At 67.6% G+C, this 112,318-nt stretch carries 113 protein-coding genes, 2 tRNA genes and 4 pseudogenes (1 of these 119 cut by a window edge); 79 read left to right on the forward strand and 40 right to left on the reverse strand.

Going from position 1 to position 112,318, the window contains the following annotated elements; translation table 11 throughout:
- Positions 1–919 (forward strand): NAD-binding protein (locus V6M37_RS01550; RefSeq protein WP_332670424.1); only part of this gene is annotated, 919 nt, incomplete at its 5' end.
- A 161-nt stretch (positions 920–1,080) separates the two neighbouring features.
- Here the strand turns inward: V6M37_RS01550 and cysB are convergent.
- The gene (gene cysB, locus V6M37_RS01555; RefSeq protein ID WP_332670426.1) at positions 1,081–2,022 is read right to left on the reverse strand and encodes an HTH-type transcriptional regulator CysB; all 942 of its coding nucleotides are present in this window, start codon (positions 2,020–2,022) and stop codon (positions 1,081–1,083) included.
- Positions 2,023–2,127: 105 nt separating this feature from the next.
- Here cysB and V6M37_RS01560 point away from each other — a divergent pair, with 105 nt between their 5' ends.
- The 11 genes from V6M37_RS01560 to V6M37_RS01610 all read left to right on the forward strand — a co-directional run bounded on the left by V6M37_RS01560 (position 2,128) and on the right by V6M37_RS01610 (position 13,201).
- Entirely contained in the window at positions 2,128–2,907 is a 780-nt protein-coding gene (locus V6M37_RS01560) for a sulfite exporter TauE/SafE family protein (RefSeq protein ID WP_332670429.1), read from the forward strand.
- Positions 2,908–2,945: 38 nt separating this feature from the next.
- Positions 2,946–4,631: a nitrite/sulfite reductase gene (locus tag V6M37_RS01565; protein WP_332670431.1), complete on the forward strand. Its 1,686-nt coding sequence runs from the start codon at positions 2,946–2,948 to the stop codon at positions 4,629–4,631.
- On the forward strand, positions 4,624–5,175 hold the full coding sequence (locus V6M37_RS01570; RefSeq protein ID WP_332670434.1) for a DUF934 domain-containing protein: 552 nt from the start codon (positions 4,624–4,626) through the stop codon (positions 5,173–5,175). The genes V6M37_RS01565 and V6M37_RS01570 overlap by 8 nt, the downstream gene beginning before the upstream one ends.
- Positions 5,172–5,942 carry a phosphoadenylyl-sulfate reductase gene (locus tag V6M37_RS01575; protein WP_332670437.1) on the forward strand — a complete coding sequence of 257 codons (771 nt, stop codon included), beginning with the start codon at positions 5,172–5,174 and terminating at the stop codon, positions 5,940–5,942. The genes V6M37_RS01570 and V6M37_RS01575 overlap by 4 nt, the downstream gene beginning before the upstream one ends.
- Positions 5,943–5,945: 3 nt before the next feature.
- Positions 5,946–6,089, forward strand: coding sequence for a hypothetical protein (locus V6M37_RS01580; protein WP_332670439.1), 144 nt, complete (start codon positions 5,946–5,948; stop codon positions 6,087–6,089).
- Positions 6,090–6,110: 21 nt separating this feature from the next.
- Positions 6,111–7,025, forward strand: coding sequence for a sulfate adenylyltransferase subunit CysD (cysD, locus tag V6M37_RS01585; RefSeq protein ID WP_332670442.1), 915 nt, complete (start codon positions 6,111–6,113; stop codon positions 7,023–7,025).
- 193 nt (positions 7,026–7,218) lie between these two features.
- Positions 7,219–8,499, forward strand: coding sequence for a sulfate adenylyltransferase subunit CysN (cysN, locus tag V6M37_RS01590; protein ID WP_332670444.1), 1,281 nt, complete (start codon positions 7,219–7,221; stop codon positions 8,497–8,499).
- A 156-nt stretch (positions 8,500–8,655) separates the two neighbouring features.
- Positions 8,656–9,912 (forward strand): nitronate monooxygenase, encoded by a 1,257-nt coding sequence (locus tag V6M37_RS01595; RefSeq protein WP_332670446.1) that lies wholly within the window; start codon positions 8,656–8,658, stop codon positions 9,910–9,912.
- Between the two features lie 210 nt (positions 9,913–10,122).
- On the forward strand, positions 10,123–11,535 hold the full coding sequence (locus tag V6M37_RS01600; RefSeq protein ID WP_332670448.1) for an NfeD family protein: 1,413 nt from the start codon (positions 10,123–10,125) through the stop codon (positions 11,533–11,535).
- Positions 11,532–12,338 (forward strand): slipin family protein, encoded by an 807-nt coding sequence (locus V6M37_RS01605; RefSeq protein WP_332670450.1) that lies wholly within the window; start codon positions 11,532–11,534, stop codon positions 12,336–12,338. Before V6M37_RS01600 ends, V6M37_RS01605 begins: the two co-directional genes overlap by 4 nt.
- A gap of 86 nt (positions 12,339–12,424) precedes the next feature.
- Complete coding sequence (locus tag V6M37_RS01610; protein WP_332670452.1) at positions 12,425–13,201, forward strand: ferredoxin--NADP reductase; 777 nt, start codon at positions 12,425–12,427, stop codon at positions 13,199–13,201.
- 58 nt (positions 13,202–13,259) lie between these two features.
- Here V6M37_RS01610 and V6M37_RS01615 read toward each other — a convergent pair whose 3' ends face one another.
- The 4 genes from V6M37_RS01615 to V6M37_RS01630 all read right to left on the reverse strand — a co-directional run bounded on the left by V6M37_RS01615 (position 13,260) and on the right by V6M37_RS01630 (position 17,306).
- Positions 13,260–14,135 (reverse strand): AEC family transporter, encoded by an 876-nt coding sequence (locus V6M37_RS01615; RefSeq protein ID WP_332670454.1) that lies wholly within the window; start codon positions 14,133–14,135, stop codon positions 13,260–13,262.
- A gap of 117 nt (positions 14,136–14,252) precedes the next feature.
- Positions 14,253–15,581, reverse strand: coding sequence for an ATP-dependent protease ATPase subunit HslU (gene hslU / locus V6M37_RS01620; RefSeq protein WP_332670456.1), 1,329 nt, complete (start codon positions 15,579–15,581; stop codon positions 14,253–14,255).
- Complete coding sequence (gene hslV / locus V6M37_RS01625; RefSeq protein WP_332670458.1) at positions 15,578–16,117, reverse strand: ATP-dependent protease subunit HslV; 540 nt, start codon at positions 16,115–16,117, stop codon at positions 15,578–15,580. Before hslV ends, hslU begins: the two co-directional genes overlap by 4 nt.
- Before the next feature lie 37 nt (positions 16,118–16,154).
- Positions 16,155–17,306 carry an STAS domain-containing protein gene (locus V6M37_RS01630; RefSeq protein ID WP_332670460.1) on the reverse strand — a complete coding sequence of 384 codons (1,152 nt, stop codon included), beginning with the start codon at positions 17,304–17,306 and terminating at the stop codon, positions 16,155–16,157.
- Positions 17,307–17,525: 219 nt separating this feature from the next.
- Here V6M37_RS01630 and ybgC point away from each other — a divergent pair, with 219 nt between their 5' ends.
- From ybgC to V6M37_RS01695, 13 genes are all read left to right on the forward strand, one after another.
- A complete protein-coding gene (gene ybgC / locus V6M37_RS01635) occupies positions 17,526–17,972 on the forward strand; it encodes a tol-pal system-associated acyl-CoA thioesterase (RefSeq protein ID WP_332670463.1) in 447 nt (148 codons plus the stop codon).
- A complete protein-coding gene (gene tolQ / locus V6M37_RS01640; protein WP_332670469.1) occupies positions 17,969–18,643 on the forward strand; it encodes a protein TolQ in 675 nt (224 codons plus the stop codon). The genes ybgC and tolQ overlap by 4 nt, the downstream gene beginning before the upstream one ends.
- Before the next feature lie 16 nt (positions 18,644–18,659).
- Positions 18,660–19,073 carry a protein TolR gene (tolR, locus tag V6M37_RS01645; protein WP_332670471.1) on the forward strand — a complete coding sequence of 138 codons (414 nt, stop codon included), beginning with the start codon at positions 18,660–18,662 and terminating at the stop codon, positions 19,071–19,073.
- Positions 19,070–19,951 carry an energy transducer TonB gene (locus V6M37_RS01650; protein WP_332670474.1) on the forward strand — a complete coding sequence of 294 codons (882 nt, stop codon included), beginning with the start codon at positions 19,070–19,072 and terminating at the stop codon, positions 19,949–19,951. The genes tolR and V6M37_RS01650 overlap by 4 nt, the downstream gene beginning before the upstream one ends.
- Before the next feature lie 77 nt (positions 19,952–20,028).
- A complete protein-coding gene (gene tolB, locus V6M37_RS01655; protein WP_332670477.1) occupies positions 20,029–21,309 on the forward strand; it encodes a Tol-Pal system beta propeller repeat protein TolB in 1,281 nt (426 codons plus the stop codon).
- 35 nt (positions 21,310–21,344) lie between these two features.
- The gene (pal, locus tag V6M37_RS01660) at positions 21,345–21,872 is read left to right on the forward strand and encodes a peptidoglycan-associated lipoprotein Pal (RefSeq protein ID WP_332670479.1); all 528 of its coding nucleotides are present in this window, start codon (positions 21,345–21,347) and stop codon (positions 21,870–21,872) included.
- Positions 21,872–22,606, forward strand: a complete 735-nt coding sequence (ybgF, locus tag V6M37_RS01665) for a tol-pal system protein YbgF (protein WP_332670482.1) — start codon at positions 21,872–21,874, stop codon at positions 22,604–22,606. Before pal ends, ybgF begins: the two co-directional genes overlap by 1 nt.
- A 7-nt stretch (positions 22,607–22,613) precedes the next feature.
- A complete protein-coding gene (gene queE / locus V6M37_RS01670; RefSeq protein ID WP_332670483.1) occupies positions 22,614–23,279 on the forward strand; it encodes a 7-carboxy-7-deazaguanine synthase QueE in 666 nt (221 codons plus the stop codon).
- 54 nt (positions 23,280–23,333) lie between these two features.
- Positions 23,334–24,014 carry a 7-cyano-7-deazaguanine synthase QueC gene (queC, locus tag V6M37_RS01675; protein ID WP_332670684.1) on the forward strand — a complete coding sequence of 227 codons (681 nt, stop codon included), beginning with the start codon at positions 23,334–23,336 and terminating at the stop codon, positions 24,012–24,014.
- A gap of 135 nt (positions 24,015–24,149) precedes the next feature.
- Complete coding sequence (locus V6M37_RS01680; protein ID WP_332670485.1) at positions 24,150–25,943, forward strand: sensor histidine kinase; 1,794 nt, start codon at positions 24,150–24,152, stop codon at positions 25,941–25,943.
- 18 nt (positions 25,944–25,961) lie between these two features.
- Positions 25,962–26,942 carry a response regulator gene (locus V6M37_RS01685; protein ID WP_332670486.1) on the forward strand — a complete coding sequence of 327 codons (981 nt, stop codon included), beginning with the start codon at positions 25,962–25,964 and terminating at the stop codon, positions 26,940–26,942.
- An 89-nt stretch (positions 26,943–27,031) separates the two neighbouring features.
- Positions 27,032–27,107: transfer RNA gene (locus V6M37_RS01690), tRNA-Lys, on the forward strand.
- Positions 27,108–27,151: 44 nt separating this feature from the next.
- Positions 27,152–27,227, forward strand: a tRNA-Lys gene (locus tag V6M37_RS01695).
- A gap of 413 nt (positions 27,228–27,640) precedes the next feature.
- Here V6M37_RS01695 and V6M37_RS01700 read toward each other — a convergent pair.
- Together V6M37_RS01700 and V6M37_RS01705 are read right to left on the reverse strand one after the other, a co-directional pair.
- A complete protein-coding gene (locus V6M37_RS01700) occupies positions 27,641–27,913 on the reverse strand; it encodes a hypothetical protein (protein WP_332670487.1) in 273 nt (90 codons plus the stop codon).
- Positions 27,913–28,170, reverse strand: coding sequence for a hypothetical protein (locus V6M37_RS01705; RefSeq protein ID WP_332670491.1), 258 nt, complete (start codon positions 28,168–28,170; stop codon positions 27,913–27,915). Before V6M37_RS01705 ends, V6M37_RS01700 begins: the two co-directional genes overlap by 1 nt.
- Before the next feature lie 2 nt (positions 28,171–28,172).
- Between V6M37_RS01705 and V6M37_RS01710 the strand changes: the two are divergent.
- The 9 genes and pseudogenes from V6M37_RS01710 to tssA all read left to right on the forward strand — a co-directional run.
- Positions 28,173–28,490 (forward strand): annotated as a pseudogene (locus V6M37_RS01710) (NAD(P)-binding protein); the annotation flags it as partial.
- 106 nt (positions 28,491–28,596) lie between these two features.
- Positions 28,597–28,833 (forward strand): annotated as a pseudogene (locus tag V6M37_RS01715) (FAD-dependent monooxygenase); the annotation flags it as partial.
- 211 nt (positions 28,834–29,044) lie between these two features.
- The gene (locus tag V6M37_RS01720) at positions 29,045–29,440 is read left to right on the forward strand and encodes a hypothetical protein (RefSeq protein WP_332670686.1); all 396 of its coding nucleotides are present in this window, start codon (positions 29,045–29,047) and stop codon (positions 29,438–29,440) included.
- Between the two features lie 41 nt (positions 29,441–29,481).
- Positions 29,482–30,201 carry a TRAP transporter substrate-binding protein gene (locus V6M37_RS01725; RefSeq protein WP_332670494.1) on the forward strand — a complete coding sequence of 240 codons (720 nt, stop codon included), beginning with the start codon at positions 29,482–29,484 and terminating at the stop codon, positions 30,199–30,201.
- Positions 30,198–30,446, forward strand: coding sequence for a hypothetical protein (locus V6M37_RS01730; protein WP_332670497.1), 249 nt, complete (start codon positions 30,198–30,200; stop codon positions 30,444–30,446). The genes V6M37_RS01725 and V6M37_RS01730 overlap by 4 nt, the downstream gene beginning before the upstream one ends.
- Positions 30,447–30,537: 91 nt before the next feature.
- On the forward strand, positions 30,538–31,035 hold the full coding sequence (locus tag V6M37_RS01735; protein ID WP_332670499.1) for a TRAP transporter small permease: 498 nt from the start codon (positions 30,538–30,540) through the stop codon (positions 31,033–31,035).
- Between the two features lie 79 nt (positions 31,036–31,114).
- On the forward strand, positions 31,115–32,308 hold the full coding sequence (locus V6M37_RS01740; protein WP_332670501.1) for a TRAP transporter large permease: 1,194 nt from the start codon (positions 31,115–31,117) through the stop codon (positions 32,306–32,308).
- A gap of 210 nt (positions 32,309–32,518) precedes the next feature.
- Positions 32,519–32,890: a hemerythrin domain-containing protein gene (locus V6M37_RS01745; protein WP_332670504.1), complete on the forward strand. Its 372-nt coding sequence runs from the start codon at positions 32,519–32,521 to the stop codon at positions 32,888–32,890.
- Between the two features lie 92 nt (positions 32,891–32,982).
- Positions 32,983–34,053 (forward strand): type VI secretion system protein TssA, encoded by a 1,071-nt coding sequence (tssA, locus tag V6M37_RS01750; RefSeq protein ID WP_332670506.1) that lies wholly within the window; start codon positions 32,983–32,985, stop codon positions 34,051–34,053.
- Between the two features lie 41 nt (positions 34,054–34,094).
- Here tssA and tssH read toward each other — a convergent pair whose 3' ends face one another.
- From tssH to V6M37_RS01815, 13 genes are all read right to left on the reverse strand, one after another.
- Positions 34,095–36,722: a type VI secretion system ATPase TssH gene (gene tssH / locus V6M37_RS01755; RefSeq protein ID WP_332670508.1), complete on the reverse strand. Its 2,628-nt coding sequence runs from the start codon at positions 36,720–36,722 to the stop codon at positions 34,095–34,097.
- 39 nt (positions 36,723–36,761) lie between these two features.
- Positions 36,762–37,802 carry a type VI secretion system baseplate subunit TssG gene (tssG, locus tag V6M37_RS01760; protein WP_332670511.1) on the reverse strand — a complete coding sequence of 347 codons (1,041 nt, stop codon included), beginning with the start codon at positions 37,800–37,802 and terminating at the stop codon, positions 36,762–36,764.
- Positions 37,766–39,622 (reverse strand): type VI secretion system baseplate subunit TssF, encoded by a 1,857-nt coding sequence (gene tssF / locus V6M37_RS01765; RefSeq protein WP_332670513.1) that lies wholly within the window; start codon positions 39,620–39,622, stop codon positions 37,766–37,768. Before tssF ends, tssG begins: the two co-directional genes overlap by 37 nt.
- 27 nt (positions 39,623–39,649) lie before the next feature.
- Positions 39,650–39,916 (reverse strand): PAAR domain-containing protein, encoded by a 267-nt coding sequence (locus tag V6M37_RS01770; RefSeq protein WP_332670514.1) that lies wholly within the window; start codon positions 39,914–39,916, stop codon positions 39,650–39,652.
- A gap of 119 nt (positions 39,917–40,035) precedes the next feature.
- On the reverse strand, positions 40,036–40,266 hold the full coding sequence (locus V6M37_RS01775) for a hypothetical protein (RefSeq protein WP_332670516.1): 231 nt from the start codon (positions 40,264–40,266) through the stop codon (positions 40,036–40,038).
- A 56-nt stretch (positions 40,267–40,322) separates the two neighbouring features.
- Positions 40,323–40,583: a hypothetical protein gene (locus V6M37_RS01780; RefSeq protein ID WP_332670518.1), complete on the reverse strand. Its 261-nt coding sequence runs from the start codon at positions 40,581–40,583 to the stop codon at positions 40,323–40,325.
- Between the two features lie 91 nt (positions 40,584–40,674).
- Positions 40,675–41,124, reverse strand: coding sequence for an OmpA family protein (locus V6M37_RS01785; protein ID WP_332670520.1), 450 nt, complete (start codon positions 41,122–41,124; stop codon positions 40,675–40,677).
- 56 nt (positions 41,125–41,180) lie between these two features.
- Positions 41,181–41,678: an Hcp family type VI secretion system effector gene (locus tag V6M37_RS01790; protein ID WP_332670522.1), complete on the reverse strand. Its 498-nt coding sequence runs from the start codon at positions 41,676–41,678 to the stop codon at positions 41,181–41,183.
- Positions 41,679–41,733: 55 nt separating this feature from the next.
- Complete coding sequence (tssC, locus tag V6M37_RS01795; RefSeq protein ID WP_332670523.1) at positions 41,734–43,224, reverse strand: type VI secretion system contractile sheath large subunit; 1,491 nt, start codon at positions 43,222–43,224, stop codon at positions 41,734–41,736.
- A complete protein-coding gene (tssB, locus tag V6M37_RS01800; RefSeq protein ID WP_332670525.1) occupies positions 43,221–43,736 on the reverse strand; it encodes a type VI secretion system contractile sheath small subunit in 516 nt (171 codons plus the stop codon). The genes tssC and tssB overlap by 4 nt, the downstream gene beginning before the upstream one ends.
- Positions 43,737–43,781: 45 nt before the next feature.
- Positions 43,782–43,994 carry a hypothetical protein gene (locus V6M37_RS01805; protein ID WP_332670528.1) on the reverse strand — a complete coding sequence of 71 codons (213 nt, stop codon included), beginning with the start codon at positions 43,992–43,994 and terminating at the stop codon, positions 43,782–43,784.
- A 185-nt stretch (positions 43,995–44,179) separates the two neighbouring features.
- A complete protein-coding gene (gene tssM / locus V6M37_RS01810) occupies positions 44,180–47,902 on the reverse strand; it encodes a type VI secretion system membrane subunit TssM (protein ID WP_332670530.1) in 3,723 nt (1,240 codons plus the stop codon).
- Between the two features lie 30 nt (positions 47,903–47,932).
- Complete coding sequence (locus V6M37_RS01815; RefSeq protein WP_332670532.1) at positions 47,933–48,253, reverse strand: M15 family metallopeptidase; 321 nt, start codon at positions 48,251–48,253, stop codon at positions 47,933–47,935.
- Positions 48,254–48,906: 653 nt separating this feature from the next.
- Between V6M37_RS01815 and tssJ the strand changes: the two genes are divergently transcribed.
- Genes tssJ through tssE form a run of 4 tightly spaced genes read left to right on the forward strand, consistent with a single transcriptional unit; the run spans position 48,907 to position 52,126 of the window.
- Positions 48,907–49,527: a type VI secretion system lipoprotein TssJ gene (tssJ, locus tag V6M37_RS01820; protein WP_332670534.1), complete on the forward strand. Its 621-nt coding sequence runs from the start codon at positions 48,907–48,909 to the stop codon at positions 49,525–49,527.
- Between the two features lie 23 nt (positions 49,528–49,550).
- Positions 49,551–50,900, forward strand: coding sequence for a type VI secretion system baseplate subunit TssK (gene tssK, locus V6M37_RS01825; RefSeq protein WP_332670536.1), 1,350 nt, complete (start codon positions 49,551–49,553; stop codon positions 50,898–50,900).
- The gene (icmH, locus tag V6M37_RS01830; protein ID WP_332670539.1) at positions 50,897–51,631 is read left to right on the forward strand and encodes a type IVB secretion system protein IcmH/DotU; all 735 of its coding nucleotides are present in this window, start codon (positions 50,897–50,899) and stop codon (positions 51,629–51,631) included. The genes tssK and icmH overlap by 4 nt, the downstream gene beginning before the upstream one ends.
- 18 nt (positions 51,632–51,649) lie before the next feature.
- On the forward strand, positions 51,650–52,126 hold the full coding sequence (gene tssE / locus V6M37_RS01835) for a type VI secretion system baseplate subunit TssE (RefSeq protein ID WP_332670541.1): 477 nt from the start codon (positions 51,650–51,652) through the stop codon (positions 52,124–52,126).
- A gap of 10 nt (positions 52,127–52,136) precedes the next feature.
- Here the strand turns inward: tssE and V6M37_RS01840 are convergent, their stop codons facing one another.
- Both V6M37_RS01840 and V6M37_RS01845 read right to left on the reverse strand, forming a co-directional pair.
- Positions 52,137–52,658, reverse strand: a complete 522-nt coding sequence (locus V6M37_RS01840) for a hypothetical protein (protein ID WP_332670542.1) — start codon at positions 52,656–52,658, stop codon at positions 52,137–52,139.
- Between the two features lie 112 nt (positions 52,659–52,770).
- Positions 52,771–52,956, reverse strand: a complete 186-nt coding sequence (locus V6M37_RS01845) for a hypothetical protein (RefSeq protein ID WP_332670545.1) — start codon at positions 52,954–52,956, stop codon at positions 52,771–52,773.
- Positions 52,957–53,386: 430 nt separating this feature from the next.
- Between V6M37_RS01845 and V6M37_RS01850 the strand changes: the two genes are divergently transcribed.
- The 6 genes from V6M37_RS01850 to V6M37_RS01875 all read left to right on the forward strand — a co-directional run bounded on the left by V6M37_RS01850 (position 53,387) and on the right by V6M37_RS01875 (position 61,343).
- Positions 53,387–54,142 carry an ABC transporter ATP-binding protein gene (locus tag V6M37_RS01850; RefSeq protein ID WP_332670547.1) on the forward strand — a complete coding sequence of 252 codons (756 nt, stop codon included), beginning with the start codon at positions 53,387–53,389 and terminating at the stop codon, positions 54,140–54,142.
- Positions 54,135–54,863, forward strand: a complete 729-nt coding sequence (locus V6M37_RS01855; RefSeq protein ID WP_332670549.1) for an ABC transporter ATP-binding protein — start codon at positions 54,135–54,137, stop codon at positions 54,861–54,863. The genes V6M37_RS01850 and V6M37_RS01855 overlap by 8 nt, the downstream gene beginning before the upstream one ends.
- Positions 54,864–54,890: 27 nt before the next feature.
- Positions 54,891–56,105 carry an ABC transporter substrate-binding protein gene (locus tag V6M37_RS01860; RefSeq protein WP_332670552.1) on the forward strand — a complete coding sequence of 405 codons (1,215 nt, stop codon included), beginning with the start codon at positions 54,891–54,893 and terminating at the stop codon, positions 56,103–56,105.
- A 73-nt stretch (positions 56,106–56,178) separates the two neighbouring features.
- On the forward strand, positions 56,179–57,063 hold the full coding sequence (locus tag V6M37_RS01865) for a branched-chain amino acid ABC transporter permease (RefSeq protein WP_332670555.1): 885 nt from the start codon (positions 56,179–56,181) through the stop codon (positions 57,061–57,063).
- A 67-nt stretch (positions 57,064–57,130) separates the two neighbouring features.
- The gene (locus tag V6M37_RS01870; RefSeq protein WP_332670557.1) at positions 57,131–58,060 is read left to right on the forward strand and encodes a branched-chain amino acid ABC transporter permease; all 930 of its coding nucleotides are present in this window, start codon (positions 57,131–57,133) and stop codon (positions 58,058–58,060) included.
- Positions 58,061–58,178: 118 nt separating this feature from the next.
- Positions 58,179–61,343 (forward strand): transglycosylase domain-containing protein, encoded by a 3,165-nt coding sequence (locus V6M37_RS01875; RefSeq protein WP_332670559.1) that lies wholly within the window; start codon positions 58,179–58,181, stop codon positions 61,341–61,343.
- A gap of 49 nt (positions 61,344–61,392) precedes the next feature.
- Here V6M37_RS01875 and V6M37_RS18700 read toward each other — a convergent pair.
- Positions 61,393–61,836: pseudogene (locus tag V6M37_RS18700) on the reverse strand (YbaN family protein); the annotation flags it as partial.
- 469 nt (positions 61,837–62,305) lie between these two features.
- Between V6M37_RS18700 and V6M37_RS01880 the strand changes: the two are divergent.
- The gene (locus V6M37_RS01880) at positions 62,306–63,319 is read left to right on the forward strand and encodes a zinc-dependent alcohol dehydrogenase family protein (protein ID WP_332670561.1); all 1,014 of its coding nucleotides are present in this window, start codon (positions 62,306–62,308) and stop codon (positions 63,317–63,319) included.
- A gap of 60 nt (positions 63,320–63,379) precedes the next feature.
- On the opposite strand, the gene V6M37_RS01885 is transcribed toward V6M37_RS01880, so the two are convergent.
- Entirely contained in the window at positions 63,380–64,000 is a 621-nt protein-coding gene (locus V6M37_RS01885) for a PEP-CTERM sorting domain-containing protein (RefSeq protein WP_332670563.1), read from the reverse strand.
- A 335-nt stretch (positions 64,001–64,335) separates the two neighbouring features.
- Here V6M37_RS01885 and V6M37_RS01890 point away from each other — a divergent pair, with 335 nt between their 5' ends.
- The 17 genes from V6M37_RS01890 (at position 64,336) to ilvA (ending at position 80,062) form a co-directional block, all read left to right on the forward strand.
- Entirely contained in the window at positions 64,336–66,390 is a 2,055-nt protein-coding gene (locus V6M37_RS01890) for a DUF6600 domain-containing protein (RefSeq protein ID WP_332670565.1), read from the forward strand.
- Positions 66,391–66,500: 110 nt separating this feature from the next.
- On the forward strand, positions 66,501–66,992 hold the full coding sequence (locus tag V6M37_RS01895) for a PACE efflux transporter (protein WP_332670688.1): 492 nt from the start codon (positions 66,501–66,503) through the stop codon (positions 66,990–66,992).
- A complete protein-coding gene (murB, locus tag V6M37_RS01900; RefSeq protein ID WP_332670567.1) occupies positions 66,982–68,043 on the forward strand; it encodes a UDP-N-acetylmuramate dehydrogenase in 1,062 nt (353 codons plus the stop codon). Before V6M37_RS01895 ends, murB begins: the two co-directional genes overlap by 11 nt.
- A gap of 98 nt (positions 68,044–68,141) precedes the next feature.
- Complete coding sequence (locus V6M37_RS01905) at positions 68,142–68,780, forward strand: c-type cytochrome (RefSeq protein WP_332670569.1); 639 nt, start codon at positions 68,142–68,144, stop codon at positions 68,778–68,780.
- 153 nt (positions 68,781–68,933) lie between these two features.
- Positions 68,934–69,641 (forward strand): zinc ribbon domain-containing protein, encoded by a 708-nt coding sequence (locus V6M37_RS01910; RefSeq protein ID WP_332670571.1) that lies wholly within the window; start codon positions 68,934–68,936, stop codon positions 69,639–69,641.
- Between the two features lie 32 nt (positions 69,642–69,673).
- Complete coding sequence (locus V6M37_RS01915) at positions 69,674–70,723, forward strand: TAXI family TRAP transporter solute-binding subunit (RefSeq protein WP_332670574.1); 1,050 nt, start codon at positions 69,674–69,676, stop codon at positions 70,721–70,723.
- Between the two features lie 148 nt (positions 70,724–70,871).
- Complete coding sequence (gene thiL, locus V6M37_RS01920; RefSeq protein ID WP_332670576.1) at positions 70,872–71,831, forward strand: thiamine-phosphate kinase; 960 nt, start codon at positions 70,872–70,874, stop codon at positions 71,829–71,831.
- Between the two features lie 49 nt (positions 71,832–71,880).
- Positions 71,881–72,363 carry a phosphatidylglycerophosphatase A family protein gene (locus V6M37_RS01925; protein ID WP_332670578.1) on the forward strand — a complete coding sequence of 161 codons (483 nt, stop codon included), beginning with the start codon at positions 71,881–71,883 and terminating at the stop codon, positions 72,361–72,363.
- A 4-nt stretch (positions 72,364–72,367) separates the two neighbouring features.
- Positions 72,368–72,865, forward strand: a complete 498-nt coding sequence (locus V6M37_RS01930; RefSeq protein WP_332670580.1) for a CinA family protein — start codon at positions 72,368–72,370, stop codon at positions 72,863–72,865.
- A gap of 63 nt (positions 72,866–72,928) precedes the next feature.
- Positions 72,929–73,960, forward strand: a complete 1,032-nt coding sequence (recA, locus tag V6M37_RS01935; protein ID WP_332670583.1) for a recombinase RecA — start codon at positions 72,929–72,931, stop codon at positions 73,958–73,960.
- 9 nt (positions 73,961–73,969) lie between these two features.
- Positions 73,970–74,419 (forward strand): recombination regulator RecX, encoded by a 450-nt coding sequence (gene recX / locus V6M37_RS01940; protein WP_332670585.1) that lies wholly within the window; start codon positions 73,970–73,972, stop codon positions 74,417–74,419.
- The gene (gene lptB / locus V6M37_RS01945; RefSeq protein WP_332670587.1) at positions 74,406–75,128 is read left to right on the forward strand and encodes an LPS export ABC transporter ATP-binding protein; all 723 of its coding nucleotides are present in this window, start codon (positions 74,406–74,408) and stop codon (positions 75,126–75,128) included. Before recX ends, lptB begins: the two co-directional genes overlap by 14 nt.
- A gap of 22 nt (positions 75,129–75,150) precedes the next feature.
- Entirely contained in the window at positions 75,151–76,581 is a 1,431-nt protein-coding gene (locus V6M37_RS01950; protein ID WP_332670589.1) for an RNA polymerase factor sigma-54, read from the forward strand.
- Between the two features lie 28 nt (positions 76,582–76,609).
- Positions 76,610–76,933, forward strand: coding sequence for a ribosome hibernation-promoting factor, HPF/YfiA family (gene hpf, locus V6M37_RS01955; protein ID WP_332670591.1), 324 nt, complete (start codon positions 76,610–76,612; stop codon positions 76,931–76,933).
- Between the two features lie 131 nt (positions 76,934–77,064).
- Positions 77,065–77,550 carry a PTS IIA-like nitrogen regulatory protein PtsN gene (gene ptsN, locus V6M37_RS01960; protein ID WP_312658393.1) on the forward strand — a complete coding sequence of 162 codons (486 nt, stop codon included), beginning with the start codon at positions 77,065–77,067 and terminating at the stop codon, positions 77,548–77,550.
- Entirely contained in the window at positions 77,519–78,460 is a 942-nt protein-coding gene (hprK, locus tag V6M37_RS01965) for an HPr(Ser) kinase/phosphatase (protein WP_332670595.1), read from the forward strand. The genes ptsN and hprK overlap by 32 nt, the downstream gene beginning before the upstream one ends.
- Before the next feature lie 81 nt (positions 78,461–78,541).
- A complete protein-coding gene (gene ilvA, locus V6M37_RS01970) occupies positions 78,542–80,062 on the forward strand; it encodes a threonine ammonia-lyase, biosynthetic (RefSeq protein WP_332670598.1) in 1,521 nt (506 codons plus the stop codon).
- Between the two features lie 9 nt (positions 80,063–80,071).
- Here ilvA and V6M37_RS01975 read toward each other — a convergent pair whose 3' ends face one another.
- A complete protein-coding gene (locus V6M37_RS01975; protein ID WP_332670600.1) occupies positions 80,072–80,683 on the reverse strand; it encodes a 5-formyltetrahydrofolate cyclo-ligase in 612 nt (203 codons plus the stop codon).
- Between the two features lie 39 nt (positions 80,684–80,722).
- Between V6M37_RS01975 and V6M37_RS01980 the strand changes: the two genes are divergently transcribed.
- From V6M37_RS01980 to V6M37_RS01995, 4 genes and pseudogenes are all read left to right on the forward strand, one after another.
- Positions 80,723–82,657, forward strand: a complete 1,935-nt coding sequence (locus V6M37_RS01980; RefSeq protein ID WP_332670603.1) for a lytic transglycosylase domain-containing protein — start codon at positions 80,723–80,725, stop codon at positions 82,655–82,657.
- A gap of 31 nt (positions 82,658–82,688) precedes the next feature.
- The gene (locus tag V6M37_RS01985; RefSeq protein WP_332670606.1) at positions 82,689–83,654 is read left to right on the forward strand and encodes a complex I NDUFA9 subunit family protein; all 966 of its coding nucleotides are present in this window, start codon (positions 82,689–82,691) and stop codon (positions 83,652–83,654) included.
- 36 nt (positions 83,655–83,690) lie between these two features.
- Positions 83,691–84,344, forward strand: coding sequence for a glutathione S-transferase family protein (locus V6M37_RS01990; protein WP_332670607.1), 654 nt, complete (start codon positions 83,691–83,693; stop codon positions 84,342–84,344).
- Positions 84,344–85,546 (forward strand): annotated as a pseudogene (locus tag V6M37_RS01995) (multifunctional CCA addition/repair protein); the annotation flags it as partial. The gene V6M37_RS01990 and the pseudogene V6M37_RS01995, both read left to right, overlap by 1 nt.
- Before the next feature lie 36 nt (positions 85,547–85,582).
- Here V6M37_RS01995 and V6M37_RS02000 read toward each other — a convergent pair.
- Positions 85,583–85,804, reverse strand: coding sequence for a DUF2905 domain-containing protein (locus V6M37_RS02000; protein WP_332670690.1), 222 nt, complete (start codon positions 85,802–85,804; stop codon positions 85,583–85,585).
- 146 nt (positions 85,805–85,950) lie between these two features.
- Here V6M37_RS02000 and V6M37_RS02005 point away from each other — a divergent pair, with 146 nt between their 5' ends.
- Both V6M37_RS02005 and V6M37_RS02010 read left to right on the forward strand, forming a co-directional pair.
- A complete protein-coding gene (locus V6M37_RS02005) occupies positions 85,951–86,757 on the forward strand; it encodes an alpha/beta hydrolase (RefSeq protein WP_332670608.1) in 807 nt (268 codons plus the stop codon).
- A gap of 192 nt (positions 86,758–86,949) precedes the next feature.
- Complete coding sequence (locus V6M37_RS02010) at positions 86,950–87,156, forward strand: hypothetical protein (protein ID WP_332670611.1); 207 nt, start codon at positions 86,950–86,952, stop codon at positions 87,154–87,156.
- 58 nt (positions 87,157–87,214) lie between these two features.
- Here V6M37_RS02010 and V6M37_RS02015 read toward each other — a convergent pair whose 3' ends face one another.
- Positions 87,215–88,375, reverse strand: coding sequence for a class I SAM-dependent methyltransferase (locus tag V6M37_RS02015; RefSeq protein ID WP_332670613.1), 1,161 nt, complete (start codon positions 88,373–88,375; stop codon positions 87,215–87,217).
- A 132-nt stretch (positions 88,376–88,507) separates the two neighbouring features.
- On the opposite strand from V6M37_RS02015, the gene V6M37_RS02020 reads away from it, so the two are divergent.
- From V6M37_RS02020 to V6M37_RS02040, 5 genes are all read left to right on the forward strand, one after another.
- Entirely contained in the window at positions 88,508–89,257 is a 750-nt protein-coding gene (locus V6M37_RS02020; protein ID WP_332670615.1) for a pteridine reductase, read from the forward strand.
- A gap of 70 nt (positions 89,258–89,327) precedes the next feature.
- Positions 89,328–90,260 carry a tRNA 2-thiocytidine(32) synthetase TtcA gene (gene ttcA / locus V6M37_RS02025; protein WP_332670617.1) on the forward strand — a complete coding sequence of 311 codons (933 nt, stop codon included), beginning with the start codon at positions 89,328–89,330 and terminating at the stop codon, positions 90,258–90,260.
- A 111-nt stretch (positions 90,261–90,371) separates the two neighbouring features.
- Positions 90,372–91,229, forward strand: coding sequence for an FHA domain-containing protein (locus V6M37_RS02030; RefSeq protein ID WP_332670619.1), 858 nt, complete (start codon positions 90,372–90,374; stop codon positions 91,227–91,229).
- Between the two features lie 127 nt (positions 91,230–91,356).
- Positions 91,357–91,776: a YqaA family protein gene (locus V6M37_RS02035; RefSeq protein ID WP_332670622.1), complete on the forward strand. Its 420-nt coding sequence runs from the start codon at positions 91,357–91,359 to the stop codon at positions 91,774–91,776.
- Between the two features lie 179 nt (positions 91,777–91,955).
- Positions 91,956–95,855, forward strand: coding sequence for an FAD/FMN-binding oxidoreductase (locus V6M37_RS02040; protein WP_332670624.1), 3,900 nt, complete (start codon positions 91,956–91,958; stop codon positions 95,853–95,855).
- A 212-nt stretch (positions 95,856–96,067) separates the two neighbouring features.
- Here V6M37_RS02040 and V6M37_RS02045 read toward each other — a convergent pair whose 3' ends face one another.
- The 4 genes from V6M37_RS02045 to pyrE form a co-directional block, all read right to left on the reverse strand.
- Complete coding sequence (locus tag V6M37_RS02045; protein WP_332670627.1) at positions 96,068–96,850, reverse strand: NAD-dependent deacylase; 783 nt, start codon at positions 96,848–96,850, stop codon at positions 96,068–96,070.
- Entirely contained in the window at positions 96,843–98,924 is a 2,082-nt protein-coding gene (locus tag V6M37_RS02050; protein WP_332670629.1) for a molybdopterin-containing oxidoreductase family protein, read from the reverse strand. The genes V6M37_RS02045 and V6M37_RS02050 overlap by 8 nt, the downstream gene beginning before the upstream one ends.
- 94 nt (positions 98,925–99,018) lie before the next feature.
- Positions 99,019–99,642, reverse strand: a complete 624-nt coding sequence (locus tag V6M37_RS02055) for a hypothetical protein (protein WP_332670632.1) — start codon at positions 99,640–99,642, stop codon at positions 99,019–99,021.
- Entirely contained in the window at positions 99,620–100,267 is a 648-nt protein-coding gene (gene pyrE, locus V6M37_RS02060) for an orotate phosphoribosyltransferase (protein WP_332670634.1), read from the reverse strand. Before pyrE ends, V6M37_RS02055 begins: the two co-directional genes overlap by 23 nt.
- 32 nt (positions 100,268–100,299) lie before the next feature.
- Here pyrE and V6M37_RS02065 point away from each other — a divergent pair, with 32 nt between their 5' ends.
- A complete protein-coding gene (locus V6M37_RS02065) occupies positions 100,300–101,082 on the forward strand; it encodes an exodeoxyribonuclease III (protein ID WP_332670636.1) in 783 nt (260 codons plus the stop codon).
- Positions 101,083–101,213: 131 nt separating this feature from the next.
- Here V6M37_RS02065 and V6M37_RS02070 read toward each other — a convergent pair whose 3' ends face one another.
- The 4 genes from V6M37_RS02070 to V6M37_RS02085 are packed head-to-tail and all read right to left on the reverse strand — an operon-like array spanning position 101,214 to position 104,814.
- Complete coding sequence (locus V6M37_RS02070; protein ID WP_332670638.1) at positions 101,214–102,356, reverse strand: ABC transporter permease; 1,143 nt, start codon at positions 102,354–102,356, stop codon at positions 101,214–101,216.
- A gap of 1 nt (position 102,357) precedes the next feature.
- Positions 102,358–103,296, reverse strand: a complete 939-nt coding sequence (locus V6M37_RS02075) for an ABC transporter ATP-binding protein (protein ID WP_332670640.1) — start codon at positions 103,294–103,296, stop codon at positions 102,358–102,360.
- 1 nt (position 103,297) lies between these two features.
- On the reverse strand, positions 103,298–104,260 hold the full coding sequence (locus V6M37_RS02080; protein WP_332670642.1) for an HlyD family secretion protein: 963 nt from the start codon (positions 104,258–104,260) through the stop codon (positions 103,298–103,300).
- Positions 104,257–104,814: a TetR/AcrR family transcriptional regulator gene (locus V6M37_RS02085; protein WP_332670644.1), complete on the reverse strand. Its 558-nt coding sequence runs from the start codon at positions 104,812–104,814 to the stop codon at positions 104,257–104,259. The genes V6M37_RS02080 and V6M37_RS02085 overlap by 4 nt, the downstream gene beginning before the upstream one ends.
- A 244-nt stretch (positions 104,815–105,058) precedes the next feature.
- Here V6M37_RS02085 and V6M37_RS02090 point away from each other — a divergent pair, with 244 nt between their 5' ends.
- Genes V6M37_RS02090 through V6M37_RS02100 form a run of 3 tightly spaced genes read left to right on the forward strand, consistent with a single transcriptional unit; the run spans position 105,059 to position 106,091 of the window.
- Complete coding sequence (locus tag V6M37_RS02090; protein ID WP_332670646.1) at positions 105,059–105,373, forward strand: DUF883 family protein; 315 nt, start codon at positions 105,059–105,061, stop codon at positions 105,371–105,373.
- Between the two features lie 5 nt (positions 105,374–105,378).
- A complete protein-coding gene (locus V6M37_RS02095) occupies positions 105,379–105,762 on the forward strand; it encodes a phage holin family protein (RefSeq protein WP_332670648.1) in 384 nt (127 codons plus the stop codon).
- Entirely contained in the window at positions 105,759–106,091 is a 333-nt protein-coding gene (locus V6M37_RS02100; protein WP_332670651.1) for a YqjK family protein, read from the forward strand. The genes V6M37_RS02095 and V6M37_RS02100 overlap by 4 nt, the downstream gene beginning before the upstream one ends.
- Positions 106,092–106,147: 56 nt before the next feature.
- On the opposite strand, the gene upp is transcribed toward V6M37_RS02100, so the two are convergent.
- A complete protein-coding gene (upp, locus tag V6M37_RS02105) occupies positions 106,148–106,783 on the reverse strand; it encodes a uracil phosphoribosyltransferase (RefSeq protein ID WP_332670653.1) in 636 nt (211 codons plus the stop codon).
- 111 nt (positions 106,784–106,894) lie between these two features.
- On the opposite strand from upp, the gene V6M37_RS02110 reads away from it, so the two are divergent.
- Positions 106,895–107,452 (forward strand): hypoxanthine-guanine phosphoribosyltransferase, encoded by a 558-nt coding sequence (locus V6M37_RS02110; protein ID WP_332670655.1) that lies wholly within the window; start codon positions 106,895–106,897, stop codon positions 107,450–107,452.
- 11 nt (positions 107,453–107,463) lie between these two features.
- On the forward strand, positions 107,464–107,802 hold the full coding sequence (locus tag V6M37_RS02115; RefSeq protein ID WP_332670656.1) for a DUF1840 domain-containing protein: 339 nt from the start codon (positions 107,464–107,466) through the stop codon (positions 107,800–107,802).
- A 160-nt stretch (positions 107,803–107,962) separates the two neighbouring features.
- Here V6M37_RS02115 and V6M37_RS02120 read toward each other — a convergent pair whose 3' ends face one another.
- The 4 genes from V6M37_RS02120 to V6M37_RS02135 all read right to left on the reverse strand — a co-directional run.
- Entirely contained in the window at positions 107,963–109,681 is a 1,719-nt protein-coding gene (locus V6M37_RS02120; RefSeq protein ID WP_332670658.1) for a cation acetate symporter, read from the reverse strand.
- The gene (locus V6M37_RS02125) at positions 109,678–109,986 is read right to left on the reverse strand and encodes a DUF485 domain-containing protein (protein ID WP_332670660.1); all 309 of its coding nucleotides are present in this window, start codon (positions 109,984–109,986) and stop codon (positions 109,678–109,680) included. Before V6M37_RS02125 ends, V6M37_RS02120 begins: the two co-directional genes overlap by 4 nt.
- Positions 109,987–110,169: 183 nt before the next feature.
- Complete coding sequence (locus V6M37_RS02130; RefSeq protein WP_332670662.1) at positions 110,170–111,768, reverse strand: sulfatase-like hydrolase/transferase; 1,599 nt, start codon at positions 111,766–111,768, stop codon at positions 110,170–110,172.
- A gap of 100 nt (positions 111,769–111,868) precedes the next feature.
- Positions 111,869–112,318, reverse strand: the 3' portion of a protein-coding gene (locus tag V6M37_RS02135) for a putative bifunctional diguanylate cyclase/phosphodiesterase (protein WP_332670664.1). The gene runs 1,986 nt beyond the window's last position; the window shows 450 of its 2,436 coding nt (coding positions 1,987–2,436); its start codon lies off the right edge, out of view; its stop codon occupies positions 111,869–111,871.

Raw genomic sequence — 112,318 nt, forward strand, 5'->3', positions numbered from 1 at the left:
CGAGGTCGAAGTCACGATCGAGCCGTTCAAGGGCCTCTTGATGGGTCTGTTCTTCATGTCGGTCGGCATGGGGATCGACGTCAGCTCGATCCTCGCCGAGCCGCTGCTGCTGCCCGTTTCGGTCGTCGGCCTGCTCGCGACCAAGGGGCTCATCGTGCTCGGGCTGTTCCGGGCGTTCGGACTGAGCTGGGGCCGCGCGGTCGAAGGCGGCCTGATGCTGTCGCAGGGCGGCGAATTCGCGTTCATCGTCATCGGCATGGCAATGGGGCTCGGCATCATCAGCGCACAAATCGGGCAGTTCATGCTGCTGGTCGTCAGCCTGTCGATGCTCGTGACGCCGCCGCTCGCGCTCGTCGGCCGCAAGCTCGGCGACGCGATCGACGCGCGCGTCGGGCAGAAGGCGCCCGCCGACGACGAAGGCGCGCTGCAACAGATCAGCGGCCACGTCGTCGTCGCGGGCTACGGCCGGGTCGGGAAGATGATCGGCGAACTGCTCGCCGCGCAGGGCATCCCCCACGTCGCGATCGAGAACGACGCGAAGCTCGTCGCCCGCCAGCGCGCGCAGGGCGAGCCGGTGTATTTCGGCGACGCGAGCCGGCCGGAACTGCTGCGCAAGTTCCACCTCGAACGCGCGGTCGCGGTCGTGCTCACGATGGACCACACCGCGGCCGCGGTGCACGCGGTCAAGGGCATCCGCGCAGCCTTCCCGGCGATCCGCGTCGCCGCCCGCGCCCGCGACGAGGCCCACGCGGCGACGCTGCGCGACGCGGGCGCGACGATCGTGATTCCCGAGACGCTCGAATCCGGCCTGCAGCTCGCCGGCTCGGTGTTCGATACGCTCGGCATCCCCGGCGAGGTGGCCGCCCGCCTGCTCGACCAGGAGCGCAAACGGCGCATCGGCCCGTTCCACGCCGGCTGAGTCCGGCTACCCCGGGCCACCGATTCCGGGGCTCGACCGAGCGCGGCGCCTCGCGTCGTCACGCCCCGGCGCACCTCGCGGCACGTCAATCCGCGACAGCACCCGCCCTCGCCCGTCCCCGAACGCGCCCCTCATGCGGCGCGGGCTTCGGCGTGCTTCGCTTACAGCCCGTAGTCCTCGCCGCCGCCGGCGAGCGCGACATCGACCATGCGGCGCGTCAGGTGCGGCGCGAACAGTTCGATGAACGCGTACACGTAGCCCCGCAGGTAGGCGTTGCGCCGCAGGCCGATGCGCGTCGTGCTCGATTCGAAGAGGTGCGCCGCGTCGCTCATGCCAAGCGAGCGGTCGGCGGCCGGATCGAAGGCCATGCGGGCGAGGATGCCGATGCCCAGATCCATCGACACGTAAGTCTTGATCACGTCCGAATCGAGTGCCGTCAGCACGACGTTCGGACGCAGGCCGCGGCCGAGGAAGGCCTTGTTGATCAGGCTGCGGCCGGTGAAGGCGTCGTCGTAGGTGATGATCGGGAAGCGCGAGATCGCCTCGAGCGTCAGCGGATGCTCCTTCAGGATCGGATGGCGCGGCGTCGCGACGACGCAGCGATTCCACTGGTAGCACGGCAGCATCACGAGGTCCTCGTACTCGGCGATCGCCTCGGTCGCGAGCGCGAGATCCGCCTCGCCGGACATCACCATCGCGCACACCTGGCGCGGGCTGCCCTGGTGCAGCGACAGCTTGACCTGCGGAAAGCGCTGCATGAAGTCGCGCACGATGCGCGGCAGCACGTAGCGGGCCTGGGTGTGCGTCGTCGCGATCGACAGGCTGCCGGCGACTTCGTTCGTGAATTCGTCGCCGACCTGCCGCAGGTTGTCGACATCGCGCAGCACGCGCTCGGCGATCGCGAGCACCTGACGGCCGGGGTCGGTGACCGCGACGAGGCGCTTGCCGTGGCGCACGAAGACGTCGACGCCGAGTTCGCTCTCGAACAGCCGGATCTGCTTCGACACGCCCGGCTGCGAAGTGAACAGCGCTTCCGCCGCCTCCGAAACGTTCAGTCCGCGGCGGGCGACCTCGTGGATGTAGCGCAGCTGCTGCAGGTTCATGTCGGCCTCTTATAACGAATTCTTCTTAGAGTCTAACGCCAACCGTCTTTTTCAATCTACTCGCGCCACTTACGATGCGCCGCACCATCCCGGGAAACAGTGCTCATGGACTTCGCCTACCCCCTCACAGGATTCGCCGTCGGCGCAATCGTCGGACTCACCGGCGTGGGAGGCGGTTCGTTGATGACGCCGCTGCTGGTGCTGCTCTTTGGCATCCATCCGTCGGTCGCGGTGGGCACGGATCTCCTGTACGCGTCGATCACGAAGGCGGGCGGAACGCTTGTGCACGGAATCAAGGGAACGGTCGACTGGCAGGTGACGAAGCGGCTCGCGACTGGTAGCCTGCCGGCCGCCGCGCTCACGCTGTTCCTGGTCGGCAGGTTCGCGCCCGGCGGCATCGATGGGGCAACCGGCCTGATCAAGGTCGCGCTCGGCGTCGCGCTCGTGCTGACCGCCATCGCGGTGATCTTCCGCAAGAAGATCCAGGCATATGCGGCCGCGCGCTTCGCCGGCGCACTGAGCCCGACGCGGACCGCGCGGCTCACGGTGCTGACCGGCGCCGTGCTCGGCGTGCTGGTGTCGATCTCGTCGGTCGGTGCCGGAGCGCTCGGCGTCACCGCGCTGTTCTTCCTGTATCCGACGATGCCGGTGCTGCGCATCGTCGGCTCGGACATTGCGCACGCGGTGCCGCTGACGCTGGTGGCCGGGGTGGGCCACTGGATGCTCGGCAGCGTCGACTGGTTCCTGCTCGGCAGCCTGCTGATCGGCTCGCTGCCCGGCATCTGGGTCGGCAGCCACATTTCGACGAGGGTGCCGGATCGCGTGCTGCGCCCGATCCTGGCGACGATGCTGGTGCTGGTCGGCGCGAAGCTGATCAGCCAGTAAACGGCGAACGAATTCAAAGACTGAACGAGAGAGACGCGATGTACCGATACGACGAATACGACCAGCAGTTGCTCGACGAACGCGTCGCCCAGTTCCGCGACCAGATGCGCCGCCATCTCGCCGGCGAGCTGAGCGACGACGAGTTCCGTCCGGTGCGGCTGCAGAACGGCCTGTACATCCAGCGCCATGCGCCGATGTTCCGGATCTCGGTGCCGTACGGTCACCTCGCGAGCCGCCAGCTGCGCAAGCTCGCGCACCTCGCGCGCACCTACGACCGCGGCTACGCGCATTTCACGACGCGGACGAACGTCCAGTTCAACTGGTCGCCGCTCGAAGCCATCCCCGAGATGCTCGCGGAGCTTGCGAGCGTGCAGATGCACGCGAACCAGACTTCCGGCAACGACATCCGCAACATCACCGCCGACGCGTTCGCCGGCGTGGCCGCCGACGAGATCGTCGATCCGCGCCCGTGGGCCGAGATCCTGCGCCAGTGGGCGACCTACAATCCCGAGTTCGCGTACCTGCCGCGCAAGTTCAAGATCGCGCTGAACGCCGCGGCCGAAGACCGCGTCGTCGTGCGCGTCTACGACATCGGCCTCGACCTCAAGCGCGACGCCGACGGCAACGTCGGCTTCCGCGTGCTCGTCGGCGGTGGGCTCGGCCGCACGCCGATCCTCGGCGAGGAGATCGCGAGCTTCGTCCCGTGGCAGCACCTGATCACGTACTGCGAGTCGATCCTGCGCGTTTATAACCGCTACGGCCGGCGCGACAACATCTGGAAGGCGCGCATCAAGATCCTCGTCAAGGCGCTGGGGCCCGAGGAGTTCGCGCGCCAGGTCGAGGCGGAATGGGCGCACGTCAAGGACGGTCCGAATACGCTGACCGAAGCGGAAGTGCAGCGCGTCGCCGCGCATTTCGTCGATCCCGACTACGAGACGCTGCCCGCGCGCGACGTCGTCCATGAGGCGCATCTCGCCGCGAGCAAGCCGTTCGCCGCGTGGGTCAAGCGCAACGTGCGCGCGCACAAGAAACCCGGCTACGTGTCGGTCACGCTGTCGCTGAAGAAGACCGGCATCGCGCCTGGCGACATCAGCGCCGAGCAGATGGACTTCGTCGCCGGCTGGGCGGACCGCTTCAGCTTCGGCGAAGCGCGAATGACGCACGAGCAGAACGTCGTCCTCGCCGACGTCAGGCTGTCCGACCTCCACACGCTGTGGCAGCTCGCCCGCGAGGCGGGGCTGGCGACGCCGAACATCGGCCTGCTGACCGACATCATCTGCTGCCCGGGCGGCGATTTCTGCTCGCTCGCGAACGCGAAGTCGATCCCCATCGCGCAGTCGATCCAGCAGCGCTTCGACGACCTCGACTATCTCTACGACATCGGCGACATCGACATCAACATCTCGGGCTGCATGAACTCCTGCGGCCACCACCACGTCGGCCACATCGGCATCCTCGGCGTCGATAAGAGCGGCCAGGAGTGGTACCAGGTGACGATCGGCGGCACGCAGGGCAACGACACCGCGCTCGGCAAGGTCATCGGCCCGTCGTTCGCGCGCGACCAGATGGCGGACGTCGTCGAAAAGCTCATCGACACCTATATCGAATACCGCCACGAGGGCGAGCGCTTCGTCGACACGGTGCATCGTCTCGGCATCGAGCCGTTCAAGCAGCGCGTCTATGGCGGCGAACAGCAGACGCAAAGGAAGGTCGTCAATGCCTAAGTTGATCAAGAACGGCCGGATCGTTTCCGACGACTGGCGCATCCTCGCGCTCGACGAGGACGAAACGCCCGTAGCGGCCGTCGTCCCCGCCGGCCACGTCCTCGTCCCGCTGGAAGTCTGGCAGGCGCACCGCGCGCAACTCCTCGATCGCGCCGCGCGCGGCGAAGTGGGCGTGTGGCTCGCCGGCGACGACGACCTCGAAGCCTTTGCCGCTGACGTCGCGCAGTTCCGAATCGTCGCGGTGAACTTCCCGAAGTTCACCGACGGCCGCGGCTACTCGATCGCCACGCTGCTGCGCACCCGCTACGGCTACACTGGCGAGTTGCGCGCGATCGGCGACGTGTTGCGCGACCAGTTCAACTACCTGACGCGCTCGGGCTTCGACGCGTTGCAGCCGCGCGCCGACCGCTACACCGACGAACAGCTCGAAGCGGCGGTCGCGAACATTTCCGATTTCACGCAACCGTACCAGGCATCGGCCACCCACCCGCAGCCGCTCTTCCGGCGCGTCGCGCGCCCGGGCGCGCAACAGGTGGAATCGTGAGTGGTGCAGTAACGCTGCTGCGCGCGCCGACGACGAATCCGGCGACGCGGCCGGAGCTGACCGACGCGCTGCGCGCGAGCGTCGAAGCGAAGTCCGCCACCGCGCTCGCGCTGCTGCGCGCCGCGGTCGACGAGTTCGGCGCGGCCGGCGAGCTGACGTTCGCGAACAGCTTCGGCGCCGAGGACATGGTGCTGACCGACCTGATCCTGCGCGAAAACCTGCCGATCGAGATCTTCTCGCTCGACACCGGCCGCCTGCCGGCCGAAACCTACGCACTGATCGGCGACGTCGAGAAGCGCTACGCGACGCGGCTGAAAGTGTTCTTCCCGCAGTCCGACGCCGTCGAAACTTTCGTGCGCACGCACGGCATGAATGCGTTCTACGACTCGGTCGAGTTGAGAAAGGCATGCTGCTTCGTCCGCAAGGTCGAACCGCTGCGCCGCGCGCTCGCCGGCAAGAAGGCGTGGGTCACCGGCCTGCGCGCCGCGCAGTCGACGACACGCAGCGGGCTGCCGCTGCGCGAATTCGACGAAGGCAACGGCCTCGTGAAACTGAACCCGCTGTCGGACTGGTCCGAGACCGAAGTCTGGGCCTACATCCGCCTGCACGACGTGCCGTACAACGCGCTGCACGACCAGTTCTACCCGAGCATCGGCTGCGCGCCCTGCACGCGCGCGATCGCCGTCGGCGAGGACGTGCGCGCCGGACGCTGGTGGTGGGAGGATCCCGCGAGCAAGGAATGCGGGCTGCACGTCAAGAAGGGCTGAACGATGAACCGCCGACTCGAACCGCATCCGCACGCTTCGCCCGCCGCACCGTATTCGCGCCCCGGCCTGCGCCGCCGCCTCGCCGCGCTGGGCGCCGGCGTGCGGGCCGCGGTGCGCGCGCTGCGGGCCACGAACAAGAAACCTTGAGCTGAAATCCGAGAACGAAAAATGTCGACGCTGACCAGACAAACCCTGACCCACCTCGACTGGCTCGAAGCCGAGGCGATCCACATCATGCGCGAGGTCGCCGGCCAGTGCGCGAACCCGGTGCTGCTGTTCTCCGGCGGCAAGGACTCGATCTGCATGCTGCGCCTGGCCGAGAAGGCGTTCCGCCCGGGCCGCTTCCCGTTCCCACTGATGCACATCGACACCGGCCACAACTACAAGGAAGTCACCGACTTCCGCGACAAGCGCGCCGCCGAGCTCGGCGAGCGGCTGATCGTGCGCTCGGTCGAGGACTCGATGGCGCGCGGCACCGTCGTATTGAAGACGCCCGACGAGTCGCGCAACAAGCATCAGTCGGTGACGCTGCTCGAGTCGATCGAGGAGTTCGGTTTCGACGCGTGCATCGGCGGCGCGCGGCGCGACGAGGAGAAGGCGCGCGCGAAGGAGCGGATCATGAGCTTCCGCGACGAGTTCGGTCAGTGGGACCCGAAGAACCAGCGCCCCGAGCTGTGGAACCTCTACAACGCGCGCAGCCACAAGGGCGAGAACATCCGCGCGTTCCCGATCAGCAACTGGACCGAACTCGATGTATGGCAGTACATCGAGCGCGAACAACTCGAGCTGCCGTCGATCTACTTCGCGCACGTGCGGCCCGTCGTGCGGAAGAACGGCCTGCTGCAGCCGGTGACCGACGTCACGCCGGCGAACCCGGGCGACGTCGTCGAGGACGTGCGCGTGCGCTTCCGCACCGTCGGCGACATCACCTGCACCGCGCCGGTCGAATCCGACGCCGACACCGTCGCGAAAATCCTGCTCGAGACCGCGACGACGACGATCACCGAACGCGGCGCGACCCGGATGGACGACCAGACGTCCGAAGCGTCGATGGAGCAGCGGAAGAAGGAAGGGTATTTCTAAGCCGAACACAGCCGCGGACGTGCGGGGTGTTCGCGGCGCGGCGAGGACTGTCTGAGCGCGCAGCGCGGAAGCGCGGTGCAGCGCGCGTTCCGCAGCCGCAGAGCGGATACGGCACACGGCCCCGGCGGCCCCGGCGGCCCCCGTGGCCCATCAGCAACAACAGATTTCTGAAAGATCCGAAGGAATTACGACAATGTCCGCCATCGAAAACCTGCCCGACACCGACCACGGCCTGCTGCGCTTCCTGACCTGCGGCAGCGTCGACGACGGCAAGAGCACGCTGATCGGCCGCCTGCTCTTCGACACGAAGACGATCCTCGCCGACACGCTGAACGCGATCGAAAAGACCTCCGCGAAGCGCGGCACGACCGCAGTCGACCTGTCGCTGCTGACCGACGGCCTGCAGGCCGAGCGCGAACAGGGCATCACGATCGACGTCGCGTACCGCTATTTTTCGACCGGCACGCGCAAGTACATCATCGCCGACGCGCCCGGCCACGAGCAGTACACCCGCAACATGGTGACCGCCGCGTCGACGGCGAACCTCGCGATCATCCTCGTCGACGCGCGCAAGGGCGTGCTGACGCAGACGCGCCGCCATTCCTACCTCGCGAGCCTCGTCGGCATCCCGCACCTCGTCGTCGCGGTGAACAAGATGGACCTCGTCGACTACGACGAGGCGGTATTCGAGCGCATCCGCGCCGACTACCTCGCGTTCGCCGGCAAGCTCGGCATCAAGGACGTGCGCTTCATCCCGTTGTCGGCGCTGAACGGCGACATGATCGTCGACCGCGGCGACCGCCTCGGCTGGTACGACGGCCCGACGCTGCTGCAGATCCTCGAGACCGTGCCCGCGGCGCACACCGAGCAGGCCGAGAACTTCCGCTTCCCGGTGCAGTTCGTCTGCCGCCCGCAGGACTCCGCGAACCCGGCGCTGCACGACTACCGCGGCTTCATGGGGCGCGTCGAGTCCGGTGAGATCGCGGTCGGCGACGCGGTGACGGTGCTGCCGTCGGGTCGCACCAGCACGATCAAGGACGTCCAACTCGGCGGCGCGAGCATCGGACGCGCGATCCACGAACAGTCGGTGACGCTGCTGCTCGCCGACGAGATCGACATCTCGCGCGGCGACATGATCGTCAAGACGGCCGAGCAGCCGCAGCAGGCGAAGCAGATCGACGCGACGGTCTGCTGGCTGTCCGAGACGCCGCTGTCGCCGGCACGCACTTACCTGCTGCGCCACACGACGCGCGAAGTGAAGGCGAAGGTCGCGAAGATCGACCACCGGCTCGACGTGAATACGCTCGAACACGAAGCGGCGACGACACTCGCGATGAACGATATCGCGAACCTGACACTCAAACTCGCCCAACCGGTCTTCGCGGACCCGTACGCCGACAACCGCGCGACCGGCGCTTTCATCGTCATCGACGAGAGCACGAACAACACCGTCGGCGCCGGGATGATCCGCTGAAGCTGCCGCATCGAAGACAACGCCTCCTCCCTTCCCGCCCCGGCTGCCGAAAGGCACCGGGGCGCGATGCCTTACCCGTCGGTGGCCGGGTGTGGGAAAATCCCGGTTTGCCCGATTTCCAGCTGCCGGGCACAGCGAGCAACATAGAAGATGAACATGAAATCTGTCGATGATTTCCGCCTGCGGTTCGGCAGCAGGGAATACGTGCCGATCATGGTTGGCGGAATGGGTGTCGACATCTCCACGTCCGAGCTGTCGCTCGAAGCCGCGCGGCTCGGCGGCATCGGGCACATTTCGGACGCGATGATTCCGACGGTCAGCGACCGCCGCTACGACACCAAATACACGCGCGACAAGCTGAAGTTCTACAAGTACAACGTCGCGAACGCGGACAAGTCCGAAGTGCAGTTCGACCTGGGTCTCCTCGCCGAGGCGACCGAAAAGCATGTGCGCCACACGATGGAGCGCAAGCGCGGCGACGGCCTGATCTTCATCAACTGCATGGAAAAGCTGACGATGAACGGGCCGAAGGACACGCTGCGCGTGCGCCTGCGGTCGGCGCTCGACGCCGGCATCGACGGCATCACGCTCGCCGCCGGCCTGCATCTGGGCTCGTTCGGCCTGATCGAGGACCATCCGCGCTTTCGCGACGTCAAGCTCGGCATCATCGTGTCGTCGCTGCGCGCGCTGCAGCTCTTCCTGCGCAAGTCCGCGCGCACGAACCGCCTGCCCGACTACGTCGTCGTCGAAGGGCCGCTCGCCGGCGGCCACCTCGGCTTCGGCATGGACTGGGCGCAGTACGACCTGCACGCGATCGTCGCCGAGATCCGAGACTGGCTCGCCGCCGAAAAGCTCGACATCCCGCTGATCCCCGCCGGCGGCATCTTCACCGGCAGCGACGCGGTGTCCTTCCTCGACGCCGGCGCCGCCGCGGTGCAGGTCGCGACGCGCTTCACCGTGTCGCACGAATGCGGCCTGCCGCCCGAAGTGCAGCAGCACTACTTCGCGGCGCAGGAAGAGGACATCGAGGTCAACAACATCTCGCCCACCGGCTACCCGATGCGCATGCTGAAGAGCAGCCCGTCGATCGGCGCCGGCATTCGCCCGAACTGCGAGGCCTACGGTTATCTCCTCGACGCGAACGGCAACTGCGCGTACATCACCGCGTACAACCGCGAGCTCGCCGCGCATCCGGACGCGCGCCGCCTGCGCGTGATGGACAAGACCTGCCTGTGCACGCACATGCGCAACTTCGACTGCTGGACCTGCGGCCATTACACCTACCGGCTGAAGGACACGACGCATCGCCGCGACGACGGGACGTACCAGATCCTGAGCGCGGAGCACATCTTCCTCGACTACCAGCACAGCAAGGACAACAAGATCGCGCTGCCGACGCTCGAAACGGCGTAAGCCGTCGAAACGCCTCGCTGCTCGAACGGAGCATCGGTCCGCAAGACCGGTGCTCTTTTTTCGTCCCGTTTCCGCACCGCGCCCCGCATTGCGCCCCGTGCAGCGATGGAGCCGGCTGCGGCGGGAACGCTTCCACCGCATCCGACTCACACGAGCGGATGCCCGGATCCTCGCGCCGTCGCGTCCGTCCCTCCATTCGCGGGAGCGGGCATGCGCGTGTTGTCGCACCGACTGATCGCACTGCTGTTGCTGCTGTTCGGCCTCGGCTTGCCGTCGATCGCCTGGGGGGCCGGTGCTCCCGCCACCCAAGTCGTCGCGTTGCGCGTGGACGGCATCATCGGCCCCGCGACGTCGGACTTCATCCGCCGCGGCCTCGACAAGGCGCGCGCCGCGAACGCCGGCCTCGTGGTCATCGAAATGGACACGCCGGGCGGTCTCGACGCGTCGATGCGCATCATCATCCGCGAGATCCTCGCGTCGCCGATCCCGGTCGCGACCTACGTGAGTCCGGGCGGCGCGCGCGCCGCCAGCGCCGGCACCTACATCCTGTACGCCAGCCACATCGCCGCGATGGCGCCGGCGACGAACCTCGGCGCGGCGACGCCGGTCGCGATCGGCGCTCCCGGCGGCGAAAAACCGCCCGACGCGGACGAAGCGGATGACGGCGCCGACAAATCGGGCGCGGACGCGCCGAAGCGCACCGGCCGCGGCGACGCGATGAAGGCGAAGATCGAGAACGACGCCGCCGCGTACCTGCGCAGCCTCGCGCAACTGCGCGGCCGCAACCCGGACTTCGCCGAACGCGCGGTGCGCGAAGCGGCGAGCCTGTCCGCCGACGAGGCGTTGAAGGCGGACGTAATCGACCTCGTCGCGAGCGACCTGAAGGATCTGCTCGACCGCCTCGACGGCCGCGAAGTGACGCTCGACAGCGGCAACAAGCTGCGCCTCGCGACCGCGGGCGCGGACGTGCGCCGCATCGACCCCGATTGGCGCACCGGCGTTCTCGCGCTCCTGTCGAACCCGCAGCTCGCGCTCGTGCTGATGATGATCGGCATCTACGGGTTGTTCTTCGAATTCACGAGCCCCGGCTTCGGCGTACCCGGCGTTGCCGGCCTGATCTGCCTGCTCATCGCGCTGTATGCGTTCCAGTTGTTGCCGGTCAACTGGGCGGGCGTCGCGCTGATCGCGATCGGCGCGACGCTGATGCTTGCCGAAGCGTTTCTACCGAGCTTCGGCGCGCTCGGGATCGGCGGCGTCATCGCGTTCATCGTCGGCGGGCTGTTCCTGATGGATAGCGACGCGCCCGGCTTCGGCATTCCGCTGCCGTTCATCGCCGGGCTCGCGCTCGTCAGCGCCGCGCTGATCCTCGCGGTCGGCGGGCTCGCCGCGCGCACGCGCACGCGGGCCGTCGTTAGCGGCCGCGAAGCGCTCGTCGGCTGCGTCGGCGTCGTCACGTCCTCGACGGCTGCCGGCACTTGGGCGCAGGTTCACGGGGAATCCTGGCGCGTCGCGGCGATCGAACCGCTGGCGCCCGGCGACCGCGTGCGCGTCACCGGCCTGTCCGGCCTGACGCTCCAGGTCGAACCGATAGCGGCGGGCACGAGCGAAAGGAGTTCCCCGTGATCTACGACATCAATCTCGGCCTCGGCACCATCCTGCTCGTCCTGATCGTCATCGCGGTCAGCGCGATCCGCATCCTGCGCGAGTACGAACGCGGCGTGATCTTCATGCTCGGCCGCTTCTGGAAGGTCAAGGGGCCCGGCCTCGTGATCGTGATCCCCGGCCTGCAGCAGATGGTCAAGGTGGACCTGCGCGTCGTGACGATGGACGTGCCGAGCCAGGACGTGATCTCGCGCGACAACGTGTCGGTGAAGGTCAACGCGATCGTGTTCTTCCGCGTCGTCGACCCGGAGAAGGCGATCATCCAGGTCGAGAACTACATGGTCGCGACGAGCCAGCTCGCGCAGACGACGCTACGCGCGGTGCTCGGCAAGCACGAACTCGACGAGATGCTCGCCGAGCGCGAACGGCTGAACCTCGACGTGCAGCAGATCCTCGACGCGCAGACCGACGGGTGGGGGATCAAGGTCACCAACGTCGAGATCAAGCACGTCGACCTCAATGAGACAATGATCCGGGCGATCGCGCGCCAAGCCGAGGCCGAGCGCGAACGGCGCGCTAAAGTCATCCACGCCGAGGGCGAGAAGCAGGCGGCCGAGAGCCTGATGGAGGCGGCCGAAATGCTGTCGCGTCAGCCGGCGGCGATGCAGCTGCGCTACCTGCAAACGCTGACGCAGGTCGCGGGTGACAAATCCTCGACGATCGTGTTCCCTGTGCCGGTGGACCTGCTGAAAGGTGTCGTCGAGGCGTCCACCCGGATCGACGCGGAGCCCACGGCAGTCGTGACCCCCACCCGCGCCGGCTGAGCGCGACCATGTCTCGTCCCCGGGTTGCCGCCGCCGGCATACCCGAGTAATTTACTCAACATTGCTCACGGACCCCGGAGCCGCCGATGCCGACGCCCGCCGACCGCTTCACGACCGAGTGCATCCTCGCGATCCGGCGCTGGACGCCGCATCTCTTCAGCTTCCGCACGACGCGCGACGCGACATTCCGCTTCGTACCGGGACAGTTCGCGCGGCTCGGCTTGCGCAAGGACGACGACGAAGTCGTCTGGCGCGCGTATTCGATGGTGTCCGCGCCGTACGACGAGCACCTCGAGTTCTACTCGATCGTCGTGCCGGACGGCGAATTCACGAGCCGGCTCGCGCAACTCGCCGAAGGCGACGACATCCTCGTCGAACGGATGAACTACGGCTTCCTGACGACCGACCGCTTCGTCGACGGCCGCGACCTGTGGCTGATCGCGACCGGCACCGGCCTCGCGCCGTACATTTCGATCCTGCACGACCCGGCGACCTGGACCGATTACGAACGCATCGTCCTCGTCCACAGCGTGCGGTTCGCAGCGGAGCTCGCATACCGCGCCGAACTCGCCGACCTCGCCGCGCACCCGCTCGTCGGCGGCGCCGCGCACAAGCTCCGCTACGTTCCGATCGTCACGCGCGAGCCGGTCGACGGCGCGTTGCAGGACCGCATCCCGACGCTGATCGAAAACGGCGAACTCGAACGCGCCGCCGGCTTCCCGCTCGACCACGACCGCAGCCGCATCATGCTGTGCGGCAATCCGCAGATGGTCGACGATGGCCGCAAGCTGCTGAACCGCCTCGGCTACAAGCTGTCGCGCCGCGCCGCGCCGGCGCACCTCGTCGTCGAAAACATGTGGTGACCGCCGAAGCCGCGGACGGGGTCGCCCGCGGCGGCGCTGACCGAACGCGCAGCCTCGCCTACGGCAGTACGATCGCGAGCGCGATCGGCAGGAACAGCAGCGCCGCGACGTTGCCGATCAGCACGATCGACGCGACCGCTTCGGGCTGCTGCTGGTAGCGCTCGGCGAAAATGAAGTTCAGCACCGCCGGCGGCAATGCGCCGAACACGAGCAGCAGCGCCTGCTGGTCCGGCGGCAGATCGACGAGCTGCATCACGCCGAGCGCGATCAGCATCCCGGCGACGGGCCGCGCGACCGCGCCATAGACGCCGAGCCCGATCGACGAAATGTTCGAGTCGGTCAGCCGCACGCCGAGCCCGAACAGCATCAGCGGAATCGAGATGTCGCCGAGCATCTTGATCGCGAGGAGAAGCGGCGGCCAGATCGCGATCCCGGCGATGCCGACCGCGAGGCCCGCGAAAGTCGCGAGCACCGACGGCACCGTCCAGATGTTCCAGATCCGGCTGCGGTGGTCGAGCAGCCAGGCGCCGAACGAGAAATGCAGCAGGTTCGACACCATGAACATCACGACCATGGGCGCGAGCGCGGCGTCGCCGAACGCGAGCACCGCGAGCGGGAGGCCGAGATTGCCGCAGTTGTTGAACATGATCGGCGGCACGAAAGTCTTCGGCGGCACCCGCGACAGCCGCGCGAGCAGCCAGCCGGCGAGCCCGGAGCCGATGACGATCAGCAAGGTCGCACCGGACAGCGGGACGAAATCCGCGATGCGGAAATCCTTGTTCGCGAGGGCAGCGAACACGAGCGCCGGAACGAACACGTCCATGTTCAGCTTGTTCGCGTGCGACAGGTCCGGTTTCAGCCGCCGGCCAACCAGGTAGCCGAGCACGGTGATCGCGAACAGCGGGAAAAGGATCGAGACGATGCGAAGCAGCATGAACGGGAATCGAAACGTCCGGCGGCGCGACAACGTTGAGCCGCCGCCCGGTGTGGGCAGGGCGGCGACCCTCGGGGATGGCGGGAACTCCCGGACGGCGCAACGCCGTCCGGGAAGTTACAGCACGTAGCGCGCGAGGTCCTCGCGCTCGGCGAAGGTTTCGAGCCGCGCGTCGACGTACGCCGCGTCAACAGTCACCTTCGCAAGACCGATCTTTCCGGCGTCAAACGAGACTTCTTCGAGGAGTTTTTCCATCACCGTGTACAGCCGGCGCGCGCCGATGTTCTCGGTCTTTTCATTCACCTGGTACGCGATCTCGGCCATGCGGCGGATGCCGTCGTCGGCGAATTCCAGTTCGACGCCGTCGGTCGCAAGCAAGGCCTGGTACTGGCGCACGAGGCAGGCGTCGGTCTGCGTCAGGATGCGCTTGAAGTCGTCGACCGACAGGCTTTCGAGCTCGACGCGCATCGGAAAGCGCCCCTGCAGCTCGGGGATCAGGTCGCTCGGCTTCGCGAGATGGAACGCACCGCTGGCGATGAACAGGATGTGATCGGTCTTGATCATCCCGTACTTCGTCGAGATCGTCGTCCCTTCGACGAGCGGCAGCAGGTCGCGCTGCACGCCCTGGCGCGACACGTCCGCGCCCTGCCCTTCGGCGCGCGACGCGACCTTGTCGATCTCGTCGAGGAACACGATGCCGTTCTGCTCGACCGCGCGCACGGCTTCCGCCTTGACCTCCTCGTCGTTGATCAGGCGCGCCGCTTCCTCGTCGGTCAGCGCCTTCAGCGCCTCGCCGATCTTCATCTTGCGCACCTTCTTCTTGCCGCCGCCGAGGTTCTGGAACATCCCCTGGATCTGCTGCGTGAGCTCCTCCATGCCGGGCGGCGCGAAGATTTCGGCGGTCATCGGCTGCGCCGCGACCTCGATCTCGATGTCCTTGTCGTTGAGCTCGCCCTCGCGCAGGCGCTTGCGGAATTTCTGCCGGGTCGCCGAATCGGCCGGCTCCGGTTCGTTGAGGCCGACCGGGCGCGCCGGCGGCAGCAGTGCGTCGAGGACGCGGTCTTCGGCCGCGTCGAGCGCGCGGTCGCGGACGGTCTTCATCGCGCGCTCGCGGCCGTCCTTGACCGCGATTTCGGCGAGATCGCGGATGATCGTATCCACATCGCGGCCGACGTAGCCGACCTCGGTGAATTTCGTCGCCTCGATCTTGATGAACGGCGCATTCGCTAGCCGCGCGAGGCGCCGCGCGATCTCGGTCTTGCCGACGCCGGTCGGCCCGATCATCAGGATGTTCTTCGGCGTGATCTCGCTGCGCAGCGGCTCCTCGACCTGCGCACGGCGCCAGCGGTTGCGCAGCGCGATCGCGACGGCCTTCTTCGCCTTGCCCTGTCCGACGATGTGCTTGTCGAGTTCGGAGACGATCTCCGGGGGGGTCATTTGGGTCATCCCTCGAGTACCTCGATCACGTGGCTCTGGTTCGTGTAGATGCAGAGGTCGCCCGCGATCTCCAGCGACTTCTTGACGATTACCTCGGGCGACAGCTCGGTGTTCTCGAGCAGGGCGCGCGCCGCCGACTGCGCGTACGCGCCGCCGCTGCCGATCGCGACGATGCCCTCCTCGGGCTCGAGCACGTCGCCGTTGCCGGTGATCACGAGTGAGTGCTCGGGATCGGCGACCGCAAGCATTGCTTCGAGCCGGCGCAGCATGCGGTCGGTGCGCCAGTCCTTCGCGAGTTCGACGGCACTCCTGAGCAGATTGCCCTGATGCTTTTCGAGCTTGGCCTCGAAGCGCTCGAAGAGCGTGAAGGCGTCGGCGGTCCCGCCGGCGAACCCGGCGAGGATCTTCCCCTGATAGATCGTCCGCACCTTGCGCGCGGAGGCCTTGATGACGATGTTGCCCAACGTGACCTGGCCGTCGCCGCCGAGCGCTACGCGCCGGCCGCGACGCACCGAGAGGATCGTGGTGCCGTGATACTGTTCCATCGGGTTTTCCTTATGCTCAGCCGCGGCGGCTGCGCAGTCACGCGCGGAGCGTCACCTGCGCCACCTGATCGACGCTCATGACGCGCAATAATGCGGCGACCATGGCATTCACGTTTTTAAGAATGACCTGCTTGCCCTGCGTCTTCATGTCGGCGAGCGTGTTGAACAACATGCCCGCGCTGACGAAATCCATGCGTCGCAGCCCCACGCAGTCGACCTCGACCCGCTGACGCTCCGCGGCGTACGCAGCGAGCTTTCGCATGCTCTCGGCCGCGGCGCCGGTCACTTCGCCGTCGAGACTGAAACCTTCTTTCGCGGCGGCGACCGCTTCGAGCGCGGCGGTCGATTGGGCCTCCTGCTCGGCCTTCGGCTCCCACGACGGCGGGGATTCCTCGAAGGTGATCGCGTAGTCGACCGCAAGTTGCTCGAAGCGATCCTGCTCGCCGGTGTGCTGCAGCATTTCGAGCAGCAGCAGCCATCCGTCGCGGCCCTCGGCGCACCCCGGATGCACCTGCCCGACGAGCATGTCGGCGAGCCGCGCGCATTTCAGCAGCGACACCGTGACACGCTCCGCCGCGAGTTCCTTCAGCAGCTGCCGGAACATCGCGCACCCGTTCTCGTCGACGGAGCGAAGATGACCGAGATCGATGCGTATCGTGCCGCTTTTCTTGCCGATGACCGCGATCTGCTCGAACTGGGCCGCGGCCTGACCGGAAAGGCTGCCGGAAAGCGTGACGAGCGGCCGCGGGTGCGGACGCTCGCGGGCCGGCACGGCCGACAGGTCCAGCCACGGCGGCGGCGATCGCTCGAAGCGGGTCGCGTAGTCCAGCACGCGGGTTTCGAATCGCTGGCGCTGGCCGGTCAGCCGGTACAGGTCGAGAAGCATCATCCAGACGCCCTCGCGCGCGTGATTGGACGGGCTGTCGAGCACCGCCTCGGCCGCCGGAACATTGCCGTTCGCATAGAGGACCGCGGCTTCCTCATACACCGCACCGATCCCCGCCCCGACTTCCCGGACTTCGACGAGATCGGCGTACTGTGCCAGCGCGTCCGGCGCATGGTCGGTAAGGTCGGGCGACGACAGCTCCGCCGCGGGCAGCGGCGCGGCGTCGGGCGCAGGACTTCCTCCGGCGTCGCCGGCAGGGCGTGTGCCCGGAACGGGCTTCTTGCCGAAAAAGGGAAGGACCACGTTGCAGCCTGTCCTGACGGATCGTCACGTGAATCGGGGGAGCCCCGAAGAATAGCATTTTGAAAACCGGGTTTGCGCAAATCGCCCGTCACGACTGGGTTTTCTACCCCTTCCGGATAGTGCCGCGATTTCGCACCTACCCGATTCGCCTTACTTTTTGAGAGATCGGCGAGGCCTTTCGGCGTACAGCGGAGACTCCGAGTCGGCTAGAATGCTGCGATGCACACCACCGAGCAGTTCGCATCAGCCGCCGGACGCGTCCGCTTCTCGCTGCCGGTCCGCGTCTACTATGAAGACACCGACGCCGCCGGCGTCGTCTATTACGCGAATTACCTCCGATTCTGCGAGCGCGCACGGACCGAATGCCTGCGCGAAATCGGGTTCGAGCAGAAGGCGCTGCTTGCAGGACAACGGATCGCGTTCGTCGTCCGCTCGGTACAAGCCGATTACCTGTCACCCGGATTGCTCGACGATGCGTTACACGTCGTGTCGCACGTCGACTCGCTCGGCGGCGCGAGCCTGGTGTTCAGGCAGAAGATCGTGCGCGGCGGCGACCTGCTGTTCGAAGGCCGCTTCGTCATCGCCTGCGTCAACCTCGACAAGAAGCGTCCCGTCCCCCTGCCCACCGAAGTCCGCAACAAACTCGAAGAACTCGTTCAAGCATGAATGTCACCCAGGATCTCTCGATCATCAGTCTGATCAGCGAGGCGAGCGTCCTCGTCCAGCTCGTGATGACGCTGCTCGCCAGCCTCTCGCTCGTCTCGTGGTACTGGATTTTCCGCAAGTGGTTCCAGATCCGCGCCGCGCGCACCAAGACCAATGGCTTCGAACGCGACTTCTGGAGCGGAGGAGACCTCAACGGGCTGTTCCAGTCGGCCGCCGCGGCGCGCCACCAGAGCGGCGGCTTGGAACGCATCTTCGAGGCGGGCTATCGCGAATTCACGAAGCTGCGCGCCAAGAGTCACGATCACGCCGCGACCATCGACGGTGCGCGCCGCGCGATGCGCGCCACCTACCAGCGCGAGGTCGACGACCTCGAAGCGCACCTCGCGTTTCTCGCGTCGGTCGGCTCGGTCTCTCCCTACATCGGCCTGCTCGGGACGGTCTGGGGGATCATGAACGCGTTCCGCGGTCTGTCGAACGTCAGCTCGGCGACGCTGGCCCAGGTCGCCCCGGGCATCGCCGAGGCGCTCGTCGCCACGGCAATCGGCCTCTTCGCGGCGATTCCGGCGGTTGTCGCCTACAACCGCTTCGCCCACGACATCGACCGCATCGGCATCCGCTTCGAGAGCTTCATCGAAGAATTCTCGAACATCCTGCAGCGCCAGTTGCGCTGAACGGCGGAGCCCGACGATGCGCCAGCGCCGCCTGATGAACCAGATCAACGTCGTACCGTACATCGACGTGATGCTGGTCCTGCTCGTGATCTTCATGGTCACCGCGCCGATGATCCAGACCGGCAACGTCGAACTGCCGTCCGTTGCCGACGTCCCCCAGCCGCCGGCCGAAGCGATGGTCGTGGTCGTCAAACAGGACGGCTCGCTCGCGTTGAAGGCCACCGGCGGCGCGGGCGAACGCCCGTTGAGCAACCTGGAACTCCTGCGCGAGTTGCGCGCCGCGATCGGGCGCAACCCGGCGCAACCCGTCGTCGTCGCTGCCGACAAGCGCGTGAGCTACGAGAAGGTCATGGATACGTTGAACGGACTGCGGCAGGCCGGCGTCCAGAAGGTGGGTCTGCAGACGCAGGCCGGCAGCGGCGGGCGATGAAGCACTGGACTCCTCATTCCGACCACGATCAACCGGGAAAATGGGCATCGCTCGGACTGACCGTCGCGGTCCATCTCGCGCTGATCGCGTTCCTCGTGTTCGGCGTTCGCTGGCAAAGCGCGCCGCCTGCATCGATGCAGGTCGATCTCGTCGCGGCCGTCCCGTCGCGTCCGGCGCCGCCTCCGCCGCCGCCCGCCCCCGAACCGCCGAAACCCGCACCGAAATCGGAACCCCCCAAAGCGCCGCCGCCTAAACCCGAGCCGCCTAAACCCGAGCCGCCGAAACCCGAGCCGAAAGCGCCGGCCAAGCCCGACATCGCGACGAAGGCGCCCGAACCGAAAAAGCCGGAACCGAAAAAACCCGAACCCAAGCCGGAGTCCAAGAAGCCGGAACCAGCACCCGAACCGAAAAAGCCCGAGCCGAAACCGGAAGCGAAGAAACCCGAACCGAAGAAACCGGAACCCGAGAAACCGCGCGAGGTCGTGCCGCCGAAGGACGATTACCTGGCGGAACGGCTGGCGCAGGAAACCCAGCGCACGCAGCTCGAGCGCATGATGCGCGACGACGCCGCGCGCGTCGCCGCCGCGCGTTCGGCCGGCGCGAAGGACGCCTACACCAACGCGATTCGCACGAAGGTGCGCGGAAACCTGCTGCGCCCGCCCGGCCTCTCCGGCAATCCCGAAGCGGTCTTCGACGTCGATCAACTCCCGAGCGGCGAAGTCCTCGCGATCCGCCTGAAGCGCTCGTCCGGCGTCCCCGCGCTCGACGATGCGATCGAACGGGCGATCCGGCGATCGAGCCCGTTGCCGCTGCCGGAACAGAAGGAACTTTTCGAACGGACACTCGAACTGAGGTTCAGGCCGCTCGACGAAGGCTGAGTACGCGCCGAACGCTTTCCTTTCTGCGTCCCGATCCGCTGTTAGCTATAATTGTCGATTAACGTCATCAATAAGCCATGACCAAGCTCCTCTCGAACATCCGCCTGCTGCTCGTCGCTTCGCTCGCCGCGCTGTCGTGCGCGGCCGAGGCGCAACTGTCGATCGAGATCACCGGCACTGGCGCAACGCGCTTTCCAGTCGCGATTCCGATGTTCGAGAACGAAGCCGCGCTTCCGCGCGGGGTCACCGAGGTCGTCCGCGCGGACCTCGAGCGCAGCGGTCTCTTCAGTCTCGTCGACATGGGGCTGGTCACGGTCCCGGTCACGACGATGCCCGACCTCGCCGCGATTCGGGGCCGCGGCGCCGACGCCGTGCTCAGCGGCAGCATCTACCCTCAGGCCGACGGCCGCTACGATGTCCGCTTCCGCCTCTTCGACACGCAGAAGCAGGTCGAACTGGGCGCGCTCGCACTGCGCATGGCCCCGGCGCAAAACCGCGCGACGGCGCACCGCATCGCCGATTTCGTCTACGAGAAACTCACCGGCCAGCCCGGCTATTTCGCGACCCGGGTCGCCTACGTCGTGAAAAGCGGGCCGCGCTACGAGCTGCAGATCGCCGACGCGGACGGCATGAACGCGCAGACCGCGCTCGCCTCGCGCGAACCGATCATCTCCCCCGCGTGGGCGCCGGACGGACAGCGTCTCGCGTACGTGTCCTTCGAAGCGAAGAAGCCCGTCGTCTACGTCCATACGCTTGCGACCGGCCAGCGCCAGGTCGTCGCGAACTTCAAGGGTTCAAATTCGGCTCCCGCCTGGTCGCCGGACGGACAGCGCCTCGCGGTCGTACTGACGAAGGATGGCCAGTCGCAGCTCTACGTCCTCAACGCCGACGGGTCGGGTGTGCGCCGCCTCGCGACCTCGCCGGGCATCGACACCGAACCCGCCTGGTCGCCCGACGGCCAGTGGATCTATTTCACCTCGGATCGCGGCGGCAGCCCGCAGATCTACCGGATTTCCTCCGCAGGCGGCGGCGCCGAGCGGGTCACTTTCGACGGCAGTTACAACGTGACGCCACGCCTTTCCCCGGATGGACGGAATCTCGCGTTCATCAGCCGGAACAGCGGGCGCTTTCAGGTGGCGGTCATGGACCTCGCTACCCGTCAAACCACGATCCTCACCGACTCGGCACGCGACGAGTCACCCAGCTTCGCCCCCAACAGCCGCATGATCCTCTACGCCTCCGAAAGCGGAGGCCGGGGCGTTCTTGCAGCCGTCTCGACCGATGGCCGGGTGAAACAGCGTCTATCGGTGCAGGCAGCCGACGTGCGCGAGCCCTCATGGGGCCCGCTCATCCGGTAGCAACACTGCTGTTCGTCCAATACAGGGAAAATCCAATGAAGAAACTTACTCTACCCGCACTGCTGTCCGTGCTGCTTGCTGCCTGCAGCAGCACCGGCACCTTCGATCAAACCGGCACGACGGTCGAAGACCGCTCCAGCACGCCCGGCACCGGCGTCCCCACGGTGACCGCGCCCAGCCCCGCGGGTTCCGGCATCGCCGCGCTGACCGACCCGAACAACATCCTGTCCAAGCGCTCGGTGTTCTTCGACTTCGATCAGTTCGTGATCAAGGCCGATGCCCGCCCGCTCGTCGAAGCGCACGCCCGCTTCCTGGTCCAGAATCCGCAGATGAAGATGCTGATCCAGGGCAACACCGACGAACGCGGCAGCCGCGAATACAACGTCGCGCTGGGCCAGAAGCGTGCCGACGCGGTGCGTCAGGCGCTGACGCTGCTGGGCGCGAAGGAGTCGCAGATCGAGTCCGTGAGCCTCGGCGAAGAAAAGCCGCGCTGCAGCGAAAGCAATGAAACCTGCTTCGCCCAGAACCGCCGCGGCGACATGCTCTACTCGGGCGAGTTTTGATGAAGCGCCTCCTGCCGCTGACAATGCTGCTGGCGCTGTCGTCGGTCGGGCCCGCGCAAGCGGGCCTCTTCAGCGACGAAGAAGCCCGGCGGGCGATCAACGAGTTGCGCTCGGAGTCGAACAATCGACTCGAGCGGCTGGAGGCGAGCAGCCGCGGGCAACTCGAACTGGCGAGCCAGAACGAGTTGCTCAAGGCCGAGATTTCGAAGCTTAACGGGCAGATCGAGGTCCTGCGTCACGAAATGGAATCGCTGAAGCAGCGCCAGCGCGATTTCTACGTCGACCTCGACAATCGCGTCCGGCAGATCGAGAGCAGCCGCACCGCGTCCGCGCCGGCAACGCCTCCCGCGGACCCTGCCGCCGAATCGGCCGCTTACGAGACGGCCCTGAACCTTCTCAAGGAAGCGAAATACAAGGACGCGCTTGCCGGCTTCGAGCAGTTCATCAGCCAGCATCCGCGCAGTTCGCTGCTGCCCGGCGCCCACTTCTGGGCCGGCAATGCCGCACTGCAGGCGAAGGAAGTCGCGACCGCGAGCAAGTATTTCAACGCTGTGCTGACGAACTGGCCGCGCGACCCGGTCGCCCCGGACGCACTCCTCGGACTCGCGAACAGCCAGCAGGCGCTGGGCGACGCGAAAAGCTCGCAGGAGACGCTGAAGAAAGTCGTTGAGCGCTTCCCCGACAGTTCTGCCGCGACCGCGGCCAAGCAGCGGCTCGCGAAGAAGACACCCTGAGCGGTCCATGACAGTGGCAGCACCGGATCGCAGCCCGAAACTGCGGATTACGGAAATCTTCTCGTCGCTGCAAGGCGAATCGACGCGCGTCGGGCTCCCGACAGTGTTCGTCCGGCTCACCGGCTGCCCGCTGCGTTGCGTCTGGTGCGATACCGAATATGCATTCCACGGCGGCGAAAGCCGCAGTCTCGAGGCGATCGTCGAAGACGTTGCGAGCCATGGAATCGCGCACGTATGCGTCACCGGCGGCGAGCCGCTGGCGCAGAAGGCCTGCCTTCCCTTGCTGAAGGCGCTATGCGACGCCGGTTTTTCGGTGTCGCTCGAGACCAGCGGTGCGCTCGACATTTCCGCCGTCGATCCCCGCGTATCGCGGATCGTGGATCTCAAGGCACCCGGGTCCGGGGAGACGGATCGAAACCGCTGGGAAAACCTACCGTTGCTGAACGGACACGACGAGGTGAAAATCGTCCTCGGGGGCGAGGCGGACTACGACTGGGCAAGGGCGCGTATCGCCGAACACGGACTCGCCCGCCGCTGCACCGTGTTGCTGTCACCGGTACATGGCAAACTGGACCCTGCGCTGCTCGCCGACTGGATCGTACGGGACCGCCTGCCGGTCCGCTTTCAACTCCAATTGCACAAGGTGCTGTGGAGCGATGCTCGGGGCCGCTGAATCCGCCCGCTCGGCCCGCCGCACCCGATTCCCTCGCTCGTGACTTCACCTGCCGTGACCGATCCCCAGCGCGCCATCGTATTGCTCTCCGGCGGACTCGACTCCGCGACCTGCCTTGCCATCGCACGGGACATCGGTTTCGAGTGCTTCGCGTTGTCGATCGCATACGGCCAGCGTCACGCCGCGGAACTGACCGCGTCGAAACTCGTCGCCCGGACGCTCGGCGCACGGGAGCACCGCCTCGCGCGCGTGAACCTCGGCGAATTCGGCGGATCGGCACTGACCGACGCGAGCATCCCGGTGCCCACCGGGGGCGACGCCGAGGGCATTCCGGTCACTTACGTGCCCGCCCGCAACACGGTCATGCTGTCGATCGCGTTGGCGTGGGCCGAAGTGCTCGACGCACGCGACATCTTCGTCGGCGTGAATGCGGTCGACTACTCCGGCTACCCGGACTGCCGCCCCGAATTCATCGCGGCGTTCGAGACGATGGCCAATCTCGCGACAAAGGCAGGCGTCGAAGGGTCGCACATCACGATCCACGCTCCGCTGATCGATTTGTCAAAAGCGCAGATCATCCAGCGCGGAATCTCGCTCGGCGTCGACTACGCCCAGACCGTCTCGTGCTATCAGGCCGACGAGGCGGGCCGCGCCTGCGGCGCATGCGACGCGTGCCGGTTGCGGCGCGCGGGCTTCGAGGCGGCCGGCGTCCCCGACCCCACGCCCTACCAGTAAGACGCGCCACCCGATCTCGACCACGCGTCAGAGCCATCCAGTGGGGGGTTGATCTATATCAGCCCTGCTTCCAGAAGGGTTTTGTAACATCCGGCAGCTTGACGCCGGGATAACAACCTTTTCGGGATCCTTTCGATGCGCTTTCGGCTTGTGCGCCATTTCACGCTGGCCAGCCTTGGCATGTTCTGCCTCGTGGCCCTGACCCTGATCTACTTCGAACAACAGCAGGGAGCTCTCCTCCGGCAGGTCCAGGAACAACAGGGCGCGTTTTTCAACGACGTACAGCGGGTGTTCGCGAAGCGGCAGGACGAGTCCGCGCGGCGCGACCTGCTGGCAATCCATGAATCGGGCAACGTCAACCTGACGCGATTGTTCGCGAACGCGCTATGGGCGAAGGATTTCGCCCCCTTCGTCGCGCAGGCACGGGCGCTCGACGCCGAGCACTGCCGCACTCTGCCGGACACCACGAGCAACGGCACCGCGTCCGCGGCCTCCCAAAAGAAAGCGTGCTTCGCCGAAATCGGCCAGCGCATCATGGCCCTGCCGGGATTCCGCGAGCTCGACGCGAAAGTGTTCGAGTCGATGCGCAAGAGCACCGTCTTCAAGATCAAGGTCTTCGACCTGCGCGGCATCACCGTCTATTCGTCGGAGCATGCGCAGATCGGCGAAGACAAGAGTTCCAACGCCGGTTGGCGCGGCGCCGCGCTCGACGGCACGCCGAAAAGCGAATTGACCCACCGCGACACGTTTTCCGCGTTCGAAGGCAAGGTCGAGAACCGGGACCTCATTTCGAGCTATCTTCCCGTACTCGAGCCCGGCTCATCGCGCGTCGTCGGCGTATTCGAAGTGTACTCGGACGTCACCCCGTTTCTGGACCGGATCGAGCAGACGTCGTCCGAGATCCAGATTGCCACCGAGGCGAACCAGCGCAAGGTGGCCGATGCGGCGCTCGAAAACCAGGCAAAGGTCGATGCGACGTCGGACCGCCAGCTCGGCGCGGTCGCGCTGCTCCTTGCGCTGCTCTTTTGCGGCCTGCTCCTGATCGTGCGACGCGCCGAAAAGATCATCCAGCGCCAGGAGAAAGAACGGGAGCACAGCCACCAGCAGCTCGCCCAATCCGAAAAAATGGCGTCGCTCGGCCAGATGGTCGCGGGCGTCGCGCACCAGCTCAACACGCCGCTCGCCTTTTCGCAGAACAACGTGCTGATGGTCCGCGAAGCGCTCGGCGGCATGGATCTGCCGATGAAGGTCGCCGCCCGCATGTCGATGATTCTGAAGGACGTCGAAGGCGACAAGGTCACCCTCAAGGTCTCGCAGCTGAAGGCGAACCTCGACAAGCTCGAGAGCGGCGCCGTCGACATCGCGATGCTGCAGGAAATGCTCGGCGACGTTCTCGACGGCATCAGCCAGATGTCCGAGATGGTCGTGAACCTCCGGGATTTCACGCGACTCGACCGCGCGGCCATCGCACACGCGGACCTGAACAAGTCGCTGCACACGGTCGCCTATATCGCGAAATCCGTGATCCCGAAAAGCATCGAGCTGGTCGAGGAATACGGCGAAGTGCCCGCGATCGAGTGCAACCCTTCGCAGCTCAATCAGGTATTCCTCAACCTGATCAACAACGCGGCTCACGCGATCGACGGCGCCGGGCGCATCACGATCCGCACGATCGCCGCCGGAAGCAAGGCTCGGATCGAGATCGCGGATACCGGGCGCGGAATTCCGGACGAAGCGCTGCCCCATATCTTCGAGCTTTACTTCACGACCAAGCCGGCCGGCGAAGGCACGGGACTCGGCCTCGCGATCGCGAAGGACATCGTTTCGCAGCACGGCGGCGAGATCAAGGTCGCGACCCGGGCCGGCGCTGGCACGACTTTCACCGTGACGCTGCCCGTGGCGCAGCAGCCGCTGGTGAGCGCGGCGTAGGACGTGCAGGAACGCGACATGACAAGAGACAAAAGCAAGATTCTGTGCATCGACGACGAGCCCAATATCGTCCGGTCGCTGCAATGGCTGCTGCAAAGAGAGTTCGAGGTGCACACGGCCGGCAGCGGTCAGGAGGCTTTGGCGCTCGTGCAGCAGCATGACTTCGACGTCGTGATCAGCGATCAGCGCATGCCCGTCATGACCGGGGTCGAAGTGCTTCGGGAAGTGAAGCGCCTGTCGCCGCGCACGATGCGGATCCTTCTCACCGGTTATTCCGACATGCCGGCGATCGTCAAGTCGGTGAATGAGAGCGAGGTATTCCGTTTCATCAACAAGCCGTGGAACATCGGCGAGTTGCCGCAAGTCGTCGCGCAAGCGGCCGAAATCGCGCGAAGCCGCCCGGCCGAATCGGGAGAGGAAGTCACCGAGGAAACGCCGCTCGTCGCAAACGGGGACTGCATCCTCGTCATCGACGACGACCCGGCGATGGCGCAGGCCGTGTCGGACGTCGTCGGCGAAGCGGCAAAAGTTTCCTATACCCAGAACCTTGCCGACGCCGTCGACATCCTGAACAGGGAGCCCGTCTCCGTCATCGTCTCCGAGACGCGCGTCGGATCGATCGACGCGACGCGCCTCGTCCGCCTGATGAAGAGCCGCCATCCGGAAATCGTGACCGTCATGCTGACCGATGACGGCGACGCGGACACCGTGACCGCATTGATCAATCAGGGTCAGATCTACCGCTTCGTGCCGAAGCCGGTGCGCTCCGGTTACCTCAAGCTCGTCATCAACTCGGCGCTGCGCAAACACAGCTCGCTGTCGCTCGAACCCGCGCTCAACGGACGTCACGCGGTCGAGGCGACCGCCGCCGGCACCGTCGACTCGCTGATGATCGACGTTCAATGGGCGGCAATGCAACACGAAGCAAGGGGCGAGGTGAGAAGAACCGGTTTCATGGCCGCGTTCGGCGCGGGATTCCGCCGCTTGTTCGGCGTCTAGACGGCATCCGCGCGAAGTCCGCGAGCGGATTTCGCCGATTTGTTGACGGAACAATCGATATTACATAGAATCGCAATCCTTCTGCGTTTGGGTCGTTAGCTCAGCTGGTAGAGCAGCGGACTTTTAATCCGTTGGTCGCAGGTTCGAATCCCGCACGGCCTACCAAATGCACAGATGCGACACGCAAGTTTCCGATCGCGCGTGTTCGGGGGGGTATAGCTCAGTTGGTAGAGCAGCTGACTCTTAATCAGTAGGTCCTAGGTTCGAATCCTAGTGCCCCCACCAATAGATTCAAGCAGTTAGGCCGGTCAACGCAACCGGCCTTTTTGTTTTCTGCGGCCGGTGTAGCCACCGTGTAGCCAGATTTGGCGCCAGCACGTATTGCACGGCAACGTATAAGAGCTCGCGCGGTCTCGATGGGCTTCCACCGCGCGTATTTAAGGGGGCGCAAGCCGCCGCCGCTGCACACCCTACTCCGTCCTGTTCTGTGCAGCCGCGTCGCCGAAAGGTGTACCGCGTGCGAACGGACTACATTTGCAGGCCGGTATCTGGCGGTGAAGGTGCGGACGACGGACAGAGGGGTGATACTTTGGCGACGGCGGTTTCGGGCAATGGGCCGCCGTATTCGTAGCCCTGCGGCGTCCATAACCATATCGCGTCGGCAGTGATTAGATGTGGTTCTTGATGTCCGCTCCGGCTCAGCAGGCCGAAGATTCCGGGCGGAAGGCCGCGACCTCGGCGTCAACATAGCGTCGGGCGCCGACTTCGCCGACGCGCTCCGCTTGCAAGGTTCGGTCGAGAACAGAAATGCTCCATCGCTCGGCCAGCGCTAATTCCTTATTGGCCGCCTTCCCGTACCCTGCAAATTCGTGCAACCGGCCTTTCAGACAGGCGTTGCAAGGGCGGTGGCCGGCGGCGAGTCCGGTCGTTTCGTCGATAAAAAACAGCTCCGTATAGCAGCCCGGTGTCATCAGGCTCCGAGACAGACGTACTGCTGACGGAACAGCGCCTGGTGGTAGAAGCCGGTTTCGAGCGCGGGAATGAAGCCGACCGCGAGGTCCGCGTCGCCCGACTCGAGCTGCGCGCCCGTGTCCGCGGACAGCGGCGCAATCTCGATGCGGATCCCCGGCGCGGTCGCGCGGAGCGTTGACGATCGGCGCAGCGGAGTAAACCCCGTCGGTGGCAGGCCGCGCCCGACGCGGCTGCCCGGACCCCATAGAGGAGACAATGATGACTCAGCAACTTCCCGTGATCGTCGCCGGCGGCGGCATCGGTGGCCTGGCGGCGGCACTCGCGCTCGTGCGTCAGGGTTTTTCGGTCAAGGTGCTCGAGCAGGCGCCGGAGATCGGCGAGACCGGCGAGGCGTTCCGCAAGCGCTTCGGCAACCCGTATGCGGTGATTCACCGCGTCGACGTGCATCTGTCGCTGCTCGAAGGCGCGCAGGAGACCGGCCGCGTCGAGTTCCTGACCTCGACGCGCGTCGAACGCATCGAGCAGGACGCGGAGAGTGTCACGGTGTATGACCAGCACGGCAACGCGCACCGCGGCGTCGCGCTGATCGGCGCCGACGGCGTGAAGTCGGTCGTGCGCGCGCAGTACGTGACACAGCCGCGAAAAGGAGGAGTGGGGCGTCACCGAAGGCAGCGCCGAGGAGGTGCAGAGCTATTTCCAGGGCATCTGTCCGAAAGCGCGCCAGCTGATCGACCTGCCGAAGAGTTGGAAGCGCTGGGCGACCGCGGACCGAGAGCCGATTGCGCAGTGGTCGTTCGGACGCGTCACGCTGCTCGGCGACGCTGCGCACCCGACGACTCAGTACATGGCGCAGGGCGCGTGCATGACGCTGGAAGACGCAGTGACGTTCGGCGAGGCGCTGCGCGCGAACGGCAACGACTTCGCGAAGGCGTTCGACCTGTACCAGCGCTCGCGCGTCGCGCGCACCGCGCGCATCGTGCTGTCGTCGCGCGAGATGGGCCGCCTGTATCACGCGAAGGGCGTCGAGCGCCTGGTGCGAAACGAGCTGTGGAAGGGCCGCTCGCAGGAGCGCTTCTCAGACGCCGGCGATCATCGAATGGCTCGAAGAGCGCTACGCGACGCCGGCGCTGCTGCCGGACGACCTCTACGACCGGGCCCGCGTGCGCGCGCTCGTGCCGGTCGTCGGCTGCGATATCCACCCGCTGAACAATCGCCGCGTCCTCGAATACGTGAAAAAGACGCTCGGCTGCGACGACGCCGCGGTGAAAGCGTGGTGCGCGACGTGGATCACCGCGGGCTTCGACGCGCTCGAGAAGATGCTCGCCGGCGACCAGCGGCGAGGCCGGTTCTGCTTCGGCGACGCACCGACGCTCGCCGACGTGTATCCCGTCCCGCAGGTCGAGAGCGCCCGCCGCTTCGGTGTGGACCTCGCGCCTTATCCGGCGATCGTCGCGATCGACCGCGCGTGCGGCGAGCTCGACGCGTTCCGCCGCACCGCGCCCGCCGTGCAGCCCGACGCGAAATGACAGACAGATCCTAAAATAAACGATTCCCCGAGGAGACCGAAATGAAATTCAAGAAACTCGTCCGCGCCGCCGTCGCCGGCGTCGCCCTCGCGGCCGCCGCGTTCGCCACAAACGCCCAGACCCTGAAGCTCGGCCACATCACGCCGCCCACCCATGTCTGGCACCAAGTGTCCGAGAAGATCTCGACCGACCTCGCCACCGCGTCCGGCGGCAAGATGAAGATCGCCGTCAGCCCGCTGCAGAAGCTCGGCAACGAGGCGCAGATGATCAACCTGATGCAGGCGGGCGCGATGCAGTTCGGCGTATTCACCGCCGGCGGGCTGTCGAACCGCGAGGCGTCCTTCCTCGCGTGGTCGCTGCCGTATGTGTTCAAGGACGTCGCGCACGCGTCGCGCGCGGCCGCGACGCCGGCCGCGAAGGAAATGCTCGCGCGGCTCGACAAGCACGGCCTCGTCGGTCTCGGCTACGTCTTTGCCGGCATGCGCCACGTGCTGTCGCTGCAGCCGGTCGCGTCCGCCGCGGACCTTGCGAACAAGAAGATCCGGTCGTTCCCGAGCCCGGTCTACAACGACTGGTGGAGCGCGAACGGCGCGGCGCCGACCGCGATGCCGCTGTCCGAAGTCGCGCCGTCGCTGACGACGAAGCTGCTCGACGCGGTCGATGTCGCCTCGACGCGCTCGTCGGGCTCAAGTTCCACCAGCAGGCGCCGAACCTCACGCTCAGCAACTGGGCGACGCGCTCGCAGGCCGAGCGCGACATGATCGCGAAAGTCGTCGCCGACGCCGAGCAGTGGGGCTTCACGACGGCGATAGACGCCGAGCAGTGGGGCTTCAAGACGGCGATAGACGCCGACGTCGCGAACCTGAACAAGGCGAAGGCCGACGGCGCGAAGGTTATCGCAGCCGACATCGCGTCGTTCCAGGCGGTCGGCGGCAAGGTCCGCGACCAGTACATCGCGAAGAACCCGCTGATCGCCGACTTCTACGGTCAGGCGAAGGACCTTTGAGCGGCCGAGAAGACGGTCCGACTTAACTTCCGTGACTGATGCGGCGGCCCGCAACCGGCCCGCCGCATCGCGCTGCCCGAAGGATTCCCCGATGTTCGATCTCATCCAAAAAACCGACCGAGGCCTCGCCGTGATCGAGCGCGGGCTCGTGATCGCGCTGACCGCCGCGATCGCCTGCGTCATGATGGCCCAGGTCGTCCTGCGCTATTTCTTCAGCGCGCCGATCTTCTGGGCGGAGGAAATCTCGGTCCAGATGCTCGTGTTCGCGACGCTGTTCGGCCTGTCGCTGCTCGTCCACCACGGCCGGCTCGTGACGATCGACTTCCTACCGCAGGCGCTGCCGGCGCGTGCGCGTCACGGCCTGATCGCGGCGCTCGGCGTCGTCATGCTCGCGCTGTTCGCGTTCGTCGCGTGGCTCGGCTGGGAGTGGATCGCCCGGCCCGAAGTCCGCATCGAGCTCGGCGCGACGACGCAGCTGCCGCGCTGGTACAACTACGCGGTGCTGCCGTTCGCGCTGACGCTGATGGGCTTGCACCACTTCGCCGCGATCCTGCGCGACGCGCGCGCGTGCGCCGGAGGCCGCAAATGATCACGCTGATCGTGTTCTTCGGCCTGCTGTTCCGGGCCTTCCGATCGTAGGCACGATCCTCGTCGCGGCGATCGTTTTCATGGCGACGAACGACCTCGCGGTGCTGTACGACTCGATCCCGATCCAGCTCTACGGCGCGCTCGAGATCAACAGCCTGCTCGCGATCCCGCTGTTCCTGCTCGTCGGCGAGATCATGAACAAGGCGGGCCTGACGCAGCGGCTGATCGCGGTCGCCGAGGTGCTCGTCGGGGGCCTCAAGGGCGGCCTCGCGTACGCGAACCTCTTCACGAACGCGATGGCGGCGTCGATCCTCGGGTCGGCCGTCGCGCAGATCGGCGTCATGAGCAAGACGATGATCCCGGCGATGGAGCGCAAGGGCTACGACCGCGCGTTCTCCGGCGCGGTCACCGTGTCCGCCGGGCTGCTCGGCCCGATCATCCCGCCGTCGATGCTGATGATCATCTTCGGCGTCGTCGCGGTGCAGCCGATCGCGCCGCTGTTCATCGCCGGCGTCATCCCCGGCGTGTTGATCGTCGCGGCGCTCGCGCTCGTGATTTTCCTGTTCGGCGTCTTCGACTCTGGCCTTCCCGCGGGCACGCGCGGCGAGCGCGCGGCCTCGATCCGCGTGCTGCTCGAGGGCCTCGTGCCGGCGACGATCCCGCTCGTCGTCATTGGGGGGATCATGGCCGGCGTCATGACGCCGACCGAGTCGGGCGCGGTCGCGTCGATCATCGCGCTCGCGCTCGGCTTCGCGTACCGTGAGATCCGCGTGCGCGACCTCGGCCGCATCCTGCTCGAAGTCGGCGTCAACTCCGCGACGATCACCGGCCTGATCGCGGCCGCGTCGGTGCTGAGCTGGGTGCTCGCGTTCCAGGGCGTGCCCGATCGCGTCGTCGAGTACATGAAGGGGCTCACCGACTCGCCGTTCGTGTTCCTGCTGCTCGTGATTGTCATGATGCTCGTGCTCGGCATGTTCCTCGAGAGTATCAGCGTGCTGATCGTCGTCGTGCCGCTGCTGATGCCGGTCGTCACGAGCCTCGGCATCGACCCAATCCACTTCGGCGTCGTATGCACGCTCGCAACCGTCATCGGTCTCGTGACCCCGCCGGTCGGGCCGGGCCTCTACATCGCGATGGTGCAGGCCGACATCCGCATGGGACCCCTGTTCGGCGCGACGCTCCCGTTCTTCGCCGCGATCGTGCTCGTGCTCGTGCTGATCGCCGGCGTCCCCGAGATCTCGACCTGGCTGCCGGCGCTGACCACCGGGCGCTGATATCGCGAACGCAACCACCGAACCCACGGACCCTGCCATGAAAGAGTCATCCGCCCCGAAGCAAGGCGACGCGCCTATCCAGGACTTTTCGAACTGCCACGACGGCATTCTCCGCAAGCTCGATCAGCTCGCCGAGCTGCCGGCATTGCTCGGCCCCGGCTGCGCGCGCGACAGATCGCAGCGGCCGCGCTCGAATTCTTCCACGACGCGGTGTTCGAACACCATCTCGACGAGGAGCGCGAGCTCTTCCCCGCGGTGCTCGCGAGTGCCGCGGCGGGCGCCGAACGCGAGCGCGTGCAGAGCCTCGCGAAGCGCCTCCCCGAAGAGCACCGTGAGCTCGAGGCGACGTGGAAGCGGCTCGAGCCGGAGCTCAAGCGCGTCGCGAAGGGTCAGGATAGCCGTCTCGACGTCGCCGCAATCGAAGGTCTCGTGAACTGCTACCGCGCACATGCCGAATTTGAGGAGACGGAGTTCCTGCCGCTGTCGCAGGCAATCCTCGGCCGCGACACGCACCACCTCGCAGCGCTCGGATTGTCGCTGCACATGCGCCACGCGACGATGAAGCCGGCGACGCCGATTTGATCGCCGGCGGCCGATCGCATCCTTCCGGACGCACTGCCGCTCGCGTTGCGCATGATATGCTTCGGGCATTTTTATGCCAAGGAAGTGTCGGGATGGACCTGGATCGATTGGAGCAGTTACTTTTGCCGATCTCGGACGCGTGTCCTGAAGGGGAGGACATGGCTTACTCGGCGCTGTTCGACGAGATACGCGAAGCGCGACGCGCGGATGACCCCGCGCTCGCGCAAGGTGACTGGGAGACCGCGCCGAAGCGCGCGGAGTGGGCACGGGTCCGGCAGTTGTGCGAGGAGACACTCTGCCGCCGCAGCAAGGACCTCCAGATCGCCGCCTGGTACGCCGAGGCGCTGACCCGGATCGAGGGCTTCGACGGACTGACGTTCGGACTGCGGCTCGTCACGGGGCTATTGCGGCGTTACTGGGACAGCGGCTACCCCTCGTTGGACGGCGACGGCGCGGACGAACGGGCTGCGAAGCTCGACTGGCTGTCCGCGCAGCTCGCCGACGAAATCCGCAGGATTCCGCTGACCGCGTCGGTTCACGATGGCTACGACTGGTACCGCTATCGCGAGTCGCGCGAGGTCGACAACCTCGCGCTGCGGGACGCCGGTGCGCGGGAGCGCTGCGCCGCCGAAGGCAAGCTCGCGGGGGAACAGTTCGACCGCAGCGCCGAGTTGTCGGGACGAGCGTGGTTCGAGGCACTCGGCGAGCAACTGAGCCGGGCGCAGGCGCAGGTCACGGAACTCCGGCAGGAAGTCGACGCGCGCTTTACAGCGGCCGCACCCCACCTCGCGCCGATCGAGGACGCACTCGGCGCGTGCGGTGAAATATGCAGGCGGAGTCTTGAGCGTTTCGACCCCGTGTCGACCGATCCCGCCACCACGACAACCCAGCCGCTTCCGCATCGGGAGCCCGGTTCAAACCGCCCCGCAGTCGACACCGCTGTGTCCGGCTCGACCGGATCGTCCCGCGCCGACGCGATCGGCCTGCTGCACGAGGCCGTCCGCTATTTCCGTACCCACGAACCCCACAGCCCGGTCGCCCTTCTCGTCGAGCGCGCCGCCGGCTGGGCGGAGATGTCGCTCGAAGACTGGCTCGCAACGGTAATCAAGGACGGCTCGACGCTCAGCCAGATCGATGAATTACTCGGCATCCGACGAGGCTGACGCCCCGGCGCAGACCCCTCGCGTTTCGCCGTATTGCCCGTTCAATTGATCTTCACCCGGGTCATCCCGTCGCTTGCCGAGACGGCAACGCGCTTGACGGGTTTGCCCTTCGCCATCCGGTCGAGAAGCTGCGACGAGATGCCGGCCAGTACGGTCCGCGCCAGGACGGCGTCGGCGTCGCGGGCACCGCTGCCGACGTCATCGCAGCGTTGGGCGACCAGTTCGGCCAGCGTGGGCGCGAAATCGACCCGTGCGCCGTGACGGGCGGTGATGCGCTCGCCGATGCGCCGCAGCTTCAGCGCGACGATCCGCTCGAGGACATCCGGGCCGATCGGGAAATACGGCACGATCACCAGGCGGCCGAGGAACGCGGGCTTGAAGACCTTCTGCAGCGTCGGACGCAGCAGCTCGACGAGTTCCTGCGGTGTCGGTACGCGGGGCGCCTCGTCGGTCGCGGTCGTCACACCGTCCTCGACCGCGCGCATCACGAGGTCGGCTCCGGCATTCGACGTAAGCAGGATCAGGGTGTTCCGGAAATCCACTGCGCGCCCTTCGCCGTCTTCGAGCACTCCCTTGTCGAATACCTGGAAGAAGAGTTCCAGCACATCGGGATGCGCTTTCTCGACTTCGTCGAGCAGCACGACCGAATACGGCCGGCGGCGAACCGCCTCGGTCAGCACGCCCCCTTCGCCGTAGCCGACGTAGCCCGGTGGCGAACCCTTGAGGCCGGAGATGCTGTGCGCCTCCTGGTACTCCGACATGTTGATCGTGACGAGATTGCGCTCGCCGCCGTACAGCGCGTCCGCGAGCGCGAGAGCGGTTTCGGTCTTGCCCACGCCTGACGGGCCGACCAGCAGGAACACGCCTTTCGGCTTGATCGGGTCTTCGAGCCCGGCCTTCGCGATCTGCACCCGCTCGGCGATCTGCGCGAGAGCAGCGTCCTGGCCCACGACGCGCTGCGCGAGAATTGCCGCGAGACTCCGCACGCGCCCGAGCTCGTCACCGATCATCCGGCCGAGCGGAATGCCGGTCCACGCACTGACGACGTCCGCGATGACGTTCGCGTCGACGCACTCGAACGCCAGCGGCATCGCACGGTGAAGCTCGCGCAACGCGGCCCTTCGGCCGGCCAGCTCGTCCCGCGCAGGAGAAGTGCGGTTCCGACCCTTCCCGTTCAGTGCGTCGATTTCGTCGACCACATCCCTCTGCGCCGCCCACTCCTCATGCAATCGGCCGAGGTCGCCTTCCAACACCGTGCGGCGCCGTTCGAGCTCGGCGATCCGCGCCGCCGCTCCGTCCTCGTCGCGCAACGCGGCAAGCTCGCGGTCGATGTTCGCGACGAGCGTGTAGATGTCTTCGACCGGGCCCGGCCGCCCGGCCCGCGAAAGCGCGACGCGGGCGCACGCGGTGTCGAGCACGCCGATGGCCTTGTCGGGCAGTTGCCGTCCCGCGAGGTATCGGCTCGACAGGTCGACCGCCGCGCGGATCGCCTCTTCGCGAATGCTCACGCCATGGTGCGCCGACATCGCCTGCGCAATGCCGCGCACCATGTGGACCGCCGTTTCGGTATCGGGCTCCTCGACCTTCACGACCTGGAAGCGCCGCGCCAGCGCCGCATCCTTCTCGAAATATTTCTTATACTCGGACCACGTGGTCGCGGCGATCGTCCGCAACTCGCCGCGGGCGAGCGCCGGCTTCAGCAGGTTTGCCGCGTCGTTCTGCCCCGCCTGCCCGCCCGCGCCGATCAGCGTGTGCGCCTCGTCGATGAACAATACGATCGGCACCGCGCTCGCTTTCACTTCGTCGATCACCTGCCGGAGCCGGTTTTCGAACTCCCCTTTCACGCTCGCCCCGGCCTGCAGCAGGCCGAGATCGAGCGTGCGCAGGCGGATGCCGGCGAGGGCCGGCGGCACCTCGCCCCGCACGATCCTGAGCGCGAGGCCCTCGACGACGGCGGTCTTGCCCACCCCCGGCTCACCGGTGAGGATCGGGTTGTTCTGTCTCCGCCGCAGCAGAATGTCGACGAGTTGGCGGATCTCCGCTTCGCGTCCGATGACCGGGTCGATCTTGCCGGCTTCGGCGAGCGCCGTTAGGTCAACGGTGTATCCCCCCATGGCGGCAGTCGTGCCCCTGGAGTCGGCAGACGGCAAGAGCCGCGTTCCCCCCGCCGCCTCCGGCCGCGACTCGACGCCATCCTCGCCGCCGTGCCGCCGCAGCGTCGCGTAGGCGTCCGCAAGCCGCGCCGGCTCGATCGCCGCCAGCGTCGGCGCCGTCTGCGCGATGCCGGACCGCAAGCGGTCGTCGACGAGCAGTGCTAGCAACAGATCGAGACTCGACACGCGCTCCTCGCCCCGCTCGGCGCCCGCAAGGAGCCACGCGCGCTCCAGCCAGGTGATCAGGCCCGCGGACAGGAGCGGGTGGCGCGTGTTTCCGCTGCGGAATCGATCCGCGGAGCCGTTCAGCTCACGCTCGACGTCGGCTCGCCCGATGCCCACGGTGCGCAACGCCGCTGCCAGCGCGTTCGTGTCGGTGCCGATCAGTGCCAGCAGGACATGTTCGATCTCGACTTCGTGGTTCGTTCGCGACACCGTGCGGGCGACCGCGTCCTCGAACGCGGCGCGAGCCGCCGGAGTGAGACGGGCGAACAGCGCCTTGAGCAGGCTTTGCATGCTGGAATGTCCTTGTTGTGGAAATCATTCTGACCGGCGCTATTGCAGCAGCCGGTAGCACATCTGGTCAGGATCGACTACGGGCGGCCCGTCGGCCAGCCAGACGTTGCCGCCGAGGCGCAGTGATGCGCCCGCTGCGAGGCGCGGTTCGGGCACGTCGCGCCGGTCGAGGACGAGCGTCACGTCGCAGGCGAGGCCGAATCCGACAGCGAAGCGCATCAGCGCCTCCAGACCTTCGGCCCCCCGTTCGCCGGGCAGAAACTGCTCAAACCTCTCCCGCCGCATCGGTCCGAGGCGCAGCTCGACCTTCGTCTGGCGATTCCACTGGCGGCCACCGATGAATGCCGAGCCGAGCTCGTTGCGCCCCAGCTCGAGGCGGGTCTGCTCGCCGAGCGGCAACTCGACCCAGTGCCCGACGAACTGGACGAGTTCGGCGGGCACGCCGGCGAAGGCCCCGACCAGGCTCGTCACCGCCGACGCGGAAAGCGGCTTCTGCGCGAGCAGGCCGGCGTGTCGGATGAAAAAGCTCTCACCGAAGCCCGTCATGCCGCCCGCGTCGAGCGCCTCGCGCAGCGGTCCGAACCCGACTCCCGCGAGATCCAGTACGTTGCGGGTCAAGCCGTCCCGCTCGCCGCTTTCGACCCCGAGCCAGTGGCGATACTTCCGCCACGCGCCGTGGAACAGCGCGACCGCGCGATGACTGAAGAGGTCGAGAAAGGCGTGGGCCGCGGTGTCGCCGAAAACGTCGCGCCGCTCGATCAGCAGTTCGGTGTAGATGGCGGGTAGCGCGCCGCTCGGCCCGGTGAGTCCCATGAACGCGACGGTCATCTCGTCGCGGGCTTCGTCGATCAGAGGTCCAGAGGCCGCAGGCGAATAGCCGACGAGTTCGCTCGGCGGAAACGACAGCGACGCGGTGGTCCGAAAACGCAGCCCGGGTGGCAGTCCGTCCGACGACTTGTCGCCGGCGCGCCTTGCAGTGAGCGACAGCAGCCGCACGGCCTGAAAGAACTCGTAGGCACTCGCGTCGCGGGCGAGTTCGTCGTTTAGATCACGAGCGCTTCGCCCGAGCGCGGCGGCCATGCGGCGATCTCCCTCTGTTGCCAGGCGCTTCGGACCCCGAGTCGGACGAAGCTGTTGGGGGCGCAATAGAGCGCAAAGAACCGCTCGAGCACGCTCGCGAAGAGGTAGCTGCTCGCGCCCACGAAGTAGTCGTCATCGAGCGTCAGGCTGATGTCGGTACCGCGAACGAAGCCGCTGAAATCCCGCCCGGCGACGCGCGCCAAGCCGGGTTCGCTGCCGATCGCCACGATGCCTTGGATCTGGCGGTTCGTCACGGGGGAACCGGTCAGGTCATAAAGGCCGAGAAGTTCCTGCAGCGTCTCCTTGCCCTCGCCGACGATCGAGAGATAGTTCAGCGACAGGTGGGAAATAAGGCGCCACTGCAGCCCGCGGCGAGCGGACGGGCGCAGGCTCGGGGTGGGCTTCCGAAGCAGGCGGACGCGCTTGACGACCGGGTGGCCCGGCAGGGTGAAATCCGTGTGCGGCGCGCTCTGACTGCCGCCGAACGGGATCTGTTCGGGGAGGTCGCGGTTGCTGCACAGGAGTTCGAGGCTCAGCACTTCGGCGGCGGGGCGCACCGGCCCGAAATCGAGGTCGACCAGATGCAGCGCGACGTCCGTTCCCTTGTCGTCTTTCCGCGCGGAGCCTTCCCGGCTTGCATGCCAATGAAAGCGTGCCGCTCGTCCGGCGCTGTGGCCGCCGGCGTAGAACGCCGGCACCTCCTCACTGCACTCGTTGCCGCCGCTGCGTTCGACTCGCCGCACGCGCCGGATCTGAACGATCTCGTAGGCGTGCGGTTTGCGTCGGTCGGCGCGCACCGCATAGGACGCCTGCTGGTGCGTCACGCGAATCGGCTCCGCAGCGTGGACGAAGAGATTCACGATCGGAGTGCAGCCGAGTTTCAGATGTTGCGGGCCGAGCTTGTCGAGAAGGCGAACGTGGCGCTCGGTGTCCGGCCAGTGCCGGATCGCGCAGCGGATCACGAGTCGACGGCCGGAAAGCGATGCCGCCGCTTCGTCGAGGCGCGTGAAGTCGACGAACAGGAACTTGTCGGGAAAGCTGAAATATTCGGTCAGCAGCCGGTAACCGAGGAACGAGCGTTCGTCGTACTCGAGCATCCCCTCCTCGCGACCGAAGCCGACCGCCTGGATGGCGCTCGCAGGAAGCTCGCCCGTGCGCGACGCGCTGCCGCTGCCATCACCGACGCGGACGCGGTGCACCGACGAGAGCAGCACTTCGTACAGCAGATGCATCAGCGGCGGTTCGCCGTCGAGGAAGAAGCGCAGACGCTGGATCCCGATTTGCGAAATCTCCAGATCACCATGGGTTTCGAGTTCGAGCGTCAGCACCGCCGCGGCGCCGGGAGCGAGCCGGCGCAGATGCTCCGAAGCGACCGTCAGTTCGAGCCGCGCCGCCGTCAGGGACAGCGGAAGAAGATCGACCGGATAACACGTGCGGAAGCGGCATTCGACTCCCTGCACCGCCGGCGAATGGACCGGCTGATGGCGCCCGACGGTGTAGCGCCGGGCAAGCTCCGGACGCGCCCGGTCCGTTTCAAACTGGACGATCGTCGACGCCGGAATCGGCTGCAGATAGTGCGGGTAAAGGACGTCGAGGAGACTCGCCGCAATCTCCGGATATTCGTCGTCAAGCTTGCGGTGGATGCGCGCGGCAAGAAACGCGAAGGCCTCGATGACGCGCTCGGTATGCGGGTCCTCGCACCGGTCGCCTTCCAGTTGCAGGCGACCCGCGATCTTCGGATAGCGCCGCGCGAATTCGCCCGACAGCTCGCGCAGGTGGGCGAGTTCGCGCTCGTAGTAGGGAAGGAGGGATTCAAGCATGAAGTCGCGCCGGAACTGTCATCGCCGTCACCGCTTGCCGACACGACCGGTGCTGGCCAGCAGCGCGGCGCCGCAACTCGTCTTGTGTCCGTCGAAAGCGATCGGAACGCCGTCGACGGTGACCGACGGATCGCCCTCGGTGATCGTGCAGTTGTCATGCCCCTTGAGAGGGCACACACAGCGATCCCCGACTCCCGCGACGGGAATGCCGTCCACCGTATAGTGCGTGGCGCCGACGGCGATCACGCTGCCGCCGTGAGAGGTTGCGTCGCCGAGTCGAATTACGTTTCGCATGATTGGTTTTTCCGCTGTTGGGCAGAAAATCGGGGGGCACGGGGTGGCGAACCCCGGCCGATATCCATCAGAGGAATAACTGGGTTGCGTATCGCGCGTCTGGCGCTGCCGTGCATGAATCAAGCGCCCCTATGCAGGCCGACCGGCACCCGGGAGTTGAGGATCGCTGCCAGGATTCGGCTGCCTTCCTCGGGTCTGGTGGACGCATCCCCACCGGCAGCGCGTACTTCAGCGCTCAGGGCCTCGCCGTATGCCACGAGCTTCCACACGGAGGCTACGCGGTAGGCGGGCTGCACGCCGCGCAGCTTGTCCCACAGGCCCGGGCTACTGAAAAATGCTGCCTTGGGCATCGGCTCGCCCTCGTGGATATGCAATCTCTTGACCTCGCTGACGACTCCGCAGCGCCTCACCGTGCCGCCGCCGGCATCGAGAATCCCGAAGGCCGCGGGCAGGTCCAGCAGGGATTTGAGCCCGACGGAGGCATCCGGCGAGAGGCATCGCAGCCGATACCGGTACGGCGATGACAGCGCCCCTCCTCGCCGACGACCGTTTGCGGCAGGAGCTGCCTCGGATGACGCGAGCCGTCGCCGAGTTCGAGGGTGATCACCCGCTGCGCCTGCGTGAAGGCGCTCGCGAACGAGGCGAGAAGTTCGGGAAGCGCGATCATCGGGCGCGTCGCGTGCCGGCGAATGCCAGCAGGACGATCGGGCTGAAACAGCTGGCGGATGGCATTCGCCGGCTCGCGTCGACGGCCGCGGTCACTGCAACTCGACCTCTGCGGCGTGCATCTTGCGTTCCGTGTTGTACCGGACCCGCATCGAACGGGCAGGCACGCCGGCCTTGAGCAATACCTTGCGCACGGCTTGCGCGCGCGCGATTGCCGCGTCCTTCGCGTTGCCGACCTCGGTACGGTCGCAGTACCCGCGGATGAGGATCGAGTCGGCGTTCCTGGCCCGCTCCGCGAACGCGGCAACGTTCGCCTTTTCGCCTTCCGACAGGCTGACGCTCATTTTGTCGAAGGGGAACAGTTGCGGACGTTCGTCCGCGTGGCGGTTGTCACCGCGGTTCTCGTCATTGCGGGGCGTCTCGGCCGCCCGCTCGCCGGCGGTGTCCGGCTCCGGCGTGACCGGCGGAGTCGGGTTGGCCGCGCAGGCGACAAGCAGCGCCGCGCCAAGGACGACCATGGCGCGGCGGACGAACAGCTTCAAGCCAGGCATCGAGCACGTGCCCGACCGGGCGCCCGCGATGCGGGAGGACGGCCGGCTCATGCAATGACCTTGTTCGCGGTGAGATCCCAGCCTGCGCCGACGTTTCCGCCACCCGCGCCGTCCTCTCGCTTCTGCTGGGTGTAAGTCCAGCGGATCTTGCCGTAGCTGAAACTCACGCTTTCCTGCGGGAATCCCTGGTCGTTCGCGGCGCCGCCAGATTGCAACCGCGACACGAGCACCTGTTCGAGCTTCACTTCCATGTACTTCACCTTGTCACCCCCGGCACGGCACAGCTCGAGGACGACCTCCTTAATGTGCCTGCCGGTGCAGCAGGCTTCGTAGAGCTTCGGGCTCGACTTGTCGAGCAGATGCACGATGTCGAAGGTGCCGTGATTGACGCGCTCGGCGGTCGCACCCCCGACCGAGCTCGCGGTCGCCGATGCGGGTTGCTCCATGGCGTGTGCGAAGGACAGGACCTCGATCCAGTCCTTGTGCTTGTCGTCGGTACATTCACCGGGAATGCCATCGATCTTGAGGAATGCGTCGAATGCCATGCTGATCTCCAGAAACGGTGGTAAAGAAATTGATGAGGGGCGGCGGATTCGCGACTCAGCGAACCGCCTTGGGGAGCTCGGCGACCAGGCGGAGCGATATCGTCAGTTCGTCGAGCTGAAAATGGGGGCGCAGAAAGGCGGCGGCGCGGTAGACCCCCGCCTTGCCCGGCACTTCGACGACGTCGACCCGCGCTTCGCGAAGCGGATACTTGGACTTCGCCTCCTGTGACGCCGAGTCGTCGAGCAGCACGTACTGCGCGAGCCAGGCATTGAGGAAATCCTGCACGTCCTGCCGCGAGGCGAAGCTGCCGATCTTGTCGCGCATGATCGACTTCATGTAATGCGCGATACGCGACACGGCGAAGATGTAGGGCAGTTGGGTCGACAGCCGCGCGTTCGCGTTGGCCGCGTCGGTGTTGTAGCTGCGCGGCTTCTGGGCGGACTGGCCGCTGAAGAACGACGCGTAGTCGGTGTTCTTGCAATGGACGAGGGAAATGAAGCCGAGGTCGGCGAGGAGCTTTTCGCTGCGGTCGGTGATCGCCACCTCGGTAGGGCACTTGAGCGCCACTTCGCCGTCGTCGGTGCGAAACGTGTGCGCGGGGAGCCCGTCGACCAACCCTCCCCCTTCGACGCCGCGAATCGCCGCGAGCCAGCCGAATTGAGCGAACGCCTGCGTCAACCGCGCGGCATACGCATAGACCGCGTTGGTCCACAGATATTTGTCGTGCTCGGTGCCATCGACGTCTTCCTCGAAGTTGAAAGCATCGACCGGGCAGGTGGCCGCCCCGTACGGTAGCCGGCCGAGCACGCGCGGCAGCACGAGACCGGTGTAGCGCGCATCCTCGGAGTCACGGAACGCTTTCCACTTCGCGTACTCGGCGGTATCGAAGATTTTCGCCAGATCGCGCGGTCGTCCGATGTCGGCGAAGCTTTGGATGCCAAAGAGCGCCGGCGCGGCGGCGCTCATGTAGGGAGCATGGGCGGCGGCGGCGACGTGCGACAGCTGTTCGAGGAGATAGAGGTCTTCCGGATGGCGGGAGAACGCATAGTCGCCGATGAGCGCGGCATACGGTGCACCGCCGAACGTGCCGTACTCTTCTTCGTAGATTTTCTTGAATAGCGCGCTCTGGTCGAAATCGGCCGACGCCCGGAAGTCCTTCACCAGATCCTTCCGGGAGACGTTCAGCACCTTCAGCTTCAGCATCGTGCCGGTTTCCGACTTGTCGACGAGGTGCTTCAAACCCCGCCAGGACGCCTCGAGCGTCTGGAAATCGGGCACGTGCAGGATTTCGTTGAGCTGGTCGGAAAGGAGCGCGTCGATCTCGGCGATTCGCGCATCGATGCTCGCCGCGAGACTCGCCGTCACGACCACGGCGCCTGACAGAACTTGGTCGACCAGTTCGCCGATGAGATCGCGTGCGCGGAGCTGCTCGGCGTCGCTCGTGGCGATCCGGCTCTGTTCGATGATCGTGTCGAGCAGCGACGCATTGGATGCTACAAGCGCGGCGGGAGCGACGGCTGCATGAACTTGCATCTGCGCGCTCATTCCCTTGCCTCTCCATCCGGCAAGGCGTCGGTGCGCACCGCCTGGAGCCGTTCGGTGTCGCGCAACACTTCGTCGAGCAACTCCTCCAGGCGGTCGTTGGCGACCATTTTGTTGCGCAGTTCCGCGAGCCGCTCCCGCGCCTCGAGCAACCGGCGCAGCGGCTCGATCTGGCGCACGACGTTCTGCGGCTCGAAGTCGGCGAGCGCGTTGAATTCGAGCTCGACTCCCAACTGGCTGTCGTCGTCCCGCAAGCGGTTGGCGACACGCATTTCGAGTCGCGGCCCGATGCCCTTCAGCACCTCGTCGAAATTGTCGCGATCGATCTGGACGAAGCGCCGCTCCTTGAGCTTCGGAAGGTCGCGGCTGCCGTGCCCAGAATAATCCCCGAGGACGCCGAGCACGAACGGAAGCTCCTTGGTTTCAATGGCCTCGCCCAGCTCCACGTCGTAGGTGATCTGAACGCGCGGCGGGCGAATCCGCGACAGCTTCTTCTGAGTACTTACTTTTGACATTGGGCTACCTCCAACCGCGGGATTATATATGCTTTACGCATATTTTCAACCGATGCTGCGGCTGAGCTGTTCGAGGATCCGGCACAACGCGTGAAGGCTCAGCGACGGATCCGCAAGCTGCCGACCGAGGACGTACGCCGCTTCCGCGTAAGCCTGGCGCCGGCACCAGTGAGATGCCTCGTCGCACACGTCGATGACGCTCGGCTCGTTGGCGACCGCTCGCTCGGCGTTCAGCGGCTCGACTCGCGACGCGGGCAACACGACCCCTGCGACGAGCGGATAGAGCCGGCCGGCACGGTCCCGGATCGGGCGCAGGACTCCGCAGAAGGCGCTCCGCCCGTCATCCGAACCGACGTGGAATTCACTGCAGCCTCGCGCGAGATAGGCATCATCGGTCCAGCGTCGCGGCCACGGATGAAGCCGAGGGACATGAGTTCGCAACCTCAGGGGGTGATCCGTTCGGGCAGGCTGAGCCGCCGCAGGCTGGAGAGTTGCAGCGGGCTCACGCCGGCAAGATTGCGGAAGCGCAGCTTCACCGTGCGGTCGCTCCGCTCGCCTTCGACATGCCACGCAAGCTGCGCGGTGCCGTCGCCGGGTTCCTGCTTACTTGCATCACCGAGAAGGCGGAGGAAGCCCATCCTGCCGGTCTGGTTTGCAACAACCGATACCACGCCGCCGAGGTCCACGACCTGGATCCGGGCGCCGTGGCGGTCGTCCTCTCCCGGCCACCTGAACTCCTGCCACGGCTGCGGTCCGTTGCGGTAACGAAGCATCTTCCCGCCGATCTCGACGCTGATTTCGCTCAGACCCGGTGTCGGCACCGGCTGCAATTCGAACCGTCCGTCGGCTCCGTCCTGGCTCAATTTGTCCCCGAGGACGGACAGACGGCCGACACCGGACAGGAACGACGCGTTCAGGCGCAGCCCCTGGCTGCCCCACGTCCGCGGCGCCAACTGCTCACCGCGGCGGACGACGAGTCCGTCGAGATGCCGGTCGACGAAGCGCGCGAGCGTTCCATTGGGTCGCGTGAAGCGGGCTATGTCGGCGAGCACCGCGTCGTGCCCGGTGTCGCTGAACGGATACTTGTCGGCGAGGGTGCGCCACGACGAATAGATCTCCCGCTGCCAGGCCTGGTTGAGATCCTGCTCGACCGGGGGGATCAGCGCACCGTAGGCGAGCATCAGCGGACGGACCAGGATCGGCCGCAGCATGCGCCGGGAGGCGTCGCCCGCGCTCGCTAGCATCACGCCGTCGACATACTGCAGCGCCTGGGCGAGCTCCGATCCCGAGCCCTCGAGCGTCGAATGCATCAGTTGCCGGGCGACGGACGCGGGGTCGTCGTGGCCCGCCGCCGCCACGAGCCTGCCCCGCACCCGCGAGAGCTGCTCGAGGTAGCCGGACATCGCCGCAGCGCCCGCCTCTCCGGCGATCGCGGAGACGGTCTCGAACTCCCGCCCGAGCGGGCCGAGCTGCGGCGGATGCGGCACCGACAGCGACGTTGCGTCGGATTCGACCAACGCGGTGCGCGGTCCGCTTGGGGAAGCCGCCAAAGCGGAGGCGGCCGGCTCGTTGTCCCACGATGTCTCGTGCGCCATCCGCACGAGCAGCAGCCGGATCGGGGAGGACTGCAGGTCGGCGAGCCGCGCGAGGGCGCCGGCCGTCTCGGCCAGCCCTCCCTGTTCGAGCACCGCGACCCCTTGCAGGAACTCGGTCCACGCGCGGGCGAACTCGTCCCGATACAGCGCTTCGAGCTCGAGCCGGTTCCTTTCGGCGGCGGCGCCGCTGCCGAGGCTGTCTTCGTGCGCCACCGCGAGGACCCAGTCGTCGCTCTTGATCCCGCCACGGCTCATGTCGCGCAACGCGCGCCGCAGGTACTGCTCCCACGCTTCGCGCGTGAACGCCCCCGGAACGACGACGCTGCCACCGACGATGCCCGCGTCCTTGCCGGCGAGGATGCGCGACACGGAAAGCGGCGCGAAGCGGGTGTTCGCTCGCGTCTTCAATTCGTTGTACACGCGCTCGGTCGCGGACATCTGCTGCAGTGAACCGCGCAGCACGCCGCGCGCGCGCTCGACCACCTGCTGTTCGTTGTCGATCAGCGGCAGATCCGGCGCCCCGAGCTGGCCGACGTAGAACGCGGCGACCCGCTCGGCGAGCGCGATGACGGCGTCGGTGTCGTGCCCGCCACGGTTCTGCTCGAGCCACGGGCGCCAGTGACGCGGCAGCTGGTCGCTCAAGTGCGCCTGCTCCATGCGGGCCTGCTCGTGCAGCATGAGGTAGGTCTTCAGCGCGTTGTAGGTGTGCTCCAGATTCGCGCCGCTGCCTCGCGGGCGAAGGCGGACCGGTTCGGACACTGCCACGGCCGCACCGGGGGTCGGCGTCGGCGTTTCGCTGGGCGCGGCAACGGCACGGCCGGGAAGCGGAATGATCGGCAGCCCTGGCGACACGACCGGCGCCCCCGGGCGGGCGGACGGGCCTTCGTCTCGCCGATGCGCGATCCGCAACGCGGACCCGCGCCCCGACAGCGTCTCTTCGAGACTCGCCTTCACCGGCGCGAGCATCACCGTGCGCAGGCCGGCAAAGTACTGCTTTCGCAGCATCGCCTCGAGCGGCTCGCCGCGGTACAGCCCCATGTCGATCCGCCACGGATGCCCATGCTCGCGGTAGCGCTGGAATTCCTCCAGGCGCCGTTGCAGCAGCAGGAGTCCGCCCAGGCGGTCGAGGAGGTGCGCGCTCGCGATCAGTTCGGCCGCCTGCAGCGATTCGGCCCGGGCTGCATCCATCAGCTTCTGGTTGCCGACGAACGCCCAGGTCAGTGCGGCTGACAGCACCGCGAGCATCGTCAGGCCACCGGCAAGACCCGCGAGCCGCCAGCGGCTGCGACCGGACCGGGTCTGGCGCGCGATCAGGTGCTGATCCAGGAAAAGCACTTCGCGGAACAGGTCGCGCAGGAAATAGCTGTACGACGTGGGCGACTGCCGGTTTTCGAAGCTACCGCGAGCAAGCGCGAAACGCTCCGCGACGCGCCCCGACGTGGCGATCTGCGGCGCCCCGTGCTGCAGGGCGCTCGTGAGATAAAAGCCGCGCAGCAACGGGCGCGCGTGGTACGGGTCATCCTCGTGCAGCAGTTCGACGAAGCGCCACAACGCGTCGCGAAGCGCATGGAACTCGATCGGGAACGCGAACAGCGACGCATCCGCCCGGCGTCCTCGGCTTGCCGCGAGCCGCTCCTCGCTCATCTCGCGCAGCCCCTCGCACAGCGCATCGAAATGCTGGCCGACCACCCGCGCCGCGTCGAAGTCGCCGCCCTGATCGTGCTCGAGCGTCGCCCCCCACACCCGGGTCCGCTCTTCGGGAGGGAGGTGCGAGAAGAACTGCGCGAAGCCGGCGAGCAGGTCGAGCTTCGTGACGACGAGGTAGATCGGGACCTGAAGGCCGAACGCGGCGTCGATCTCATGGATGCGTTCGCGGATCTGGCGCGCATACACCGCGAACCGCTCCGACCGCCAATCGGCCAGTTCGGTCAGGCTGACGGCGACGAGAATTCCGTTGACCGGCGCGCGGGAGCGGTGGCGTTTGAGCAGCTTCAGGAACGCGAGCCACTCGGCGCGATCCTCGCTCTGCGTCGCATAACGCCCCGCCGTGTCGAGCAGCACGCCCTCGGCAGCGAAAAACCAGTCGCAGTGACGCGTGCCGCCCACCCCCTGGACGCCGTGCTTGTCCGCGAGCGGAAATGTCAGCCCGGAATTCAGGACGGCGCTGCTTTTCCCGGCCGCCGGGTGACCGATGACCATATACCACGGCAGCTCGTAGAGCGCCGCGTTGCCGCCGGCTTCGCCGATGCGCGACTGCCGGAGGGTGGCGATCGCCGACAGCAGGCCCTGGCGCAATGCCGCGACTTCGGCGCGCCGCTCGGGCCGCGCGTCGATGACGGCCTCGTCGGCCTGGCGCCGCAACATCCGGGCGATGAGGCCGCCGGAACGCCGCGCGAGAACGTGGCGACCGATCAGCGCCGCCACTCCGATCGCGACGAGAATGCCGATGCCGAGCAGGCGTGACGACGTGCTCGTCAGTCCGACCAGCGGACCGACATACCAGATCAATGCCGCGAGCAGCAAATAGCCGGCGCCTGCCGCGACCGCGGCGATGTTGAACCTTGTATTCATCGTCTTGAAATCTGCAGAAAAAGGGGCCGCTCAGCCCCCGTTCGTCATCCGCCGGTCCGCCGACTCGACGTGCCCGTAGTCGCGCAGCGACCAGCGTCCGCCCCACACCAGCCCGGCTGCTTCGGCCGCCTCGCCGAGCGCCTGATACGCCCGCCACGCCCACGGATCCCGCTCGGACAGCACGATCTGCCCGTCCCGCAGCGGCGCGAGGTCCGCGGCCAGTCCGTACTGGTGCTTGCTCTGGAAGCCGCGCGCCTGCGTCACCCGTTGCTCGCCGTCGGCCAGCACGTCTTGGCGTTCGGGCGAGCGATAACCTTCGATCAGCACCACCGGGTAGCCCCGTCTCTCCATCTTCGCCGCGACGTCGAGCACCGCGCGCGAAGCGCGGCTCGAGCCGTCCCCAGTCGCGATCCGCCGTCGCGAGCGCCGGTCGCGCTTCGGACACGAACGACGAAGGCGGTAAAGGCGGCGGAGCCACGAGCACGTCGGCATCGGAGCGGAACGGAAGGCGAAGCGCCCCGACGCCGCCGTCCGACGGCGGCACGACACTCTGCAGCCGGCCGGCGAGTTCCGCGGAAAAAGCGACCATCGCACCGACGATAAGGACCACGAGCGAAAGCCAACGGACAACCGGCCGGCCGAACGCCGCAACGAGCGTCGCGCGCGCCCCGGCCCTGCGCCTTCCCGCTCCCCGAGACGGCGCGTCTCGCATCGGTACTGCGGCATCCACAAGCGGCGCATAAAAAAAACGTCGCGCGATCCAGCCGAGGCCGAGGAACAGACCGGCGAGCGCCGATACGAGCCACTGGGAAGCGGGTGAAGGCATGAGATCGAGTCGAATTCCTGGACGACGGACAAGCGCCTCCCGGGGGAGTCCGAGAACATGCGAAAAACATTATATTTTATTCATATGTCACATGTACAACAATTTGCAATTGACATACAATCGCCGTTTGCCACTTTCGGCACTCCCGCTCACCCTCTTGCGCCAGCACCTGCTTCCGATGTCGTTCGTCGCCGCCCGCCCGTTATTCCGCACCGTTGCGCTGCCCGTCGCGACGCTCGTTCCTGACCGCCGTCTACGACCCGCCCGCGTCTTTCTCTCGGCGGCGCGCGGCGTCGGCATCGTGGTCTCCGCGCTCGCGCTCGGCGCCTGCGCGACGAAGCCGCACTCCCTGCAGATCGACGCGGTCGCCGCGCCGGTCATCAATCGCGACATCGACGGCGAGCCGCTTTCGATGGTCGTGCGGCTGTACCAGCTCAAGGACCGGAGCGCATTTGACCTCCTGACGTTCGACGCGGCCGCACGGGCAGCCGACGACAAGGAGCTCTTCGGCGACCAGGTCGTGTCGCGCCGCGAGCTCCTGCTGGTGCCCGGCGGAAGCCGCTCCGAGGCCGAGATGCTCGCGCCCGAGACCCGCTACGTCGGCATCGCCGGATTCTTCCGCGAGCCGGACAGCCAGCACTGGCGCTTCCTCATCGAAGCGCAGTCGATCCGCGCGAAGGGGCTGCGCTTCCGGGTCGAGGACTGCCACCTGACCTTGCTCGAGCCCGCAGCACTCGCAATCCCCGGCCAGCCGGTCGACCACCGGCCGCAGTGCCGCCCTGCCGCGAGCAGGGGCTAGGTCGGTTCGGACGGGAACGAAGGATGCTCAAGGCGAAACGCGTGCTGTGGGGCGAAGGAATGTTCCTGCGCCCGCAACACTTCCAGCAGCAGATGCTGTTCCATGACAACGCGCTCTCCGAGCGGGTGCGGTCGCTGCGGCGCCACGCATGGGGGGTCGGGGCGCTCGATCTCGACGAAGCCGCGCTGAAAAACGGGCTCATCCGCGCGGACCGGCTGGACGTCACGTTCCGCGACGGCACGCGCTGTGTCGCGCCCGAGCACGAGCCGCTTCCGCCGTCGCGCGATCTCGCCGCGATCACGCAGGTCGACGTCGCAACGATTGTTTACGCATGCCTGCCCGACCTCAGCGCGTACGGACGCAACACTGGCGACGGCGCCGCGGCCGCGTCGCGCCCTCCGCGCTTCCGCAACGGTCGGGCGCACATGGCGGACCTCTACACCGATGCGCTGGAGGCGGAGGTCACCACGCTTGAGCTCGACGTGCGGCTGATGGCGGCCGAGGAGAATCGCGACGGCTACGAGTGCGTGCCGATCGCGCGTGTCGCGAAGGATGCGAGCGGTCAGTGGCGCAGCGACCCAGACTGGCTGCCGCCGCTGACCTGTAGCCGGGCGGTGCCGCACCCCCTCCGCCTGATCCGGCGCCTGCTCGACATCCTGCTCGTGAAGAGCGACGCGCTCGGCCGGATCCACCGCGAGCGGACGAAGAGCGTGATGGAATACGGGACGAGCGACATCGCGTCGTTCTGGCTGCTGCACACCGTCAATCGCAACTTCGCGCGACTCAACCATCTTTTCGACGCCGCGCCTCTGCATCCGGAGGAACTTTATCTCGCGCTCGCCGAGCTTTATGGCGAGTTGCTGACGTTTTCGAGCACCCGTTCGCTCGCGGACCTGCCGCCCTATCGTCATGAAGCTCTATTCACGACGCTCGACCTCCTCGACTCCGGCATTCGCGAGCTGCTCGACACCGTGATTTCGTCCCGTTACGCGCTCATCCCGCTCGACACGCCGAAGCCGTCGTTCCATCTCGGCCATCTCGCGACCGACCGCCTCGTCGAGGGCGTGGACTTCTACCTGTCGGTGCAGGGGGAGTTGCCGGCCGCGCAGATCATCGAGACCGTCCCGTTGAAGCTCAAGGTCGGCGCCCCGGACGATGTCGACAAGATCCTGAACTCCGCGCTGCGCGGCGTGAATTTGACCTACGCCGCGCAAACGCCCGCGTCGATCCCGGTGCGGGTCGGCAACCATTACTTCGCCCTCGAACCGCAGGGCGCGATTTTCGAGCGCATGCTGCGCGCGCGCTCGGTATGCATCTACGTGCCGCAGACGCTCGCCGCCCTCAAGCTGGAACTGATCGCCGTATTCCGATGACTGTCCCCCTCTCCCTGGCCAACGATTCCGCGCCGGCGTACGGACTTCCCCGTCCGCCTCGACCGATCGCCGCCTGCACGCCCAACGTGCCGACGCTGCGCGGCCTGTTCGAAGACGGCGTCTATCTGCTGTTCCTCCTGCGCGACGGCAACGCGCCGGAATCGCTGGGCACCTTCACGCAGCGCATCGACGGTTTTCTCGCCGACTTCGAACGCCACGCGCGCAATTTCGGCAAGCCCGGCGAAGCGATCGAGCACGCGAAGTACGCCTTCTGTTCACTGCTCGACGAAATCATTCTGGCTTCGGAATTCGCGATCCGCGAGGAATGGGAGCGGATGCCGCTGCAGTTGCGCCTCTTCGGCGAACACCTCGCCGGGGAGGCGTTTTTCGAGCGGCTGGAAACATTGCGCGTCGATCCGGCGAAAAACATCGAGGCGCTCGAAGTCTTTCATACCTGCCTCCTGCTCGGCTTCCAGGGAAAGTACCTTCTCGAAGGGGAAGAGAAGCGCGCCTACCTTACGCACCGCGTAGGCCGGGACATCCGGCAGGTGCGCGGCGGCACGGCCGAATTCGCGCCCCACTGGAAGCTCCCCCATCGCTTTCCGGCCTACGTCCGCAACGAACTGCCGATCTGGCTCTATTTCGCGCTGCTGGCCGCCGTGGCGGCGGCGATGTTCCTCGCGTATGGCGCGCTTCTGGATGACCGGCTCGGCGACCTGTTCGGTCTCTAAAGTCACGGCGACGAGTCGATGAAGGCGGATCACTGGCCGGACCGCGCACTGCCGTCATTGCTCGATCGCCTTCTCGACGACGCGCCCGGCGCCCCCTTCGACGCTACTCCCTCGCCTTTCGGCGCCGCCGCACCCAAGGCCGCGCTGGCGCGCGACCTGGAGGCGCTCCTCAACACGCGCGTCAGCGCTCTCTCCGGCATCGACGCGTTGCCGCTCGCGGCCAGATCGATTCTCACGTTCGGAATCCCGGACTTCAGCGGGCTGAGCCTGTTGAGCGCGGACGACTGCGAAACGGTACGCGAACGCGTGCGTCGGACGATCGCCGCACACGAGCCGCGCCTCACGGAAGTCCGCGTGACGCTCGACGCCCTGCCCGGCGCCGAGCGCAAGTTGCGCTTTCGCGTCGACGCGGTGCTCCGCAAGCCCTACGACGCACCGGTCCGCTTCGATGCGGTGCTCGACCTCGCATCTTCCGCCTACCGCGTGCGCGAATGACGCCCGGGCGTCACGCGCCCGCGGCGTCGGGCGCCGCGTTCAGTTCAGCCATCGATTCACTGATAACCTCGCGCGCGGCGGTCGTCTGATCCTCGCTCATCGTGTGGGCGAGCAGGATCACGTGGCCCTTCGACAGGGCGTCCCTGACGAGGTCGGAGACATCGCCCTTGTTCCGCTGCGCGCCGGCCGCGCCGCCGACGATCGCGCCGGCGGTCGCGCCCCAGCCGAGCATCGTCAGCGGAGCGAGCAACGGACTCGCGACAAACAGGCTGAGGTTCGCCGCGGCGATCGCAATCGCGCCGACGGCCCCGGCCGCGGTGCCGACCGCGGTGCCGATCGCGGTTTCGCGCAACACTTCCTTCAGCACGTCATCGCTGTCGGCGGAAAGCGCCTCGCGGTCGCTTTGACGCAACGACGCGAAGACCTTCACCTTGTCCGGAGCAAGCCCCCGCTCGACAAGCCGGTCCCGCGCCGCCTGGGCTTCGACTCGCGTCTCGTAGATCCCCAACACCCTGTGCAAGTAGTGCTCCATTGCAAATTCTCCTCCTCGGAAAAGTCCCGGGACCGGCCCGCTTCGCCGCGGGCGGCTCGGCCGTCCACGGAAGACACCGCGATTACGGGAAAGTCCCGCGGGTGCTTCTTGTTCACGCACCGCCGATGCCTTCGATGACGACACCGGTGCCGCCGCAGTCGGTGCAAGGTTTGCCATCCACCTTGCCGGTTCCCTGGCAGGTCCGGCAGCTGTTCTCGCCGGTGCCGGGCGTTCCAGGCGCAGCCTGATCACCAGGATGCGTTTCGGGCGTAGTCGGCCGGGTATTCTCGTTGCTCATCTCTTTCCTCCTTTCCCCCTTCTTCGCTTTCCGCTCCCCGCTTTCTGGCCTTCGCCGTGCTGGTCGACGAGCCGTTTTCCGTGCTGCCGCGGGCGGTGGCCCGGCGGCAACGCGTCAAGGCTCGGCGACCCATCAAGCTGCCGCCAGGCGCCGACGAAGCGAGTAGGCAAAAGCCGTTCCCCGCCCGCCATTCGAGCGGTGTACCGGGCGGCTGCCGATGCGGGTACACCCCTAGCCACATCGCATTGACGCGTCCGGACGCCCGGTGTTAACTTAGCCCGGCAGCAAAGGATCGAAATTCCATATACGTCCAGCATGACCGCTTATCGCTGTGCGATAAGCCGGAGCCGGACGGAAACGTCATTTGGCGCCGCGCACCTGCTGCCGGCACCGTTCAGCTTCGATAGCGGGACAGGATCTGCCGGACCCGATGAGCAGCGATTTCATCCTCCAGACGCGAAACCTGACGAAGGAATTCAAAGGCTTCGTCGCCGTCGACAATGTCAACCTGCAGGTGCGCAGGGGCTCGATCCACGCGTTGATCGGGCCCAACGGCGCGGGCAAGACGACGGTCTTCAACCTGCTGACCAAGTTCCTGACGCCGACCCGCGGCACGATCCATTACAACGGCAACGACATCACCGGCGAGAAGTCCGCGCAGATCGCGCGGCGCGGCATCGTGCGCTCGTTCCAGATCTCGGCCGTATTTCCGCACCTGAGCGTGCTCGAGAACGTCCGCGTCGCATTGCAGCGCAAGCTCGGAACGAGCTTCCATTTCTGGCGCTCGGAGAAGAGCCTCGACGTCCTGAATGCGCGCGCGGCGGAACTGCTCGCCGCCGTCGACCTGCAGTCCTTCGCCGACACGATGACGGTCGAATTGCCGTACGGGCGCAAGCGCGCGCTCGAAATCGCGACGACGCTGGCGCTCGACCCGGAGCTGCTGCTGCTCGACGAACCGACGCAGGGCATGGGACACGAAGACGTCGGGCGGGTCGCCGACCTCATCAAGCGGGTGTCGGCGAATCGCACCGTGCTGATGGTCGAACACAACCTCAGCGTCGTCTCCCATCTGTGCGACACGATCACCGTCTTGCAGCGCGGCGCGGTGCTCGCCGAGGGGCCATACGAACAGGTCTCGGCGGACCCACGCGTCCTCGAGGCTTACATGGGGACCGAACATGCTTGACGCGAGCGAGCGCGGTCCACACGTGGAGATGCTGCGCGTCAGCAATCTGCACGCGTTCTACGGCGAATCGCACATCCTCCACGGCATCGATTTCGACGTTAGCCGCGGCGAACTCGTGACACTGCTCGGGCGCAACGGCGCCGGCCGCACGACGACGCTGAAAGCGATCCTCGGACTCGTCGGCCGGCGCAGCGGTTCGGTGATGATCAACGGCCGCGAGGTCATCGGCCTGCCGACCCACCGCATCGCGCACCTCGGCGTCGGCTACTGCCCCGAGGAGCGCGGCATCTACGCGAGCCTGTCGGCCGAGGAGAACCTGCTGCTGCCGCCGAGCGTGAACAGCAGCGGCATGTCGCTCGACGAAATCTACGAGATGTTCCCGAACCTCGCCGAGCGCCGCCACAGCCCGGGAAGCCGGCTCTCGGGCGGCGAGCAGCAGATGCTCGCGATGGCGCGGATCCTGCGCACCGGCGCGCGGCTGCTGCTGCTCGACGAAATCACCGAGGGCCTCGCGCCGGTGATCGTGCAGACGCTCGGACGCGTCATCACGAAGCTGAAGGAAAAGGGGCTCACGATCATCATGGTCGAGCAGAACTTCCGCTTCGCCGCGCCGCTCGCCGACCGGCACTACGTCATCGAACACGGCCGGGTCGTCGAAACGGTGAGGCGCGAAGAGCTCGACGCGAAGATGCACGTGCTGCAGAAGCTGCTGGGCGTTTGACGCAACAGAACAACAAGGAGGAGACAAATGAAACAGAGAGTTCTCGCATGGGCGGTCGCCGCGGCAGTGATCGCCGCAGGCCCGGCCCTCGCGCAGTCGAAGGTCAGCGACGGCGTCGTGAAGTTCGGCGTACTGACCGACATGTCCGGCACGTATTCGGACCTCGCCGGCCCGGGCACCGTCGCCGCGACGCAGATGGCGATCGACGACTTCATCGCGAAGGAAAAGCCGGACTTCAAGATCGAGATGATTTCGGCCGACCACCAGAACAAGGCCGACATTTCCGCGAACAAGGCGCGCGAGTGGATCGACACGCAGAAGGTCGATGCGCTCGTCGACCTCGTGACGACCTCGACCGCGCTCGCCGTGATGAAGGTCGCCAACGAGAAGAACCGCGTCACGCTGGTGTCGGGCGCGGGTTCGACGCCGATCACGAACGAGCAGTGCAACGACACGACCGCGCACTGGGCCTATGACACGTATTCGCTGCCGGTCGGCACGGCGAAGGCCGTCGTGCAGCAGGGCGGCAAGACCTGGTACTTCATCACCGCGGACTACGCGTTCGGCCATTCGCTCGAGAAGAACACCTCGGACGTCGTCAAGAAGAGCGGCGGCAAGGTGCTTGGCAGCGTCCGCCACCCGTTCCCCGGCAGCGATTTCTCGTCCTTCCTGCTGAGTGCGCAGGCCTCGGGCGCGCAGGTGATCGGGCTCGCGAACGCCGGCAACGACACGATCAACTCGATCAAGCAGGCGCGGGAGTTCGGCATCACGCCGAAGCAGTCGCTCGCCGGCCTGCTGATGTTCATCTCCGACGTCCACAGCCTCGGCCTCGACGCGACCGCCGGGATGTACCTGACCACCGGCTTCTACTGGGACTACAACGACGAGACGCGCGCATGGTCGAAGCGCTTCTTCGACAAGATGAAGCGCATGCCGACGATGGTGCAGGCCGGCAACTATTCGTCCGTCTACCACTACCTGAAGGCGGTCAAGGCCTCCGGCACCGACGAGGCGAAGGCGGTGATGGCGAAGATGCGGGAGATGCCGGTCAACGACTTCTTTGCGAAGAACGGCAAGCTGCGCGTCGACGGCCGCATGGTCCATGACATGTACCTCGCGCAGGTGAAGAAGCCGTCGGAGTCGAAGTACCCGTGGGACTATTACCATATCCGCCAGGTGATTCCGGCCGACCAGGCCTACATCCCGCTGTCGGAAAGCACCTGCCCGCTGGTGAAGAAATAATCCGCTGATCCGCCCGCGGCTTTCGGCGCCTCTTGTCGCGCCGGGGGCCGTGGGTTGAAACCAGGCTCCCCAAATGGACATCCTCGGCGTTCCGATCCAGGCCCTGATGGGCCAGTTGCTGATCGGGCTCATCAACGGCTCGTTCTACGCGATCCTGAGCCTCGGTCTGGCGATCATCTTCGGCCTGCTGAACATCATCAATTTCGCGCACGGCGCGCTGTACATGGCCGGTGCGTTCTTCGCATGGATCGCGATGGACGCGCTCGGCATCGACTACTGGGTCGCGCTCGTCGCGGTGCCGATCGTCGTCGGCGCGATCGGCATGCTGATCGAACGCACGATGCTCAAGCACCTGTACCGGCTCGATCACCTGTACGGACTGCTGCTGACTTTCGGCCTCGCGCTGATCATCGAGGGCCTGTTCCGCTACCGCTTCGGCATCTCCGGGCAGAGCTACCCGGTGCCGGAGCTGCTCTCCGGCGGCTTCAACCTCGGCTTCATGTTCCTGCCGAAATACCGCGCTTGGGTCATCGCGGTATCGCTCGTCGTCTGCTTCGGCAGCTGGTACATCATCGAACGCACGAAGCTCGGCTCCTACCTGCGCGCCGGCACCGAGAATCCGCAGCTGCTGCAGGCCTTCGGCATCAACGTGCCGCTGATGATCACGCTGACCTACGGCTTCGGCGTCGCGCTCGCCGCCTTCGCCGGCGTGCTCGCGGCACCGGTGTTCCAGGTGAACCCGGTGATGGGGTCGAACCTGATCATCGTCGTGTTCGCGGTCGTCGTGATCGGCGGCATGGGCTCGATCATGGGCTCGATCGTCACCGGGCTCGGCCTCGGGCTCGTCGAAGGGCTCACGCGCGTGTTCTACCCGGAAGCGTCCGCGGTGGTGATCTTCGTCATCATGGGCATCGTGCTGCTGCTGCGGCCCGCAGGCCTCTTCGGGCGCGAGCGCTGAGCCGCCGAACGCGGAAAGCATGCATGCGACGCCACTTCCCCCAACCTCCTGAACCGGACCGGGCGCAATGAAAGGCAAAACCATCGGCTGGGTGGTCCTGATCGTTCTCGGACTCGTCGCGCCCTTCATCGTCTATCCCGTGCTGGTGATGAAGATCCTGTGCTTCGCGCTGTTCGCCTGCGCGTTCAACCTGCTGCTCGGCTACACCGGGCTGCTGTCGTTCGGGCACGCCGCGTTCCTCGGCTGGGCGGGCTACGTCTGCGGCTACGCGATGAAGGAAATCGGGCTGACGCCGGAATTGGGCATCCTCGCCGGCACCGCGATGGCGGCCGCCCTCGGCTTTCTCTTCGGCAGCCTCGCGATCCGCCGCTCCGGGATCTACTTCGCGATGATCACGCTCGCACTCGCGCAGCTGATGTATTTCCTCGCGCTGCAATTCCCCTTCACCGGCGGCGAGGACGGGCTGCAGGGCGTGCCGCGCGGGCGCCTGTTCGGCGTCGTCGATCTCGGCGAACCGCTGAACATGTACTACTTCGTCCTCGCGATCTTCCTCGGCGGTTTCTGGCTCATCAACCGCACGATCCACTCGCCGTTCGGCCAGGTGCTGAAGGCGATCCGCGAGAACGAGCCGCGCGCGGTGTCGCTCGGCTACGACGTCGACCGTTACAAGCTGCTCGCCTTCGTGCTGTCGGCCGCGCTCTCGGGGCTCGCCGGCGCGACGAAGACGCTCGTCTTCCAGCTCGCGTCGCTGACCGACGTGCATTGGCACATGTCGGGCGAGATCGTCCTGATGACGCTGCTGGGCGGCATGGGAACGGTGTTCGGCCCGGTCGTCGGCGCGACTGTCGTCGTCGGCCTCCAGAACTTCGGCGCGCAGCTCGGACAGTGGGTCGGCGTGCTGACCGGCGTCATTTTCGTGATCTGCGTGCTCGCGTTCCGCCGCGGAATCGTCGGCGAGCTGGCGGTGCTGATCAAACGCTCGGGGATCCGGATCTAGCTTCCACCCCTCTCCGGTTCGGCGCGCGATGCCTTCCTTCCCTCCGTTGTCGACAGCGCGCCAAAGTGTTGTTTTTTTGGCGCCGGACGGGTCCCGCCCGGCGCCAGAACTCGGGATAATGCCGCCATTGGATAACTCGGGCGGAAACGTGTCCGGCAACACTGCGAAGAACCCGTCACCACACCGGTGGTGGAGAATTTTCAAACGTCTCGTCCTCGTCCTGCTGCTGCTCGCGATCATCACGGCCGTGGCCCTCGCGATGTTCGAGATGCGCACCTCCTGGTTCCAGTCCCAAGAAATCTCGCGCTATGCCGAAGACCTCCGCTTTCGGCTCGAGCCGGGCCCGAGCGACGCGATCCGCTTCCCGACCCACGGCCCGTTCGACGTCCGGCTCGGCTACGCGCTGCTGCCGAGCTTCATCCAGCGACTGCAGGCCCGCGGCCTCGCCGTCGACAGCCAGGCGCGATTCTCTCCCGCGCTGCTGGATTTCACCGCGCGCGGGTATTTCCCGCCGTATCGCGAAAAGACGCGCGCGGGCCTCGATGTCGAAGGCGCCTACGGCGAGCCGGTGTACAGCGCGTCGTACCCGATCCACAGCTACGCATCGTTCGAGCAGATCCCGACGCGCGTCGTGCAGAGCCTGCTGTTCATCGAAAACCGCGACTTGCTCGACGCGGAACGCCCGTACCTGAATCCCGCGGTGGATTGGGCGCGCTTCGGCCGTGCTGCGCTCGCGCAACTCGCGAAAATCGTCGACGAGGATCTGAACACTCCCGGCGGCAGCACGCTCGCGACGCAGATCGAGAAATTCCGCCATTCCCCGGACGGCGTCACCCATTCCGCGCAGGAAAAGCTGCGCCAGATGGTGTCGGCGAGCGTGCGGGCCTATCGCGGAGGACGCGACACGCTGCCGGCGCGCCGCGACCTCGTGCTCGACTACCTCAACACCGTGCCGCTGTCGGCCGCCCCGGTCTACGGTGAGGTGCATGGGCTCGGCGACGGCCTGTGGGTGTGGTTCGGCGCCGACTTCGCGCATACCAACGATCTGCTTTCGGCCGCCGAAGGCGAGGGCGACGTGCTCGCGGCGCAGGGCCTCGCGCTGCGGCAGGTCCTCGGGCTGATGATTGCCCACCGGCGTCCGTCGCATTACCTCGGGCGCGGTCGCGACGACCTCGCGAACCTCACCGATGCCCACCTGCGCATCCTCGCCGAAGCGAAGATCATCGGCCCCGGCTTGCGCGACGCCGCGCTCGCTCAGCGACTCGCGTTCCGCGACCCCGTCGCGAACCCGCCGCGCGTGCCGGTCGACGCCGACAAGGGTTCGACGCTCGTGCGCACGCGGCTCGCCGGGATGCTCGGCATCTCGTTGTACGACCTCGACCGCCTCGACGTCGACGTCGCGGCGACGCTCGATCAGCGGCTGCAGCAGACGGTCAGCGAGCATCTCGGGCGGCTCGCCGACACCGACTTCGCGCGCCAGACCGGCATCATCGGCGAACGCCTGCTGACGCCCGGGCAACTGAAGGACGTGCATTACAGCTTCACTCTGTTCGAGCGCACGCTCGACGGCAATCGCGTGCGCGTGCAGACCGACACCACCGATCAGCCGCTCGACATCAACGAAGGCAGCAAGCTCGAACTCGGCTCGACCGCAAAGCTGCGCGTGCTCGCGACCTACCTCGAACTCGTCGCCGAACTGCACCGCAAGTATTCGGGAGAGTCCGTCGAGGCGCTGCGCAAGACGGCGGTCGACCGACACGACCGGCTGACGAGGTGGGCGCTCGACTACCTGATCGCGACAAACGACCGCAACCTGCCGACAATGCTCGAAGCCGCGCTCGAACGGCGGTTCTCGGCGAGCCCGGGGGAAGCCTTCTTCACCGGCGGCGGCCTACATACGTTCAACAACTTCCGCAAGGAAGACGACGGGCGGATGCCGACCATCCGCGAAGCCCTGCAGGAATCGATCAACCTCCCGTTCGTGCGCCTGCTGCGCGAACTCGTGCGCCACACGATGTACCAGGTCCCGGGCAGCACCGCGAAGCTGCTCGAAGACGACAGCGACCCGCGCCGCGACGAGTACCTGTCGCGCTTCGCCGACCGGGAAGGCCAGGTCTTCCTGCGCCGCTTCTGGCGCAAGTACCAAGGCCAGGCGCCGGAGGAAATCCAGGCGACGCTGCTCGACGGCCTGCGCCCGACCGCCGACCGCTTCGCCGCCGCCTACCGCTACCTGAACCCCGAAGCGCCCGCGGCGGCGTTCAACGAGTTCGTCCGCGGGCGCCTGCCCGGCGCCAATCTGAGCGACGCGCGCCTTGCCGCGCTCCACAAGCGCTACGCGCCCGGCAGTTTCGACCTGCCGGACCAGGGTTACATCGCGCGCGTCCATCCCCTCGAACTCTGGCTCGCCGGCTACCTAATGGCGAATTCCGGCGCGAGCTACGGCGACGCCGTCGAGGCGAGCGAGGACGAACGCCAGGCCGTCTATCGCTGGCTGTTCCGGACGCGCTTCAAGAGCGCGCAGGATTCACGCATCTACACGATGCTCGAAGTCGAAGCCTTCCTCGAGATCCACCGCCGCTGGGCGCGCCTCGGGTATCCGTTCAACCACCTCGTGCCGTCGCTCGCGACCGCGCTCGGCAGCGCCGGCGATCGCCCCGCCGCGCTCGCCGAACTGATGGGGATCGTCGTCAATGACGGGATTCGCCTGCGCAGCGCGCGCATCGAGCGGCTGCACTTCGCCGCCGGGACGCCGTACGAGACGGTCGTCGCGCGTCGGCCGGACGCCGGCGAACGGGTAATGGCGCCGGAAGTCGCGGCGGCGCTGCGCGGCGCGCTGTCGGAAGTCGTCGAAGGCGGCACCGCGCGCCGTCTCGCCGGCGCCTTCGCGCTGCCCGACGGCACGCCGGTCAAGGTCGGGGGCAAGACCGGCACCGGCGACAACCGCATTGTCGTTTCGGGCACGCGGGGCGTCGCGCTGAACCGCACCGCGACCTTCGTGTTCTACCTCGGCCCCCGCCATTTCGGCACGCTGACCGCCTACGTCATCGGGCGCGAAGCGGCGTCCTTCCGCTTCACGTCGGGCCTGCCGGTTCAAATCCTGAAGTCGATGACCCCGATCCTCATGCCGTATCTCGCGGCGCCCCCGCCCCCCGCTCCGCCAGCGACGCAGGCATCGCAAGCGGCTCCGCGGGAAGAGGCGGCGCCGCCGGACGAGACGGGACCGTTGCAGGAGACGGCCCCGTCGATGAGTCCCGCTCCACCGCCGGACTCCGACGCGTTGTAACGAACACCGCGACCGCGACGAACCCGACCGCGGCCGTCGCCGGGACGAGCGGCCCATCGCTCCCGGCCGCGAGCACCCCCCAGCTCAGCGCCAGCAACACGACCATCGCGAGCTTCGCGCGCGGCGGCACTTCGCGCCGTGTCTCCCAGTGATGTAGCAGCGGGCCGAGACGGCGGTGGGTGCGCAGCCAGCGGTCGAGCGAAGGACAGCCGCGCCGCGCGGCCCACGCCGCCGCGAGGACGAAAGGCGTCGTCGGCAGCCCCGGCAGGACGACGCCGATGACCGCGAGAACGACACACGCATACGCGAGGAGCGCGAAATGCCAGCGGACTTCGCCGTCCTGCACGGCGTCGTGTCGGCGCGCATTCCAGCGCCGGTGGTGTCCGACGCCAGCCACCCTCGGCAGCAGCGGTCGGTGAACGTGGCGCCAGCGCATCTGTGCCGGCGTGGCGGCCCGATCGTCGCTTCCGGCGCTTCGACGTTCGTTCATCATCCCGTCTTCCCCCGCCCGACCGTCATCCGATGGTCGCTCCTGTCGTTTGTACACCGCGCGTACACTGCATCAGCCCACGCCGCCGGCCGCCTTGCCTTTCGTCAAGCGCCCCCGCCTGCGCCTCAGCGCGCATGCGGAAGCCCGCTATCGTTATCGACCCCGCGCCGGGAAAACGCAAACCGGGGCGTTCGCGCCGAGCCGGTCGAAATCCGCTCCCGCCCCTCGGGAGCGCAACCGGTCGTACCGGCTTCGCGGGCTATGGGCCCGGCAGTCGGACAGGCAAAATCGTACCTCCCGAGCGTGTCGGCGAACGCTCGTTCCGACCGGCCCGCGACAGCTCCATGCCCGACGAACCCGAGGGGCTCCGTCCGGGGCAGCACTCGCCGTCGCGTCAAGAACCGCGCGCCGCGCGCCATTCCGTGCAAATATCCCCGCCGGACGGTTGTCCGGGACAGAGATGGAGAGGCTGATGAAAGTATTTCAGGTGGAGGAAGACTGGTCGCCCGAAAACCTGCGGATCGGCACGCGGCCCGATCCGCACCCCGGACCGGGCGAGGTGCGCTTGCGGATGCGTGCGTCGGCGCTGAACTACCGTGACCTGCTCGTGCCGAAGCACGGCTACGGCTCGCGGATGCAGGCGCTGCCGCTGATCATGCTCAGCGATGGGGTCGGCGTCGTCGACGTGGTCGGCGAAGGGGTCACCCGGTTCGCGCCCGGCGACCGCGTATGCCCGCTGTTCTTCCAGAGCTGGATGGGCGGCGAACCGAACGCGGCGCGGCTTGCGCGCAGCCTCGGCTGCGAGAGGGACGGCACGATGGCGGAATTCATGGTCCTTCCCGAGGACGGCGTCGCGCCCGCCCCGACGCATCTCGACGACGCCGAGGCGGCGACGCTGCCGACGGCAGCCGTCACGGCGTGGCGCGCGCTCGTGACCGAAGGCCGGCTCGCGCCCGGCGACAAGGTGCTAATCCAGGGCACCGGCGGGGTGTCGCTCTTCGCGCTGCAGTTCGCAAAAATGCTCGGCGCGTACGTCGTGTGCACGTCGTCGAGCCACGACAAGCTCGCGCGGGCGAAGAGGCTCGGCGCCGACGAGACGATCAATTACCGCGAGGAGCCCGAATGGGGGCGGCGCGCGCGCGAGATCGCCGGCGGTGACGGCATCGATCACATCGTCGAGGTCGGCGGCCAGGGCACGCTGCCGCAGTCGCTGCGCGCGATCCGCCCGGGGGGCACGCTCAGCCTGATCGGCGTGCTCGCCGGCTCGTCGCTGAGCGCATCGCTCGGCCTCGTCGTCACGCGACATGTCCGCCTGCAGGGAATCACGGTCGGAAGCCGTGACGATTTCCTCGCGATGAGCGCGGCGGTCGAACAGCACCGGATGCGGCCGCTCGTCGACCGCGTGTTCGCCTTCGACGAACTGCACGCGGCGCTCGAATATCTCGCGGGCGGCGCGCATTTCGGCAAGATCTGCATCGCGCACTGATCCAGCGGCCCGCGCCGCGAGGCCGGCCCGAACGCACGCGAGCCGGACCCGGCTCGCTGCTCAGGCCGCTTTTCGGCGGCGCATCATCGCGAGTCCGCCGAGACCGATGCCGAGAAGCGCCAGCAGGCCGGGCTCGGGAACGGCCGCGACCGGAACCGCAGCCCCCGGCGCCGACACCGACCCGGCATCGAAGAGGAACAGCCGGTACATCGCGCTGTAGGTCGTCTGACTGACGGTCTCCTCCCATGCGGCGAAGTCGGCCCCCGCTTGCGCGAGCGCAAGCACGTCCTCGAGGCTGCCGATCGCCGCGGAGCCGATGGTGAGGTCGATCCAGTCCAGTTCCGCCTGCTCGGAATCCAGCGAAAACAGCCTCCAGCCCAAGGATGTCGGCGCGCCGTGGCCGGGAAACAGCGATCTGAAATCGACCATGAACTGCGACAGGCCGGGCGCGACCGACATCGCGTAGGCGTAAGGACGGTTCGCGCCGTTCCACGCCATGCTGAAGCTTGCGACTTCCTCGTCCTTCCCCGACTTCCCGGGCGAGGCCTTCGTCACGGTGACCGTCGCGATGCCCGCATAACTGTCAAGATTTTCGACATCGACGAGCGCCAGCGCATGAGCGCCGGATGGCAGCAACGCGGCCGCCAGTACAAACGGAAACGATTTCTTCGAGTAAGGCATCTCGTGACCTTTTTTTAATCGGGAAGACGTCCGGCGCGCACAGCGCTCACCTGCGAAGCACTTTTCATGCCACAGCAATAGACTCCCGCAACAACAAGAACATAGCGCCGTGTGTGGGAAAAATGCCCGCGCTACTGTAAAAAACTCCGACATTTTGTTACTCCGTTGCCCCCCCCCCGGACGACCCCCGGCACGCGGACGAAGGCAATATCGGCATGTCGTCGATTCGCCCCGCCGAAACGTTGAACCGGACAGGAATCCGCTTTTCCCGCAGCCCGAAGCTCTGCGCGGACCGTCCGCCCGGCGGCTGCGCGTCGTCCGGAGTGACATTCCCCATGATTTCGCACCTTCGCTCCTGGCTGGCCCTGCCGCTGCTGATCGTCCTCGCGTGCGCGCAGGCCGCGTCATCCGATCCGCCGTCCCGCGTCGGCCGCCTTTCACTGCTCGACGGCGACGTCTCGATGCGGCGCGAGGACAGCCGGCGATGGGAAGACGCGAGCCTGAACTGGCCCTTGACCGCCGGCGACGAGATCGCAACCGGCGCGGACGGGCTGGCGGAAATCCGGATCGGCTCGACCGCGCTCCGCCTCGGCAACCGGACCGCCGTCGACATCCTGAGGCTCGACGACGAGCGCATCCGCGTACGGCTCGACGAAGGGAGCGTCGCCGTTCGCGTCCGCAGTGCCGAGCCGGCCGCCGCGATCGAGGTCGAGACGCGACACGGCGCCGTCATCCCCGTCGGCCCCGGGCAATTCCGCGTCGATCACGACGAAGCGACGGTCTCGCTGACGAGCTATCGGGGCGACCTCAATTTCCGCTCCGACGACAGCGACATCATCGTCACCGAGGGTCGGCGCGCCCACGTCTACATCGCCGACGGCACGAGCGTGCGCTGGGACGACCCGGCGGACGACGATTTCGCCGAATGGGTGCTCGCGCGCGACGAGCGCGACGACGCGCTGGGCGCGCCGCGGCACGTGTCGCCCGAAATGACCGGCGCCGAGGATCTGCACGAATACGGCGACTGGCGGACGTCGGACGAATACGGCGAGATCTGGTACCCGCGCGACGTCCCGTCCGGCTGGGCGCCGTATCGTTCGGGCCGCTGGGTTTCGGTCGCGCCCTGGGGCTGGACCTGGGTCGACGACGCGCCCTGGGGCTTCGCGCCGTTCCACTACGGACGCTGGGTCCTGCTCGGCCACCGCTGGGCCTGGGTGCCGGGGCGCTATGTCGCCCGGCCGGTCTATGCGCCGGCGCTGGTCGTATGGCTGGGGCTGCCGGGCGTCGTCGTGTCGTCGGGGCCCGCGCACGTCGGCTGGTTCCCGCTCGCGCCACGGGAAATCTACCTCCCGAGCTACCGCTACACCCCGTCCTACGTCCGCCGGATCAACATCACCCACGTCACGAACGTTGTTGAAATCACGCACGTCGAGCGCGACCGCCGTCATGCGCGCTACGCGTACCGCGACCATCGCGACGCGGTGACGCTGGTGCGCGGCGACGTGCTCCGCGACTCGCGCCCCGTCTTCCGCGACGCGAAACGGCTCGACGAGGGTCGCTGGCAGCTTCCCCGCGTCGCGACGCCCCTCCCGCCCATCGACCCCGTCCGCAAAATCGGACCCGATCGGGGCGAGCGCTCGCACGAGAAGGACGCCCGGTCGGACCGGCGCCCATCGCCGCGCGAGCGCGACGACGCGGACGACCGCCGGGACCGCAACCGCGACCGCGAGACAACGCGCGAGCCAGCGGTGGGCTCGTCCGTCGGGGCGGAAGACAGGCGTCCCGCGCGCGCCGAATCCTTCGGCGTGCGGCCGATGGAACGCCGCGACGATCGGCGCGACCACGACCGCGAGCGGCGGGACGCCGAGCGCCGCGAACGCATCCGGGCGTCCCCCCAGCAGGACGGACTCGAGCCGCCGCCGCGGCAGTCGCAACCGGAACGCGAACAGCGCCTCGACCCGCGGCGGCAGCACGAGCAGGAAAGACGGGAACGGGACCAGCAGCACATGCGTCAGCTGCAGTTGCAGCAGAACGAATCCCGGCGCGAAGCGGAAGCCTTGCGGCGGCCGGAGCAGCGGCACATCGAGCCGCGCAGCCGGGAGGACCTGCAGCAGCGAACCGACGAACTGCGTCGGCAGCAGGAACGCCGGGACCACACGCAACGGCAGTTCGAGCAGCAGCGGCGGCGGGACGTGCAGGATCGACAGCGTTTCGCCGAGCAGCAGCGCGAACACGAGCGCGACCGGCGCGAACAGCGCCAGGCGATCGGCCAACAGCGCGAACTACGACGGGAACAACAACGGCTCGACCCGCAGCAGTCCCGGCAGGAACGGGAAGCGCGGCGCCCAGACGGGCGACAGGACGGCGAAACGTCCCGGGGCCGCCCGTAACCCCTGCTTCCGGATGCCGCGGCGCAGGAGGGACGGCCCGTGAGGCGTCCGCCTGCCTCCGGATGCTGCGCGCAGCGGTTGCTTTCGCTTCGTTCGCGCTCTATCGTGGCGTGCCCGTCGCACCCGACCCGATCGCCTTGCCGTCGACCTCCCCGAAACTTCGCTCTTTCGCCGACCGAGTGCGCCAGATCGCGCTGTTCGAGCTCGGCGGACTCGCGCTGATCACGCCGCCGTTCGCGTGGGCGAGCGGTGTGGCGATCGCCGATTCGATCGGGCTGCTCACGCTCATCGCCTTGATCGCTGCCGTATGGAACGGCAGCTACAACTTCTGCTTCGACTGGGTCGAAGGACGTTTGACCGGCCGTCCTGCCGATCACCGCCCGTTCCGGCTGCGCGCGCTGCATGCGATCGGCTTCGAAGGCGGGCTCCTGCTGATGAGCCTCCCGGTGATCATGGCGTGGACCGCCATGGGCTGGCTCGAGGCGCTGCTCGCCGACCTCGGGCTCGCAAGCGCGTACGTGCTGTATGCGTTCGCGTTCAATCTCGCGTACGACCGCATCTTCCCGATCGAACAGAACAAGGCGGTCGCCGATGCCCGCTAGGGAGATGCCGCCGGGCGGTCTCCCGCCGGCGCTGCCGCTGATCGAACGCGACGTCGACCTGCAGCCGCTGAACACGTTCGGCCTGCCGGCGCGCGCCCGCCGGGCGGCGTCGATCACGGACGCAGCGCAACTCGCCGCGCTCGCCGCCCTCCCGGACTGGGGCGCGACCGCGCGGCTGGTGCTCGGCGGCGGCAGCAACGTGATCCTGACCGGCGATTTCGACGGCCTCGTGCTCAGAGTCGCGATCGCGGGGCGCCGTCTCGTCGCCGAGGATGCGGACGCGTGGTATGTCGAAGCGGGCGCCGGCGAGAACTGGCACGATTTCGTGCGATGGACGCTCGATCGGGGCTGGCCCGGGCTGGAGAACCTGTCGCTGATCCCGGGCACGGTCGGCGCGGCACCGATCCAGAACATCGGCGCCTACGGCCTCGAAGTCGCCGACCGCTTTCACGCGCTGACCGCGATGCCGTTCGAAGCGGGCCCCGCGCTGGAGCTGACCCGGTCGGACTGTCGTTTCGGTTACCGCGACAGCGTGTTCAAACACGAGCTGGCGGACGCCGCCCTGATCACGTCGGTGACCTTCCGCCTGCCGAAACACTGGCAGCCGGTGGCGCGCTACGCGGACGTCGCGGCGGAACTCGATGCACAGGGCATCGCCGCGGCGACGCCGCGCGACATCTCCGACGCGGTCATCGCGATCCGCCGGCGCAAGCTCCCCGACCCTGCAGCGATCGGCAACGCCGGCAGCTTCTTCAAGAACCCGATCATCGACCACGCCGCATTCGTCCGGCTCGCGGTGGAACACCGCGATCTGCCCCACTATCCACAGCCCGACGGCAACATCAAGCTCGCCGCGGGCTGGCTCATCGACCGCGCCGGCTGGAAGGGACGAAGCCTCGGCCCGGTCGGCGCCTACGAGCGGCAGGCGCTGGTACTCGTCAACCGGGGCGGCGCGACCGGCGCGGACGTCCGACGGACAGCGGCCGCGATCCAGCGCGACGTCGCGAGCCGCTTCGGCGTGCATCTCGACCCCGAACCCGTTTTCGTCTAAGCCTTCGGCATCGACCCGCTTTCGTTGCTAGAATGCCGCGCACATATACCGCCGCGCCGTATTCCGGGCGCGGCGCGCTTCACCGCGGGAGATGTTCCATGGGTTCGACCGGCCGCCTGGCCCTCGTCGCTATTCTGGCGAGCCTTCTTTGCCACGGCCCGTCGGCCCACGCCAGGACGGCGCGCGAGCATCTGCAACAGGCGGCCACCGACGGCAAACTGCGCGACAGCCTCGTCCGCGAAGGCCGCAGCGCCTCCTTCTTCTGCGCGAACTGCCACGGCGAGACCGGCACCAGCCGCTTCCCCGAAGTCCCGAACCTCGCCGGCCAGAATCCCGCCTACATCCTCGCGCAGATCGACGCCTTCCTCGCCGGCAAGCGCCGCAATGAATTCATGGAAGGACTGATGAAGGTTCTCGGCGAGCGCGACAAGGCAGCGATCGCGCTGTACTACGCGAACGCGCCGGCGCGTCCGTCGGTCGCGAACGCCGGTCCGCACGCTCGCGAAGGCGCCGAGCACTACAGGCGCTTCTGCGGTGCCTGCCATCAGGCGGACGCACATGGCTCCGAGACCTTCCCGCGCCTCGCCGGCCAGCAGCCGCAGTACCTGCGGCTCAGCCTCAAGCGCTATCTCGACAAATCCGGCATACGGAATTCCACCGAAATGAGCGCTGCGATCGCGCGGCTCGGCGAACCGGACATCGAACCGATTGTCGCGTACCTGGCGAGTCTCGAATAAGCGCAGCGCCGCCCGGTCGCAGCAGACCGGGCGGCCGCGATCCTCGGCACGACAGGCTCCCCGCCGGCCGGCCCGGCGAGGAACGGAGGCAATGAGTATCGGGTTGTAATCGGTCCTTGAAGGGAAACGGAATTCTTCCCTACTCTGTGCCCCATGGACACGCGCCCTTGCTCGTTCTGCAGTCACCAGAATCCGGAAGACGCCAGATTCTGCAACGCCTGCGGCTCGTCCATGCATCTGCAGCTTTGCCGGCGCTGCGGGGCGATCGACAACGTGTCCGCCGTCGCCTGTTACAAGTGCGGCGCATCGTTTTCAAGTCGCGGCGACGATGAGAACGCCCGCCCAGAAGCCGAACATGTCGCGAGCGCCCCCGCGAATGCCACGCCGGGCGGCTCGACGGTCGCCGCGTCGGCCCGAAACGCAGCCGCGTCGCCTCGTACGAGCGGCACCGCGCCGGTCCGTCCCGCGCAGAAGCGGAAAGGTGGCGCCGCAAGCGCGCTCCTCTTCGTGGTGATCGCGGCCGTCGCGGTGTTTCTCTACCGCACCTATGCCCCGTCCGAAGAAGGTGGTGGCGGCGACGCGGCACGGGCTCACACCGGCCGTTCGTCTCCCGGGACGATCGACGCGACGCTCGGGGCCGTCCCCCCCTCCGCCGCGATCCTCGCGGCGGAGGGGGGGACGCAACCGGTACCCGCCATTGCGCAGCCCATCGCAGCCGACGATCCGCCGCTGCCGGTCGACGCGACGCAGCCGGCCGCGGCTGCGGACGCATCGAGCGCCACCGGGATGGACGGAAGCGGGGCGCCGCCGGGCGCCTATCCCTGCACGCCGGAGGTCGCGGCGCTCGGGCTGTGCAACTGAGAATTCCAACAATACCGAGGGGAGGCAACATCATGGGACACCGGACAGCCGGCCTGTTGGCGTTCATCGCGCTCGCGCTTCACGGCGCCGTCGCGTTCGCCGCGGCGGAGTTCAAGATCGTGACCGCTTCGGAGCGCGGCACATACATCCAGATCGGCCGCGACATCGCGAAGTTCGTCGCGCCCGGCGCGGACATCGCGCTCGAAGTCCTACCGTCGGCCGGGTCCGCCGAAAACGTGCGGCGACTGCGCTACGAGCCCGGCGTGAAGTTCGCGATGGTCCAGTCGGACGTCTACCAGGCGTTCCTCGACCAGGCGAACGAGGGCAACGCCGAAGCCGCGCGCGTCCTGCGCCCGCTGCGCGTGATCATGCCGCTGTACAACGAGGAGATTTACTTCATCGTGCGGGCGAACGCGCCGCTCGAATTCGTCCACCAGATCAAGGACGCAAAGATCAACGTCGGCCCGATCGGCAGCGGCACCGCGCTGTCCGCGACAACCCTCTACCGGCAGATGTTCGGGTCGGCGATCCCGGAAAACAACGCGAGCTTTCTTTCCAATGAAGATGCGCTCGTCAAGCTGCTGACCGAAAAATCCCTCGACGTCGTCGTCGTCGTCGCCGGCCAGCCGGCGAAACTGCTCGTCGAGATGAAGCCCGAGGTGCGTCAGTACATCAAGCTGCTCAAGCTCGATCGCGATCACGAGACGAGCCGCGCCGCGCTGCGCACGTACTTTCCGGCGACAGTGCGTGCCGAAAACTACCCCAACCTGTTGACCGACGACATTCCGGGAATCGCCGTCAAGGCTTTCCTCGTCACATACAACTACAATCGCCCGGAGACGATCCGCTACCTGGCGAGATTCGCGACATCGCTGTGCGAGAACTTTCCGAAATTGCAGGCCGAAGGGCATCCGAAGTGGGGCGAAGTCGAACTCGCGCTGCCGCCGCTCGGCAAGGGCTGGGCCTACTTTTCGCCGATGGAGCAGCAACTGCGCAGCTGCACGACCGCGAAGTCGGCGTCAACGGCGACGAAAAGCCGCGGCTGCAGCCAGCAGGAACAGCTCCTGGGGTTGTGCCAGTAAATCGGGGAGATCGCCCGGTGCTGCGCTAGCCCGGGCGCCGCACGCGCTCCCGTTCGCGGTCGGCGTCGCGGAAATAGGTCGGGGCGGTCGGGTCTGTTAAGCTTTTCGCCGGACCACCCGCCAGCCCATCCGCTGCCGCCCGACCGCGATGCCTTCCGAATTCGACCTGATTCGCCGCCATTTCACGCGCCCTGCCGGGCACTCCGAACTCGCTGTCGGCGACGATGCGGCACTGATCGCACCGCGCCCCGGAATGCGGCTTGCCGTATCCACCGACATGCTGGTCGCCGGCACGCACTTCTTCGCCGACACCGATCCGGAAGCGCTCGGCTGGAAGACGCTCGCAGTGAACATCTCCGACCTCGCCGCGATGGGCGCCGAGCCGCGCTGGGCGCTGCTCGCCCTCGCGCTGCCGGCCGCCGACGAAGCGTGGATCGCCCCCTTTGCGCGCGGGCTGTTCGCGTGCGCCGCGCGTTTCGGCGTCGACCTCGTCGGCGGCGACACGACGCGCGGCCCGCTGAACCTGTGCGTCACGGCGATCGGCGAAGTGCCGACCGGCCAGGCGGTGACGCGCAGCGGTGCTCGTGCCGGCGAGGACCTGTGGGTGACCGGCCATCCGGGCCGCGCCGCGCTCGGCCTCGCGCACCTGCGCGGCGACGTCGTGCTCGATACCGACGGCGCGACGCACTGCCTCGACGCGCTGGTGCGCCCGCAACCGCGCGTCGACGCCGGCCTCGCGCTGCGCGGCATCGCGACTGCGATGCTCGACGTCTCGGACGGCCTCGTCGGTGACCTCGGGCATATCCTTGAAGGCTCCGGCGTCGGCGCGCTCCTCGACGCCTCCGCGTTGCCGCTCGCAGCGCTGCTGGCGACCGGTGCCGAGCCGGGTCTCGCACGCCGCTGCCTGCTCGCCGGCGGCGATGACTACGAACTGCTGTTCAGCGCTCCCCCGTCCGAGCGCCCGGCGCTCGCCGCGCTAGCTGGCCGGCTGGACCTGCCGCTGAACCGCATCGGCACGGTCACGCCCGATGCCGGCCAGGTGGTGATCCGCGAAGCGGACGGGACGCTGCGCCCGCCCGGGGGCCGCGGCTACGACCATTTCGCCTGACGCCTCCCCGAAACGTCCGCTGCCGCCCCCCGCGATGCCCGCCTCCTTGATGACGCGCCCCACTCTGCGCCTGCTGCTGAGCCATCCCGCCCATTTCATCTCGCTCGGCTTCGGCGCCGGCCTGTCGCCACGCGGGCCCGGGACTTGCGGCACGCTGGTCGCTTGGCTGTTCTACCCGCTGCTGCGGACGCCGGTCTCGGATCCCGTGTTCCTCGCGCTGCTCGTCAGCTTCTTCGTCGCCGGCGTGATTGCGACGGATCGAACCGGACGCGCGCTCGGCGTGTCGGACCACGGCGGGATCGTCTGGGACGAGATCGTTGCGTTCTGGCTGGTACTATTCTTCACTCCGGCCGGGCTCGCGTGGCAAGCGGTCGCCTTCGTGCTGTTCCGCTTCTTCGACATCGTCAAGCCACAGCCGATCCGCCTCGCGGACAGTCATGTGAAGGGCGGGTTCGGCGTGATGCTCGACGACCTCATCGCCGCCGGCTACGCGATTCTCGCGCTCGCCGTGCTGAAACATTTCCTGGGGTGACTGGATGGACGCCGAACTCGCCACCTTGTCCGCCGAAGTCGGAAGCTGGCTCTCCCGCGCCGGCTGGAAACTCGCATGCGCCGAGTCGTGCACCGGCGGCTGGATCGCGGAAGTCGTCACCGCGACCGCGGGCAGCTCCGAATGGTTCGACTGCGGCTTCGTCACCTATTCGAACGACGCGAAGCAGGACCTGCTGGCGGTGTCCGGCCAGACGCTCGCGCAGGCCGGCGCGGTCAGCGAGGACACGGTGCGCGAGATGGTCGCGGGCTGCCTCGCGCGCAGCCGCGCCGACATCGCGCTCGCGGTCTCGGGCGTCGCCGGACCGGGCGGCGGCAGCGCGGCGAAGCCGGTCGGCCTCGTGTGCTTCGGCTGGGGGCGGCGCGACGCAGCGATCCACTGCGAGACGCGCCGGTTCGGCGGCGATCGCGAGTCGGTGCGGCGCCAGGCGGTCCTCTTCGCACTGCGCCATATGATGACAAATGAATTACCCTTGGCGCGCTGAGCGCCGTTCTGCGCCGCAGCAAGCGCTGTGCCATAATTCGCGAAAGTTTTGAAAGGACAGGACATGGACGACAACAAGGCGAAGGCCCTCGCCGCCGCGCTCTCGCAGATCGAGAAGCAGTTCGGCAAGGGTTCGATCATGCGGATGGGCGACGGCAACGTCGAAAAGGACATCCAGACGGTGTCCACGGGGTCGCTCGGACTCGACATCGCGCTCGGCCTCGGCGGCCTGCCGCGCGGGCGCGTCGTCGAGATCTACGGACCGGAATCGTCGGGCAAGACGACGCTGACGCTGCAGGTCATCGCCGAAATGCAGAAGCTCGGCGGCACCGCGGCCTTCATCGACGCGGAGCACGCGCTCGACGTCGGCTACGCCGAGAAGCTCGGCGTGAACATCCAGGATCTGCTGATCTCGCAGCCGGATACCGGCGAGCAGGCGCTCGAGATCGCCGACATGCTGGTGCGTTCCGGCGGCGTCGACATCGTCGTCGTCGACTCGGTCGCGGCGCTGACGCCGAAGGCCGAAATCGAAGGCGAAATGGGCGACCAGCTGCCCGGCCTGCAGGCGCGGCTGATGAGCCAGGCGCTCCGCAAGCTGACTGCGAACATCAAGCGCACGAACACGCTCGTGATCTTCATCAACCAAATCCGCATGAAGATCGGCGTGATGTTCGGCAATCCGGAGACGACGACCGGCGGCAACGCGCTGAAGTTCTACGCCTCGGTCCGTCTCGACATCCGCCGCACCGGCGCGATCAAGAAGGCCGACGAGGTCGTCGGTTCGGAGACGCGCTGCAAGGTCGTCAAGAACAAGGTCGCTCCGCCGTTCCGGGAAGCACACTTCGACATCCTCTACGGCGAAGGCATCTCGCGCGAAGGCGAGATCATCGACCTCGGCGTGCAGCACAAGATCGTCGACAAGTCCGGCGCGTGGTACGCCTACAACGGGGAGAAGATCGGCCAGGGCAAGGACAACTCGCGCGAGTTCCTGCGCGCGAACCCTGCCCTCGCGCGCGAGATCGAGAACAAGGTGCGCGTCGCCGTCGGCCTGAAGGAGATGCCGACGGAGCCGGCGCAACCGGCTGCGGCGGCCTGATCTTCCGAGATGCCGGAAACCAGCCTGCGGGAACGCGCGGTGCGATGTCTCGCCCGCCGCGATCATTCCCGGGCCGAGCTCGCCCGCAAGCTGGCTTCCCACGGCACGCCCGATGAAATCGAGGACGTCCTGAACCGCATGTCCGAACTGGGCCTGCTCAGCGACCGCCGCTTTGCCGAAGCCTGGGTGCGCGGCAAGGCGGCACGTTTTGGCACCTCGCGGCTGCGCCACGACCTCGCCCGGCGCGGCGTCGCGCCCGAGACCGTCGACGACGTGATCGACGCCGAATGTGGCGACGACGATTTCGACCGCGCGCGCGCCGTCTGGAGAGCGAAGTTCCGGAGCACGCCCGCGGACGTGCGGGAGTGGGCGAGGCAGGCGCGTTTTCTACAGAGTCGCGGCTTCGCCGGCGACGTGATCCGGAAGTTATTGAAAGAGACGCCCGATGAGTCTGCTTAAGGTCGACGGTCTGAAAAAGCGCTACAAGACGCGCACGGTCGTCCACGACGTCGGTTTCGAAGTCGGCAGCGGCGAAGTCGTCGGCCTGCTCGGGCCGAACGGTGCCGGCAAGACGACCTGTTTCTACATGATCGTCGGGCTCGTGCGCGCCGATGGCGGCGAGATCACACTCGACGGCGCCCAACTCACGCACCTGCCGATCCACGCCCGCGCGCGCCGCGGACTGTCGTATCTGCCGCAGGAAATGAGCGTGTTCCGCAAGCTCACGGTCGAGGAGAACATCCGCGCGGTACTCGAGTTGCAGGATCTTTCCGACGAAGAGATCGACCAGCGACTGCAGGAGCTGCTCGAGGAGCTGGGCATCACGCACCTGCGCGCCAATGCCGCAATTTCGCTGTCCGGCGGCGAGCGCCGGCGCTGCGAGATCGCGCGCGCGCTCGCGACCGATCCGCGCCTGATCCTGCTCGACGAGCCGTTCGCCGGCGTCGACCCGATCGCGGTGCTCGACATCCAGAAAATCATCCGCTTCCTGAAGGATCGCGGCATCGGTGTGCTGATCACCGATCACAATGTGCGGGAAACCCTCGGCATCTGCGACCGCGCGTATATCATCAGCGAAGGGCGCGTCCTCGCGCGCGGCCAGCCCGACGAGATCGTCGGCAACGAGCAGGTGCGCCAAGTCTATCTCGGCGAACATTTCCGACTTTGAGCCCGACTCCGCCGACCGCATCATGAAGCCGACCCTACAGCTCAAACTCTCGCAGCACCTGACGCTGACGCCGCAACTGCAACAGTCGATCAAACTGCTGCAGCTATCGACGCTTGAGCTGAACCAGGAACTCGAGCGTTTCCTGCTTGAAAACCCGATGCTCGAGCGCGAGGAAGGCGACGCCGGCGATTTCGCCCCCGCACCATCGTCCACCTCGACGGCGAGCGAACCCGAAGCTCCCGCGTCGCAAGAGGAACGGCACAACGAGAGCGAATCCGCCAGCTTCGACGAAGCCGGCGAGTGGTCGAGCGCGAGCGGGTCGTCATCGAATCGCGACGACGAGGACGACACCGATTTCCAGGAGTTCCAGGCCGCCGAGACTTCGTTGCGCGACCATCTCGACCAGCAGGTCAGCCTGTCGCCGCTGTCCGACCGCGACCGCGCCCTCGTGCGCTTCATCATCGAGGCGCTCGATGACGACGGCTATCTCAACCAGACGCTCGACGACCTGCTGCCGCTGCTGCCGCCGGAACTCGAATTCGACCTCGACGACTTGTCGATCGCGTTGCATCACGTTCAGAACCTCGACCCGGCCGGCGTCGGGGCGCGTGATCCGCAGGAGTGCCTGAGCCTGCAGTTGCGCGCGATACCGTCGTCGCCGGTGCGGGACCTCGCCCTCAAGGTCGTCGATCAGCACCTCGAACTCCTCGCCGAGCGCAACTTCGTCCGCCTCAAGCGTCTGCTCGATTGCGACGACGACGCGCTGCGCGCCGCGCACATGCTGATCTGCAGCCTCGATCCGCATCCCGGCTCGCAGCATTCGGCGCAGGAAATGCGCTACATCATGCCCGACGTCGTCGTGCGCAAGCAGCGCGGACGCTGGGTGGTGACGCTCAACCCCGAAGCGATGCCGAAGCTGCGGATCAACTCGCTGTATGCGAGCATCCTGCAGCAGAACCGCGGCTCGGGCGGTGCGCTGACGAGCCAGCTGCAGGAAGCGCGGTGGCTGATCAAGAACGTGCAGCAGCGTTTCGACACCATCCTGCGCGTCTCCCAGGCCATCGTTGACCAGCAACGGCAGTTCTTCGATTATGGCGAGGTGGCGATGCGCCCACTCACGCTGAGGGAGATCGCGGACCAGCTGGAACTCCACGAATCGACGGTGTCCCGGGTCACGACGCAGAAGTTCATGGCGACGCCACGCGGCGTGTTCGAACTCAAGTATTTCTTCGGCAGCCACGTCGCCACCGATACCGGCGGGGCCGCGTCCTCCACCGCGATCCGCGCGCTGATCCGCCAACTGATCGACGCCGAGGACAGGAAGAAGCCGCTGTCCGACGCGAAGATCGCCGAATTGCTGGGGCAGCAGGGTATCGTCGTCGCGCGACGCACGATCGCCAAGTACCGCGAATCGCTCAATATTCCCCCGGTCAGCCTGCGCAAGACGATTTAACGCAAGACGATTAACAAGAGGAAACATCATGAATCTCAATATCACCGGACATCACGTCGAAGTCACGCCCGCGATCCGCGAATATGTCACGAACAAGCTCGACCGCGTGATCCGCCACTTCGACAACGTGACGAGCGTGAGCGTGATTCTCTCGGTGGAAAAGCTCAGGCAGAAGGCCGAAGTGACTCTGCACGTGCGCGGCAAGGACATCTATGTCGAAAGCGAAGACGGCGACATGTACGCGGCGGTCGACGCGATGGCCGACAAGCTCGACCGTCAGGTGGTGAAGCACAAGGAGAAATCCTTCGATCACCATCACGATGCGCTGAAGCATCAGAACACCGAACTTTGATCTTTACCTTCCCCCCCTCGCGGGTGTGTATATAATCCGCGGGTTTCAGCCCCCGCGTCAGCACGACCGACGATCTTTCCCGCACCAGCGCGGTTCCGGCCCCGTCCGGAACCGCGCTGGTCACGAGCAGCATGAGCCTCATAGCCGAACTCCTGCCACCTTCGAATGTGGTCATCGATCTAGACGCGAGCAGCAAGAAGCGCGTCTTCGAACAAGCGGGCTTGCTGTTCGAGAATCATCAGGGCATCGCGCGCAGCGTCGTCTTCGACAGCCTGTTCTCGCGCGAGCGCCTCGGTTCGACCGGGCTCGGACAGGGGGTCGCGATCCCGCACGGCCGCATCAAGGGCCTGAAGGAAGCGGCCGGCGCGTTCCTGCGGTTGGCGACCCCGGTCCAGTTCGATGCGCCCGACGGGCGCCCGGTCAGCATCCTGTTCGTGCTGCTCGTTCCCGAGCAGGCCACCGAGCACCACCTGCAGCTGCTGTCCGAGCTCGCGCAGATGTTCAGCGACCGCGAGTTCCGCGAGCAACTGCTGAATGCGCCCGACGCCGCGACGATTCATTCGCTGTTCGTATCGTGGGGACCCCATGCGACAGACCAGCGTCGCGCGGCTGTATGAGGCGCAGCGCGAGCGGCTCGCGCTGACCCACGTTTTCGGCGCCCTCGACCGCACGCTGTCGGTCGCCGAAGACCACATCTGGCCCGCCGATCTCGTCGGCCACCTGAACCTGATCCATCCCGCCCGGCTGCAGATCCTCGGCGCCGCCGAGCTCGCGTGGGCGCAGCGCCAGTCGCACGAGAAGGTCGCGCACCACCTCAATGAAATCATTGCCGCGCACCCTCCGGCGATCATCGTCGCCGACGGCTGCGAGATCCCGCCGATCCTGCACGGCATATGCGAGGCGAGCGACGTCGCGCTGATCACCACCCCACTGCCGGCGGCGAGCGTCATCGACCAGCTGCGGCTCTTCCTGTCGCGCGAACTGGCCGAGAAGATCTCGCTGCACGGCGTGTTCATGGACGTCCTCGGCATCGGCGTGTTCATCACCGGCAGCTCCGGCGCCGGCAAGTCCGAGCTCGCGCTCGAACTGATCTCGCGCGGCCACGGCCTCGTCGCCGACGACATCGTCGAGTTCTCGCGCATCGCGCCGCACGTGCTCGAAGGCCGCTGCCCCGAGATGCTGAAGGACTTCATCGAAGTGCGCGGCCTCGGCATCCTCAACATCCGCACGATCTTCGGCGAGACCGCGTGCCGCCGGAAGATGCGGCTGCGCCTCGTCGTCCATCTCGAACGCCGCCTGCCCGGCCAGTCCGACCCGTCGCGGCTGCCGATGCACCGCGAAACCCAGACCGTGCTCGGCGTGCCGATCATCCGCGCGATCCTGCCCGTCGCCGCCGGCCGCAACATCGCGGTGCTGCTCGAGGCTGCGGTGCGCTCGACGATCCTGCAACTGCGCGGCATCGACTCGACCCAGGAGTTCATCGACCGGCAGCAGCGGATGCTCACCGGCGACTTCGATATGCACTGACCCTGGCCTCGCCCCGGCCCTGCGCTTGCGGCGGTGCGGCACCGGCTGCTACGCTCGGTTTCTTTGGCCCTGGCACCCCTCATGAACGCCGCAACTCCGGACTACCTGGAAAGGGTCCTCAACGCCCGCGTCTACGACGTCGCCGAAGAGACTCCGCTCGATCTCGCGTCGAACCTTTCCGCCCGCATCCACAACCGCGTGTTCCTCAAGCGCGAGGACATGCAGCCGGTGTTCAGCTTCAAGCTCCGTGGCGCCTACAACAAGATGGCGCACCTGTCCCCGCAGGCGTTGAAGCGCGGCGTCATCTGCGCGTCGGCCGGCAACCACGCGCAAGGCGTCGCGCTGTCGGCGCAAAAGCTCGGCGCGCGCGCGGTCATCGTGATGCCGACCTCGACGCCCCAGATCAAGATCGACGCCGTGAAAGCGCGCGGCGGCGAAGTCGTGCTCGCCGGCGATTCGTATTCCGACGCCTACGCGCATTCGCTCGAACTCGAACAGGCCGAAAACCTGACCTTCGTCCATCCCTACGACGACCCGTACGTCATCGCCGGCCAGGGCACGATCGGGATGGAGATCCTGCGCGCGCACTCGGACCCGATCCACGCGATCTTCTGCGCGGTCGGCGGCGGCGGGCTGATCGCCGGCGTGGCGGCCTACGTCAAGCGCCTGCGCCCCGAAACGAAGATCATCGGCGTCGAAACCGTGGACGCCGATGCGATGACCCGCTCGCTCGCGACCGGCGAGCGCGTGACGCTCGAGCAGGTCGGCATCTTCGCCGACGGCACCGCGGTGAAGCAGGTCGGGGAAGAGACCTTCCGCCTGTGCCGCCAGTACGTCGACGAGATGATCCTCGTCGACAACGACGCGATCTGCGCCGCGTTGAAGGACGTGTTCGAGGATACGCGCTCGATCCTCGAGCCGTCCGGCGCACTCGCGATCGCCGGCGCGAAGGAATACGCGAAGCGCCACAACCTGCACGGCAAGAACCTCGTCGCGGTCGCGTCCGGCGCGAACATGAATTTCGACCGCCTGCGCTTCGTCGCCGAGCGCGCGGAGCTCGGCGAACAGCGCGAGGCGGTATTCGCGGTGACGATTCCCGAGCGTCCCGGCTCGTTCCGCAAGTTCTGCGGCTTGGTCGGCAACCGATTGATCACCGAATTCAACTACCGCTATGCCGATCCGCAGCAGGCGCACATCTTCGTCGGCGTCTCGGTGCATAACCGCGCCGAGGCGACGCGGCTGATCGAGATGCTCGAGCGCCACGAGCTGCCGGCCGTGGACCTCACCGACGACGAGATGGCGAAGAGCCATATCCGCTACATGGTCGGCGGCCGCGCGCCGCACGTCGCCCACGAGCTGGTGTATCGCTTCGTATTCCCCGAACGGCCCGGCGCGCTGATGAATTTCCTGATGAACCTGCATTCGGACTGGAACATCAGCCTGTTCCACTACCGCAACCACGGGTCCGACTTCGGTCGCGTGCTCGTCGGCATGCAGGTGCCGCCGGACGACAAGGCCGCGTTCCAGGCCTTCCTCGACCGTCTCGGCTATGAATATGCCGACGAGTCGCAGAACCCCGCCTACCGGATGTTCCTGGGCTGAGGGATCGGTTCAGCGCGGCGCGGCACCGGCGCGAAAGGCGCCCGCCTCGGTGACGATCCAGTCCATCGGTCGGTCGTGCGGCTGAGGGTGGGCCGTGTCGATGCGCCCCGACTCGAAGCCGACGCCGACCGCGACCGGATCGATCCCCGCGAGCGTCCGGTCGAAATAGCCACCGCCATAACCGAGCCGGTAGCCATCGGCGTCGAACGCATTGCACGGTACCAGCACGACGTCCGGCACGATCGCATCGCCTTCGGGCGGGTGGGGGATGCCGTGCCGGTCGAACGACAACTCCATCCCCGGCGTCCACTTGCGGAACACCATCGGCGCGGCCTTTTCCAGCACGACCGGGAGCGCGGCGGTCCGCGCGCGGCAATCGCCATGCGCGAGCCAGCGGGTCATCCATGCGCGCAGATCCGGCTCTCCCCGATAAGGCCAGCAGAACGCGAGCACGGACGGCGCGAGGCGCGTGACGAGGGCGCCGAGATGCGCCTCGATGCGGCCGGTCAGCGCGACGCGCTGCTCATGCGACAGCGCGAGGCGTTCGGCGAGCGCGCGGTCGCGCAGCTTGCGGCGCGCGGCGCCGGCGTGGCCGGCGGGAGGGACGGGGGCAGTGCTCACTGTGCTAAGGTGAATTGGTCAGGAAAAGGATGGTAAGGGATGAACAATAGGTTGTGGGCGGGACTTGCGCTGGTGCTCGCAAGCCTCGCCGGGGGGGCGCACGGACAGGTCGGCGACGAACGGGTACTCGCCGCCCGCGAAGCGCTGCGCAACGGCGACCGCGCGACACTCGAACGTCTCGCCGCCGCGCGCGAACCGCACGTGCTCGACCCGTACGTGCGCTACTGGCGGCTGTCGAACAAGCTCGCGCGACCGGAGCCGCCGCCGGTCGGCGAGCTGACCGAATTCCTGCTCGAGGAGTCCGACACGCAGCTCGCGGACCGCCTGCGCGTCGACTGGCTGCGGCGCTACGTCCGCGAGCAGGACTGGGAAAGTTTCCTGCGCCTGTACCCGGACCTGCGCGAGCCGGACGCCGAATTGCGCTGCCACCAGCGCACTGCGCGCCTCGAAACCGGCGACGCGACGGTGCTCACCGAGGTGCGCGAACGCTGGATGGAGATGACCGACAATCACGTCGCCTGCGAACCGACGCTGCGCGTCCTCGCGCTCGACCAGCTCGTCAGCGCGGATGAAATCTGGTGGCGCTTCCGGCGCCAGGTCGAAAGCCGCAACCCGACTGCCGCCCGCGCGACCCTCGGGTGGCTGCCGCACAGCGGCACTTCCGCGGGCGCGAATCTCGATCGCGCGCTGCACGCTCCGGCGGCGTACCTCGACCGCCTCCCCGTGAATTTCGCAGCCACGCGCGTCGGCCGCGAGATCGCCCTCGCCGCGCTCGCGAGCCTCGCGCGGCAGGAGGATCCGCGCGGCGCCTATCTGCGCTTCGAGCGCATCAGCGACCGCCTCACGCACGACGAGCGGGCCTACGTGCACGCCATTCTCGGGCATTACGGCGCGCTGTCGCGGCTGCCGCAGGCGGCCGACTGGTACCGTGCGGCGGGCGACGTGCCGATGAGCGCGGAGCAGCGCGCGTGGCGCGTCCGCGCGGCGTTGCGTGTCGAAAACTGGCGCATGGTCAAATCGTCGATCGAGGCGCTGCCGTCGAAGGAGCAGGCGCTGCCCGAATGGACCTACTGGCTCGGCCGCGCCGAAGCGCAGCTCGGGCGCGCGGCCGAAGCGGCGGTGCTCTACCGCAGGATCGCCGGCGAACCGCATTTCTACGGCCTGCTCGCCGGCGAGGAAGCCGGGCAACTCTTCGCTCCGCCAATCCTCACCGGCGCCGACAACGCCGCCGACATCGCGCGGGCGGAGGCCGATCCGGCGCTGCGCCGCTCGCTCGCGCTCTACCGGCTCGACCTGCGCACCGAGGCGGTACGCGAATGGAACTGGGCGCTGCGCGGGCAGGACGAGGCGTTCCTCGTCGCGGCGGCCCGCGTCGCACTGTCCAACGAGATCTTCGACCGCGCCATCAACACCGCCGAACGCGCCGACCCGAAAGGGAATTTCGACCTGCGCTTCATCACGCCCTACCGGCAGTTCGTCGAACCGCAGGTGCGCCAGCAGGGGCTGGACATCGGCTGGGTCTATGGACTGATGCGCCAGGAAAGCCGCTTCGTCGTGCCGGCCCGCTCGAGTTCCGGCGCGCAGGGGCTGATGCAGGTCATGCCCGCGACCGGCAAATGGGTCGCCGGCAAGATCGGCCTCTCCGGCTATCACCCCGGCATGCTCAGCGACCCGGACACGAACGTGCTGCTCGGGACGAGCTACATGCGGCTGATCCTCGACGGCCTCGACAATCATCCGGTGCTCGCATCGGCCGGCTACAATGCGGGACCGAATCGGGCGCGGCGCTGGCGCGATGAACGATCGATCGAAGGCGCGATCTATGCCGAGACGATTCCCATCGACGAGACCCGCGACTATGTCAAGAAAGTGATGGCGAACGCAGTGATCTATGCTGCGATGCTCGAGGGCAGGCCGCAGTCGCTGAAGACACGGCTCGGCACGATCGCCCCCCGGCTGGCTGCGGAACAGTGACCCCCGCATCACCCTGCATGGAAGGCTGAACATGAAGATCGAACGCGTCGTCCTCATTGGCGGCTCCGGTTTCGTCGGCAGCGCCCTCGCCAACCGCCTGTCCGAAGTCGCGGTCACCGTCCTGGTTCCGACGCGACACGCGAGTCGCGCGAACCACCTGCTGCCGTTGCCGACGGTCGATACCATCGAAGCCGACGTCCATGACCCGGCGACGCTCGAAAGACTCGTCACCGGCGCCGACGCCGTCGTCAATCTCGTCGGCATCCTGCATTCGCGCTCGGGTTCGCCGTTCGGCCCCGATTTCAAACATGCCCATGTCGAACTGCCGCGCAAGATCGTCGCCGCGTGCCGGGCCGGCGGCGTGCCGCGCCTGCTGCACATCAGTGCACTCGGCGCGTCGCCCGACGGACCGTCCGAATACCTGCGCTCGAAGGCCGCCGGCGAAGCCGAGATCCGCGCCGCCGGCGACTCCCCGGCTTGGACCATCCTGCGCCCGTCGGTGATGTTCGGCCGCGACGATCACTTCCTGAACCTCTTCGCGCACCTCGCGCACACTTTCCCGGTGCTGCCGCTCGCGCGCCCGACGGCGCGCTTCCAGCCGGTCTACGTCGAAGACGTCGTCGGCGTGATGCGGCGCTGCCTGTGCGATCCGACGACCGCGGGCCAGACCTTTGAACTCGCCGGCCCGAAGGTCTACACGCTGCGCGAGATCGTCGAATACGTCAGCGAGCTCGCCGGCGCGCCGCGACCGATCCTGCCGCTGCCGCAAGGTCTGGCGATGCTGCAGGCGGGCTTCATGGAACTCATGCCGTCGCCGATCATGACGCGCGACAACCTGCGCTCGATGCAGGTGGACAACGTCGTCAGCGGCGAGCCCCTGCCGTTCGGCCTCGAAGCGACCCCGCTCGAATCGGTCGCGCCGGTCTATATCGGCGAACGATCCTTCCGTGCTCGCTACTTTCCGTTGCGCACCTCCTCGCGCCGCCACATCCGCTGATTCGGCAGCGCTTCCCGCCCACCTGGAGAACACGCCTTGAAACTGATCATTGGCAACAAGAACTACTCCTCCTGGTCGCTGCGCGCCTGGCTGGCGGCGCGCGCGAGCGGTCTCGTGTTCGAAGAGATCCGCATCCCGCTGTTTCTCCCGGACAGCCGCGAGCGCATCCTCTCGCACTCCCCGTCCGGCAAGGTGCCGTGCCTGATCGACCACGGCCTGTCGGTGTGGGACTCGCTCGCGATCTGCGAATACCTCGCCGAAAAGGCCCCGCTGTGGCCGACCGATCCGGCGGCGCGCGCGATCGCGCGTTCGGTCAGCGCCGAAATGCATTCCGGCTTCATGGAACTGCGCCGGCAGATGACGATGAACATCCGCAAGGACTACACCGGCCACGGGCGCACGCCGGCAGTCGACGCCGACATCGTCCGCATCGAGGCGATCTGGATCGACTGCCGCACGCGCTTCGGCGCGAAGGCGGTCGCGCCCGGCCCCTTCCTCTTCGGCGCATTCTCCGCGGCGGATGCGATGTACGCGCCGCTCTGCTTCCGCTTCCGGACCTACGGCGTGACACCGGCCGGTGCCGCGGGCGACTATCTCGCGACGATGCTCGCGCATCCGTGGATGCAGGAATGGGATGCGGCGGCACGCGCCGAGACCGAGTCGATCCCGGCCGAGGACCTGTACGGCTGATGCGGCGTTACGTCGTCGGCGGCGCGGTCCGCGATGAACTTCTCGGCCTGCCGGTCAAGGATCACGACTGGGTCGTCGTCGGCGCAACCCCGGACGAGATGATCGCGCGCGGCTTCCGCCCGGTCGGCAAGGATTTTCCGGTGTTCCTGCACCCGCGGACGAACGAGGAACACGCGCTCGCGCGCACCGAGCGCAAGTCCGGCCGCGGCTACACCGGCTTCACGGTCCACGCATCGCCCGACGTCACGCTCGAGGAAGACCTGCTGCGGCGCGACCTCACGATCAACGCGATCGCGCGCGACGAGGACGGCACGCTGATCGACCCTTACGGCGGCCGCGCGGATCTCGAACGCCGCGTCTTCCGCCACGTCAGCCCGGCGTTCGCCGAGGATCCGGTGCGCGTGCTGCGCGTCGCGCGCTTTTCGGCCCGCTTCGACGGCTTCACCGTCGCACCTGAAACGCTCGCGCTGATGCGCGCAATGGTCGATGACGGCGAGATCGACCACCTCGTCGCCGAGCGCGTGTGGCAGGAACTCGCGCGCGGCCTGATGGAGGCGACGCCGTCGCGGATGTTCGCGGTGCTGCGCGACTGCGGCGCCCTCGCCCGGCTGCTGCCCGAGGTCGACCGGCTGTTCGGCGTCCCGCAGCCGGCGCAGCATCACCCCGAGGTCGACAGCGGCGCCCACGTGATGGCGGTCGTCGACCATGCGGCGGCGACCGTTCAGCCCCTCGCGGTGCGCTGGGCCTGCCTGCTGCACGACCTCGGCAAGGGCGACACGCCGGCGCACGTGCTGCCGCACCACTACGGCCACGAAGCGAAAAGCGCGGAGCGTGCGCGCGAAGTCTCGGAGCGACTGAAAGCGCCGGTCGATTGCCGCGATCTGGCGGTCCTGCTCGCGCGCGAGCACGGCATCCTGCACCGGGCGGCGCAGCTGCGCGCGGCGACGATCGTGAAGGTCCTGGAACGGACCGACGCGCTGCGCCGGCCGGAACGCTTCGCACAGCTGCTCGACGCCGCGACCTGCGATTTCCACGGGCGCCCCGGCAAGGACGCGCGCGAGTACGTCCAGGCCTCGATCTGGCAGGAAGCGCTCGGCGCGGTCCGTACGATCGACGCCGGCGCGATCGCGCATGGCTGCTTGGACAAGGCGGAAATCCCGCAGCGGATCCACGAAGCCCGGGTCGCGGCGGTGAAAGCGCTGGCCGGCCGATCCGGCCCCGCCCTGACCGCGCCCGGTTCAGAAGATGCGCAGGGCCGCCCACGCAACCAGCGTGAAGAGGATCGTCGTCGTGAACGGAAAGTGGAACACGCGCCCGCGCACCGTGAAGCGAACGTCGCCGGGCAGACGGCCCAGGCGCAGCCGGCGCGCGAGCCCGGGGCTCATCAGGCCGGAGACGACGACGATCACTGCAACGACGACCAGCCACTTGAACACATCGATCTCCCGAAGAACGGGCATTAGACCCGCCGACGGCTGCCCCCGCAACACGGCCGACGCCTCACCCGACCGAGGACGCAGATGAACATTTTTCCCGACCGGTTCCTGCCCGCCCGCGGCAACGCGCCCCCCTTCCGCGACATTGCTTCCGGCACGGAGGGGCTGCGATGAACGTCCGTCATTTTGGCGAACTGGAAGTCATTGCACGCAGCCCCGCGAGCGGCCCGAGGCATCCGGCGCCGCTGGTGTTCATTCACGGCGCCTATACCGCGGCCTGGTGCTGGGACGAGCATTTCCTGCCGTACTTCGCCGACGCCGGCTACGACTGCTACGCGCTGTCGCTGTCGGGCCACGGCCGCAGCCGCAACCGCGCGCACCTGGACTCCTACTCGATCGACGACTACGTCAAGGACGTCGCCGAAGTCGTCGACGCGCTGCCGGCGCGCCCAGTGCTGATCGGGCATTCGATGGGCGGGATGGTCGTGCAGAAGTACCTCGAGCGCGCGGACGCCGAAGCCGCGGTGCTGCTGTGCTCGGTGCCGCCGCAAGGGTTGATGGGCTCGGCGCTGGGCCTGATGATCACGAAGCCGAACCTGCTCAGCGACCTCGACCGGATGCTGAATGGGGGCCGCCCGCATCCCTCGAGCCTGCGCGAGGCGCTGTTCCATCAGCCGATCGACGACGCGAGGCTCGCGCGCTATTTCCAGTTGTGCCAGCCCGAATCGCACCGAGCGATCTGGGACATGACGCTCTTCAACCTGCCGCAGCCCGGGCGCATGTATCGCCCGCCGATGCTGATCCTCGGCGCGCAGCACGATCACCTGATTCCGCCGGCGCAGGTCGCGATGACCGGCGCCGCGTATGGCCTGCCCTACGAAGTGCTGCCCGAGCTCGGCCACGGCCTCATGCTCGAACGCGGGTGGCGCCCGGTCGCCGAACGCATCGCCGCGTGGCTTGCGATACAGCTCGCCTGACTTTGCACTAGAAACCGAAATGATTCCGTTCCATGATGGGAGCGTGGCGCCGTTTTTCGGTCCACGGGTCCGCCGAACAAGCAGCCGCGGCGGAACTCCAAGCGACCGGAACCTGCCGTCGGCCATCGAGGAGGAAAGGCTGACGCCGGAACCGGTCATCCCTGAACACGAGAGAACTCCGCAGAGGCCATCATGACAACGATCATGGACATGAATAGCGGCAAAGAACTCGTCGAACCGGAGGAGTACGACGACGAAGTGCTCAATGCGAGCTGGCTGCCCCCGCAGCCGGAACCCGCGTTGCGGGCCGCGGAAATCGACCATGGGCGCCAGGAAAAGCCGCTCCCGCCGCTCGACGCCGAGAGCTTCCTGAAAGCGGTCTACCGCTACCAGGAATGAACGGCCGCGGGACGTCCGAAGCGCGGACCGGCGGCTGCGGTCCGCGCTGGACGTCCGGTTACAGCGTGTGCAGGCGGTCGCATCGCGAGAAGCCGAGCAGGGGTTCGCGCAGGTTCTTGCCCAGCGCCAGCACTTTGAACAGCTCGCCCATCTCCTGCGGCGTGGTGAGCCGCTGCACCGCGCGCGCGGCGCGGATGTAATCGGCGCTCTCCTGCGGTCCGCGGCGCGCGAGTGCGTCGAGGATGCCGCAATTGAACAGGAAGGCGGCCTGGTTCGCGTAGCCGAGCACATCGAGCCCGGCGTCGAAGGCCGCTTCGGCGACCGACGTGAAATCGACGAACGCGGTGATGTCGTTCAACCCCGGCCACAGGAACGGATCGCCGTGCGCCTGGTGCCGGTAGTAGCACAGCAGCGTGCCGTTCGAGCGCGACGGCAGGTAGTACTCGGCGCGCGGATAGCCGTAATCGACGAGCAGCAGCGCGCCGCGTTCGAGGCGCTGCGCCCACTCGGCAACCCACGCGCGGGCGGCGAGGTTCAGCTCGCTGACGTATTCGCCGCTTTCCGGCCGCGGCAGGTCGAGCGCGTGGGCCGCAGCGGCGATCACCCCGTCGGCCGGCGAATCCGCCCAGCGCAACGTGCCCGCGTCATCGACGGCGACGCCGCGCTCGAACAATCCTTCCGGCCGCGACACGACGAGGTGCGCCGGCATCACGTCGAGGACCTCGTTCGCGACGAGCGCGCCCGAGAAGCGCTCCGGCAACGCGTCGAGCCAGCGCACGCGGCTTGCGAGATGCGGCACCTTTTCCGCGAGGGTGTCGAACTGCCGCTCGCGCAGTTCGCCCGACAGCTCGAGGATCGCGTAGCTGTCCGGGACACAGTGCCGCCGCTCGAGTTCGAGCAGGAGATCGGCCGCGAGCAGGCCGGTGCCGGCGCCCGCCTCGATCACTGCCGGCACCGACGCGCGCATCACCTGCTCGACCTGCGCCGCGAGCGCCTGGCCGAACAGCGGCGTGAGTTCGGGCGCGGTGATGAAGTCGCCGCCGGGGCCGAACTTTCTTGCACCGCCGCTGTAATACCCGAGCCCGGGCGAGTACAGCGCGAGCTCCATGTAGCGCGAAAACGGAATCCAGCCGCCCGCGTGCGCGATCGCGGCGCGGATCGCGCGAACGAGGCGGCCGCTCTGTTCGAGCGCATCGGGTGAAGGTTCAGGCAGCGACATCGGCGGCATCCGGCGACAAAGCGCGTATTCTACCTGCGCCCCTCCCAACGGTTCGCAGCGCCCCGCTCCGCCCGCCTTGCGGTGTTTTTCGCGCGTCGCTGCGCAGGAGACCACACAAGGACATCCCGAACGATGAGCGAACACTCGCTGCCTCCCGTCATCCTGATCACCGGCGCCGCCCGGCGCGTCGGCGCCGAGATCGCGCGCGTGCTGCATCGGGCCGGCGCGACCGTCGTGCTGCACTACCGCCGCTCGGCCGCGGAAGCAGAGGCCCTCGCCGGCACGCTCGATGCGCTGCGGCCCGGCTCGGCGACGACTGTCGGCGGAGATCTCAAGGACGACGGCGTGCCGGAAGCGATCGTCGCGGCAGTGCTCGAACGCCATGGCCGCCTCGGCGCCGTCGTCAACAACGCGTCGAGCTTCTTCGCGACGCCGGTCGGCAGCATCGATGCGGCGGCATGGAGCGACCTCGTCGGCTCGAACCTGAAAGGTCCGCTGTTCCTGTCGCAGGCCGCTGCGCCGAGCCTGCGCGAATGCCGCGGCGCGATCGTCAACATCATCGACATCCACGCCGAGCGGCCGCTGCGCCACTATCCGCTGTACTGCGCGGCGAAGGCCGGACTGCTCGGGCTCACGCGCGCGCTGGCGCTCGAGCTCGCGCCGGAAGTGCGGGTGAACGGCGTCTCGCCGGGCGCGATCGAGTGGCCCGCGGATGGTCAGTTCGCGCCGCACGAGCGCGACGAGATCGTCGCCCACACACTGCTCGGGCGCGTCGGCTCGCCCGCGGACATCGCGCGCACGGTCCGCTTCCTGCTTTTCGACGCCCCGTACGTGACCGGCCAGATCATCGCCGTCGACGGCGGACGCAGCGCGCATCTGTGAGCGTCGCAAACCCGGCGCATTCGCACTTAAAGGTATAATTCGCCTCGATTTTTCCAGCAGGATGCTTCCCGTGACTACCCTTTCCGCCGCTGCGGCGAGCCCCGCCGTCGCCGACGCGGCCGACAACCGCTTTTCCAACACCTTCCTGCGCCTTAAGAAGAAGCTCGAACGCGGCGTCGGCAAGGCGATTGCCGACTTCAACATGATCGGCGACGGCGACACCGTGATGGTCTGCGTGTCCGGCGGCAAGGACTCGCACACGCTGCTCTCGTGCTTGCTCGCGCTGCGCGAGCGCGCGCCGGTCGACTTCCGCATCGTCGCGATGAACCTCGACCAGAAGCAGCCGGGCTTCCCGGCCGACGTGCTGCCAGCGTACTTCGAGTCGATCGGCGTCGAGTACCGCATCGTCACCGAGGACACCTATTCGATCGTCAAGGACAAGATCCCCGAGGGCAAGACGACCTGTTCGCTGTGCTCGCGGCTGCGGCGCGGCATCATCTACCGCGTCGCGAAGGAGATCGGCGCGACGCGCATCGCGCTCGGCCACCACCGCGACGACATGATCGAGACGCTGTTCCTGAATCTGTTCTTCGGCGGCAAGATCAAGGCGATGCCGCCGAAGCTCGTCAGCGACAACGGCGAGCACGTCGTGATCCGGCCGCTCGCGTATTGCACCGAGGCCGAGATCACGCGCTTCGCACGCGCGATGGACTTCCCGATCATCCCGTGCAACCTCTGCGGCTCGCTCGAGAACGCACAGCGCAAGCAGATCAAGGCGATGCTGCAGACCTGGGCGCGCGAGCACCCGGGGCGCATCGAATCGATCGCGACCGCGCTCGGCCAGATCGTGCCGTCGCATCTCGCCGACACGTCGCTGTTCGACTTCCGGGGCCTGACGCGCGACACCGAAGTCGCCGAAGGCGACATCGCGTTCGACCGGCCCGAACTGCCGTCCGGCCTCGGCGCGATCCGCATCGCCGGCGGCTCGACGTGCGAAGACTAGACGGCGGCCCGCGGCGGCCGGGCCGCCCGGCGAACCCCGCTGCGATGCCGGCCTTCGCCGCGGCAGCGGTGCTGCGCCCGGGCACGCTGCGTCGTCGCGGCTGACCGGGAGATGAGCGCGCCCGCCGAAACCTGCGCTCTCGTCGCCGACGTCTCCGGCCGGGACATCCTCGTCGACGCGCTCGGCGTCGACGAGGCGAAGCACGCGATCGATCGGTGCCTGCATCGCGTCGAACGGGCGGTCGCGGCGAACGGCGGCAGCGTGATCCGCCGCGGCGACGGCCGCCTGTCGGCGACCTTCCCGCGCTGCGACCCGGCGGTGCTCGCGAGCGTCGACATGCTCGCCCGCGTCGAGGACCTGCCGCCCCAGCGCGGCCTGCGACTGACGATCCGCGTCGGAATCCATTACGGGCGGGACGCGGCGGCCGGTCCCGTCGACGCCGCCGCGACCCGCATCGCGACGGCTGCGCGGCCCGGCCAGTTGCTCGCGAGCGGCCCCGCGGTGTTGCAGCTGTCCGCCGCAGCGCGGCGCTTCGCCGGCGCCTCGGCGATCCGCGAGCAGGCGTTCGACGGGATCGAATGGCCCGTGTTTCCGCTCCAGCGCGAACCCGCTGCCCTGGCGCCCGCGCCGGACGTCGCCCGCGCGCCGCTGCGCCTGCGCCTGCGCCATCTACACGAGGTGTTGTACGTCGAGGAAAGCCGGCCCGTCGTGCTCCTCGGGCGGGAACTCGGCAACGACGTCGTCATCGTCGACGCGCGCGCGTCGCGCCACCATGCGCGCATCGAGCGGCGTCCGCAGGGCTTCGTGCTGATCGACCGGAGCACGAACGGCACCTACGTGGCCGACGCGGGCGGCGGCGAACACTGCGTCAAGCGCGCGGAGTGGCCGCTGGGCGGCGCCGGCCGTCTCGGCTGCGGCTTTCCTGCAAACGAAATCGAACGCGATCTCGTGTTTTTCGAGCTCCTCTAGCGGTGGCGATGTCCATCCCGGTGTCGCCCGCGCACCGCAAGCGGCGGCCGTCCGTCCTCCGGCCACTCCCCTCGCTCGCGCCACGTCCGCCCGGCGTTCGCGGCGCGCGCTCGACGCTGTCCGCGCGATGAGTTTCCTGTCGCTGCTCGATCCCGGCCCGGACGCCGGACTCGGGGCCTTGTTCGCGTCGAGCTTTCTCGCCGCGACGCTGCTGCCGGGCGGATCGGAGATCGTGCTGGCCGGCGTGCTCGCGCTGCGCCCCGAAGAGCTCGCCGCCGCGCTGACCCTCGCGACGCTCGGCAACACGCTCGGCGGCATGACGACCTGGGCACTCGCACGGCGGCTGCCGCAGAAGGCCGACACGACCCGGCTCGCGTGGGTGCGGCATCACGGCGCGCCGGTGCTGCTGCTGTCGTGGGCGCCGGTCGTCGGCGACGCGCTGTGCGCGGCTGCGGGGTGGCTGCGCCTGCCGTGGCTCCCGTGCGTGCTGTGGATGGCGGCCGGCAAATTCGCGCGCTACGCCCTCGTCGCCGCCGCCGTCCTTTGAAGGGCGCTCTAGTCGTCCCGGCCGGCGAGCGCGCCGCGTTACGGCCGCCCTGCCGGACGATGGCATAACCCGCTTGCAAATCAAGCCCCTACACTCTCGAAGGGCTTAATTCGGCCGCGTTTTGCAGCGCGGTAAGTTACAATTTACGGCTTCCCCGCCGTCCGGTACCGGAACCTCTCATGACCCAACGCCTGCGCGAGATTCCCTACAACTACACGTCGTTCTCGGATCGCGAGATCGTCATCCGCCTGCTCGGCGACGAGGCCTGGCAGGCGCTCGACACGCTGCGCGGCGAACGGGTCACCGGGCGCTCGGCGCGGATGCTGTACGAAGTGCTCGGCGACATCTGGGTCGTGCAGCGCAATCCGTACCTGCAGGACGACCTGCTCGACAATCCCGAGCGCCGCAGCGCGCTGATCGACGCGCTGCATCACCGCCTGCGCGAAGTCGAGAAGCGGCGCGAGGAAAGCGCGACGCAGGATCCCGAGCGCAACGAGAAGGTCGCCCGGCTCATCGAGGCCGCGCACGCCGCGATCGACCGCTTCGCGCAGCTCTTCAACGACACCGGCGCGCTGCGCAAGCAGGTGCTGCGCACGCTCGCGCGCCACACGCGGCGCGACAACATCTGCTTCGACGGCCACGCGCGCGTTTCGCACGTCACCGACGCGACCGACTGGCGCGTCGAATACCCCTTCGTCGTCCTCTACCCGGACACCGAGGAGGAGATCGCGCCGCTCGTGAAGCACTGCATCGAGCTCGGCCTGACGATCATTCCGCGCGGCGGCGGCACCGGTTACACCGGCGGCGCGATCCCGCTCGACGCGCGCTCGGTCGTCATCAACACCGAAAAGCTGATCGACCTCGGCCCGGTCGAGGAGCTGACGCTGCCCGGCCTCACCGGGGCGGTCGGCACGCCGTACGCGACGATCCGCACCGGCGCCGGCGTCGTCACCGAGCGCGTCGCTGAAGCCGCCGCCGCGGCCGGGCGCGTGTTCGCGGTCGACCCGACGTCGGCGTCGGCGTCGTGCATCGGCGGCAACATCGCGATGAACGCCGGCGGCAAGAAGGCGGTGCTGTGGGGCACGGCGCTCGACAACCTCGCGTGGTGGAAGATGGTCACGCCGGACGGCGACTGGCTCGAAGTCGAGCGCCTCGACCACAACTTCGGCAAGATCCACGAGCAGGAAGTCGTGCATTTCCGGCTGCGCCGCTTCGAGCCGAAGCACTACCGGCTGATCGCCGAGGAAACGCTGAGCCTTCCCGGCGCGTCCTGTCGCAAGGCCGGACTCGGCAAGGACGTCACCGACAAGTTCCTCGGCGGCGTGCCGGGCGTGCAGAAGGAAGGCACCGACGGCCTGATCGTCGCGGCGCGCTGGGTGCTGCACAGGATGCCGCCGGTCACGCGCACCGTGTGCCTCGAATTCTTCGGCCAGGTGCGCGAAGCGGTGCCGGCAATCGTCGAGATCACCGACTGGTTCAAGCCCGGCTCGGAAGGCGAGCGCCTCGGCGTGCAGCTCGCCGGCCTCGAACATCTCGACGAGCGCTATGTGAACGCGGTCGGCTACACGACGAAGGCGAAGCGCCACGGCCGGCCGAAGATGGTGCTGATCGGCGACATCGTCGGCTTTGATGAGGCGGCGGTGATGACCGCAGCGTCGGAGGTCGTGCGCCTGTGCAACGTACGCGGCGCCGAAGGCTTCATCGCAGTGAGCCCGGAGCAGCGCAAGCGCTTCTGGCTCGACCGTTCGCGCACCGCGGCAATCTCGCGCCACACGAACGCGTTCAAGGTGAACGAGGACGTCGTGATCCCGCTGCCGCGCATGGGCGACTACTGCGACGGCATCGAGCGGATCAATATCGAACTGTCGACGCAGAACAAGCTCGCGCTGTGCGACGCGCTGACCGAGTTCCTGCAGGGCGAGCTGCCGCTCGACCTGGGCGACGCGAACCTCGCCGCCGACGAGCTGATCGGCGACCGGCGCCAGGCGGCGCTCGACTACGTCGCGACCGTGCGGCGCCGCTGGCAGTGGCTGCTCGACAATCTCGACCTGCCGCTCGGCGCGGCCGAGGCGCAGTTCGCAGACTACGGCATCCAGGCCGGGGAGCTGACGAACCGCGCGGCCGACCCGACGCTCTTTCACCGGCTGCAGGACTACTCGGTGCGGACGTCGTGGAAGACCGAGCTGAAGCCCCGCCTCGACAAGATCTTCGACGGCGTCGTATTCCGTCCGGTGCTCGCGCGCATCGAAGAAGTGCACAAGGAAGTGCTGCGCGGCCGCGTCTTCGTTGCGCTGCACATGCACGCCGGCGACGGCAACGTGCACACCAACATCCCGGTCAACTCCGACCACTACGAGATGCTGCAGACCGCGAACCGCGCGGTCGACCGCATCATGGCACTCGCGCGCGCGCTCGACGGCGTGATCTCCGGCGAGCACGGCATTGGCATCACGAAGCTCGACTACCTGACCGACGACGAGATGGCGGCGTTCTGGGCGTACAAGCGCAAGGTCGACCCGGAAGGCCGCTTCAACCGCGGCAAGCTGATGCGCGACGGCACGACCAAGGGCAGCCTCGACAACGCCTACACGCCGAGCTTCAACCTGATGGGCCACGAGTCGCTGATCATGGAGCAGACCGAGATCGGCGACATCGCGCACGACATCAAGGACTGCCTGCGCTGCGGCAAGTGCAAGCCGGTGTGCTCGACGCACGTGCCGCGCGCGAACCTGCTGTACAGCCCGCGCAACAAGATCCTCAGCACGTCGCTGCTCGTCGAGGCGCTGCTGTACGAGGAGCAGACGCGGCGCGGCGTGTCGCTCGCGCACTGGGCCGAGTTCGAGGACGTCGCCGATCACTGCACCGTCTGCCACAAGTGCGAAAAGCCGTGCCCGGTCGACATCGACTTCGGCGACGTGTCGATCAAGATGCGCAACTTCCTCAGGAAGCAGGGCAAGAAGTCGTTCAACCCGGGCAAGGCCGCGGCGATGGCCTTCCTGACCGCGAAGGACCCGGCGACGATCAAGCTGATCCGCACCGGGATGATCGGCTGGGGCTACAAGGCGCAGCGCTTCGCGCACCAGACCGCGAAATCGCTCGGCCTCGTGCAGGCGCAGGTCAAGGCGCCGCCGGCGACGCTCGGCAAGGCGCCGCTGCGCGCGCAGGTGCTCCACTTCATCAACAAGCCGATGCCCGGCAACCTTCCCAAGCGCACGAGCCGCGCGCTGCTCGACATCGAGGACAACGCGGTGATCCCGGTGATCCGCAACCCGCAGCTCAGGCGCGACGACTCGGAGGCGGTGTTCTACTTCCCCGGCTGCGGCTCGGAACGGCTCTTCAGCCAGGTCGGCCTCGCGACGCAGGCGATGCTGTACCAGGTCGGCGCGACGACCGTGCTGCCGCCCGGGTATCTGTGCTGCGGCTATCCGCAGACCTCGGCCGGCGAGGACGACAAGGGCCAGAAGATCACGACCGACAACCGCGTGCTGTTCCACCGCGTCGCGAACACGCTCAACTACCTCGACATCAAGACGGTGATCGTGTCCTGCGGCACCTGCATGGACCAGCTGCAGAAGTACCAGTTCGAGCAGATCTTCCCCGGTTGCCGGCTGCTCGATATCCACGAGTACCTGATGGAAAAGGGCGTCGCGCTCGACGGCGTGACCGGCACGAAGTACCTGTACCACGAGCCGTGCCACACGCCGATGAAGACGCATCCGGGCATCAAGGTCGCGAACGAACTGATGGGCACGCGCGTCGACCTCAGCGACCGCTGCTGCGGCGAGTCGGGCACGCTCGCGGTCGGCCGACCGGACATCTCGACGCAGGTACGCTTCCGCAAGCAACAGGAGATCGAGAAAGGCGCCGCGGCGCTGCGAAACGGCTCCGGCGATGCGGTGAAGATCTTGACCTCGTGCCCGTCGTGCCTGCAGGGGCTGTCGCGCTATGCGAACGACGCGGGCGGCGTCGACGCCGACTACATCGTGGTCGAGATCGCGAAGCACGTGCTCGGCGACAACTGGATGCCGGACTACGTGCAGCGCGCGAACAGCGGCGGCATCGAGCGGGTACTGCTGTAGGCGCCGGGGCGGGGCTCGGCTCCGCGTCGGGCTTCGCTGCGCTCACCCCGACCTACGCGTGGCTGCCGGATCGCTTGCGAATTCCGCGTCGCACGCTTCGCTGCGCCACTCCAACCGGCGAGTCATTGCCGGATCGCTGCGAACCGTAGGTCGGCGTGAGCCGAAGGCGAAGGCCGACGCGATCGCGCCCCACGGCACCGGCGCTCGGACGTTCAGCCCTCGACCGGCGGTTCGGGGTGCAGCCGCCGCCAGATTTCCGGCAGCGCCTCGGCGGCGCGGCGCCGCAGGCGGTGGGTCACGAGCCGGCTGACTTCGGTCTCGCCCGGATTGATCTCGACGGTGGGCACGCCGGCCTGTTGCGCCCACCATACCGGGCCGGAGATGTAGGGGAAAGCGCTCGTCGTGCCGATCGAGACGACGAGATCGACGCCGCCGTCGAGCAGCGCCTCGAGCTGGTTCAGCCCGGTCTCGGGGAGCATTTCGCCGAACAGCACGACGTCGGGCCGCAGCATGCCCCCGCATTGCGGGCACTCGGGCGGCAGGCGCAGCCCGGCGAAATCCGGCACCTTGCGCGAGTGCGCGCATTCGGTGCAGCGCAGGCGGTGGACGGTGCCGTGGATCTCGATCAGGTTGCGCGAACCCGCGTCGCGGTGCAGCCCGTCGACGTTCTGCGTCAGCACCCAGACGCCGGGCCGTTCCTGCTCGAGCGCGGCGATGATGCGATGGGCGATGTTCGGCTCCGCGCCGCGGCAGTTCGCTTCGATCTCGGCGATGTATTTCCACGCGACGTCCGGCCGGGCCGCCATCATTTCCCCCGACAGCGCCTCCTCGATCGTCAGCCCGTCGTCGGTCAGCCGCTCGTGATAGAGCCCCCCGATGCCGCGGTAGGTCGGCAGCCCCGAGTCGGCGGAAATGCCGGCGCCGGTGATGAACAGGATGCGGGCGGCCTCGTCGACGAGCCGCGCGACTTCGTCGAAAGTCTGGATTTCATTCATCTCGTGTTTCCTTCGCGACTTCGACGAGACAGTCGTAGAACGTCGGCCCGCCGCCGAGGTCGGTCAGCGCCGGCGAGGTCACCGCGTTCGCGTTCTCGCCGTCGCCGGAGAGTTTTCGCCACCACACTGACGGGGCGACGACGAGGCCGCGACGGACACGGTCGGTCACCACCGCGCGGGAGTGGAAAGCACCGCGGTCGTTGAAGATGCGCAGCCGTGCGCCGTCGGCGATGCCACGCGCGGCAGCGTCGTCCGGGTGGATCTCGAGCTTCGGTCCGCCTTCCTGTTCGACGAAGCGCGGCAGGCTCGAGAAACTCGTGTTGAGGAAATTGCGCGCCGGCGGCGAGATCATCGCGAGCGGGAAACGCGCCGCGAGCGACGGGTTGCTGACCGGCGACTCGTGCGGCGGGACCCATGCGGGAAGCGGGTCCAGCCCCTGCCGGGCGAGCCAGTCGGAGCGGAATTCGCACTTGCCCGACGGCGTCGGGAACCCGCCGCGCGCGAACGGCGCGAACGGCCGCGGCAGGTTGAGGCGCGCCCAGCCGCGCGCCGCGAGCGCGGGCTCCAGGCCGAGCACGCGCCCGTCGCGCCGCTTGAACGCGGCGGCGGCGATCTCGTCGTCGGACTCGAACAGTTCCGGATCGGTGAAGCCGAGCCGCGCCGCGAGCAGGCGGAAGACCTCGGTGTTCGGCTTCGCCTCGCCGAGCGGCGCGATCGCCGGCCGGTTCGCGACCGCGTAGAAATGGCCGTAGGATTTGTGCAGGTCGCGGTGCTCGAGCTGGCTCGTCGCCGGCAGCAGGATGTCGGCGTAGTCCGCGGTGTCAGTTTGGAACAGCTCGTGCACGACGCAGAACAGGTCTTCGCGCGCGAAGCCTTCGCGCACGCGCCGGTTGTCGGGCGCGACCGCGACCGGGTTCGAGTTGTAGACGTAGATCGCGCGGACCGGCGGGTCGTCCGCGGCCAGCAGCGCGTCGCCGATCTCGACCATGTTGATCGTGCGCGGCGGGCGCGCGTCGCGCGGATAGAGGTCGGGCCGCTCGAGCGAGTGCTGGTCGACGGGGAAATTGCCGGACGTCGACAGCACCGCGCCGCCCGCGGGATGGCGCCAGGCGCCTGTCAGCGCCGGCAGACAGGCGACGTTGCGCACCGCCATGCCCCCGCCGCCGCTGCGGTTCAGCCCGTAATTGAGCCGGATCGCCGCCGGCTTCGCGCTGCCGTAGTCGCGCGCGAGGCGGCGGATCGCCTCGGCCGGGAGGCCGGTCAGGGGCGCGGCCCACTCGGGCGTGCACTCGCGGACCCGCGCGGCGAGATCGCCGAAGCCGAGCGTGTGGGCGGCGATGTAGTCGTGATCGACGAGGTCTTCCGCGATCAGCACCTGCATCATCGCGAGCGCGAGCGCGCCGTCGGTGCCCGGCCACGGCGCGAGGTGGAGGTCGCACTTCGCGGCGGTCTCGCTGCGCCGCGGGTCGATGCACACGAGCTTCGCGCCGCGCCGCTTCGCTTCCTGGATGTAGCGCCAGCCATGCAGGTTCGACACGATCGGGTTCGCGCCCCAGATCAGGATCAGCTTCGCGTCGACGATCGCTTCCGGGTCCGTGCCGATCGACGCGCCGACGGTCGCTTTCCAGCCGGCCGTGCCGGCCGCGGAACAGATCGTGCGGTCGAGCAGCGATGCGCCGAGGCGATGGAAGAAGCGCAGATCGAGGCTGCTGCCCTGCACGAAGCCGAGCGTGCCGCCGTAGCTGTACGGCAGGATGGCGCGGGGATCATCCGCGGCGATCGCGCCGAACTTCGCGGCGATCGTGTCGAGCGCCTCGTCCCAGCCGATCCGCTCGAAACGGCCCTCGCCCTTGCGCCCGACCCGCTTCATCGGGTGGAGCAGCCGCTGGTCCGAATACACGCGCTCGAGGTAATGGGCGACCTTCGTGCACAGCGTGCCGTTCGTGAACGGCAGGTCGTCGGCCCCGCGGATCTTCACTGCGCGGCCGTTTTCGACCGTCGTTTCGATCGCGCAGGTATCGGGACAGTCGTGCGGACAGGCTCCCCGGATCACTTCTTTCACGGATTCGCTCATTTGTCTTCCCGGCAAGGTTGTTCGTCGCCCCGGCGGCGGCCGCGCCCTCTTTCAGCGCCGACCGGAGATCATCGACCGAACGCGCACCCCGACTTCAGCGCCGCCCTTCGCCGTTCGCGAGCAGTTCGGCGTAGCGCCGGCGGTCTGCGGCGAAGCGCGCGCGGATCGCTTCGATCTCCCGCTGCTTCACATCGACGACCGTGCGCAGCGACGCGAGTTCGGCATCGAGGGCCTGCAGCGTCGCCGACGGACGCGCCGCCTCCGGATCTCCGCCGGTCTCGGCGAGGCGCCGGCGTTCGGCGGCGAGTTCGGCTTCGCGCACGCGGATCGGTTCGATGTCCCGCTCGACCTCGGCGACCGCGCGCGCCTCGCGGTTGTCGATGTCCGTGAGGCTCGTGTACGTCTGCAGCAAGGCCTGGTCGACGCGCCGCTGCTTCAACCGCCGCGCCTCCTCGTCCTTGCGCCGCTGCGCTTCCGCGTCGCGCTTCGCGGCCTCTTCAGGGGTCAGCGGCGCGGCGACGTGGCGTCGCACATGGCCTTGCGAACTGATCTCGCGATACGCGCGACCGTAGCACGCGGGCGGCAGCGTGTCGGCGCAGATCGGCCGGCGGTTCGCGTCCTCGCAGCAATAGATCGTGCCGCTGGCCGGCGCCGGCATCGCGACCGGCAGCGTGGCGAGGGCGACGAGGAAGAGCTCAGCGCGCCGCGGCAACGCCATAGGTGTCCCGGTACGCCTCGACGGCGTCGAGGTTCGCCGCGAGCTGCGGGCTGTCGGCGAGATAGCCGATCAGGTCCGCCAGCGTCGCGACCGCGATCACCGGAATGCCGAACATGTCGCCGACTTCCTCGACCGCCGATTGGGTGCCGGTGCCGCGCTCCATGCGGTCGAGCGCGATGACGACGCCGGCCGGGGTCGCGCCGGCCGCGCGGATCATCGCGACCGACTCGCGCACCGACGTGCCCGCCGAGATCACGTCGTCGAGGATCAGCACGCGCCCTTCGAGCGGCGCGCCGACGAGCGTGCCGCCTTCGCCGTGGTCCTTCGCCTCCTTGCGGTTGAACGCGAACGGCAGGTTCACGCCCTGTTCGGCGAGGCGGATCGCGACGCCGGCGACGAGCGGGATGCCCTTGTACGCCGGGCCGAACAGCATGTCGCACGGCACGCCCGCCGCCACGATCGCCCGCGCGTAAAAGCCGCACAGCTCGCGGAACGACGCGCCGTCGTCGAACAGCCCGGCATTGAAGAAATACGGCGACGTGCGGCCGGCCTTGGTGACGAAGGAGCCGAAGCGCAGCACTCCCCTGTTGCAGGCCAATGCGATGAAATCCCGGCTAAAATCCACGGCTTACTTCCACTTTGAGCTGATCCGGCCGAATGTTACGCGTCATCACCCTCAACCTCAACGGAATCAGGTCGGCCACCGGCAAGGGCTTTCTCGACTGGCTCGGCGCGCAGAATGCGGACGTCGTCTGCGTGCAGGAGCTGAAGGCGCAGGCGGGCGACCTGACCGACGCGATGCGCCATCCGGACGGCTATTCCGGCCATTTCCACCACGCCGAGAAGAAGGGCTACAGCGGCGTCGGGCTCTACACACGCCGCGCGCCCGACCGCGTCGTCGAGGGCCTCGGCATTACCGACATCGACGCCGAGGGCCGCTTCCTGCAGCTCGATTTCGGCGCGCTGTCGATCGTATCGCTGTACCTGCCGTCGGGATCGAGTTCGGACGAGCGCCAGCAGGTCAAGTTCGCGTTCATGGAGCGCTTTCTGCCGCACCTCGCGTCGCTGCGCGCATCAGGGCGCGAACTGATCGTCTGCGGCGACTGGAACATCGCGCACAAGGAAATCGACCTCAAGAACTGGAAATCGAACCAGAAGAACTCGGGCTTCCTGCCCGAGGAGCGCGCCTGGTTCACCCGCGTGCTCGACGAGCAGCAGTGGGTCGACGTCTATCGCCGGCTGTATCCGGAAGCCGGCGGCGAAGGCTACACGTGGTGGTCGAACCGCGGCCAGGCGTGGGCGAAGAACGTCGGCTGGCGCATCGACTACCAGCTCGCGACGCCGGGGGTCGCGGCGACCGCGCGCAGCGCGGCGGTCTACAAGGAGCAGCGGTTCAGCGACCATGCGCCGCTGACGGTCGAGTACGGCTGGGCGTTCTGAAGCCGTCATCCGGCGACGCGGCTTCCTCCGGGATTTCCCGGCGACCGGCCCGCCGCGCGAAGTCGCCGGTAGCCAGTAGTCCGCGGACGGCCGATGCGCGGTGAGCGGTCGCCCGGGACAGCCCGAACGCGTCAATCCAGCGTCCGCCTGAACGTCTTCAGACCAATCGCGAGCACCGCGACGGTGAATGCGACGATCGCCCAGATTTGCGGCCACAGCAGGTCGAGGCCGTTGCCTTTCAGCATGATGCCGCGCACGAGCATGAGAAAATGCGTCAGCGGCAGCACGCTGCCGACGACCTGCGCCCACTCCGGCATCCCGCGGAACGGGAACATGAAGCCCGACAGCAGCATCGACGGCAGGAAAAAGAAGAAGGTCATCTGCATCGCCTGCAATTGGTTGCGCGCGATCGAGCTGAACGTGATGCCGAGGGTCAGGTTCGCGCAGATGAAGAGCAGCACGACCGCGTAGAGCAGCGCGAGGTTGCCGAGCATCGGCACGCCGAAGATCCAGCGCGCGGCGACGAGCACGAGCGTGACCTGGACGAGGCCGATCAGGATGTAGGGCACGATCTTGCCGGTCATCACCTCGATCGGCGTCGCCGGCGTCGCGAGCAGGTTCTCGAACGTGCCGCGCTCGCGTTCGCGCGTCATCGCCAGCCCGGTCATCAGCACCATCGTCATCGTCAGGATCACGCCGAGCAGGCCCGGGACGATGTTGTACGCGGTGATGCCTTCCGGGTTGTAGCGGCGATGCACGCGCAGGTCCACGAGGCCTTCGTCCGCCGGCTGCGCCCGCAGCGCGCCGGGCAGCCCGGCCGCGAAGACGTCGCGGCCGAGCCGGTTCAGCACCGAGATCGCACCGGCCGCGGCCATCGGATCGGTCGCATCGGCTTCGACGAGCAGCGTCGGGCGTTGCCCGCGCACGAGGTCGCGGTTGAAGTCGGGCGGGAAGGTGACGACGAACTGCACGTCGCCGCGGTCGAGCAGCCTGTCGGCCTCGCTGCCGCTCGCCGCGCCGCCGACGATGTCGAAGTAGCCGCTGTTCTTCATCGCCGCGACATAGGCACGCGAGAACGGCCCCGGATCGGCCATCACCACGGCCGTCGGCAGGTGCTTCGGGTCGGAGTTGATCGCGAAGCCGAACAGCATCAGCTGCAGGATCGGAATGCCGATGATCATGCCGAACGTCAACCGGTCGCGCCGCAGCTGGATGAACTCCTTCAGCAGGATGCCGAGCCAGCGGGACAGGGAGAAGCCGTAATGGCGCGGCATGTCAGCCTTCGAACGGGTCCTCGGCGGACTGCATCAGGTGGATGAACGCGTCCTCGAGCGAAGGCTCGACGCGCTCGACCGCGATGTCGTTGTGCCGCGCGAACGCCTGCAGGCTCGCGGCGAGCGTCGCCGCATCGCGGCCGCTCGCGTGCAGCCGGGTGCCGAAACTCGCGACCTGCTCGACGCCGTCGAGGCCGCGCAACGCGTCCGGCAGTCCTGGCGCGCCGCCGCAGTCGATCGACCACGTCGCCAACGCCTGCGCCGCGACGACCTCGTCCGCAGTGCCGGCGGCGAGCAGCCGTCCGTACGCGAGATAGGCGAGCCGGTGGCAGCGCTCGGCTTCGTCCATGTAATGGGTCGAGACGAGCACGGTGATGCCGGCGTCGGCGAGGCGGTGGATCTCCTCCCAGAAATCGCGCCGCGCCTTCGGGTCGACACCGGCGGTCGGCTCGTCGAGCAGCAGCAGGCGGGGTTCGTGCAGCAGGCACGCGGCGAGCGCGAGGCGCTGTTTCCAGCCGCCCGACAAGGTGCCTGCGAGCTGATCGCGGCGACCGGCGAGACCGAGGTCGTCGAGGGCGCGGCCGACCGCGGCGCGGCGCTCGCGCATGCCGAACATCCGCGCGACGAAATCGAGGTTCTCGGCGATCGTCAGGTCCTCCCACAGCGAGAAGCGCTGCGTCATGTAGCCGACCTGGCGCTTGATTGCGCCGCTGTCGGTCATGACGTCGAGCCCGAGACAGGTGCCGCGGCCGCTGTCGGGCGTCAGCAAGCCGCACAGCATCCGGATCGACGTCGTCTTGCCGCTGCCGTTCGGGCCGAGAAAACCGAAGATCTCGCCTTCGCGCACCTGCAGCGCGAGGTCGCGGACGACGTGTCGCGGGCCGAAGTGCTTGTTGATGCCGGACACGTCGATCGCGAGGTTTGCGTTGCCGGCGGCCATTTCAGTTTCCCGCCGCAACGACGTCGACCGGCACGCCGGGGCGCAGGATCGCGGCGAGCGCCGGCGCGGGCACCGCTTCGACGCGGAACACGAGCTTCGCGCGCGCCTTCTCGCTGTAGATCACCGGCGGCGTGTATTCGGCCTCGGGCGCGACGAAGTCGATGCGCGCCTCGAACGCTTCGCCGCAACCGTCGCAGCGCACGGTGACGGCCATCCCCGGCGCGAGGCCGGCCACTTCGCGCTCGGGCACGTAGAAGCGCACGCGGCGGCGGCCGTCGGGCAGCAGGCTAGCGACCGGCTGGCCGGCGCCGACCCACTCGCCCGGCTCGAAATAGGTCTCCGCGATTTCGCCGGCGGCGGGCGCGGCGACCGTCTTGCGCGCGAGCTGCCACTCGCGCAACTCCGCCTCGGCCCCGGCGGCTTCGAGTTCGGCGCGCGCACCGGCGACTTCGGCCTTGCGGCCGAAGCTCGCGCGATACGTCGCCAGCTGCTGGCGGGCGGCATCGAGGCGGGCCGCCTCGCCGTCGCGCGCGGCGCGGGCTTCGTCGAGCCGCGCCTGCGAGATGAAGCGCGACGCGGCGAGCGCCTCCTGCTGCGCGAGTTGCGTGGTCGCGAGGCGCAGCGCGGTTTCGGCCGCGTGGACCTGGGCTTCGAGCGCGGAGATTTCCGGCGGGCGGCGCGGCTCGCTGAGGTTGTCGACGCGGCTGCGGGCCGCCTCGACGCGGGCTTCAGCCGAGGCGAGGGCCTGCGCGTCGGGATCGGACGCGAGCGCGAACACCTGCTCGCCGGCGGCCACCCGGGCGCCGCGCGCCGCATCGAGCGTCTTCAAATAGCCCGCCTGCGGCGCCGCAAGATACACGAACTCGCCCTCGACGTAGCCATTCCACACGGCGTCGCGCCCGCCGCCGCAAGCCGCGAGCAGCACGCCGGCCAGCACGGCCACGCGACGGAAAACCCCTCTCATCCGGCGTTCCTCCCCCCGTCGTGCGCAGCGACCAGGCGCAGCACCTCGGCGACGCCGCGGTGCACTTCGTCGAGCGACGCGTCGCTCTGCCGCGCGAGGTTCATCACCGCGAGGCCGACGAGTGCGGCGTGCACGACCAGCAGCTGGTCGGACGTAACATGAAAGCCTCTCGCGCCGAGCAATTCTGCGAAACGCGCCCGGACGCGCCCGATCAGGCCGGACAACGCGTCGCGCAGCTCGGGCTCACTGTCGGCGGCGACGATGAGACCGAGCAGTACGCGGACCGGCGCCTGCCGTGGCAGTAGTTCGCCGAGCTGCTGCGCGAGATCGTTGGGGCCGCCGCCAGCCGTGGCCACGCTGAGACCGTCGACGACCTGCTCGACCGCAGTCTCGGCGATCGCGAGCAACAGCCGGTTCCGGGTCGGAAAGTAATACGTCAGGTGGCTCTGGCTCACGCCGGCGGCCTTCGCGATGCGCGGCTGCGTGAGCATTGCGATGCCCTGCGTCCGAAGGAGTTCGACGCCCGCAGCGAGGATGCGTGATCGGATGCTCATGGCCCGGCACCGTGTTGCAGGATGGATTTTGGTAGGGTTACCAAACGACTCGCACGATAGCAGCGGCCGCGGACGACGGCAAGCGGGGCGCGTGCCGATGCGAATGCCGCCAGGCTCGGCGAGGATCGTCGTGGGGCAGAACACCCTGTATCCACGCGCGAATTGCCTTCGCATCCGAATCGGGCTAGCCTTTATCCGGATCGCGCGCCCGCGCGAATGTCATGACCTTGAGAGGGGTACGAAGATGCAGAACACGACCGACGCCGTTTCGCGGGACAAGCTCATCGCCGACTTCAAGGTGGTCGTCGCGGACGCCGAGGAATTGCTGAAGCTCACCGCCGGGCAGGCCGGCGAGAAGCTGACCGATGTCCGCACGCGCCTCAACGATCGGCTCGCGGTCGCGAAGGACCGTCTCGCGGACGCCGATCTCGCGGTGCGGCAGCAGACGAAGAAGGTCGTCGACGTCACCGACGACTACGTGCACAAGAATCCGTGGCAATCCGTCGGCGTCGCGGCCGGCGTCGCGTTCCTGCTCGGCCTGCTCGTCAGCCGCCGCTGACACCCGTGCAGCAGGACCGGAAGCCGCGTCTCGCCGCGAGCCTGCGCGGCTTTCTCGATGCCGGGCTCGCGACCGCCCAGACGCGGCTCGAACTGCTCGTCGTCGAAGCCCAGGAAGAAAAGCTGCGCCTGTCGCGCCTGCTCCTGAACCTCGTGCTCGCGGCGCTGCTCCTCGGCTTCGGCGCGGCGTTCCTCACGATTTTCATCACGGTGCTGTTCTGGGACGAGCACCGGCTGCTCGCGCTGGGCCTCGCGACGCTAGCCTTGTTGGGGGCCGGCCTCTTCACCGCATCGACCGCGGCGGCCGAACTGCGGCGTGGCAGCGGGCTGTTCGCGGCGAGTCTCGCCGAACTCGCGCGCGATCGCGAAGCGCTGCGGCCGGAAGAATGAGCCCGGAGCTCGTCCGCTTCGCGCTGCGCAAGCAGCGCCTGCAAATCCGCGCCGCGCAGCAGCGAAACGACCTCGGGGCCGGGCTGCAGCGCGTCGACGCGCTGCTCGACGCCGTGGACCGCGCACGGGAGGGCGCGAGCTGGATCCGCGAAAAGGTTCCCGTGTTCGCCGCTGCCGCGTTGATCGTCGCGGTCGCCAAACCGCGCTTCGCGTTCCGCGTGGCGCGCCGCGCGTGGCTGGGATGGGTGGTCTATCGCCGGCTCGGTCCGCGGCTCGCGCCGCTCGGGCAGCTGATCGGCCGCCTGCGGCGCGTGGCCGCGGGCGCGTGAAGGGACCGGCAACGGTTCCTTGACCGCGTTAATGCCGGTCGGCGCCGCCTGGCGCGTCAGACGTTGTGCTTCGTGCCGAAAATCTTGTCGCCGGCGTCGCCGAGGCCGGGGATGATGTAGCCCTGCCCGTTCAGGTGGCTGTCGATGCTCGCGGTGAAGATCCGGACGTCGGGGTGCCGTTCCGCCATCAGCCGGACGCCTTCGGGGGCCGCGACGAGGACGAGCGCGCGAATGTGCCGGCAGCCGGCGCGCTTGAGCATGTCGACGGTCGCCGCCATCGTGCCGCCGGTCGCGAGCATCGGGTCGATGATCAGCGCGAAGCGTTCGCCGAGGTCGCCGACGAACTTCTCGAAGTACGGCGCGGGCTTCAACGTCTGCTCGTCGCGCGCGACGCCGACGACGCTGACTTTCGCGCTCGGGATCATGTCGAGCACGCCGTCGAGCATGCCGAGGCCGGCGCGCAGGATCGGCACGACGGTGACCTTCTTCCCCTTGATCCGCTCGATCTCGACCGGGCCCGCCCAGCCCGCAATCGTCACCGTCTCGAGCTCGAAATCCTGGCTCGCCTCGTACGCGAGCAGACGGGCGATTTCGGCGGTCAGCTCGCGAAACTTCTTGGTGCTTATGTCGGCCTCACGCATCAGACCGATCTTGTGGCGAACGAGTGGGTGATTGAGCTGCTCGATGGACATTCGGGGTTCTCGGCGGGGCGTCACGGCGGAGTTTAACCGCAGGCCGGACCGCGGTGCGGTCCGGTAGAATCGCGCCCCGAATCATTTGAAACACTTCAGGAGGACCGCGCGATGCCGGTCGACATGGATGAAATCATTCGCGCGCGAGAACAGGCCGACTGCCTCGCCGACGCCGCCGCGGTCGACGCCGCGCTTGACCGCATGGCCGCGGAAATCACGGCGCAGCTCGGCGACAGCAACCCGCTGGTCTATACCGTGATGAACGGCGGCATGATCCTCGCCGGCCGCATCCTGCCGCGGTTGCCGTTTCCGCTCGAGGTCGCCTACCTCCACGCGACGCGCTACGGCCACGCGCTGAAGGGGACGCAGCTCGACTGGCGGGTGCGTCCGACGCACGACCTGCGCGGCCGGACCGTGCTCGTGCTCGACGACATCCTCGACGAGGGCCACACGCTGCGCGCGATCCTGCAATACCTGCGCGACGAGGGCGCGAAGGACGTCCGCGCCGCGGTGCTGACGCACAAGCTGCACGACCGCAAGGCGTCTCCGGGGATGCGGGCCGATTTCACCGGGCTGGACGTCGCCGACCGCTTCCTGTTCGGCTGCGGCATGGATTACAAGGGCTACTGGCGCAACGCGCCGGGTATCTACGCGGTGAAGGGACTCTGAGGAGGTTCGCGATGCTGGTCGTATTCAAGTCGGATGCCGCCGCCGACGTCATCATGTTCGGCGACGTCGCGAAGAAGCTGCTCGCGATCCTGGGCAAGGACACGGACGTCGCGAAGGGCATCGTGACGGTCGAGCAGTTGCCCGACGCAATCACCCGCCTGCACGCGGCGATCGACGACGACAAGGCGCGTCAGGCCGCGCAGGGCGAAGACGAGGACCGCGACGACGAAGCCGGGCCGGCGCGGAGCGGCATGGCCGCGCCGGTCGGTCTCGCGCAGCGCGCGTGGCCGCTGCTCGAGATGCTCGAAGCGTCGAAGAAGGAAGGCGTCCCGGTCGTCTGGGGCGTGTGAGACCCGGCGTCCGGGTCGGTGCTTCGACCGGTACGGGCGCCCGCCCGAATTCCGCAGGCCCGGCCTGAACAAGAAAATGCGGCGGCGACCTTCCGGTCGCCGCCGCATTCTCCACTCACCGCCGCCCGTCACCCCTGGCGGGCAGCGGTTCGGGTGAAACTCAGTGGGCCGAAGCCGCCGCCGCGCCGATGCCCGTCTCCGAACGCACCTTCTGCGCGAGGTAGCCGGCGCGGTCCATCTTCGCGCGCTGGCTGTTGTCGAGGATCGAGAACAGCCAGATGCCGATGAAGCCCGCGGCCATCGAGAACAGCGCCGGCGACGTGTAGGGGAACAGCGCCGAGCCCTTCGGGTTGCCGAGCGTCGCTTCCCACACCGACGGCGACACGACCGTCAGGCCGACCGCGGTGATCAGGCCAAGGAAGCCGCCGATCGCCGCGCCGCGCGTCGTGCAGTCCTTCCACAATACCGACATGAACAGCACCGGGAAGTTGGCCGACGCGGCAATCGCGAACGCGAGCGACACCATGAACGCGATGTTCTGCTTCTCGAACGCGATGCCGAGCACGACGGCGACGATGCCGAGCACGATCGTCGTGATCCGCGACACGCGCAGTTCGGACGCCGAATCCGCGTTGCCCTTCTTGAACACCGTCGCGTACAGGTCGTGCGACACGGCCGAGGCGCCCGACAGCGTCAGACCGGCGACGACCGCGAGGATCGTCGCGAACGCGACCGCCGAGATGAAGCCGAGGAACACATTGCCGCCGACCGCGTTGGCGAGGTGGATAGCGGCCATGTTGCCGCCGCCGATCAGGACGCCCTTGCCGTCGAGGAAGCCCGGGTTCGTCGACACCAGCACGATCGCGCCGAAGCCGATGATGAAGGTCAGCACGTAGAAGTAGCCGATCCAGGTCGTCGCCCAGAACACCGACTTGCGCGCTTCCTTCGCATCGGGAACCGTGAAGAAGCGCATCAGGATGTGCGGCAGACCGGCGGTGCCGAACATCAGCGCCATGCCGAACGAGATCGCCGAGATCGGGTCCTTGATGAACGAGCCCGGGCCCATGATCGCCTGGCCGAGGATGCCCGCCTCTTCGGGGGACTTGCCGGCGGCGAGAGCCGATTCGGCCTTGATGCGCACCGCGTCGGCGAACATCGCTTCAGGCGAGAAGCCGTAGGCGAGCAGCACCATGAAGGCCATGAACGACGCGCCGGCGAGCAGCAGGCAGGCCTTGATGATCTGCACCCACGTCGTCGCGGTCATGCCGCCGAACAGCACGTACACCATCATCAGCGCCCCGACGATGACGACCGCCATCCAGTACTCGAGACCGAACAGCAGCTTGATAAGCTGGCCGGCGCCGACCATCTGCGCGATCAGGTAGAACGCGACGACGACGAGCGTGCCCGACGCCGCAAACGCGCGGATCGGCGTCTGCTTGAAGCGATAGGCCGCGACGTCGGCGAACGTGAACTTGCCGAGGTTGCGCAGGCGTTCGGCCATCAGGAAGGTGATCACCGGCCAGCCGACGAGAAAGCCGATCGAGTAGATCAGGCCGTCGTAGCCGTTGGCCATCACCGCGGCCGAAATGCCGAGGAACGATGCCGCCGACATGTAGTCGCCGGCGATCGCCAGGCCGTTCTGGAAGCCGGTGATGCCGCCACCGGCGGTGTAGAAGTCGGCCGCCGACTTCGTCTTCGACGCGGCCCATTTCGTGATGTAGAGCGTGCCGAGCACGAAGGCGCCGAACATCGTGATCGCGGTCCAGTTCGTCGCCTGCTTCTCGGCCTGGCCCAGATCGCCGCCGGCCGCAAGCGCGGCGGCCGACAGCAGCGCGAGGGCCAGCCCCGCGCTCATTTGCATGAAACGGCCGCTCATTTGCCGCTCTCCTTGACGATTTCGCGGGTCAGTGCGTCGAACTCCGAATTCGCACGGCGCACGTAGATGCCGGTGATGATGATCGTGAACACGATCACCCCGAATCCGACCGGGATGCCGACGGTCATCACGCCTTCGCCGAGGCGCCGTGCGAACAGTTCCTTGTCGAACGCGATGATCGCGATGTAGCCGTAATAGACGATCATCATGATCGCGGTGAGCAGCCAACCATATGACGAGCGCGTCTTCACGAGGCGCTGGTACTTCGGGTTGGCAGCGATGATTGCCACCATATCGTTCTGCATGTCTCCTCCATCGAGCGTAAGTCAGGCCGGTCTTTCTTCCGGACAGACGAAAAGTAGCCGCGGAGACTTACGTCCGGCTTACGCGGTCGCAGAACCTACTTTTATTTAGGTATAAATTTTCTTTTTATATTTTGGTGCTACCCGAAGGCCGCTATCGGGTGGCAAAAGCGGGGGCGGCGCGGCTCAGTTGACCGGAATCAGCTGACGCTGGCGGGCGATGGCCGGCGGTTCGGGAGGCACGCCGAGCGGGGACCCGCCGGCGACGGCCGGCGGAGACTGCCAAAGGTCGCGGTAGGTCTCGCTGAAGTTCATCAGTTGCTCGTTCATCCGCGCGATGCGGTCCGCCGGGCGCGTCGCCGGCGCCGGACCGATTGCCGAGTAGCCGAGACCCGCGCGGCCGCCTTCGACCTTCAGGCCGATGAGATCGAGCATCGTCGGCAACATGTCGAAGTGCGTCACCTGCTCGGTGTTCTTCGTCAGCCGCTTGCCGCCGATCAGCAGGTTGAAGACGGTGCGGTGCGGATTGCTGGCGAGCTTTTCGTACGACGTGTTGCCCATCGCGAGATGGTCGCCCTGCACGACGATCGCGACGCGGTCGAGCCAGCCTTTCGCGGCGACGTACTCGATGAAATCCGCGACCTGCCCGGCGGTGCATTCGACGATGCCGTCGAAATCCTCGCGGCCCTCGCGGGCGCATTGCGCCGACAGGTGCCCGTACGGGTGATGGGTGTCGATCGTCAGGATGTTGAGGTTGAACGGCTTGCGCTTCTTCATCAGTGCGGCGAGTTCGGTGCGCGCGCCGCGGAACAGATCGTCGTCGTGCAGGCCCCAGCCGCTCATCGTCTCGGGTGTTTCGCCCGCACGGATCCATTCTTCGCGCCCGACCACCTTATCGTAATGGTGATCGCGGAAGAACTTGCCGACGCCGCCGAACGCGAGGCTCGAGCCGTTCAGGAACACGTTCGTATAGCCTTCGTCGGCGAGGATGTCGCCGAGGCAGCGCGCCCGCGGCAGGAAACGGTCGACCTGCTCGCCCTGCGCGTTGCCGCCGAACAGCGCCACCGACTTCAGCGGCAAGCCGCACTGCGTCGCGACGAGGCCGGCGATCGTGAAATGCGCGCCGGGCATCTGGCGGTAGTCGTCGAACGAGACGCCCCGCGCCTTCAGCCGGTTGAGCCGAGCGAGCAGGTCGCGGCCGAACAGCGCCGGGTCGGAGTAGGTGTTTTCCAGGCTCTCGACGTAGATCAGGATCAGGCTCTTCGGACGCTCGCGGTGCAGCTTGATGTCGCGCGGATCGACGTACGACCCGGCGAAATAGTCCTCGCCGAAATAGGTGCGGACGTAGCTCGCGAGCGAGAAGCTGTCGATGAAGATCCCGACGCCAGCCCCGAGCACGACGAGCGGCACGCTGTACGACAATGCGCGACGCAGCGTCGGCGCGGCGGCGAGCGCAACCCGGCGAGCGAATCCGCGCGCCGCCGCGCCGAGTTTCAGCAGCGACGGCATCGGCGGCGTTCGCGGGTGGGCGCGCAGGTAACGGAGCCACGCGTCAAGGCCGCACAGCGCGAGGCCAAGCGCGACGGGGAGCGCCAGGCCGCGCCACAGAAAGCGCGTCAGCAACTCCGGGTCGCTCGTCAGCAGCCCGTCGGTGCCGAGATTCAGGTGATACAGGACTTGATCGATGCTGACCGAACCGAATTCGTCGGTCAGCCAGTCGGAGACCGCGTAAAGGAAGCTGCCCGCGAAATACGCGAGCGGTGCGAGGAATCGACGCAGACGCATGGCCAGGCCCTCCGGAGGCCCGCCTCCGGGGGCATCAGCCTGGGCAAATCCCGGAAGGTGCGCAATATTACAGCAATGTTAAGACCAGTATAGAACGGCGTCAGGCGCAGCAAAGCTGCGCCTCCTCGGCGAGGATCAACTCGAATCGCGCCGCGGAAACGGGCGGGCTGAACAGGAAGCCCTGGCATTCGGTGCAGCCCGCGTTGCGCAGGAACTCGCGCTGCGCTTCGGTCTCGACGCCCTCCGCGACGACGGTGAGGCCGAGGCTGTGCGCGAGGGCGATCGTCGCTTCGACGATCGCGCGGGCGCCTGCGTCCCCGGGCAGGTCGTGGACGAAGGAGCGGTCGATTTTCAGCTGGTTCAGCGGAAAGCGCTTCAGATACGCGAGCGACGAGTAGCCGGTGCCGAAGTCGTCGAGCGCGAGCTTCACGCCGAGCGCCGCGAGCCGCTCCATCAGCCCGATCGCGCGTTCGGTGCCTTCCATCAGCATGCTCTCGGTCAGCTCGAGCTCGACACGCGACGGATCGACGCCGGTCGTCGCGAGCGCACG

This window comes from Aromatoleum sp., assembly GCF_036675785.1.
In the GTDB taxonomy this organism is placed as follows: Bacteria; Pseudomonadota; Gammaproteobacteria; order Burkholderiales; family Rhodocyclaceae; genus Aromatoleum.

Coding starts and splice junctions, on each gene's coding strand:
- V6M37_RS02100 (WP_332670651.1), top strand. CDS start 105,759: ATGAGCCCGGAGCTCGTCCGCTTCGCGCTGCGCAAGCAGCGCCTGCAA.
- V6M37_RS02065 (WP_332670636.1), top strand. CDS start 100,300: ATGTTACGCGTCATCACCCTCAACCTCAACGGAATCAGGTCGGCCACC.
- pal (WP_332670479.1), top strand. CDS start 21,345: ATGAAGAAACTTACTCTACCCGCACTGCTGTCCGTGCTGCTTGCTGCC.
- tssB (WP_332670525.1), bottom strand. CDS start 43,736: ATGTCAAAAGTAAGTACTCAGAAGAAGCTGTCGCGGATTCGCCCGCCG.
- V6M37_RS01855 (WP_332670549.1), top strand. CDS start 54,135: ATGCTTGACGCGAGCGAGCGCGGTCCACACGTGGAGATGCTGCGCGTC.
- V6M37_RS01870 (WP_332670557.1), top strand. CDS start 57,131: ATGAAAGGCAAAACCATCGGCTGGGTGGTCCTGATCGTTCTCGGACTC.
- thiL (WP_332670576.1), top strand. CDS start 70,872: ATGCCTTCCGAATTCGACCTGATTCGCCGCCATTTCACGCGCCCTGCC.
- V6M37_RS01730 (WP_332670497.1), top strand. CDS start 30,198: ATGATCGCGAAAGTCGTCGCCGACGCCGAGCAGTGGGGCTTCACGACG.
- V6M37_RS01615 (WP_332670454.1), bottom strand. CDS start 14,135: ATGCTGCTTCGCATCGTCTCGATCCTTTTCCCGCTGTTCGCGATCACC.
- tssE (WP_332670541.1), top strand. CDS start 51,650: ATGAAGGCGGATCACTGGCCGGACCGCGCACTGCCGTCATTGCTCGAT.
- tssC (WP_332670523.1), bottom strand. CDS start 43,224: ATGAGCGCGCAGATGCAAGTTCATGCAGCCGTCGCTCCCGCCGCGCTT.
- murB (WP_332670567.1), top strand. CDS start 66,982: ATGCCCGCTAGGGAGATGCCGCCGGGCGGTCTCCCGCCGGCGCTGCCG.
- V6M37_RS02055 (WP_332670632.1), bottom strand. CDS start 99,642: ATGGCGTTGCCGCGGCGCGCTGAGCTCTTCCTCGTCGCCCTCGCCACG.
- tssH (WP_332670508.1), bottom strand. CDS start 36,722: ATGCAAAGCCTGCTCAAGGCGCTGTTCGCCCGTCTCACTCCGGCGGCT.
- ptsN (WP_312658393.1), top strand. CDS start 77,065: ATGAGCCTCATAGCCGAACTCCTGCCACCTTCGAATGTGGTCATCGAT.
- V6M37_RS01580 (WP_332670439.1), top strand. CDS start 5,946: ATGAACCGCCGACTCGAACCGCATCCGCACGCTTCGCCCGCCGCACCG.
- V6M37_RS02070 (WP_332670638.1), bottom strand. CDS start 102,356: ATGCCGCGCCATTACGGCTTCTCCCTGTCCCGCTGGCTCGGCATCCTG.
- V6M37_RS01740 (WP_332670501.1), top strand. CDS start 31,115: ATGGCGACGAACGACCTCGCGGTGCTGTACGACTCGATCCCGATCCAG.
- V6M37_RS01985 (WP_332670606.1), top strand. CDS start 82,689: ATGAAGATCGAACGCGTCGTCCTCATTGGCGGCTCCGGTTTCGTCGGC.
- V6M37_RS02090 (WP_332670646.1), top strand. CDS start 105,059: ATGCAGAACACGACCGACGCCGTTTCGCGGGACAAGCTCATCGCCGAC.
- V6M37_RS01950 (WP_332670589.1), top strand. CDS start 75,151: ATGAAGCCGACCCTACAGCTCAAACTCTCGCAGCACCTGACGCTGACG.
- V6M37_RS02030 (WP_332670619.1), top strand. CDS start 90,372: ATGAGCGCGCCCGCCGAAACCTGCGCTCTCGTCGCCGACGTCTCCGGC.
- V6M37_RS01885 (WP_332670563.1), bottom strand. CDS start 64,000: ATGCCTTACTCGAAGAAATCGTTTCCGTTTGTACTGGCGGCCGCGTTG.
- V6M37_RS01910 (WP_332670571.1), top strand. CDS start 68,934: ATGGACACGCGCCCTTGCTCGTTCTGCAGTCACCAGAATCCGGAAGAC.
- V6M37_RS01850 (WP_332670547.1), top strand. CDS start 53,387: ATGAGCAGCGATTTCATCCTCCAGACGCGAAACCTGACGAAGGAATTC.
- ybgF (WP_332670482.1), top strand. CDS start 21,872: ATGAAGCGCCTCCTGCCGCTGACAATGCTGCTGGCGCTGTCGTCGGTC.
- tolB (WP_332670477.1), top strand. CDS start 20,029: ATGACCAAGCTCCTCTCGAACATCCGCCTGCTGCTCGTCGCTTCGCTC.
- hpf (WP_332670591.1), top strand. CDS start 76,610: ATGAATCTCAATATCACCGGACATCACGTCGAAGTCACGCCCGCGATC.
- V6M37_RS02015 (WP_332670613.1), bottom strand. CDS start 88,375: ATGTCGCTGCCTGAACCTTCACCCGATGCGCTCGAACAGAGCGGCCGC.
- cysN (WP_332670444.1), top strand. CDS start 7,219: ATGTCCGCCATCGAAAACCTGCCCGACACCGACCACGGCCTGCTGCGC.
- lptB (WP_332670587.1), top strand. CDS start 74,406: ATGAGTCTGCTTAAGGTCGACGGTCTGAAAAAGCGCTACAAGACGCGC.
- tssG (WP_332670511.1), bottom strand. CDS start 37,802: ATGGCCGCCGCGCTCGGGCGAAGCGCTCGTGATCTAAACGACGAACTC.
- V6M37_RS02050 (WP_332670629.1), bottom strand. CDS start 98,924: ATGAGCGAATCCGTGAAAGAAGTGATCCGGGGAGCCTGTCCGCACGAC.
- V6M37_RS01595 (WP_332670446.1), top strand. CDS start 8,656: ATGAAATCTGTCGATGATTTCCGCCTGCGGTTCGGCAGCAGGGAATAC.
- V6M37_RS01905 (WP_332670569.1), top strand. CDS start 68,142: ATGGGTTCGACCGGCCGCCTGGCCCTCGTCGCTATTCTGGCGAGCCTT.
- V6M37_RS01980 (WP_332670603.1), top strand. CDS start 80,723: ATGAACAATAGGTTGTGGGCGGGACTTGCGCTGGTGCTCGCAAGCCTC.
- V6M37_RS01770 (WP_332670514.1), bottom strand. CDS start 39,916: ATGCGAAACGTAATTCGACTCGGCGACGCAACCTCTCACGGCGGCAGC.
- V6M37_RS01875 (WP_332670559.1), top strand. CDS start 58,179: ATGCCGCCATTGGATAACTCGGGCGGAAACGTGTCCGGCAACACTGCG.
- V6M37_RS01915 (WP_332670574.1), top strand. CDS start 69,674: ATGGGACACCGGACAGCCGGCCTGTTGGCGTTCATCGCGCTCGCGCTT.
- tssK (WP_332670536.1), top strand. CDS start 49,551: ATGCTCAAGGCGAAACGCGTGCTGTGGGGCGAAGGAATGTTCCTGCGC.
- V6M37_RS01845 (WP_332670545.1), bottom strand. CDS start 52,956: ATGAGCAACGAGAATACCCGGCCGACTACGCCCGAAACGCATCCTGGT.
- V6M37_RS01865 (WP_332670555.1), top strand. CDS start 56,179: ATGGACATCCTCGGCGTTCCGATCCAGGCCCTGATGGGCCAGTTGCTG.
- cysB (WP_332670426.1), bottom strand. CDS start 2,022: ATGAACCTGCAGCAGCTGCGCTACATCCACGAGGTCGCCCGCCGCGGA.
- V6M37_RS01860 (WP_332670552.1), top strand. CDS start 54,891: ATGAAACAGAGAGTTCTCGCATGGGCGGTCGCCGCGGCAGTGATCGCC.
- V6M37_RS01780 (WP_332670518.1), bottom strand. CDS start 40,583: ATGATCGCGCTTCCCGAACTTCTCGCCTCGTTCGCGAGCGCCTTCACG.
- V6M37_RS01565 (WP_332670431.1), top strand. CDS start 2,946: ATGTACCGATACGACGAATACGACCAGCAGTTGCTCGACGAACGCGTC.
- tssM (WP_332670530.1), bottom strand. CDS start 47,902: ATGAATACAAGGTTCAACATCGCCGCGGTCGCGGCAGGCGCCGGCTAT.
- V6M37_RS02045 (WP_332670627.1), bottom strand. CDS start 96,850: ATGAATGAAATCCAGACTTTCGACGAAGTCGCGCGGCTCGTCGACGAG.
- V6M37_RS01815 (WP_332670532.1), bottom strand. CDS start 48,253: ATGGAGAGACGGGGCTACCCGGTGGTGCTGATCGAAGGTTATCGCTCG.
- upp (WP_332670653.1), bottom strand. CDS start 106,783: ATGTCCATCGAGCAGCTCAATCACCCACTCGTTCGCCACAAGATCGGT.
- ilvA (WP_332670598.1), top strand. CDS start 78,542: ATGAACGCCGCAACTCCGGACTACCTGGAAAGGGTCCTCAACGCCCGC.
- tolQ (WP_332670469.1), top strand. CDS start 17,969: ATGAATGTCACCCAGGATCTCTCGATCATCAGTCTGATCAGCGAGGCG.
- V6M37_RS01560 (WP_332670429.1), top strand. CDS start 2,128: ATGGACTTCGCCTACCCCCTCACAGGATTCGCCGTCGGCGCAATCGTC.
- V6M37_RS02040 (WP_332670624.1), top strand. CDS start 91,956: ATGACCCAACGCCTGCGCGAGATTCCCTACAACTACACGTCGTTCTCG.
- V6M37_RS01790 (WP_332670522.1), bottom strand. CDS start 41,678: ATGGCATTCGACGCATTCCTCAAGATCGATGGCATTCCCGGTGAATGT.
- cysD (WP_332670442.1), top strand. CDS start 6,111: ATGTCGACGCTGACCAGACAAACCCTGACCCACCTCGACTGGCTCGAA.
- V6M37_RS02035 (WP_332670622.1), top strand. CDS start 91,357: ATGAGTTTCCTGTCGCTGCTCGATCCCGGCCCGGACGCCGGACTCGGG.
- hslV (WP_332670458.1), bottom strand. CDS start 16,117: ATGGAACAGTATCACGGCACCACGATCCTCTCGGTGCGTCGCGGCCGG.
- V6M37_RS02115 (WP_332670656.1), top strand. CDS start 107,464: ATGCTGGTCGTATTCAAGTCGGATGCCGCCGCCGACGTCATCATGTTC.
- tssF (WP_332670513.1), bottom strand. CDS start 39,622: ATGCTTGAATCCCTCCTTCCCTACTACGAGCGCGAACTCGCCCACCTG.
- icmH (WP_332670539.1), top strand. CDS start 50,897: ATGACTGTCCCCCTCTCCCTGGCCAACGATTCCGCGCCGGCGTACGGA.
- V6M37_RS02000 (WP_332670690.1), bottom strand. CDS start 85,804: ATGCCCGTTCTTCGGGAGATCGATGTGTTCAAGTGGCTGGTCGTCGTT.
- V6M37_RS02020 (WP_332670615.1), top strand. CDS start 88,508: ATGAGCGAACACTCGCTGCCTCCCGTCATCCTGATCACCGGCGCCGCC.
- tssA (WP_332670506.1), top strand. CDS start 32,983: ATGGACCTGGATCGATTGGAGCAGTTACTTTTGCCGATCTCGGACGCG.
- V6M37_RS02125 (WP_332670660.1), bottom strand. CDS start 109,986: ATGCAGAACGATATGGTGGCAATCATCGCTGCCAACCCGAAGTACCAG.
- V6M37_RS02075 (WP_332670640.1), bottom strand. CDS start 103,296: ATGGCCGCCGGCAACGCAAACCTCGCGATCGACGTGTCCGGCATCAAC.
- V6M37_RS01680 (WP_332670485.1), top strand. CDS start 24,150: ATGCGCTTTCGGCTTGTGCGCCATTTCACGCTGGCCAGCCTTGGCATG.
- V6M37_RS02085 (WP_332670644.1), bottom strand. CDS start 104,814: ATGAGCATCCGATCACGCATCCTCGCTGCGGGCGTCGAACTCCTTCGG.
- V6M37_RS01650 (WP_332670474.1), top strand. CDS start 19,070: ATGAAGCACTGGACTCCTCATTCCGACCACGATCAACCGGGAAAATGG.
- recX (WP_332670585.1), top strand. CDS start 73,970: ATGCCGGAAACCAGCCTGCGGGAACGCGCGGTGCGATGTCTCGCCCGC.
- tolR (WP_332670471.1), top strand. CDS start 18,660: ATGCGCCAGCGCCGCCTGATGAACCAGATCAACGTCGTACCGTACATC.
- V6M37_RS01930 (WP_332670580.1), top strand. CDS start 72,368: ATGGACGCCGAACTCGCCACCTTGTCCGCCGAAGTCGGAAGCTGGCTC.
- V6M37_RS01685 (WP_332670486.1), top strand. CDS start 25,962: ATGACAAGAGACAAAAGCAAGATTCTGTGCATCGACGACGAGCCCAAT.
- V6M37_RS01700 (WP_332670487.1), bottom strand. CDS start 27,913: ATGACACCGGGCTGCTATACGGAGCTGTTTTTTATCGACGAAACGACC.
- V6M37_RS01735 (WP_332670499.1), top strand. CDS start 30,538: ATGTTCGATCTCATCCAAAAAACCGACCGAGGCCTCGCCGTGATCGAG.
- V6M37_RS01840 (WP_332670542.1), bottom strand. CDS start 52,658: ATGGAGCACTACTTGCACAGGGTGTTGGGGATCTACGAGACGCGAGTC.
- recA (WP_332670583.1), top strand. CDS start 72,929: ATGGACGACAACAAGGCGAAGGCCCTCGCCGCCGCGCTCTCGCAGATC.
- V6M37_RS01610 (WP_332670452.1), top strand. CDS start 12,425: ATGCCGACGCCCGCCGACCGCTTCACGACCGAGTGCATCCTCGCGATC.
- V6M37_RS02010 (WP_332670611.1), top strand. CDS start 86,950: ATGACAACGATCATGGACATGAATAGCGGCAAAGAACTCGTCGAACCG.
- V6M37_RS02130 (WP_332670662.1), bottom strand. CDS start 111,768: ATGCGTCTGCGTCGATTCCTCGCACCGCTCGCGTATTTCGCGGGCAGC.
- V6M37_RS02080 (WP_332670642.1), bottom strand. CDS start 104,260: ATGAGAGGGGTTTTCCGTCGCGTGGCCGTGCTGGCCGGCGTGCTGCTC.
- V6M37_RS02120 (WP_332670658.1), bottom strand. CDS start 109,681: ATGAGCGGCCGTTTCATGCAAATGAGCGCGGGGCTGGCCCTCGCGCTG.
- V6M37_RS01600 (WP_332670448.1), top strand. CDS start 10,123: ATGCGCGTGTTGTCGCACCGACTGATCGCACTGCTGTTGCTGCTGTTC.
- V6M37_RS01570 (WP_332670434.1), top strand. CDS start 4,624: ATGCCTAAGTTGATCAAGAACGGCCGGATCGTTTCCGACGACTGGCGC.
- hprK (WP_332670595.1), top strand. CDS start 77,519: ATGCGACAGACCAGCGTCGCGCGGCTGTATGAGGCGCAGCGCGAGCGG.
- queE (WP_332670483.1), top strand. CDS start 22,614: ATGACAGTGGCAGCACCGGATCGCAGCCCGAAACTGCGGATTACGGAA.
- V6M37_RS01925 (WP_332670578.1), top strand. CDS start 71,881: ATGACGCGCCCCACTCTGCGCCTGCTGCTGAGCCATCCCGCCCATTTC.
- V6M37_RS01725 (WP_332670494.1), top strand. CDS start 29,482: ATGAAATTCAAGAAACTCGTCCGCGCCGCCGTCGCCGGCGTCGCCCTC.
- tssJ (WP_332670534.1), top strand. CDS start 48,907: ATGTCGTTCGTCGCCGCCCGCCCGTTATTCCGCACCGTTGCGCTGCCC.
- V6M37_RS01775 (WP_332670516.1), bottom strand. CDS start 40,266: ATGCCCAAGGCAGCATTTTTCAGTAGCCCGGGCCTGTGGGACAAGCTG.
- V6M37_RS01880 (WP_332670561.1), top strand. CDS start 62,306: ATGAAAGTATTTCAGGTGGAGGAAGACTGGTCGCCCGAAAACCTGCGG.
- V6M37_RS02005 (WP_332670608.1), top strand. CDS start 85,951: ATGAACGTCCGTCATTTTGGCGAACTGGAAGTCATTGCACGCAGCCCC.
- V6M37_RS02110 (WP_332670655.1), top strand. CDS start 106,895: ATGCCGGTCGACATGGATGAAATCATTCGCGCGCGAGAACAGGCCGAC.
- V6M37_RS01890 (WP_332670565.1), top strand. CDS start 64,336: ATGATTTCGCACCTTCGCTCCTGGCTGGCCCTGCCGCTGCTGATCGTC.
- ybgC (WP_332670463.1), top strand. CDS start 17,526: ATGCACACCACCGAGCAGTTCGCATCAGCCGCCGGACGCGTCCGCTTC.
- hslU (WP_332670456.1), bottom strand. CDS start 15,581: ATGACCCAAATGACCCCCCCGGAGATCGTCTCCGAACTCGACAAGCAC.